Annotated in this window: 111 protein-coding genes, 1 tRNA gene and 1 pseudogene (2 of these 113 cut by a window edge); 49 read left to right on the top strand and 64 right to left on the bottom strand. The window is 64.2% G+C overall.

What is annotated here, in order from left to right:
• Positions 1–322: the start of a class II fumarate hydratase gene (gene fumC / locus NMQ14_RS03375; protein WP_257093488.1), read on the bottom strand. The gene continues 1,064 nt to the left of window position 1, outside the view; 322 of the gene's 1,386 nt are visible here — the first part of the coding sequence; it begins with the start codon at positions 320–322; the stop codon falls past the left edge of the window.
• A gap of 204 nt (positions 323–526) precedes the next feature.
• Here fumC and NMQ14_RS03370 point away from each other — a divergent pair, with 204 nt between their 5' ends.
• The gene (locus NMQ14_RS03370; protein WP_257093486.1) at positions 527–1,171 is read left to right on the top strand and encodes a glutathione S-transferase family protein; all 645 of its coding nucleotides are present in this window, start codon (positions 527–529) and stop codon (positions 1,169–1,171) included.
• Between the two features lie 49 nt (positions 1,172–1,220).
• On the opposite strand, the gene NMQ14_RS03365 is transcribed toward NMQ14_RS03370, so the two are convergent.
• The 5 genes from NMQ14_RS03365 to kaiC all read right to left on the bottom strand — a co-directional run bounded on the left by NMQ14_RS03365 (position 1,221) and on the right by kaiC (position 6,544).
• Entirely contained in the window at positions 1,221–2,111 is an 891-nt protein-coding gene (locus tag NMQ14_RS03365) for an alpha/beta fold hydrolase (protein WP_257093485.1), read from the bottom strand.
• A 204-nt stretch (positions 2,112–2,315) separates the two neighbouring features.
• Positions 2,316–4,058, bottom strand: coding sequence for an ATP-binding protein (locus NMQ14_RS03360; RefSeq protein ID WP_257093483.1), 1,743 nt, complete (start codon positions 4,056–4,058; stop codon positions 2,316–2,318).
• Positions 4,059–4,064: 6 nt separating this feature from the next.
• Positions 4,065–4,436: a circadian clock KaiB family protein gene (locus NMQ14_RS03355; protein ID WP_257093481.1), complete on the bottom strand. Its 372-nt coding sequence runs from the start codon at positions 4,434–4,436 to the stop codon at positions 4,065–4,067.
• A 12-nt stretch (positions 4,437–4,448) separates the two neighbouring features.
• The gene (locus NMQ14_RS03350) at positions 4,449–4,733 is read right to left on the bottom strand and encodes a circadian clock KaiB family protein (protein WP_257081684.1); all 285 of its coding nucleotides are present in this window, start codon (positions 4,731–4,733) and stop codon (positions 4,449–4,451) included.
• Complete coding sequence (gene kaiC / locus NMQ14_RS03345) at positions 4,730–6,544, bottom strand: circadian clock protein KaiC (RefSeq protein WP_257093479.1); 1,815 nt, start codon at positions 6,542–6,544, stop codon at positions 4,730–4,732. Before kaiC ends, NMQ14_RS03350 begins: the two co-directional genes overlap by 4 nt.
• An 866-nt stretch (positions 6,545–7,410) precedes the next feature.
• Between kaiC and NMQ14_RS03340 the strand changes: the two genes are divergently transcribed.
• From NMQ14_RS03340 to NMQ14_RS03275, 14 genes are all read left to right on the top strand, one after another.
• Positions 7,411–8,643, top strand: a complete 1,233-nt coding sequence (locus NMQ14_RS03340) for a site-specific integrase (protein ID WP_257093477.1) — start codon at positions 7,411–7,413, stop codon at positions 8,641–8,643.
• A gap of 100 nt (positions 8,644–8,743) precedes the next feature.
• Positions 8,744–9,109 carry a hypothetical protein gene (locus tag NMQ14_RS03335; protein WP_257093475.1) on the top strand — a complete coding sequence of 122 codons (366 nt, stop codon included), beginning with the start codon at positions 8,744–8,746 and terminating at the stop codon, positions 9,107–9,109.
• The gene (locus NMQ14_RS03330) at positions 9,102–9,578 is read left to right on the top strand and encodes a hypothetical protein (protein WP_257093474.1); all 477 of its coding nucleotides are present in this window, start codon (positions 9,102–9,104) and stop codon (positions 9,576–9,578) included. Before NMQ14_RS03335 ends, NMQ14_RS03330 begins: the two co-directional genes overlap by 8 nt.
• The gene (locus NMQ14_RS03325) at positions 9,578–9,859 is read left to right on the top strand and encodes a hypothetical protein (protein ID WP_257093472.1); all 282 of its coding nucleotides are present in this window, start codon (positions 9,578–9,580) and stop codon (positions 9,857–9,859) included. Before NMQ14_RS03330 ends, NMQ14_RS03325 begins: the two co-directional genes overlap by 1 nt.
• A gap of 46 nt (positions 9,860–9,905) precedes the next feature.
• A complete protein-coding gene (locus NMQ14_RS03320) occupies positions 9,906–10,409 on the top strand; it encodes a hypothetical protein (protein ID WP_257093470.1) in 504 nt (167 codons plus the stop codon).
• Positions 10,410–10,535: 126 nt separating this feature from the next.
• Positions 10,536–10,733, top strand: a complete 198-nt coding sequence (locus tag NMQ14_RS03315) for an AlpA family transcriptional regulator (protein WP_257093468.1) — start codon at positions 10,536–10,538, stop codon at positions 10,731–10,733.
• On the top strand, positions 10,730–11,107 hold the full coding sequence (locus tag NMQ14_RS03310) for a helix-turn-helix domain-containing protein (RefSeq protein WP_257093466.1): 378 nt from the start codon (positions 10,730–10,732) through the stop codon (positions 11,105–11,107). Before NMQ14_RS03315 ends, NMQ14_RS03310 begins: the two co-directional genes overlap by 4 nt.
• Positions 11,104–12,213 carry a hypothetical protein gene (locus NMQ14_RS03305; RefSeq protein ID WP_257093464.1) on the top strand — a complete coding sequence of 370 codons (1,110 nt, stop codon included), beginning with the start codon at positions 11,104–11,106 and terminating at the stop codon, positions 12,211–12,213. The genes NMQ14_RS03310 and NMQ14_RS03305 overlap by 4 nt, the downstream gene beginning before the upstream one ends.
• On the top strand, positions 12,210–12,677 hold the full coding sequence (locus NMQ14_RS03300) for a hypothetical protein (RefSeq protein ID WP_257093462.1): 468 nt from the start codon (positions 12,210–12,212) through the stop codon (positions 12,675–12,677). The genes NMQ14_RS03305 and NMQ14_RS03300 overlap by 4 nt, the downstream gene beginning before the upstream one ends.
• 74 nt (positions 12,678–12,751) lie before the next feature.
• Positions 12,752–13,222, top strand: a complete 471-nt coding sequence (locus NMQ14_RS03295) for a hypothetical protein (protein ID WP_257093460.1) — start codon at positions 12,752–12,754, stop codon at positions 13,220–13,222.
• On the top strand, positions 13,215–14,132 hold the full coding sequence (locus NMQ14_RS03290) for a hypothetical protein (protein ID WP_257093458.1): 918 nt from the start codon (positions 13,215–13,217) through the stop codon (positions 14,130–14,132). The genes NMQ14_RS03295 and NMQ14_RS03290 overlap by 8 nt, the downstream gene beginning before the upstream one ends.
• A 3-nt stretch (positions 14,133–14,135) precedes the next feature.
• On the top strand, positions 14,136–14,390 hold the full coding sequence (locus tag NMQ14_RS03285; protein WP_257093456.1) for a hypothetical protein: 255 nt from the start codon (positions 14,136–14,138) through the stop codon (positions 14,388–14,390).
• Positions 14,391–14,420: 30 nt separating this feature from the next.
• Positions 14,421–14,849: a DUF5681 domain-containing protein gene (locus NMQ14_RS03280; RefSeq protein ID WP_257093454.1), complete on the top strand. Its 429-nt coding sequence runs from the start codon at positions 14,421–14,423 to the stop codon at positions 14,847–14,849.
• A complete protein-coding gene (locus NMQ14_RS03275) occupies positions 14,846–15,124 on the top strand; it encodes a hypothetical protein (RefSeq protein ID WP_257093451.1) in 279 nt (92 codons plus the stop codon). The genes NMQ14_RS03280 and NMQ14_RS03275 overlap by 4 nt, the downstream gene beginning before the upstream one ends.
• 15 nt (positions 15,125–15,139) lie before the next feature.
• Here the strand turns inward: NMQ14_RS03275 and NMQ14_RS03270 are convergent, their stop codons facing one another.
• The 6 genes from NMQ14_RS03270 to acs all read right to left on the bottom strand — a co-directional run bounded on the left by NMQ14_RS03270 (position 15,140) and on the right by acs (position 21,662).
• Positions 15,140–15,820, bottom strand: coding sequence for a hypothetical protein (locus NMQ14_RS03270; RefSeq protein WP_257093449.1), 681 nt, complete (start codon positions 15,818–15,820; stop codon positions 15,140–15,142).
• 211 nt (positions 15,821–16,031) lie between these two features.
• Positions 16,032–16,595 carry a hypothetical protein gene (locus tag NMQ14_RS03265; protein WP_257093447.1) on the bottom strand — a complete coding sequence of 188 codons (564 nt, stop codon included), beginning with the start codon at positions 16,593–16,595 and terminating at the stop codon, positions 16,032–16,034.
• Between the two features lie 434 nt (positions 16,596–17,029).
• Positions 17,030–17,119 (bottom strand) — tRNA-Ser (locus NMQ14_RS03260).
• Between the two features lie 42 nt (positions 17,120–17,161).
• Positions 17,162–19,231 carry a sodium:solute symporter family protein gene (locus tag NMQ14_RS03255; RefSeq protein ID WP_257093444.1) on the bottom strand — a complete coding sequence of 690 codons (2,070 nt, stop codon included), beginning with the start codon at positions 19,229–19,231 and terminating at the stop codon, positions 17,162–17,164.
• Between the two features lie 2 nt (positions 19,232–19,233).
• Positions 19,234–19,548, bottom strand: a complete 315-nt coding sequence (locus NMQ14_RS03250; RefSeq protein ID WP_373457173.1) for a DUF4212 domain-containing protein — start codon at positions 19,546–19,548, stop codon at positions 19,234–19,236.
• A gap of 143 nt (positions 19,549–19,691) precedes the next feature.
• Entirely contained in the window at positions 19,692–21,662 is a 1,971-nt protein-coding gene (acs, locus tag NMQ14_RS03245) for an acetate--CoA ligase (protein ID WP_257093442.1), read from the bottom strand.
• A gap of 217 nt (positions 21,663–21,879) precedes the next feature.
• Here acs and NMQ14_RS03240 point away from each other — a divergent pair, with 217 nt between their 5' ends.
• From NMQ14_RS03240 to NMQ14_RS03220, 5 genes are all read left to right on the top strand, one after another.
• Positions 21,880–22,404, top strand: a complete 525-nt coding sequence (locus tag NMQ14_RS03240) for a TIGR00645 family protein (RefSeq protein ID WP_257081689.1) — start codon at positions 21,880–21,882, stop codon at positions 22,402–22,404.
• 48 nt (positions 22,405–22,452) lie between these two features.
• A complete protein-coding gene (locus NMQ14_RS03235) occupies positions 22,453–23,988 on the top strand; it encodes a fumarate hydratase (protein WP_257093440.1) in 1,536 nt (511 codons plus the stop codon).
• A gap of 184 nt (positions 23,989–24,172) precedes the next feature.
• Positions 24,173–25,366, top strand: a complete 1,194-nt coding sequence (locus tag NMQ14_RS03230) for a cation:proton antiporter (protein ID WP_257093438.1) — start codon at positions 24,173–24,175, stop codon at positions 25,364–25,366.
• Positions 25,366–26,484, top strand: a complete 1,119-nt coding sequence (locus NMQ14_RS03225) for a YbdK family carboxylate-amine ligase (RefSeq protein WP_257093437.1) — start codon at positions 25,366–25,368, stop codon at positions 26,482–26,484. Before NMQ14_RS03230 ends, NMQ14_RS03225 begins: the two co-directional genes overlap by 1 nt.
• Positions 26,481–26,969 carry a DUF456 domain-containing protein gene (locus NMQ14_RS03220; protein ID WP_257081694.1) on the top strand — a complete coding sequence of 163 codons (489 nt, stop codon included), beginning with the start codon at positions 26,481–26,483 and terminating at the stop codon, positions 26,967–26,969. Before NMQ14_RS03225 ends, NMQ14_RS03220 begins: the two co-directional genes overlap by 4 nt.
• A gap of 18 nt (positions 26,970–26,987) precedes the next feature.
• Here NMQ14_RS03220 and NMQ14_RS03215 read toward each other — a convergent pair whose 3' ends face one another.
• From NMQ14_RS03215 to NMQ14_RS03185, 7 genes are all read right to left on the bottom strand, one after another.
• Positions 26,988–27,728, bottom strand: a complete 741-nt coding sequence (locus NMQ14_RS03215) for a general secretion pathway protein (protein ID WP_257093435.1) — start codon at positions 27,726–27,728, stop codon at positions 26,988–26,990.
• Positions 27,729–27,732: 4 nt separating this feature from the next.
• Positions 27,733–28,119: a type II secretion system protein gene (locus NMQ14_RS03210; RefSeq protein ID WP_257093433.1), complete on the bottom strand. Its 387-nt coding sequence runs from the start codon at positions 28,117–28,119 to the stop codon at positions 27,733–27,735.
• Positions 28,120–28,605, bottom strand: a complete 486-nt coding sequence (locus NMQ14_RS03205) for a type II secretion system protein (protein WP_257093431.1) — start codon at positions 28,603–28,605, stop codon at positions 28,120–28,122.
• Positions 28,606–28,663: 58 nt separating this feature from the next.
• Complete coding sequence (locus NMQ14_RS03200; RefSeq protein ID WP_069037433.1) at positions 28,664–28,906, bottom strand: hypothetical protein; 243 nt, start codon at positions 28,904–28,906, stop codon at positions 28,664–28,666.
• Positions 28,907–29,030: 124 nt separating this feature from the next.
• Positions 29,031–30,047 carry a UDP-glucose 4-epimerase GalE gene (gene galE, locus NMQ14_RS03195; RefSeq protein ID WP_257093429.1) on the bottom strand — a complete coding sequence of 339 codons (1,017 nt, stop codon included), beginning with the start codon at positions 30,045–30,047 and terminating at the stop codon, positions 29,031–29,033.
• An 84-nt stretch (positions 30,048–30,131) separates the two neighbouring features.
• Positions 30,132–30,611: a peptidylprolyl isomerase gene (locus NMQ14_RS03190; RefSeq protein ID WP_069037435.1), complete on the bottom strand. Its 480-nt coding sequence runs from the start codon at positions 30,609–30,611 to the stop codon at positions 30,132–30,134.
• Entirely contained in the window at positions 30,577–31,092 is a 516-nt protein-coding gene (locus NMQ14_RS03185) for a peroxiredoxin (RefSeq protein WP_257093427.1), read from the bottom strand. Before NMQ14_RS03185 ends, NMQ14_RS03190 begins: the two co-directional genes overlap by 35 nt.
• A gap of 176 nt (positions 31,093–31,268) precedes the next feature.
• Here NMQ14_RS03185 and NMQ14_RS03180 point away from each other — a divergent pair, with 176 nt between their 5' ends.
• The 6 genes from NMQ14_RS03180 (at position 31,269) to NMQ14_RS03155 (ending at position 36,808) form a co-directional block, all read left to right on the top strand.
• Entirely contained in the window at positions 31,269–32,006 is a 738-nt protein-coding gene (locus tag NMQ14_RS03180; RefSeq protein WP_257093425.1) for an FxDxF family PEP-CTERM protein, read from the top strand.
• 355 nt (positions 32,007–32,361) lie between these two features.
• Positions 32,362–32,970, top strand: a complete 609-nt coding sequence (gene lexA / locus NMQ14_RS03175) for a transcriptional repressor LexA (RefSeq protein ID WP_257093423.1) — start codon at positions 32,362–32,364, stop codon at positions 32,968–32,970.
• A 4-nt stretch (positions 32,971–32,974) separates the two neighbouring features.
• On the top strand, positions 32,975–33,664 hold the full coding sequence (imuA, locus tag NMQ14_RS03170; RefSeq protein WP_257093421.1) for a translesion DNA synthesis-associated protein ImuA: 690 nt from the start codon (positions 32,975–32,977) through the stop codon (positions 33,662–33,664).
• Positions 33,665–33,866: 202 nt separating this feature from the next.
• Positions 33,867–35,324, top strand: a complete 1,458-nt coding sequence (locus NMQ14_RS03165; RefSeq protein ID WP_257093420.1) for a DNA polymerase Y family protein — start codon at positions 33,867–33,869, stop codon at positions 35,322–35,324.
• Between the two features lie 38 nt (positions 35,325–35,362).
• Positions 35,363–35,845 carry an MOSC domain-containing protein gene (locus NMQ14_RS03160; protein WP_257081705.1) on the top strand — a complete coding sequence of 161 codons (483 nt, stop codon included), beginning with the start codon at positions 35,363–35,365 and terminating at the stop codon, positions 35,843–35,845.
• 300 nt (positions 35,846–36,145) lie between these two features.
• Entirely contained in the window at positions 36,146–36,808 is a 663-nt protein-coding gene (locus tag NMQ14_RS03155; RefSeq protein WP_257093418.1) for a FecR family protein, read from the top strand.
• A 20-nt stretch (positions 36,809–36,828) separates the two neighbouring features.
• Here NMQ14_RS03155 and NMQ14_RS03150 read toward each other — a convergent pair whose 3' ends face one another.
• Positions 36,829–38,619, bottom strand: coding sequence for a GspE/PulE family protein (locus tag NMQ14_RS03150; protein ID WP_257093416.1), 1,791 nt, complete (start codon positions 38,617–38,619; stop codon positions 36,829–36,831).
• A 460-nt stretch (positions 38,620–39,079) separates the two neighbouring features.
• Between NMQ14_RS03150 and NMQ14_RS03145 the strand changes: the two genes are divergently transcribed.
• The gene (locus NMQ14_RS03145; RefSeq protein WP_257093414.1) at positions 39,080–39,892 is read left to right on the top strand and encodes a crotonase/enoyl-CoA hydratase family protein; all 813 of its coding nucleotides are present in this window, start codon (positions 39,080–39,082) and stop codon (positions 39,890–39,892) included.
• Between the two features lie 91 nt (positions 39,893–39,983).
• Here NMQ14_RS03145 and NMQ14_RS03140 read toward each other — a convergent pair whose 3' ends face one another.
• Both NMQ14_RS03140 and NMQ14_RS03135 read right to left on the bottom strand, forming a co-directional pair.
• On the bottom strand, positions 39,984–40,604 hold the full coding sequence (locus NMQ14_RS03140; RefSeq protein ID WP_257093413.1) for a redoxin domain-containing protein: 621 nt from the start codon (positions 40,602–40,604) through the stop codon (positions 39,984–39,986).
• 21 nt (positions 40,605–40,625) lie between these two features.
• Positions 40,626–42,743 (bottom strand): protein-disulfide reductase DsbD, encoded by a 2,118-nt coding sequence (locus NMQ14_RS03135; protein ID WP_257093412.1) that lies wholly within the window; start codon positions 42,741–42,743, stop codon positions 40,626–40,628.
• A gap of 202 nt (positions 42,744–42,945) precedes the next feature.
• Between NMQ14_RS03135 and NMQ14_RS03130 the strand changes: the two genes are divergently transcribed.
• From NMQ14_RS03130 to NMQ14_RS03120, 3 genes are all read left to right on the top strand, one after another.
• Positions 42,946–43,731, top strand: coding sequence for a spondin domain-containing protein (locus NMQ14_RS03130; protein ID WP_257093411.1), 786 nt, complete (start codon positions 42,946–42,948; stop codon positions 43,729–43,731).
• Between the two features lie 88 nt (positions 43,732–43,819).
• Positions 43,820–44,521 (top strand): response regulator transcription factor, encoded by a 702-nt coding sequence (locus NMQ14_RS03125; RefSeq protein ID WP_257093410.1) that lies wholly within the window; start codon positions 43,820–43,822, stop codon positions 44,519–44,521.
• The gene (locus NMQ14_RS03120) at positions 44,518–46,011 is read left to right on the top strand and encodes a sensor histidine kinase (RefSeq protein WP_257093409.1); all 1,494 of its coding nucleotides are present in this window, start codon (positions 44,518–44,520) and stop codon (positions 46,009–46,011) included. Before NMQ14_RS03125 ends, NMQ14_RS03120 begins: the two co-directional genes overlap by 4 nt.
• A 7-nt stretch (positions 46,012–46,018) precedes the next feature.
• Here the strand turns inward: NMQ14_RS03120 and NMQ14_RS03115 are convergent, their stop codons facing one another.
• Both NMQ14_RS03115 and uvrB read right to left on the bottom strand, forming a co-directional pair.
• Positions 46,019–46,897 (bottom strand): alpha/beta hydrolase, encoded by an 879-nt coding sequence (locus NMQ14_RS03115; protein WP_257093408.1) that lies wholly within the window; start codon positions 46,895–46,897, stop codon positions 46,019–46,021.
• Between the two features lie 64 nt (positions 46,898–46,961).
• A complete protein-coding gene (gene uvrB / locus NMQ14_RS03110) occupies positions 46,962–49,001 on the bottom strand; it encodes an excinuclease ABC subunit UvrB (RefSeq protein ID WP_257081716.1) in 2,040 nt (679 codons plus the stop codon).
• A gap of 163 nt (positions 49,002–49,164) precedes the next feature.
• Between uvrB and NMQ14_RS03105 the strand changes: the two genes are divergently transcribed.
• Positions 49,165–50,370, top strand: coding sequence for an amino acid aminotransferase (locus NMQ14_RS03105; protein WP_257093407.1), 1,206 nt, complete (start codon positions 49,165–49,167; stop codon positions 50,368–50,370).
• 73 nt (positions 50,371–50,443) lie between these two features.
• Here the strand turns inward: NMQ14_RS03105 and NMQ14_RS03100 are convergent, their stop codons facing one another.
• From NMQ14_RS03100 to NMQ14_RS03080, 5 genes are all read right to left on the bottom strand, one after another.
• On the bottom strand, positions 50,444–51,421 hold the full coding sequence (locus tag NMQ14_RS03100) for a nitronate monooxygenase family protein (RefSeq protein WP_257093405.1): 978 nt from the start codon (positions 51,419–51,421) through the stop codon (positions 50,444–50,446).
• Between the two features lie 1,124 nt (positions 51,422–52,545).
• Positions 52,546–54,192, bottom strand: a complete 1,647-nt coding sequence (locus tag NMQ14_RS03095) for an electron transfer flavoprotein-ubiquinone oxidoreductase (RefSeq protein WP_257093404.1) — start codon at positions 54,190–54,192, stop codon at positions 52,546–52,548.
• Between the two features lie 146 nt (positions 54,193–54,338).
• Entirely contained in the window at positions 54,339–55,199 is an 861-nt protein-coding gene (locus NMQ14_RS03090; protein WP_257081720.1) for an SPFH domain-containing protein, read from the bottom strand.
• Positions 55,196–55,657: an NfeD family protein gene (locus NMQ14_RS03085; protein ID WP_257093402.1), complete on the bottom strand. Its 462-nt coding sequence runs from the start codon at positions 55,655–55,657 to the stop codon at positions 55,196–55,198. The genes NMQ14_RS03090 and NMQ14_RS03085 overlap by 4 nt, the downstream gene beginning before the upstream one ends.
• A gap of 40 nt (positions 55,658–55,697) precedes the next feature.
• Positions 55,698–56,624, bottom strand: coding sequence for a histone deacetylase family protein (locus NMQ14_RS03080; RefSeq protein ID WP_257093400.1), 927 nt, complete (start codon positions 56,622–56,624; stop codon positions 55,698–55,700).
• Between the two features lie 222 nt (positions 56,625–56,846).
• On the opposite strand from NMQ14_RS03080, the gene NMQ14_RS03075 reads away from it, so the two are divergent.
• From NMQ14_RS03075 to NMQ14_RS03045, 7 genes are all read left to right on the top strand, one after another.
• Positions 56,847–56,975, top strand: a complete 129-nt coding sequence (locus NMQ14_RS03075; RefSeq protein WP_257093398.1) for a hypothetical protein — start codon at positions 56,847–56,849, stop codon at positions 56,973–56,975.
• Between the two features lie 11 nt (positions 56,976–56,986).
• Entirely contained in the window at positions 56,987–58,174 is a 1,188-nt protein-coding gene (locus NMQ14_RS03070) for a toll/interleukin-1 receptor domain-containing protein (RefSeq protein WP_257093397.1), read from the top strand.
• Between the two features lie 52 nt (positions 58,175–58,226).
• On the top strand, positions 58,227–63,872 hold the full coding sequence (locus NMQ14_RS03065) for a CHAT domain-containing protein (RefSeq protein ID WP_257093396.1): 5,646 nt from the start codon (positions 58,227–58,229) through the stop codon (positions 63,870–63,872).
• Positions 63,869–64,444, top strand: a complete 576-nt coding sequence (locus NMQ14_RS03060; RefSeq protein WP_257093395.1) for a D-Ala-D-Ala carboxypeptidase family metallohydrolase — start codon at positions 63,869–63,871, stop codon at positions 64,442–64,444. The genes NMQ14_RS03065 and NMQ14_RS03060 overlap by 4 nt, the downstream gene beginning before the upstream one ends.
• A gap of 40 nt (positions 64,445–64,484) precedes the next feature.
• Positions 64,485–65,048 carry a hypothetical protein gene (locus tag NMQ14_RS03055; RefSeq protein ID WP_257093394.1) on the top strand — a complete coding sequence of 188 codons (564 nt, stop codon included), beginning with the start codon at positions 64,485–64,487 and terminating at the stop codon, positions 65,046–65,048.
• A 102-nt stretch (positions 65,049–65,150) separates the two neighbouring features.
• Entirely contained in the window at positions 65,151–66,506 is a 1,356-nt protein-coding gene (locus tag NMQ14_RS03050) for an ATP-binding protein (RefSeq protein ID WP_257093393.1), read from the top strand.
• Complete coding sequence (locus NMQ14_RS03045) at positions 66,503–67,186, top strand: response regulator transcription factor (protein ID WP_257093392.1); 684 nt, start codon at positions 66,503–66,505, stop codon at positions 67,184–67,186. The genes NMQ14_RS03050 and NMQ14_RS03045 overlap by 4 nt, the downstream gene beginning before the upstream one ends.
• Positions 67,187–67,201: 15 nt before the next feature.
• Here NMQ14_RS03045 and NMQ14_RS03040 read toward each other — a convergent pair whose 3' ends face one another.
• From NMQ14_RS03040 to NMQ14_RS03005, 8 genes are all read right to left on the bottom strand, one after another.
• A complete protein-coding gene (locus NMQ14_RS03040) occupies positions 67,202–67,978 on the bottom strand; it encodes an RNA methyltransferase (protein WP_257093391.1) in 777 nt (258 codons plus the stop codon).
• Positions 67,975–68,442: a DUF4149 domain-containing protein gene (locus tag NMQ14_RS03035; protein ID WP_257093390.1), complete on the bottom strand. Its 468-nt coding sequence runs from the start codon at positions 68,440–68,442 to the stop codon at positions 67,975–67,977. The genes NMQ14_RS03040 and NMQ14_RS03035 overlap by 4 nt, the downstream gene beginning before the upstream one ends.
• Positions 68,443–68,533: 91 nt before the next feature.
• Entirely contained in the window at positions 68,534–70,123 is a 1,590-nt protein-coding gene (ahpF, locus tag NMQ14_RS03030) for an alkyl hydroperoxide reductase subunit F (RefSeq protein WP_257093388.1), read from the bottom strand.
• A gap of 95 nt (positions 70,124–70,218) precedes the next feature.
• Positions 70,219–70,782, bottom strand: a complete 564-nt coding sequence (ahpC, locus tag NMQ14_RS03025) for an alkyl hydroperoxide reductase subunit C (RefSeq protein WP_257081736.1) — start codon at positions 70,780–70,782, stop codon at positions 70,219–70,221.
• A 301-nt stretch (positions 70,783–71,083) separates the two neighbouring features.
• On the bottom strand, positions 71,084–72,094 hold the full coding sequence (gene arsB / locus NMQ14_RS03020; protein WP_257093387.1) for an ACR3 family arsenite efflux transporter: 1,011 nt from the start codon (positions 72,092–72,094) through the stop codon (positions 71,084–71,086).
• A gap of 9 nt (positions 72,095–72,103) precedes the next feature.
• The gene (locus tag NMQ14_RS03015; protein WP_257093386.1) at positions 72,104–72,595 is read right to left on the bottom strand and encodes an arsenate reductase ArsC; all 492 of its coding nucleotides are present in this window, start codon (positions 72,593–72,595) and stop codon (positions 72,104–72,106) included.
• 1 nt (position 72,596) lies between these two features.
• Positions 72,597–73,088 (bottom strand): ArsI/CadI family heavy metal resistance metalloenzyme, encoded by a 492-nt coding sequence (locus NMQ14_RS03010; protein WP_257093385.1) that lies wholly within the window; start codon positions 73,086–73,088, stop codon positions 72,597–72,599.
• Positions 73,089–73,100: 12 nt separating this feature from the next.
• A complete protein-coding gene (locus NMQ14_RS03005; RefSeq protein ID WP_257093384.1) occupies positions 73,101–73,427 on the bottom strand; it encodes a helix-turn-helix transcriptional regulator in 327 nt (108 codons plus the stop codon).
• A 176-nt stretch (positions 73,428–73,603) separates the two neighbouring features.
• Here NMQ14_RS03005 and NMQ14_RS03000 point away from each other — a divergent pair, with 176 nt between their 5' ends.
• Both NMQ14_RS03000 and NMQ14_RS02995 read left to right on the top strand, forming a co-directional pair.
• Complete coding sequence (locus NMQ14_RS03000; RefSeq protein WP_257093383.1) at positions 73,604–73,975, top strand: cupin domain-containing protein; 372 nt, start codon at positions 73,604–73,606, stop codon at positions 73,973–73,975.
• On the top strand, positions 73,972–74,304 hold the full coding sequence (locus NMQ14_RS02995; RefSeq protein ID WP_257093382.1) for a cupin domain-containing protein: 333 nt from the start codon (positions 73,972–73,974) through the stop codon (positions 74,302–74,304). Before NMQ14_RS03000 ends, NMQ14_RS02995 begins: the two co-directional genes overlap by 4 nt.
• Before the next feature lie 6 nt (positions 74,305–74,310).
• On the opposite strand, the gene NMQ14_RS02990 is transcribed toward NMQ14_RS02995, so the two are convergent.
• The 18 genes and pseudogenes from NMQ14_RS02990 to rpsB form a co-directional block, all read right to left on the bottom strand.
• A complete protein-coding gene (locus NMQ14_RS02990; RefSeq protein ID WP_257093381.1) occupies positions 74,311–74,550 on the bottom strand; it encodes a thioredoxin family protein in 240 nt (79 codons plus the stop codon).
• 21 nt (positions 74,551–74,571) lie between these two features.
• Positions 74,572–75,228 (bottom strand): permease, encoded by a 657-nt coding sequence (locus NMQ14_RS02985; RefSeq protein ID WP_257093380.1) that lies wholly within the window; start codon positions 75,226–75,228, stop codon positions 74,572–74,574.
• 52 nt (positions 75,229–75,280) lie between these two features.
• Positions 75,281–75,499: pseudogene (locus NMQ14_RS19820) on the bottom strand (permease); the annotation flags it as partial.
• A gap of 184 nt (positions 75,500–75,683) precedes the next feature.
• Positions 75,684–76,283: a ribonuclease HII gene (gene rnhB / locus NMQ14_RS02975; RefSeq protein ID WP_257093378.1), complete on the bottom strand. Its 600-nt coding sequence runs from the start codon at positions 76,281–76,283 to the stop codon at positions 75,684–75,686.
• Complete coding sequence (lpxB, locus tag NMQ14_RS02970; protein WP_257093376.1) at positions 76,280–77,437, bottom strand: lipid-A-disaccharide synthase; 1,158 nt, start codon at positions 77,435–77,437, stop codon at positions 76,280–76,282. Before lpxB ends, rnhB begins: the two co-directional genes overlap by 4 nt.
• Positions 77,437–78,216, bottom strand: a complete 780-nt coding sequence (gene lpxA, locus NMQ14_RS02965; RefSeq protein WP_257093374.1) for an acyl-ACP--UDP-N-acetylglucosamine O-acyltransferase — start codon at positions 78,214–78,216, stop codon at positions 77,437–77,439. Before lpxA ends, lpxB begins: the two co-directional genes overlap by 1 nt.
• The gene (gene fabZ, locus NMQ14_RS02960) at positions 78,216–78,650 is read right to left on the bottom strand and encodes a 3-hydroxyacyl-ACP dehydratase FabZ (RefSeq protein ID WP_257093884.1); all 435 of its coding nucleotides are present in this window, start codon (positions 78,648–78,650) and stop codon (positions 78,216–78,218) included. The genes lpxA and fabZ overlap by 1 nt, the downstream gene beginning before the upstream one ends.
• 10 nt (positions 78,651–78,660) lie before the next feature.
• Positions 78,661–79,701 (bottom strand): UDP-3-O-(3-hydroxymyristoyl)glucosamine N-acyltransferase, encoded by a 1,041-nt coding sequence (lpxD, locus tag NMQ14_RS02955; RefSeq protein ID WP_257093372.1) that lies wholly within the window; start codon positions 79,699–79,701, stop codon positions 78,661–78,663.
• A 6-nt stretch (positions 79,702–79,707) separates the two neighbouring features.
• Positions 79,708–80,187, bottom strand: coding sequence for an OmpH family outer membrane protein (locus NMQ14_RS02950; protein ID WP_257093370.1), 480 nt, complete (start codon positions 80,185–80,187; stop codon positions 79,708–79,710).
• Between the two features lie 73 nt (positions 80,188–80,260).
• Positions 80,261–82,552 carry an outer membrane protein assembly factor BamA gene (bamA, locus tag NMQ14_RS02945; protein ID WP_257093368.1) on the bottom strand — a complete coding sequence of 764 codons (2,292 nt, stop codon included), beginning with the start codon at positions 82,550–82,552 and terminating at the stop codon, positions 80,261–80,263.
• Positions 82,553–82,571: 19 nt separating this feature from the next.
• The gene (gene rseP, locus NMQ14_RS02940; protein WP_257093366.1) at positions 82,572–83,930 is read right to left on the bottom strand and encodes an RIP metalloprotease RseP; all 1,359 of its coding nucleotides are present in this window, start codon (positions 83,928–83,930) and stop codon (positions 82,572–82,574) included.
• On the bottom strand, positions 83,927–85,087 hold the full coding sequence (ispC, locus tag NMQ14_RS02935) for a 1-deoxy-D-xylulose-5-phosphate reductoisomerase (RefSeq protein ID WP_257093883.1): 1,161 nt from the start codon (positions 85,085–85,087) through the stop codon (positions 83,927–83,929). The genes rseP and ispC overlap by 4 nt, the downstream gene beginning before the upstream one ends.
• On the bottom strand, positions 85,087–85,923 hold the full coding sequence (locus NMQ14_RS02930; protein WP_257093363.1) for a phosphatidate cytidylyltransferase: 837 nt from the start codon (positions 85,921–85,923) through the stop codon (positions 85,087–85,089). Before NMQ14_RS02930 ends, ispC begins: the two co-directional genes overlap by 1 nt.
• Positions 85,916–86,701 carry a polyprenyl diphosphate synthase gene (uppS, locus tag NMQ14_RS02925; RefSeq protein ID WP_257093361.1) on the bottom strand — a complete coding sequence of 262 codons (786 nt, stop codon included), beginning with the start codon at positions 86,699–86,701 and terminating at the stop codon, positions 85,916–85,918. The genes NMQ14_RS02930 and uppS overlap by 8 nt, the downstream gene beginning before the upstream one ends.
• 15 nt (positions 86,702–86,716) lie before the next feature.
• On the bottom strand, positions 86,717–87,274 hold the full coding sequence (gene frr, locus NMQ14_RS02920) for a ribosome recycling factor (protein WP_257093359.1): 558 nt from the start codon (positions 87,272–87,274) through the stop codon (positions 86,717–86,719).
• Positions 87,275–87,350: 76 nt separating this feature from the next.
• On the bottom strand, positions 87,351–88,064 hold the full coding sequence (gene pyrH / locus NMQ14_RS02915; protein ID WP_257093356.1) for a UMP kinase: 714 nt from the start codon (positions 88,062–88,064) through the stop codon (positions 87,351–87,353).
• Between the two features lie 10 nt (positions 88,065–88,074).
• Positions 88,075–88,974, bottom strand: a complete 900-nt coding sequence (gene tsf, locus NMQ14_RS02910) for a translation elongation factor Ts (RefSeq protein WP_069037483.1) — start codon at positions 88,972–88,974, stop codon at positions 88,075–88,077.
• A gap of 81 nt (positions 88,975–89,055) precedes the next feature.
• Positions 89,056–89,814, bottom strand: coding sequence for a 30S ribosomal protein S2 (rpsB, locus tag NMQ14_RS02905; protein WP_257093352.1), 759 nt, complete (start codon positions 89,812–89,814; stop codon positions 89,056–89,058).
• Positions 89,815–90,088: 274 nt separating this feature from the next.
• Here rpsB and map point away from each other — a divergent pair, with 274 nt between their 5' ends.
• From map to NMQ14_RS02890, 3 genes are all read left to right on the top strand, one after another.
• A complete protein-coding gene (map, locus tag NMQ14_RS02900) occupies positions 90,089–90,910 on the top strand; it encodes a type I methionyl aminopeptidase (RefSeq protein ID WP_257093350.1) in 822 nt (273 codons plus the stop codon).
• 3 nt (positions 90,911–90,913) lie between these two features.
• Positions 90,914–93,496 carry a [protein-PII] uridylyltransferase gene (locus tag NMQ14_RS02895; RefSeq protein WP_257093348.1) on the top strand — a complete coding sequence of 861 codons (2,583 nt, stop codon included), beginning with the start codon at positions 90,914–90,916 and terminating at the stop codon, positions 93,494–93,496.
• Positions 93,497–93,634: 138 nt separating this feature from the next.
• Positions 93,635–96,235: an EAL domain-containing protein gene (locus NMQ14_RS02890; protein WP_257093345.1), complete on the top strand. Its 2,601-nt coding sequence runs from the start codon at positions 93,635–93,637 to the stop codon at positions 96,233–96,235.
• On the opposite strand, the gene def is transcribed toward NMQ14_RS02890, so the two are convergent.
• Both def and NMQ14_RS02880 read right to left on the bottom strand, forming a co-directional pair.
• On the bottom strand, positions 96,214–96,744 hold the full coding sequence (gene def / locus NMQ14_RS02885; RefSeq protein ID WP_257093343.1) for a peptide deformylase: 531 nt from the start codon (positions 96,742–96,744) through the stop codon (positions 96,214–96,216). The two genes, NMQ14_RS02890 and def, sit on opposite strands and share 22 nt — an antisense overlap.
• A complete protein-coding gene (locus NMQ14_RS02880) occupies positions 96,741–97,490 on the bottom strand; it encodes an S-methyl-5'-thioinosine phosphorylase (protein WP_257093341.1) in 750 nt (249 codons plus the stop codon). Before NMQ14_RS02880 ends, def begins: the two co-directional genes overlap by 4 nt.
• 444 nt (positions 97,491–97,934) lie before the next feature.
• Between NMQ14_RS02880 and typA the strand changes: the two genes are divergently transcribed.
• Positions 97,935–99,749, top strand: a complete 1,815-nt coding sequence (gene typA / locus NMQ14_RS02875) for a translational GTPase TypA (RefSeq protein ID WP_257093339.1) — start codon at positions 97,935–97,937, stop codon at positions 99,747–99,749.
• A 277-nt stretch (positions 99,750–100,026) separates the two neighbouring features.
• Positions 100,027–101,619: a methyl-accepting chemotaxis protein gene (locus tag NMQ14_RS02870; RefSeq protein WP_257093337.1), complete on the top strand. Its 1,593-nt coding sequence runs from the start codon at positions 100,027–100,029 to the stop codon at positions 101,617–101,619.
• On the opposite strand, the gene NMQ14_RS02865 is transcribed toward NMQ14_RS02870, so the two are convergent.
• From NMQ14_RS02865 to smc, 6 genes are read right to left on the bottom strand one after another with little or no spacing between them, the layout of a single operon-like run.
• The gene (locus tag NMQ14_RS02865; RefSeq protein WP_257093336.1) at positions 101,589–102,122 is read right to left on the bottom strand and encodes a hypothetical protein; all 534 of its coding nucleotides are present in this window, start codon (positions 102,120–102,122) and stop codon (positions 101,589–101,591) included. The two genes, NMQ14_RS02870 and NMQ14_RS02865, sit on opposite strands and share 31 nt — an antisense overlap.
• Positions 102,123–102,125: 3 nt before the next feature.
• Positions 102,126–102,671: a hypoxanthine-guanine phosphoribosyltransferase gene (locus tag NMQ14_RS02860; RefSeq protein WP_257081765.1), complete on the bottom strand. Its 546-nt coding sequence runs from the start codon at positions 102,669–102,671 to the stop codon at positions 102,126–102,128.
• Positions 102,668–103,552, bottom strand: coding sequence for a UTP--glucose-1-phosphate uridylyltransferase GalU (galU, locus tag NMQ14_RS02855; protein ID WP_257081766.1), 885 nt, complete (start codon positions 103,550–103,552; stop codon positions 102,668–102,670). The genes NMQ14_RS02860 and galU overlap by 4 nt, the downstream gene beginning before the upstream one ends.
• A gap of 4 nt (positions 103,553–103,556) precedes the next feature.
• The gene (gene ligA / locus NMQ14_RS02850) at positions 103,557–105,632 is read right to left on the bottom strand and encodes an NAD-dependent DNA ligase LigA (RefSeq protein ID WP_257093334.1); all 2,076 of its coding nucleotides are present in this window, start codon (positions 105,630–105,632) and stop codon (positions 103,557–103,559) included.
• Complete coding sequence (locus tag NMQ14_RS02845) at positions 105,632–106,852, bottom strand: cell division protein ZipA C-terminal FtsZ-binding domain-containing protein (protein ID WP_257093332.1); 1,221 nt, start codon at positions 106,850–106,852, stop codon at positions 105,632–105,634. The genes ligA and NMQ14_RS02845 overlap by 1 nt, the downstream gene beginning before the upstream one ends.
• Positions 106,853–106,877: 25 nt before the next feature.
• Positions 106,878–110,405, bottom strand: coding sequence for a chromosome segregation protein SMC (smc, locus tag NMQ14_RS02840; protein ID WP_257093330.1), 3,528 nt, complete (start codon positions 110,403–110,405; stop codon positions 106,878–106,880).
• A gap of 305 nt (positions 110,406–110,710) precedes the next feature.
• Here smc and NMQ14_RS02835 point away from each other — a divergent pair, with 305 nt between their 5' ends.
• The 3 genes from NMQ14_RS02835 to NMQ14_RS02825 all read left to right on the top strand — a co-directional run bounded on the left by NMQ14_RS02835 (position 110,711) and on the right by NMQ14_RS02825 (position 111,789).
• Positions 110,711–110,965 (top strand): Arc family DNA-binding protein, encoded by a 255-nt coding sequence (locus tag NMQ14_RS02835; protein WP_257081770.1) that lies wholly within the window; start codon positions 110,711–110,713, stop codon positions 110,963–110,965.
• The gene (locus NMQ14_RS02830) at positions 110,962–111,381 is read left to right on the top strand and encodes a type II toxin-antitoxin system VapC family toxin (RefSeq protein WP_257093328.1); all 420 of its coding nucleotides are present in this window, start codon (positions 110,962–110,964) and stop codon (positions 111,379–111,381) included. Before NMQ14_RS02835 ends, NMQ14_RS02830 begins: the two co-directional genes overlap by 4 nt.
• Positions 111,382–111,567: 186 nt before the next feature.
• Positions 111,568–111,789 (top strand): hypothetical protein, encoded by a 222-nt coding sequence (locus NMQ14_RS02825; protein ID WP_257093326.1) that lies wholly within the window; start codon positions 111,568–111,570, stop codon positions 111,787–111,789.
• A gap of 469 nt (positions 111,790–112,258) precedes the next feature.
• Here the strand turns inward: NMQ14_RS02825 and NMQ14_RS02820 are convergent, their stop codons facing one another.
• On the bottom strand, positions 112,259–112,708 hold the full coding sequence (locus NMQ14_RS02820) for an EamA family transporter (protein WP_257093325.1): 450 nt from the start codon (positions 112,706–112,708) through the stop codon (positions 112,259–112,261).
• 329 nt (positions 112,709–113,037) lie between these two features.
• Here NMQ14_RS02820 and NMQ14_RS02815 point away from each other — a divergent pair, with 329 nt between their 5' ends.
• Positions 113,038–113,042, top strand: partial view of a type I secretion system permease/ATPase gene (locus NMQ14_RS02815; RefSeq protein ID WP_257093323.1) — the 5' portion only. Its footprint extends 2,185 nt past the window's final position; only the first 5 of its 2,190 coding nucleotides appear in the window; the start codon lies at positions 113,038–113,040; its stop codon lies beyond the right edge, outside the window.

The raw sequence follows: 113,042 nt of genomic DNA, 5'->3' as shown, positions 1-113,042 counted from the left end.
TCATGTTCATGTGGGTCTGCGTGCCGGAGCCGGTCTGCCAGACCGACAGCGGAAAGGCATCGGCATGCGCGCCGGCCAGGATTTCGTCGGCCGCGGAGGCGATGGCCTGTGCACGTTCGGCGTCGAGCAGGCCCAGTTCGCCATTGACGAGGGCGGCGCTGCGCTTCACCCGGGCCAATGCATGCAGCAGCGCGTCGGGCATGCGTTCTATGGAAATGTGGAAATGCGCCAGCGAACGCTGTGTCTGCGCGCCCCACAACGCGCCGGCGGGTACCTCGATGTCGCCGAACGCGTCGCGTTCGGTCCGTGTGTCGGTGGTCATGGCAAGCCCTCCAGAGCGATGGCGGATCGCGAACCGATCCGGCCGACTGCTCACCCAGCCTAGCCCCTCGCGGCGCAATGTGCCTGAGCAGGCCGGTCGAACGCTTGTCATCTATGCTGGAAGCGCGGGGATGCAGCGGCGATCTGATGCACATGCGCGCCGCGTCCGACGCTGACAACGATGGATCAGAAGAGGAGAAGAACCATGCTTATCGTTCATCACCTGAACAACTCGCGTTCGCACCGTATCGTGTGGCTGTGCGAGGAACTGGGCATCGACTACGAACTGGTCAAGCACCTGCGCGACCCGGACAGCCAGCGCTCGCCGGATTCGCTGAAGGCGGTGCACCCACTGGGCAAGGCCCCCGTGATCCAGCACAACGGGCAGAAGATCGTCGAGTCCGAAGCGGTCATCGAATACATCTGCAATGTATGCGCCGACGGCCGGCTCAGCGTGAAGCCGACATCGCCCGAATACGGGCCGTACCAGCAGTGGCTGGCGTTTGCCGAAGGCACGCTGTTTCCGGGCCTGCTGGTCGATCTGGTCGATGCGTGGACCGGTCGCGGCAACCCTGACCTGATGGGTTTCTTCGACGTCGAAACCGCGAAGAACCACCAGTTCGCCGAAGACGCGCTGACCGGACGGGATTACCTGCTCGAATCCGGATTTTCAGCGGCTGACATCAATCTGGGCTGGGCGCTCGAATTCAGCGAGTGCCGCGGCTGGCTGCGCGACTACCCGGCGCTGCAGGCCTACGTCGAACGTCTGCGCGCCCGCCCCGCCTACCGCAAGGCGATCTCGAACGGCGGTCCGCAGGACCTGTCGGTGTTTTCCGCCGGCGCGCGCTGACCCGAAGCACGCCCGCCGGGCGGTTTCCGGGGGTGCGTCCGGGGGTGCGTCATTTCGCCACGGCGGGCGACTGCAGGAAGGCGTCGAAGGCGGCGCAGAACACCTCCGGCACCTCGAAGTACGGCATCGCGCCGGTCTGGAACACGGTGACCGTCCAGTTGCCGCCGCCGGTCACCCTGTCCATGCCGGTGTAGTTGGTGAAATCGCCGCGCACGCCGTGGCTCACCCACACCGGATGCGGAATGGCTTCATACACGGTGTGGATGTCGGCGCTGAACAGCCCGCCGGACAGGAAATACAGCGGCGCAAAACGCGCACCGGGCTGGCGCGTGGTCAGCACGTCGTATGCCCACATGGTCTCGTCGATGTTCTTGCCGCCCCAGGTGCGCTCCAGAAAGTAGCGGATCACGCCCGGTCGCGTCAGCTGGCGGAACAGCCAGTCGGCCCACAGCGGTGCGCTCAGCGTGGCATACAGCCCGGGCACCGCCCGCGTACTGCACGGCTCGCCACGCCTCGGCGTACGGCCATTCAGGCCGGTCGGGCTGACCAGCGCCACCGTTCGCCAGTCATCCGGCCGCTCGGCCGCCGCCCGTGCGAGGTACTCGCAACCGAGTGACACGGCAAGTCCATCCACCTTCGCCCCGCCGCTCAAGGCACGGATGTGCCGTGCCGACGTGTGCAGCGCGTCGGTCATCAGACGCGGCGAATACACCCGGTCTTCGCGCGGGCTTAAGCCATAGCCCGGCAGATCGATGGCATAGACCGTGTGGGTCGCGGCGTAGCGCTCGTATAGCGGTCGCATTTCTGCCGCCGACGCGGCCGCGTTGATGCTGTGAACGAGCAGCATCGGCGGGCCGTCACCGGCGCGGTAGCAGTTCAGTCCGTCGAAAGACAGTCGCTCACCCGGCAGGGCGGGCGGCAGGACAGGCTGGGCGTCCAATGGAATCCTTGTCGGGTCGGCAGGTGGCCGAACAGTAGCAGGATGACGCGGCTCCCGCTGACTGGATCAGATCAGCAAAAAGTCATGTCGCGCTCAGCTTCACGCGGGCGCGGCGCGGTTGCCTCGCAAGGAGATCAGCACGCGGCCGCCCCGGAAAATCGTCGCGCGCCGTACCCTTCAGTTGCTTGCCGGTTCGATGCCTGGTCAAGGCCGATCTCGGCCAAGCCGCTTGCCAGGAGGATAGAAGATGTTCTGCACTGCATCGCGCAGTTCTTCCAGGTCCTGAGGCTTGGAAATCAGTTCGCGCACCCCGGCTGCGGCGGCTTGTGTGCGCAATTCCTCGGTGACGTACCCTGAGATGAGGATCACCGGCAAATCCGGCAGGGCATCGCGAATCGCCTTCGCGATCTCAAGGCCCGATGTACCTGGCATGTTGTAATCGGTCACCACCAGGTCGGCGCAAACCTTGCCGGAAAGCACTGCGTCAAGCGCCTCCCGCTGTTCGATGTAGGCGCTGACGCGATAGCCCCAGCGTTCGATCATCCGCTTGCTTGCGTACAGCTGCGCCTGATCGTCGTCGATGTAGAGGATCAGCCGGCCACGGCCTTCGGCAGCCTGCCCCGCTCTTTCGATCGGGTCTGGCGCGGCAGCCATGTCGTTCGTGCCCGGAAGATACACCTCGAACTTGCTGCCTTTGCCAGGCTCGCTGTGCACAACGATCGCTCCCGCGTGAGCCTGCACGATGCCATGCACCACGCACAGGCCCAATCCTGTGCCTTTGCCTGATGGCCTTGTCGTGAAAAACGGTTCGAAGATGCGACGTTGCGTCGCTGCGTCCATCCCGTGTCCAGTGTCGCTGACGACGATCCGGGTGTAACGGCCCGGCCGCTGGGCAGGATCGGGGCGCGCCGAGGTTTCGTCGAACGTCACGCCATCAACGCGAATCTCGATGGTCCCGGGCCGGCCCTCCATCGCTTGCGCAGCGTTGACACCCAGGTTCAGCAGCACCTGTGTCAATTGAGTCAAATCGCCAAGTACGAAGGGCGTGTCGGCGGCGCAGTGGCACTCGACCCGCATTCCTCCGAGCAACCCTGCACGCAGCAAGCGAACGCTCTCCGTGACGATCGAAGGAATCGAGACCACTTGGTGCGACGTCACCTGTCGTCGGCTGAACGTCAGAATTTGTTGCACCAGGTCTCTGGCACGGTGACTGGCCTTCTCGATTTCAGTCAGGCTCACGAGTGCCTGAGAGTTGTATGAGGCGTCCTGCCGTGCCAATTCGGCATTGATCAATATGGTGCCCAGGATGTTGTTGAAGTCGTGGGCGACACCGCCCGCCAGGGTCCCGATCGCCTCCAGTTTCTGCGATTCGCGCAATTGCGCCTCGAGACGCTGATGCTCCTGCTCCGCCTTCTTGCGCCCGGTGATGTCGCGGATCACGGCCAGCAGGCCGGAAAAGGTTTCATCTTCCGCGCGCAACTGGCTCACCGAGGACTCGACATCGATTGCTTCGCCGCTGCGCTTCACGTGGACGTTCTCGCCGCACCAGAAGCCGGTCTCCCGCAGAGCAGTCATCGCGGCTGCTTCGTCTTCCGGACGCAGCCAGCGATACTGATAAATTTCGGAAAGTCGGCGCCCAAGTGCGTTGGGGGCAGAGACACCATACTGACGTTCGGCCGCGGCGTTGAGAAAAGTCACGCGCTGGTCGTTGTCGATGGTGACGACCGCATCGCTGACTTGCGCGAGGATTTCGCCGCGAAAGCGGCTTGACTCGGCATCCAGGCCCTCAAGGCGGAAGATTTTCGGGCCTGCCGCGGTTTCAACGACGAGCGCGTCCACCACCCCGCTTCGGATGGCCTGCAGCGTGTCCTCCGCCTCCTCCAGTCGGGCGAGCAGATCGGCGTTTTGCGCGAGGAGCGTCGCGGCGCTGGCAGATTTGGCGCGCACGGCGGGTCAGTGACCTTCGTCGGTAGTGACTCGATCGCCGGCCTTGCGCAAATCGAGCCCAAGCAGGATGTTTTCCGTGTGCGACATGTCGCCGATGAAGCGCCGCAGCGGCAGCGGCAGTGTTTTGACCAGGGTTGGTGCGGCGATGATCTGCTCGCCTTCGGCCAGTTCCGGGTGCTGAGAGATATCCACGACTTCCAGGTCGTAACGCCCTTGCAGATGCGCCTCGCAAATCCTGCGAACGTTCACGATCGCGCGCTCGGAGTTGCGGGTCGAGCCGGTGACGTAAAGCCGCATGACGTAGCGCGCGCTGTCAAGCTTCGCAGCTGCGGCTTCAAAGCCAAGCAGCGTGCGCAGGGTCGAGGGTTGCTTTCTCATGAGCAGTCCGCGCTATATCTGGCGTACATCGAGACCGACGAGCACACGCTCTTCGTTGGACAAATCGCCGATGATCTTGGTGATCGGCTTGGGCAGGCGGCGCACGAGCGTGGGCACGGCGAGTATCTGATCGCCCGCTGCGAGCTTGGGGTTCTTGATGAGGTCGATGATCTCGATCCGGTACTGCCCGGCAAGGTGCATCTCGCAGATACGCTGCAGATTGGCACAGGCGGCAATCGACTTTGCGGTCTGACCGGCGACATACAGCCGTAGCTCGAAGGCGACGGTCTTGCTCATCGCTTTCCATTCTTCCGGCCGCTGCCCGTCTTGTCGGCGCCGCGCAGGTGTGCCATGACGTCGGTGCTTTGCCGCGCCGTTCTTTGATACAGCGTCTCGCGCGCGAGGCTGAAGGCAACCTCGGCGGATTCAACTTCCGCCTCGCAGCGCAGTGCGGCGATCTGTGCTTCGATTGCCTTTTGCCTGCTCGCGAGCCGACTCAGCTTGCGTTGATGATCCTCTTCGCGCAGTGCGGCGGCAGCGCGCTCCAACTCTTCCTGCGCAACGCGGGCCGTCCCGGTCAGCACATGCTCGGCACCAAGGTAGACATCCACCAGCTCAATACCCTTGTCACTGAGCACGAACTCGCGGACCTGATTCGAATGTGCCATGCCGCGCGACTTCAGCACGTAGATCGTGCGGTTGCGTTCGCCATTGAATTCGACGTTGCGCAGCAGCAGCCACGTATCCATGAGCGAAGAGACACCGAGCTGCGAATTCTCCGTCGTCTCTCCCCCCCCTGAAGTGAGGTTGGTGAAAAGCGTGGTGATTTGCTGCTGCTTGAGGAAGTCAATGAGGCGCATCAAAGTTGGCTTTACTGCCGACGTGTCGCGGTCAAGCGAGAGGTTGCCGATCGGGTCGACCACCACAATGCTCGGGTGAAAGCTCCTCACGGCGTCGTGCATCATCACCAGGTGCTGCTCGAGCCCCTGCAGCGTCGGGCGTGAGGAGTGGATCTGAAGCAAGCCCTTTTTGACCCACGGTCCGAGGTCGATGCCGATGGAACCCATGTTGCGGATGATCTGGGCGTTTGATTCCTCGTAGGCGAACAGCAGCACCCGCTCGCCGCGGCGGCATGCGGCGTCGGCGAACCTGGCGCCGATACTGCTCTTGCCCGTGCCCGAAGAACCCGAGACCAGTACGCTGCTGCCACGAAAGACGCCCTGGCCACCGAGCATCTCGTCCAGCCGGGCGATGCCCGTCGGGATGCGCTTCGTCGAGACATCATGGTCGAGCCGCAGCGAGGTGATCGGCAGCACTGAAAGGCCATGCTCGCCGATGAGGAAGGGATACTCGTTCGTGCCGTGGGCCGAGCCGCGATACTTCAACACGCGCAGCCGCCGGGTGGATATCTGCTCGTGAATGCGCTGGTCGAGGATGATCACGCAATCCGCGACGTATTCCTCCAGCCCGTAGCGCGTCAGCGACTGGTCGCCACGCTCGCCGGTAATGACGGCCGTCAAGCCGTGATCCTTCAGCCAGCGGAAAAGGCGTCGCAACTCCGCGCGGAGAATGGCGTGATTGGGCAGGCCGGAAAACAGGGCCTCGACGGTATCAAGGACCACGCGTTTCGCGCCAATGGACTTGACGGCGTGACCCAGCCGGATGAACAGGCCCTCAAGATCGTACTCGCCTGTCTCTTCGATCTCGCTGCGTTCGATATGAACGTGATCGAGGATGAGCTTCTTCTGCGCCGCGAGTTTCTCCAGATCAAAACCGAGCGAGCGGACATTGGCCGTCAGCTCGGCAACGTTCTCTTCGAACATCATGAACACACCGGGCTCGCCATACTGCGTCGCGCCGCGCACGAGGAATTCCACGGCAAGCATGGTTTTTCCGGAGCCTGCGCTGCCACAGACGAGAGTTGGCCGTCCCGCAGGCAGTCCGCCGCCCGTTATTTCGTCAAGGCCAACGATTCCGGTGGGGCACTTGGGCAAGTTCCCGCCCGTGGACAGCGTATTGTTCTTCAATATCGTTGGCTTCGTGGTCAAACCGGTTTGAACCTCTGAGGTCTGCAGAGCGCTGTGACGAAGTCTGTACCACCTGCGCACCGAACGCCTGAGTGGCTCCGGACATCAGCCGCGAGGTCGCTCCACCCGGTTTGAAGCGGGTTTGACCGCGCAGGAAATGAGCCGCAAACCGCGCCTGACGCTCGAACCGACGCTTTGGCGGACGCGATCGCTGCATTGTGGGTAGCGCAGCGTTGGTCGCTCTGTGCGTTACCGTACATAGCGGTGGCCCGGAGCCCTTCAGGTGGTGTTCGGGTTCATCCCTGCCGCTACACGTTTCAACCCCGAAGGCCGGTACAGGGCAACAAAGACTGGAGTGCCCACAGACCAGGCACCTCTCCTCTAGCCAGTCGCCATGCGCAGGGCGCTGCATGGTGAATCGCCCCGGGTATGAACTGAGCCCGGAAGTTGGACGATTGCCATCCCGCTGACCAGGCGGTTTTCTCAGCCGGTATCCCAGCGGGCTGAGGCCGTTCAGTCTGAGTGTGATGCACAAGAGTGACCCCGCAGGTCCTCACCCGTCCGCCTTGCGAGTTGCCGACGGTGCCAGCACTGATTGCGGAACCTGAATCTGACCTGATATCGGATCCACGCCATTTGCGACTTGTCGAACTTGTTGAGCGAAGCTGGATATCGATCCAAATCGCCGATGTCCGGATACAAAAAAGCCCCGGAGCACGTGGCCAACCGGGGCATTCAAGGTGTCTTGCGAGGCGTTCTGGAACGCTCTGCTATTTATTTTTGGCGGAGAGGGCGTCCTCCTCCGTATAACTTTAGGTCGTATAAAGCCGTCTCACTTCTAGGATAAATCGCCTAGGGGATTAATTTTCCTTGAATCACGGCGTCGCATGTCATATCCTGCAATTGCGCCCTGTTTGTTGGGTACTTTGTTGGATACGAGGATCGACGTGCCGAAACTTGCCCCCGAACTGTCGGACCTCTCCGTAAGGAGGCTCACCGCACCCGGCTTTCATGCGGTGGGGGGCGTGTCTGGCCTGCACCTGCAGGTTCTGCCCTCCGGTGCGCGGACGTGGATTCTTCGTGTGATGGTTGCCGGCAAGCGGCGGGATATGGGCCTGGGTGGCTATCCGGATGTAACGCTTGCCAAGGCGCGAGAAAACGCGCGCGAAGCCAAGGACAAGATTCGCAAAGGGATTGACCCCATAGCTGAGCGCCTCGCTCTGAAAAGCGCTCTCTGCTCTGCGCGGGGCGCCCAAATCACTTTCGACCAAGCTGCGGCCAAGTACATCGAGGCGATGAGCCACGAATGGAAGAACGCCAAACATCAGGGACAGTGGGCGGCAACCCTCAGGGAGTACGCATCGCCATTTATCGGAAGCCTGCTTGTGAGCGACATCAAACTCGCCCACGTGGAGCAGGTGCTTTCGCCCATCTGGACGACCAAGACCGAGACGGCTACTCGTGTGCGTGGCCGGATCGAAGCGGTATTGAATTGGGCGACCGTGCGAGGCTACCGGCACGGGGAAAACCCGGCCCGCTGGAAGGGGCATCTAGACAAACTGCTCCCGCGTCCCTCCAAAGTCGCGAAGGTTGAACACTTCGCGGCGCTGCCGTGGCAGGAAGTGGGCGCGTTCATGGAAAAGCTGCGCGAACGCACCGGCACAAGCGCCCGCGCCGTGGAGTTGGCAATCCTTACCGCTACACGAAGCAATGAGGTACGGGGCGCCACATGGGCCGAAATCGACCTGGGCGCGGCGCTGTGGATCATTCCCGGTGACCGGATGAAGGCGAGCAAGGAACACCGCATACCGCTGACCGCCGACGCTGTAGCCCTGCTCCGTGCCCTGCCCCGCATTGAGGGTCAGGAGTTTGTCTTTGCGTCCCCCCGGGGCGGGAGGCTGTCGGACATGAGCCTGACGGCCGTGCTGCGCCGCATGGCGGTTCCGGCGACGGTGCATGGCTTCCGGAGCACTTTCCGCGACTGGGCTGCAGAGGCTACCAACTACCCGCGCGACGTGGCAGAAATGGCGCTGGCGCACAGCATCGGCGACAAGGTTGAGGCGGCGTATCGACGGGGCGACCTGTTCGAAAAGCGCCGCAGGATGATGGACGACTGGGCGAAGTTCTGCCGCGAAACGGCCATGAACGCGGACGTATTGCCCATCCGCTCACAGGCTTGATGTAACCGCACCCGGACGGCTTCCGGGTATCAGGCGGCGGGCAAGGTGTTGGCGCACCAAACCCGCCTGACCACGAAGCACCTGTATAGGAGGTAGCACCATGGCTGAAATCAATTGTACCGACGTAGTAGAGGCAGACCCCGACGCCCTTTGGGAACAGTTCAAGAGCACGCGTGCGTCGGCTTCCTATGGACTGGTAGAGCTAACCAGTAAGGCGCTTTTCGGTGCCGAGGCGCGGCGGGCTATTCGAGAGCCATTGCTCATGCTGACAAAAACAGAGCAGGAGCTTGCCGACCTTTTAGAGCGCGACCCTGAAATGGTCGCGGTCTTTCGCGAGATGATGGGCGGCGCGCAGAAACGCGCGACGGCACTGCGAGCAGCAGCGGAAATGCTCGATATGGCGGGCGCTAGGCTTCGGGTAGCCCTTTGCGCTGCCCCGGAAGATGCGGGGACAGCCGATGCGTAACGAACTCACCGGAGAGCGCGACCTTACGTATAGCGCATGGCACCGGCAAAGATCCACACAGCGTTTTGTCGGCATCGACCGCGCTCAATCTCTTGGGATGATCGATATCGACTGCGTGTTGTTCGTCGAGTACGACACGACCACCCGGGAGCCACTCGCGTTAATCGAGACTGCGCGTTATGTCGGCCAGCGAAACAAGCCGGCAACGGTAACCGCCGCGCTGGCTCGCCGTGCGGGTATCCCTGCATTTACGGTGTTGTATGAGGCGGCGAACGAGCCAAACCCCGCTGACACCCGCTTCAAGGATATTGCCCGTTTTCACATCAGACGCATCTGGCCGCAACCCGAACGGGTGTGGCGCGTCGTTGCGCCCGAACAGTGGGCGCATGCCCTGCTGCACATCCGTCAGTGGTCGTCTTTCCGGTTGGACAAGGAAGCGGCAAATGACAACCTGTGGAGGATCGAGTAATGAGCGCCAACGCCAGCACCGAAGCCGGACTCACCCTTTCAGCAGCAGAAGCGAAGGAAATCGCCGAATGTCTTCACAAGGCAGCCTATGCGCAATTGAGCATGCATAAGCTCGCCATGGAGGTTTGCGACAACGAGTCATTCGTTCAGGCAGGCAGCATCGCAATCGAGGAACTGGCGCGGTCATCCATGCGACGCATTGACGCATGCCTTGCCCGCATCGATCCGACTTACAGACTTGGCAATTTCGGCACTGAGTTTGAAGACGCGAGAACGTTTTGAGGGATGAACCAGCCAGGCCGGACGGCCCGGCCCGCGAGGAAGAATGATGACTGACGCGAAAAACCTACCCGAACCCTTGCCCATCAGTGTTGAGGATGAGCGCGAGCTATGCGCCCGGAGGGTGGCTCGACAGTTCTTAGCGGAACAGGCAAGCCTGCGCGAATCGGCGCTCGAGCAATGGGAGCCGGCCGTATGGCAAGAGCTGATTACAGCACTCCTAACGCGCCAGATTGAACTGATGGATGAACTGCAAGTTGCCCATGAAGTGGGCCGCGATATGTTCAAGGAGTTGAAGCGAAAGGACGAGGAACCAACCAGCCGGATCAAAGGGCGCGCCGATGTCATTGCGCGCCAGAACGTGCGGGACTTCACTGCGGAAGAGCACGAGGGTTACGACAGTCACTTGCAGGTTTTTCGTGACATCAGGTTAAAAGATGGCCCATCCCAAAAATACAGTGACGAGAAAGTCTTGGAGTGGGTGCGGACCGAGTGGAAGAAACAAGGGCGGAAAGTTACTGCCGGACGCCCAAGAAAAAAGGGGGTCGATTGAGTAAAACCCCTTTTCATTTAATCCGCTTATTTTAAGTGGAAATCTGAGTCTCTAGCATCACCTCACCGTCGCAAGTAATTCGACGGAGTCACGCCGCATAGCGCGGCATTTCGCGAGGTGATTTAGATGAGCAATCAGTTTTACAGAGTGCATCGGATGGCCGAGATTTACGGCGTATCCGTCGCGACCATTTGGCGGTGGTCTAACACTGACCCGCAATTCCCCCGACCGGTCAAAGTTTCCGCCGGCGTGACCGGCTGGCCGGCAAAGGAAGTTGAAGCCCATGTAAGCGCCCTGATTGAATCGAACAGGAGCGCGGCATGATGACGGCTATCGACCCCAAAAACGACAAAGCCCGCTGGGGGGCGGGCTCTGACGTCACTGCAAATGCATCGGCAACGGCATTGTGCTATCCGTCGCGCGAAACCGTCAAGGGCGGCGTTCTGGCCGACCTTCTGAGCGGCCGAACGCTTACGCACTTGGATTGCTGGCGCGACCATGGATCAAGCCGCCTTGCTCACCACATTCATGTCCTGAAGGCCGACGGCTGGCCGATTCAAGTTGTCGAAAAGAGTGTCAGCACCCGCCACGGTCGCATAGCTCAAATCGGCTACTACTCGATGAAGCCCGAAGACATTGCAGCAGCGGGTGAGCGCGGCCAGCGATTCGCGGCACCTCTTCGCGGGGCCTCGCTGTGATTCGCCCGAACTTCACCCGCATTCCGGCAGAGCTTCGCGCTCTGCCGCGCTGGGTGACTTGGCGCGGTGCAAAGGTGCCTTACTGCCCCGCTGCGATCAACCGCAAAGCCAGCGTGACTAACCCGGATACCTGGGCTCATTTCCAGATGGCACAGACCGCCTATGAGGAAGGCGGTTACTCCGGGGTGGGTTTCGTTCTGTCGGCTGATGGCATCGTCGGAATCGACCTCGACAAGTGCGTAACCGATGGGGAGCCATCGAACGAGGCCTTGTCCTTGATGGATCGGATCGGCTGCAACTACATCGAGCTCTCGCCCTCTGGCAAGGGGCTCCGGGGCTTTGGCTACGGCCGGAATATCGGGGGCCGTCGCGGTGTGGTTGAAGCGGTCCGCTGCGAGGTCTATTCGGACCGCCGTTATCTGACCGTCACCGGCCATGTGTTGCGCGATGGCCCGCTCGTTCAGTTGCCGGGCGTCTCCGAGGTCGTTGATTCCCTCACGGCCTCACCTACAGAAGAAGCACAGAAGATGACGGAAGAACTCGTCAGTCATCCTCTGTTCTCTTCTGTAGGTATCCCCCTGCACACGCTGCCGAACTCCGAAGGGGAGCGAAACCGCCGCCTCTTCGATTTGGCCCGCTGGGCAAAAGGCCGTTGTCCGGACGCCACCAGAAGTGAGCTTAGGGTCCTCGTCCAAGAGTGGCACCGGCTGGCCCTCCCCGTAATTGGCACACGCGACTTCGGAACAACATGGGCCGACTTCCTGCGGGGTTACGAGGCCGTCCGGCAACCTCATGGGGCAACTTTGCAAACGATCCTTGGCTGGATCGATTTTGCAGCCCCGACGCCGCCTCACATCGCCGCACTTGGGTATGGCGATGCCGGTAATCGCCTGATCCGTATTTGCGAGGCCCTTCAAGCGCACGCGGGTGAAGCCCCGTTCTTCATCAGCGCGCGTCAAGCGGGTGAGTTGATAGGGATGCACTTCACCGATGCATCCAAGATGCTCTCCGCATTGGTGGCTGACGGCGTGATTGAACTCATCCAGCGTGGCGCCGGAAAGGTAGCCAGCCGCTACAAGTTCTTGATGTCGGAGGTGAAGCAATGAGCCTCGACCTTGACGACTTCGACTTCCGGGACTGGGGGCTGCGCATGGGCAGGCTGGAAGGCCCGAACGGAGATATGGACCTCGTGCTGTGGCAGGGCGACTGCCCGAACTGCGGCGACGATGCCTATGTGCGGCTGAACCCGTGCCACTTCGCGGCGCTCGCCAATGAATTGAGCTTTGTGACCGCACCAGAGGCCGCACACGCCGTTGAACGCATGCAAGACCGGCTAACCCTGCTGGTCGCGCTGGTGCGCTCTCAGTGCCCGCCCGGCAACCCGCTGCGCGCTGCTGTCGATGCGCTGGCAACGGATTCCACAACCCCTGCATCAGATGCCGCCCTCCCCGGCACGTCGTGCCCCCCTGCACTAGGTGCCGAGGTCGCTTCGCCCGACCTCTTTGCGCAGCCACTACCGATCGATGGCGATGGCGCGATAACTGCAAATTCAGAAAGGAATCAGCAATGACGGAACGAAGACAGACGCCGCCAAAAGCACGAAAGCCCGGTCAGCCGGCGAACGCTGCAACGGAGGTTCGCGGTATGAGCCGTCCCGAGTGCATGTGCAAAGAGAGTGCCAGCCAAGCATCCCAGTCACTGGCGGGGTTGCCGCTTTCTCCGCCTGCTATTCGTTTCCTTGTCGACATGTACGGCCTGCTGCAGGCATGGGATGACTTCTACGACGGCGACGATATGCCGCAGTCGGAAAAGCTCTCCGCCATATGGGCGTCACTGGTTGGCATTCCTTCCAATCCGTTCTATGCCGCCAATTCCGGCGATTTCATACCCTTGCTTGCCTCGTTGGTCGTCAGGTGGGAGAGCGCTAACCAACTGGAGGCCATGCGCGAGCGATTGGACATCGCATTTGTATGGAGAGCGGCGTTCTTCGATCTCGTGCTTCATTGCTTGCTGATCGAGCACGGCCCGCGCTTCGCGATGGAGAACGGCCCGTCTGTTGCGCGCCTTTACTCCGAAACATTCGAAACCTTCACAAAGGAGTTTGAACATGCCTGATCTAAAAACTGGCGCCAGCGTTGGCGGAAATCTTCTAGGCGGTGCAATTGGCTCGGGTGGCTCCAAGAGCGCCGCGAAAGCACAAGCGAACGCAGCGGGCGCAGCATCTGCACAGCAGGGGCAGGCGAACATGCAGATGCGCAGCGACCTGCAACCGTATCGCGAGTCCGGCAACCTTGGGAACAATGCGCTGATGGCGTATCTGGGCCTTGGTGGTGCTCCGAGCGCGCCGAGTGCGTCCGATTTTGTGACGAAGCCCGAGATAGGCAAGTCCGGGCGCTTCTACGGCTACTCGCACGACGTCGGTGCGTATGAGTCGGCGGTCAAAGAGCATGAACGCGCGCTTGCCGACTACAACCGCATCAAGGACTCCGGTGAGTACGGCTCGCTCCTGCGGGAATTCACAGGCGACGACCTTGAGAACGATCCGGGCTATCAGTTCGGTCTGGATCAGGGCAATCAGGCGCTCGACCGTCGTGCTGCTGCGGGCGGGAACTACTTCTCCGGACAGGCTTTGAAGGCTGCGCAGCGGTTTGGGCAGGACTACGCCGGGACCAAGTTCAACGAGGCATTCAGCCGCGACAACACGAACAAATCGCGGGTGGCGAACTTCCTCACGTCCGTGTCGCAGATGGGCCTCAATGCAGCCACGCAAACCGGCATGGCGGGCATTCAGACAGCGAACAATCAGGCACAGAACACCATCGGCGCGGGCAACACCACAGCAGCGGGTCAGATAGGTGCGGCCAATGCCTGGGGGAATGCGCTAGGCGGTGCTGCAAACGCACTGTCCGAGGGCTTCGAACTGAGCAGCAACAACAACCGCATATACCAGAACGCCAGCAACACGAGCTACAACGGGTGGAACCCTCTTCAACTGCGGGGCAGCCCGAATAGCTCTTGGAGCTGAGCCATGGTCAATGACGATTACACGGGCATCCCGCACGAACTGGCGTTGGAGATAGAGCGCCGTGTGCAGATTGTTGCGAGCGCGCACCGGCAGATGTTCTTGATCATCGCAGGGCATCTTATTGCAGCGGGTCACAACCAGGCGGAGCTGCAAAGAATGCTGGAGGAAAACACAGCCGCTTACGTCGCTGACGCAGCCGGCTTACTGACGTGCGCGCAGGAGTATGGACTCGACGTCGCAAGGGCGGCTACCCATTAAGCCGCCTGAAAAATCAGGAGTGGATCACGCATGACAGAACGCACGAGCACGAACCCGACCACTTGGAAGCCCGGGCAATCCGGAAACGTGGCCGGCAAACCGCCCGGAACCCGAAATAAGGCAACAAGGATGGTGCTGGCGCTGATGGAAGACGGGGCCGAAGCCATCACCAAGAAAGTGATTGAACTGGCGGAGGCGGGAGACTTGGCGGCAGCACGCCTAGTTATCGAGCGACTTGCCCCGCCCGTGCGTGAGCGGCCAATCGCGCTAGACCTACCTGACACAGCGACGGCGGATGGCGTAAGCAAAGCGCAGCAGTCGGTACTGGAGGCCGTTGGGTGCGGCGAACTGCTACCCGGGGAAGGTCAGATACTGGCGGGCATCATTGAAACGCGCAGGAAGGCCATCGAAACCGAGGAACTGGAGCGGCGCATCGCTGCACTGGAGGCGAAGAAATGAACGTGAAGCGACGTATCGAAAAGCTGGAAGTGAAGGCAACCGAGGGCGTGGAACTGTTTTTTGCGAGTTTTGCAGTCACCGTCGATCCGGTCACCAGCAACAAGCGGGTGGTCCGCTGCTTGTGTGGCGGCGGGCCGGCAATATTCCGAGAGGCCGACGAATCAGAAGCGGCTTTTATGGACCGCGCCCGCGGCGAGTGCATCGAACGTTACAAGGCCGCGGGGAAGACGGGTGTCGCGGCCGCGTGGCTGGACGAAACAGAACTGGAGCTTTAACGCACGGCCAAGCAGTCACTTAAAAAGTGCGACAAGGGTGAGAATTGCCAGCCAAATTACGACTAATCGGCTCCGCTCGATAAGCGTTACACGAATCTTTTCTAGCGCCATTGATACTTTGCTTACGTCATCGCTGCTTGCAGGTGACAGGCGCACGGGTTGTTCGGACTCGTCGTCACTTGGCCGAGCCTCGATGAGTGGCAGGGCAAACGACACGCCTACAACCTTGAAACTTACTGAATCCGGAGTTGGGAAGATGTATTCCGGATCGAAGCCCGAACCACGCTGGAGCCCCTCAACATCGACCGTAATAGAACCGGGCAGCCGTCCATTCATCAGGTGTGACAAAACGAGGTCAAACGTGGATGCAGGGACTTTGACCTCTATAAGTACTGACGATGCGCTGCCATCATATGACGTCTGATAAGCCGGCCAGAATGTGAGCTTACCAAGGGCGTGCTCGTCTTCAGCTCGAAAAACTGTCATGCGAAAGTCGGACGCCCGCAGCGAATCATCTGGTGCGCGAAGCAAATCGTTTTTGTGATCAAGCTTGAGCCCAAGTTGCATGTTTGTTCGCCGAGCAACCGGGGCCGACTCGCAAAGAAACATGCTCGCATCGAAGGGAACAAACCATAACGACGCGGGGCCATCGCGCCACTCGTTGATCAATGTAGCGAATGAGTTGCCTTCATCCATAACCGAAGCTCCGCAAACGGTGGCAGCTTGAAGCGCCCGGGTTTCATCAGAACCTTTGCTTTAAGCCGGACTGTTTCAGCGGCCCGAGCCTTCGCTATACCGACAATACTTGGCTGCAGCCGTCAATCGTTACCCGAAACACGTAACCGAACCACCGGGCAACATCCCATCCCACAACCTTTTCTACGATCAAGCAATTCGCGCACGCACGCTAGCGCTTCAAAATGTCACAGATCATTTTGACAGTTTCTGGGCGAATGTTTTTTCGTCTGTTGTGACCGGCCTGCTTTTCCGCCCACAGGCTCCGCTCGAAGCCGTTGCGCCCATAGAAGCGGGTAACCCGTTCATCATTTTTAGCGTCAACCGTCACAAGGCGAGCAGCGGATATCTCTACGCCACCAAGCACCGCGCCAAACACGATTCTCAGAATCGCCGCCCCAGTACCTGCGCCCTGAAGGTCTTCCCTAACCGCCAGCCGACAAATTCGGACCGCAGGAAACGAAGCTAGGCGGATCTCTGCCGAGTAGCCAAGATCAAAAACTTCGGAGTCGTTGAGCGGAATGGCGTCGTTCGCTAGCGTGAAATAACCGGCAGGTCCTGCCACATCTTCGTGGAAAACAACGCTAGTGAAGGCAAAACGGTTCTCGTGATATTCACGAGCGAAATCTTGAAGGAAGCCGTCGAGACTGCTGCTACCGCAAGAAAAACCTGCTAATTCGCCGTGAGCGACTTTGTCGACAGGCAGGAAGCCAAAGCGGAGTTCGTCTAGACCCAACGTGCCGAGCCGTTAGGCGGATCGATACTTTTCAAGGAACTGTGCCGTCCGAGCACGCTGCACAGTATCAACAAGCCTCTTCACGCGTTGCTGGCTCTCAGGGGTTGAAGTAACCGCCTTTACCGACTCAATAAGCCGCTCGCGTGACTTCGCTACTGCTGTAGCCGGCACAGGGGCACGCTTGCGGAGACTAGAACGCATGGGCTTCATAAAACACTTGATGTGATTGATGTGAAACTACTGCTTGCCTATCACTGAGAGCGTCTGTGACCGACAACGTATAGCGTAACTGTCCACTACTACGGCATGCAAGCGTTGCAGGGTAAATATTCGACGTCCATCCAGCGGCACCGATACAACCGCTTTATTTTCGTGGGCCAAGATGTTGGGTACAACAAAAAAGCGCCCCGAAAGGCGCTTGATCACTTGATGCATGGCGGAGAGGGCGGGATTCGAACCCGCGTTAGGTTTTCACCTAAACACGCTTTCCAGGCGTGCGACTTAAACCACTCATCCACCTCTCCGCGAAGCGCGCGACTATAGCAGAAAGCGCCCGGGCGCGACCGTCAGGGGTCCGGATTGCGCGCGGGCGGTGGGTCGATGCGGTCATGCGGCAGGCGCGGGTAGCGCAGGTGTTCGATCAACTCCTGCGTGGCGGTGTCGGGCGCCGGGGTCAGCAGGCTGACGATGACCAGCACGACGAAGCCGAACGGGATGCCGAAGAAGCCGCAGGAGATCGGTTCGATGCCCAGCCAGGCGTTGGCGATGCTGCCGCCGAAGAACGGATGGGTCAGCGATGCGTAGTAGAGGCACATGCCGAGGCCGGCCACCATGCCGCTGACCGCGCCGGCCTTGTTGGCACGCTTCCAGAACACGCCGCACACCAGCGCGGGGAAGAAGGCGGACGACGCGATCGAAAACGCCAGGCCGACCATGAACAGGATGTTGTCCGGCTTCAGCGATGCGGTGTAGGCGGCGACCAGTGCGACCACCAGCAGCAGCGCCTTGGAAATGACCAGGCGGCGCTGGGTCGACGCGTTCGGGTCGATCACTTTGTAATAGACGTCGTGCGACATGGCATTGGCGATGGTCAGCAGCAGGCCGTCGGCGGTGGACAGCGCAGCGGCCAGACCGCCGGCGGCGACCAGACCGGAAATCACATAGGGCAGACCGGCGATTTCCGGCGTGGCGAGCACGATCACGTCGGTGTTCAAGGTCAGTTCGGCCAGTTGCAGGATGCCGTCGCCGTTGATGTCCTCGATCTTCACCAGCCCGACCTTGCCCCACGAGGCGACCCAGCCGGGCAAGGTCGAGATCGTCGAACCCACCAGGTTGGTATAGATCTCGAATTTGGCGAACACGGCGTAGGCCGGCGCGGTGACGTACAGCAGGAAGATGAAGAACAGCGACCAGAACACCGATTCGCGCGCTTCCTTGACGCTGGGCGTCGTGTAGTAGCGCATCAGGATGTGCGGCAGCGAGGCGGTGCCTATCATCAGGCAGATCACCAGCGCAATGAAATTGAGGCGCTTGCGGCTCGATTCGGCTTCGTCGCGACCGGTATGGGCGGCGGTGTGCGGCAGTGGCGGCGCCGACTTTGCGATGGCCGCCGTGCGCGCATCGGTCCAGCGCTTGCGCGCGTCGGCCTCGTCCCTGGGCATGTACTTCAGCGCCTTTTCGGCCGACGAAATGTCCTTTGCCGAAGCGTTCTCCTTCTTCAACTCGTCGAGCCGGACGGTCAGCGCAGCGCGTTCGGCTTCAAGCGAAGCGGGCAAACCCTTGATCTTTTCGTCGAAGGCTTCGGCGCGCGCCTTGTACATGGCGTTTACCTCGACCTCGCGCGGCGACGAAAACAGCGTCTGCTCGGTCGTCGTGAGCTTTTGCAGCACGCCGCCATACACCGCCTGCGGCACCGGCACGCCGGTCACCTTGGTGGACAGGATGACCACCGGCAGCAGATAGGCCACGATGAGGATGATGTACTGCGCCACCTGGGTCCAGGTCACGGCGCGCATGCCGCCGAGGAAGGAGCACACCAGGATGCCAGCCAGGCCGACGAATACGCCGACTTCGAATTCCAGCCCGACGAAGCGGCTGGTGATCAGGCCGACGCCATAGATCTGCGCCACCACATAGGTGAACGACGCGAGGATCGTGGCGAACACGCCGATCATGCGTGCCGCGTTGCCGCCGTAGCGCGCGCCGAGAAAGTCCGGGATGGTGAATTCGCCGAACTTGCGCAGATAGGGTGCGAGCAGCAGTGCCACCAGGCAGTAGCCACCGGTCCAGCCCATGACGAAGGCCAGTCCCTGATAGCCGCCGAAGTACAGCGTGCCGGCCAGCCCGATGAAGGACGCCGCCGACATCCAGTCCGCGCCGGTCGCCATGCCGTTGAACATGGCGGGCACACGCCGGCCGGCGACGTAGTACTCCGACACGTCGGCGGTACGGCTCATGACGCCGATGCCGGCATACAGCGCGATGGTGGCAAACATGAACACGTAGCCGATCCAGCGCGACGACATGCCCATGCCTTCGGCCAGCGACAGCAGCACGACGAACATCGCGAAGCCGCCGGCGTACCAGGCGTACATCTTCTTGAGCTGGCGGTAGAACGCGGACTGCCGCTGCGGCATGGTCAGACGTCCTCGTTCACGCCGTACTCGCGGTCAAAGCGGTTCATCACCCGCGCGTAGTAGCCGATGATCAGGACGTAGACGATGAGCGAACCCTGGGCGCCCATGTAGAAGGCGAGCGGCCAGCCGAGGAAGGACCATTCGTTGAGTTCGCGGGCGAAAAACACCGGCACGAAGGTGACCGTGAACCAGATGACGAGCAGCACCAGCGTGACGCGAAGATTCCTGCGCCAGTACTCGCGATGGCGTTCGGACAACTGCATCAGCGTGGGCTCGGCAGCATGTTCGGTGAAATCAGGCCGCGGTAATCGGGACAACGGGCTTCAGGGTGTTGCCGCAGACGCAGTCCATTGACGCCTGCCCGTGTTGTTATCGGGGTGATGCACGCCCGGCCACTCGTCACTTGCCGGGCGCCCGGCCACCGGGGGCCGGCGCGCATGCGCCGCCCCCCGGCTTTCGATCAGAGGGCTTGCGCCAGCTGTTCGAGGATGGCCGGATTTTCCAGCGTCGAGGTGTCCTGCGTGATCTGCTCGCCCTTGGCGATCGAGCGCAGCAGGCGGCGCATGATCTTGCCCGAGCGGGTCTTCGGCAGGTTGTCACCGAAACGCAGATCCTTCGGCTTGGCGATCGGGCCGATCTCCTTGCCCACCCAGTTGCGCAGCTCGGTGGCGATCTGCTTGGCTTCGTCGCCGGTCGGACGCGAACGCTTCAGCACGACGAAGGCGCAGATCGCTTCGCCGGTCAGATCGTCCGGACGCCCCACCACAGCGGCTTCAGCCACCAGCGGATGCGACACCAGTGCGGATTCGATTTCCATCGTGCCCATGCGGTGACCGGATACGTTCAGCACGTCGTCGATGCGGCCGGTGATCGTGAAGTAGCCGGTCTTGGCGTCGCGGATGGCGCCGTCGCCTGCCAGGTAGTAACGCCCCTGGAAATCGGCCGGGTAGTAGCTCTTCACGAAGCGGTCCGGATCGCCGTAGATCGTGCGGATCATCGACGGCCACGGCTTCTTGACCACCAGAATGCCGCCCTGCCCCCACGGAACATCATTGCCGGTTTCATCGACGACGGCGGCCTGGATACCCGGGAAGGGCAGCGTGCACGAACCGGGGATCATGGGCGTGGCGCCCGGCATCGGCGTGATCATGTGGCCGCCGGTTTCGGTCTGCCAGAAGGTATCGACAATCGGGCAGCGGCTGCCACCGACGTTCTCGTAGTACCACTCCCAGGCGGCCGGATTGATCGGCTCGCCGACCGAACCCAGGATGCGCAGGCTGCCAAGATCGTAGCTCTTCGGATGCACGGCAGCGTTCGCGTCGGCAGACTTGATCAGCGAACGGATGGCAGTCGGCGCGGTGTAGAACACGCTCACCTTGTGGTCCTGGATCATCTTCCAGAAGCGGCCGGCGTCCGGATAGGTCGGCACGCCTTCGAACACGATTTCGGTCGCGCCGCAGGCAAGCGGGCCGTAGGTGATGTAGGTATGGCCGGTCACCCAGCCGATGTCGGCGGTGCACCAGAAGACATCGGACGGCTTGATGTCGAAGGTCCACTTCATCGTCAGGATGGCGTGCAGCAGATAGCCGCCCGACGAATGCTGCACGCCCTTGGGCTTGCCGGTCGAACCGGAGGTGTAGAGCAGGAACAGCGGGTGTTCGGCATCGACCCACTCCGGAGCGCAGGTGGCAGCCTGGCCTTCGGTGATTTCGTGCAGCCACACGTCGCGGCCGGCCACCATGTTGCAGGTGCCGCCGGTGCGCTTGAAGACGATGACGGTCGAGCAGGCTTCGCAGCCACCCATGCCGAACGCCTCGTCGACGATGGGCTTGAGCGGAATGTTCTTGCCGCCGCGGCACTGTTCGTCGGCGGTGATCAGCATGACCGCACCGGCGTCGCTGATGCGGTCGCGCAGCGACTGCGCCGAAAAGCCGCCGAACACCACCGAGTGGGTGGCGCCGATGCGGGCGCAGGCCTGCATGGCCACGATGCCCTCGATCGACATCGGCATGTAGATGACGACCCGGTCACCCTTCTTCACGCCCTTGGCGCGCAGCGCATTGGCCAGCTTGCACACGCGCTCCAGCAGGTCGCTGTAGGTAACCCGGGTGACAGCGCCGCCGTCGGCTTCGAAAATGATGGCTGTCTTGTCGCCCAGACCGGCTTCGACGTTGCGGTCGAGACAGTTGTAGGACACGTTCAGCTTGCCGTCCTCGAACCACTTGAAGAACGGCCGGTTGTCTTCGTTCAGCGTACGGGTAAACGGCGTCTGCCAGCTCACGTGTTCGCGCGCAAGGCGCGCCCAGTAGCCTTCGTAGTCGCGCTCGGCTTCAGCACACAGCGCGCGGTAGGCGTCCATGCCGGACACGGCGGCGCCGTCGACCAGCGCCTGCGGGGGGTGATACACGTGAACTTCGGATGCTTCGGACATACAACCTCCTCCATCGAATCAAAATCTGCACGCTTGCGGGCTCACGCAGCAATGCAAGCACGGCCTTGTGGGCCGAAGTCAGGCGCATGGGTGCGCTCGAATTCCATTTATTACAGCCCGGAGGGCTTACAACGCCCTTACTGAAGTGTCACCCGCCGGGACCGTCAGGTGCGGATGGTAATATCGCGCTCGATCTTTTGCCCGACTTGCGTCAAATATGCTCAATCTAGGACGTGTACTGAAAAGCATGATCTTCGCCAGCCGCTGGTTGCAGGCGCCGCTCTACTTCGGTCTGATCGTGGCGCAGGCCGTGTACGTTTACCTGTTCATGGTCGAGCTGTCGCACCTGATCCACAAGATCGGGTCGCTCAGCGAAAACGACATCATGCTCATCGTGCTGGGCCTGATCGACGTGGTGATGATCGCCAACCTGCTGATCATGGTGATCGTCGGCGGCTACGAAACCTTCGTGTCACGGCTCAATCTCGAAGACCACCCGGACCAGCCGGAATGGCTGTCGCACGTGAACGCCGGCGTGCTCAAGGTGAAGCTGGCCACTGCGCTGATCGGCATTTCGGCCATCCACCTGCTGAAAACCTTCATCAACGCCGAGCAGCTGACCGACCGCGTCGTGCTGTGGCAGGTGGTGATTCACATGGTGTTCGTCGTGTCGGCACTCGCCATGGCCTACACCGACAAGCTGATGACGCAAACGCTGCTGCTGAACAGGCAGCATCACTGAGCGTCGTGACTGGCCGCCATCCGCGGCCGCTTCAAGAGGACCTTTCCCATGAGCCAGCCCATCCGTCAGGACGATTTCATCCAGTCGATCGCCGACGCCTTCCAGTTCATTTCCTGTTATCACCCGCTGGACTACATCCAGGCGCTGGGTGCGGCGTACGAGCGGGAACAGTCGCCGGCGGCGAAGGATGCGATCGCGCAGATCCTGACCAATTCGCGCATGTGCGCCGAAGGTCGCCGGCCGATCTGCCAGGATACGGGAATCGCCGTGGTCTTCCTGAAGGTGGGCATGAACGTGCGCTGGGACGCCACGATGAATGTGACCGACATGGTCAACGAAGGCGTGCGCCGCGCCTATCTGCACCCGGACAACACGCTGCGCGCCTCGGTGCTGCTCGACCCGGCGGGCGCACGGAAGAATTCGAAGGACAACACGCCGGCCGTCATCCACTACGAAATCGTGCCGGGTGACCACGTCGAGGTGATCTGTGCCGCCAAGGGCGGCGGCTCGGAAAACAAGTCCAAGATGGTCATGCTGAACCCGTCCGATTCCATCGTGGACTGGGTACTCAAGACGGTGCCGACCATGGGCGCCGGCTGGTGCCCGCCGGGCATGCTGGGCATCGGCATCGGCGGCACGCCGGAAAAGGCCATGCTGCTGGCCAAGGAATCGCTGATGGAGCCGATCAACATCCAGTTCCTGGCTGAGAAGGCGGCGCGCGGCGAAAAGCTCACGCGCGTCGAAGAACTGCGGCTGGAACTGATGGAGAAGGTGAACGCGCTGGGCATCGGCGCCCAGGGACTGGGTGGCCTGGCCACCGTGCTCGACGTGAAGATTCTCGACTACCCGACGCACGCCGCGTCGCTGCCGGTGGCCATGATTCCGAACTGTGCAGCCACCCGCCACGTGCATTTCCATCTCGATGGCTCCGGGCCGGCCGTGCTCGAAGCGCCGCGCCTGGAAGACTGGCCGGACGTGACCTGGCAGCCGGACACGAAGAATTCGAAGCGGGTCGACCTGAACACGCTGACACCGGCTGAGGTGGCGTCGTGGAAGCCGGGCCAGACCCTGCTGCTGAACGGCAAGATGCTGACCGGTCGCGATGCCGCGCACAAGCGCATCGCCGACATGCTGGCGAAGGGCGAAAAGCTGCCGGTCGATTTCGCCAACCGCGTCATCTACTACGTCGGCCCGGTCGATCCGGTGCGCGACGAAGTGGTCGGCCCGGCCGGCCCGACGACGGCGACGCGCATGGACAAGTTCACCGAAATGATGTTGGCGCAGACGGGTCTTATCGCGATGGTCGGCAAGGCCGAGCGCGGCCCGGTCGCGATCGAGGCCATCCGCAAGCACAAGAGCGCCTACCTGATGGCGGTGGGCGGCGCCGCCTATCTCGTGTCGAAGGCGATCAAGGGTGCGCGCGTGCTCGGTTTCGCGGACATGGGCATGGAAGCGATCTACGAGTTCGACGTGGTCGACATGCCGGTCACCGTGGCGGTGGATGCGGGCGGCACCTCGGTGCACGACACCGGGCCGAAGGAATGGCAGGCACGGATCGGCAAGATTCCGGTCGCCACCGTGTGATACGGTTGCGCGTCCCGCAACGGATGTAACAGAGCCTGTAACCGCGGACCGGCGCTTGCCGGTACCGCTCATACCAGAGGCCGCGTGCAGAGCGGCCCGACTCCCCCGAACACTCCGCCGCCGCACCTCGAAGGGTGCGGCTCCTTGCATGTGCGCGTATCACGCGCAATCAGGAGGGCGCGCCATGGTTTTTGAAGCCGGACGCATTTTCGAGCTGGTCGGCTGGCCGGCGGTGCTGCTGGTCGCGTGGCTGGCGGGCGAGTTGGCACATCGCGGCCTGAGCGTGCCGCGAGTGTGCGCCTACTCGCTTGCCGGCATCGTCAGCAGCGCGCTCAACACCGTTCAGGCCGACGCTCAAACCACTGCCGCGCTGTCTTTCCTGGCCAATTTCGCGCTCGGCCTCTTCCTGTTCGAGTTGGGTCACCGTATCAATCTGCGCTGGCTGGTCAACAACCCGTGGCTGCTGGTCAGCGGTATTGCGGAATCACTGCTGACCTTCTTCGTGGTGCGCGGCATCGCACTCGCCATGGGGCAGCCGGACGATATCGCCATGGTGCTGGGCGCGCTGTCGGTCGCGACCTCGCCCGCCGCACTGGTGCGGGTGGTGAATGACCTGCGCTGCTCCGGTCAGGTGACCGAACGCGCGCTGCACCTGTGCGCAATCAACTGCCTGATTTCGGTGCTGCTGATGAAGGGCGCCATCGGCTACTGGCAACTGCTGGCGTCGGGCAGCGTGGTCAATGCGCTGTGGAACAGTGCGGCCATCCTCGCGGTTTCGGTCGGCTGCGGCATCCTGATCGGCATTCCCCTGCCCTGGCTGCTGCGCCGGCTGCGCGCCGACGAACGCGGTGTGACGACGGTGTTCGCGCTGGCGGTCATGCTGGTGACGTTGCTGACCCAGGGCGTCAACGTGTCGCCGCTGCTCGCCGCATTGACGTTGGGCATCCTGATCCGCCGCCGCAAGCTGCTGCTGACGCCGGCGCAACGCAACTTCGGGGTGCTGGGCGATCTGCTGACGGTGTTCCTGTTCGTATTCGTCGCAGGGATGGCAACCTGGCCCACCACCGCGACTGCGCTGGCGCTGGCGGTGCTGATGTCCGCCGGGCGCATCGCCGCCAAGGTGGCGGCGACCGCTGCGTTCGCCCATGTCAGTGGCACCAGCACGCGCAAGGGGGCGCTGACCGGCTTCGCGCTGGCACCGCTGTCGACCTTTGCGCTGCTGCTGCTCGAATACAGTCGCAGTGCCGGCTTCGGTCTTGCCGAAGGCGCACTGTCAGCGATCGCCGGCATGGTCATCGTGATGGAGTTCGTCGGACCGCTGTTTGCCCAGTGGGCGCTGATGCTGGCCGGCGAAACGCAGCATGAGGAGCGCGCCTGATGCTACTCGAAACCTTCCACGCCTCGTCGGCGCTCAGCATGGGCGTCGAGCTGGAGCTGCAGCTGGTCGGCGAACACGATCGCGACCTCGCCTCGGCGGCCACCGACCTGCTTGAACTGGCGCAACGCACCCGCTTTCCGGGTGACATCAAGCCGGAAATGACCGACTGCATGATCGAGGTGGCCACCGACATCCATGATCATCACGCCGGTCTGCTGAAGCAGCTCGAAGCGATGCGCGATGTGCTGCTTGCCGCATCGGCCCGGCTCAACGTGTCGCTGTGCGGCGGTGGCACACACCCCTTCCAGCACTGGACCGAGCGGCGCATCTTCTCGACGCCGCGCTTCCAGCACCTGTCGGGGCTGTACGGCTATCTGGCCAAGCAATTCACCGTGTTCGGCCAACATGTACATATCGGCATGCCGGACGCCGACAGCGCGCTGCGCGTGCTGCACGCATTGAATCGTTATGTGCCGCACTTCATCGCGCTGTCGGCGTCGTCGCCGTTCTCGCAGGGCAGCGACACGCTGTTCGATTCGGCCCGACTCAATTCCGTGTTCGCCTTTCCGCTCAGCGGTCGCGCCCCCTTCGTGCTCGACTGGGGGCGCTTCGAGCGCGATTACTTCTCGAAGATGGAAGACACCGGCATCGTGCGCAGCATGAAGGATTTCTACTGGGACATCCGTCCCAAGCCGGAATACGGCACGATCGAGCTGCGCGTGTGCGACACGCCGCTGACCGTGGAGCGCGCCGCCGCGATTGCGGTCTATCTGCAGGCGCTGTGCTGCAGCATCCTGGCCGGCGACGAACCCGATCCACTGGAGGACGACTACCTCGTGTACACCTACAACCGCTTCCAGGCCTGCCGCTTCGGCCTGGATGGCCTGATGGTGCATCCGCGCAGCCACGCCGCGCTGCCGCTACGGGACGACATTGCGCTCACGCTGGAACGCCTTGCCCCGGCAGCCGACGCCCTGGGCAGCCGCGCCGCGCTTGAATCCCTGCACCGCATGGTCAGGGGCGGCGGCAACGATGCCACCCGCCTGCGCGCAGTCCATGCCCGATCGCGCAACCTGCTGGCCGTGGTCGACGACGCTGTCGCGGCTTTCGCGCAATGAGCGCGGCCGATCTGCTGTTGTGGCTGATCGCCGGCCTGCTGGTTCTGGTCGGGCTGGCCGGCGTCGTGCTGCCCGCCCTGCCCGGCATTCCGCTGGTGTTCGGTGGCCTGCTGATGGTGGCCTGGCTGGACGATTTCCAGCGTATCGGCGGCGTGACACTCGCCGTGCTCGGCGCCCTCGCCGTACTGGCCTGGCTGATCGACTTCGCAGCCAGCGTGATCGGCGCCCAGCGGGTCGGCGCCAGTCCGCTGGCACTCGTCGGGGCAGCCATCGGCACCGTGGTCGGGTTGTTCGGCGGATTGATCGGACTGCTGTTTGCGCCGCTGGCAGGCGCGGCGATCGGCGAATTCATCGCCCGCCGCGATGCGCTTCAGGCGGCGCGCGTCGGGCTGGCCACCTGGCTGGGCATGCTGCTGGCCGCTGTCGCCAAGGTCGCCATTGCGTTCATGATGCTGGGCATCGCGCTGGCCGCCTGGCTGTTCTGACTTACCGACCGGCGCCGGTCACTGCGGCCTGTTGCCGCCGGTATAGATCTCCTGCAGCGAACGTCCGGGCGTGCCTGACGAACTGGCAGGGTCGGTCGGCGAGCCTGCGTCGGACGAACCACCTGCGGGCCCGCCCGCTCCGGTTCCGCCTGCTGCGGCATTCGCCGCCGTACCGCCGCTGGGCATCGGCACGAACAACCAGTCAGCATGGCGGCGCTCACCAGGCTTGCCGCGTGCCACCGGCGTGGCGTTGAGCGCGGTGGGCGCGGCGGACGACACGACGGCACCCGGTGCCGGTACCGGTGCCGCATTCTTCAGCGAGCTGGCGACCTTGTCGCCGGTGGCATCGACCCAGGCCGGCAGCAGCGTGATGCGGGCCGGTTGTTCCGACTTGCTGTAGACCGCGCGGATCTGCCCGCCGCTGATGACCAGACCCCAGTCCTGACTGCGCGTCATCGGATCGAAATAGAGCTTGCGCAGGTGGCGCAGCGGTGTCGGCTGGCGCTTGTCTTCCAGCAGATCCTGCAGGGTGGCGGGATAGCGCTTGGGTTCGGCGGGCGACGCGTCGAAGTAGCGCTGCAACGCACGCGAAAACTCGCCGCCGATGAACAGCAGCTCGCGCTCGCGATCGGTCTGCGCCAGCGTGCTCCACAGCAGCGCACTGCCGGCGCTGGCAATACCGAGGGCGGCGACGGCAAACAGCAGCAGCAGATAGGAAAACCCGCGCTGCGACGTCGACCGGCGAACGCGCCCGCTCATCGGATCACAGCTCGGAAAAGGCCGTGCCGTCGCGCGACGTGCCTTCGGCCCCGCTCTTCAGGTCGGCCACGCCGCCGTCGGTCGCGCTGTCACGCGGCGGCACGACGATCCAGGTGTCGGCGCTGTCGGTCACCGGGTCAAACGGCAACTTGCGCAGATACTGGCGTTCGACCAGTTCCTGCAGGCTTTGCGGATATGCACCGCGATCCCCGCGGAACTTGTCGATCGCATCGCGCGTAACGGCCAGCGTCTGTTTCAGCGTGGCTTCGCGCGAGCGGTCGAGGTGTTCGAAGTAGCGCGGCGCGGCCAGTGTCAGCAGCACCGCGATGATGGCCATGACGACCAGCAGTTCGATCAGCGTGAAACCACGTGAAAACAGGGGCTTGCGCATTCACCAGTTCCGGTAGGCAATGCCGTTCAGGCCAGTGCGGCCGGACAGCGAGAACACGTCGAAGACATCGGCGCCCGGCGTCGGCTCGTCAGGCGGGCTGGCATAGCTGCGCAGCCCCCAGGTCTGTTCCGCCGGCGTGCTCTTGTCGGTGTGAAAGGGGTCACGCGGGATGCGGCGCAGGAAATAGATCTTGACGTCGTTCGGCTGCTTGACGTCCTTCACGCCGTTGACCAGTACGTCGAGGCTGGGTGGGTAGCCACTGGCACCCACCTTCTTCTCGATGCGGCCTTCATCCCAGGCCTTGCGGTAGTCGTCGAGCGCCGTGCGGATCTGCCGCAGCGCGGTGCGCAGTTCGGATTCATCGGCACGCACGCGTGCCAGTTCCACCATCGGCATGGCCATGGTGGCGAGCACGCCGATGATGGCGATCACCACCATCAGCTCGATCAATGTAAAACCGCGGGAGAGACGTGAACAGCGAAGCATGAGCCGAGGTTAACACAACCCCATCACGATGCCGTGACAGGTCCCGCGCAGGCAGGGTTCAGCTCAGGTGGCTGCGCCAGGGCTGGACGCCTTCGTGTTCGAGCATCCAGACGTAGCGCTGGGAACGCCACTCGCGCAGTGCATTGAGTGCAATATCGAAATCGCCGTAGGACAGCCGGTACAGCTGCTGCAGGTCGAAAGGTGCGTCGTGTTCGAGTGCGTCGAGCAACTGGCGGAAGATTTCCGCGCTGGATTCATTGGCTGTGGCGTGGGCTTTTTCGAACACGGCTTGCAGGTGCATGAACGCTCTCCCGGGTCGATTTGGTGAAGATGGCAAAACGGTTACAGCGTGATCTAACACGAAATTCCTGCGTCCATCTATCGCGCTGTAACCCTGTTCTCGATCCGGTTTCGGCAAAGCCTTGTCAGGCGTAGCCCTCAGGGTTGTTGTGCTGCCAGTTCCAGGCATCGGCGCACATCTGCGTAAGATCCCGCGCTGCAACCCAGCCCAGAAGCCGGTTTGCGAGGCCGGGTTCGGCGTAGCACTGGGCGATGTCACCCGGCCTGCGCTCGACGATGTCGTACGGCACCGGCCGGCCACTGGCAATTTCGAAGGCACGTACCACGTCGAGCACGCTGTAGCCTCGTCCGGTACCCAGGTTCACCGTCAGCAGGCCAGCCTGCTTCTGAAGATAGTCAATGGCCCGCACATGGCCTTGCGCCAGATCAAGCACGTGGATGTAGTCGCGCACACCGGTGCCGTCGGGTGTCGGCCAGTCGCCGCCGAACACGCGCAGCCGCGCCAGCTTGCCGACGGCCACCTGGCTCACGAAGGGCATCAGGTTGTTGGGCAGGCCGTTCGGGTCTTCGCCGATCAGGCCGGATTCATGCGCGCCGACCGGGTTGAAGTAGCGCAGCAGCGCGATGCGCCACGAAGGATCGGCTGCACTGAGGTCGCGCAGCACGTGCTCGACCATCCACTTGGAACATCCGTAAGGGTTGGTCGGGCCGGTCGGAAAGTCCTCACGGATCGGCACCGATGCCGGATCGCCATAGACCGTGGCCGAGGACGAGAAGGCCAGCGTCTTCACGCCGGCTTCGGCCATCACCTCGCACAACGCCACGGTGCCGCTGACATTGTTGTCGTAGTACTCGAGCGGTTTGGCGACCGACTCGCCGACGGCCTTCAGGCCGGCGAAATGGATGACCGCGTCGATCGCGTGTGCCGAGAACACAGCGCGCAGCGCAGCGCGGTCACGGACATCGGCCTGCACGAACGCCTCGACCGGGCGACCGGCGATCTGTCCGACGCGCCGCAGCGACTCGTACTTGCTGTTGCACAGGTTGTCGACCACGACCACATCGTGGCCGGCCGACATGAGTTCGATGCAGGTATGCGAGCCGATATAGCCCGCACCCCCGGTGACCAGCACGCGCGACATGGATGCTCCCGGAAAGGAAAAACTGGAACTCCGCAATGGAGTCGGAGGCGACGGGCCGCACAACGGCCGCCCGTCGGGGAAGGATCAGTGCTGGTGACCGTGCTCGCCGTGCACGTGACCGTGCGTCAGCTCTTCCGCCGACGCCTTCCGGATTTCGGCCACGGTGCAGGAGAACACCAGTGCGGTGCCGGCCAGCGGGTGATTGCCGTCGATCACGATACGGTCATCGGTGATGTCGGTGACGGTGTACAGACCTTCTTCCTCGCCATCCGGACTGACGCGCTCGAACTGCATACCGACTTCGATGTTCTCCGGGAAGTTCGAGCGCGACTCGATCTCCACCAGTTCTTCGTCGTACTCGCCGAACGCATCTTCCGGTTGCAGCTTGACGACCACTTCATAGCCGACGGCCTGGCCTTCGAGCGCTTCCTCGATCGGCTGGAAGATGCCGCCATAACCGCCATGCAGATAGGCGAGCGGCGCAGCACCCGAGTCGACCAGATTTCCGTCCGGATCGGTCACGCTGTATTTAAGAGTGACGACCGAGTCCTTGGTGATGAGCATTCCTGATTCCTTTCGTATGGAGTGCGCGCACGCATTCGAGGATTTCTCCTGCGTGCCCGCGCGGATTCACGCCGTATTGCGCGTAACGTATGACACCTTTCCGGTCGATGATGAAGGTCGAGCGGGTCATGCAGAAACGTGACCGGCCTTCGACCTCGCGTTCGCGCCACGCACCATAGCGCCGGCTGACCTCGGCGTCGACATCGGACAGCAACCTGAACGCCAGTCCATGCCTGTCGCGGAATTCTGCATGAGTGAACAACTCATCGCGACTGATCCCCACGACGATGCAGCCGCAGTTCCGGAAATGTTCTTCGAGATCGCTGAATTCGATCGCCTGGGCGGTGCATCCCGGCGTGTCGTCCTTGATATAGAAGTAGAGCACTGTCAGATGCCGCGCCATCTGTTCGCGCAGATCGAACAGTTCGAAATCGGCGTCCGGCAACTCGAACAGCGGAGCGGGTTGTCCTGCATTCAGCATGCACACCTCCCTGCCGCGCACGGCGCGCATAACGGCTCCCGGATGATGCGGCGGATTCTACCAGCGCAATCCGGCGACAAGTCATGAAGGCGCTGTAAGAAAAGCTGACGCTGCTGTGCACAAAAAAGGGCATGAAGCACAGATCAAGCACAGGGCCACATGCGGGCCGATTCAGGGTGAAGAACGACAAACCTTTTTATTTCATGAACTTGGGAAACAATCCAGAATCCGGACTATCGCTGCCACCTGACGGCACGCCGCTTGCTTGTCAACCTCCGGGATCGACCGCCTGTCACCCGAGGCAATCACAGAGAGTCCGGTTTCATGCAGTTGCAATTGAAAGCGTCTCGAATGGTTGTGTCAGACAGTCGTTCTTGCAAAAATTTGTTTTGCGATCTGTCACTTTCTTGAAAGGTACGGAAATGAAGAAATCTCTACTGGCAGTAGCCGTAACCGGCTTGTTCGCCGTATCAGGCGCCCAGGCTGCAACAGACTGGGGTGTTCATGACTCCATCGAAACAGCGATTCCGACTATCGCTGCAGGCGCTTTTTCGGAAATTTTCGAATTCTCGCTGACGTCGGTCACCTCCTTGACAACGTCCATCTCGTCCGTCGAGGTGCTCTCCTTCCTGAACATTTCCGACGGCATCGTTTATCTGTACAAGGATATGGGTGCAACTGACGCTTTCGTGTCGGCCTATGGCTTCGGCAGCAGCAGTTTCACGGCCAGCTCGCTGGCTGCAGGCGATTACTACTACAAGGTAACCGGTACGGCCACGGGCTCCGGTGGTGGCGTTTTCGCACTGGTGTCGACCACGGCACCGATCGCAGTCGTGCCGGAAGCGGACACCTACCTGATGATGCTGGCTGGCTTGGGCATGATCGGTCTGATGGCAAAGCGTCGCATGAGCTGATCGGCTTCAGCCCTTCAACAAGAAAGCACCTTCGGGTGCTTTTTTGTTGTCTGGAAGACCCCGGAAAGTTCGCTGCAATGCAGCACTGTCAGAAACTTCGACGCCTGGATGCATGACCTAAGTCGTAGGGCACAGACAGTCACAAAGTGCTGAAACCATCCGAATTTAAAATAAAGTTTATTTAATTCATGGCCTTGAAATAAAGTTCACTTCAAAAAAAACCATTTCAGGGTACCTTCGCCTCGATTTTGACGTGTAACAAATCTCGACATTTGGTTTTCCGCAGTGCAAAGCGCTTGCAGGGTGATCGATAACTGTATAAAAATACAGTCAACGAACATTCCTGTACCGAACCATGGTCTCAAGCGTCCTGACGGCCCGTCAGCAACAGATCCTGCAACTGATACGCGATGCCGTCAGCGAACGCGGCAGCCCGCCCACCCGGGCAGAAATCGCGCAGGCATTCGGTTTCCGCTCCCCCAATGCCGCAGAAAGCCATCTGCGGGCGCTGGCACGCAAGGGCGTCATCAGTCTGGACGAAGGTCGTGCACGCGGCATCCGGCTGACCGAATCTCCAGGCATCCCGCTGATCGGCCGGGTGGCGGCAGGCAGCCCGATACTGGCCGATGCGCATGTGCAGGGGCGCTACCAGCTCGACCCGGCAATGTTTTCACCCCGTGCCGACTACCTTCTGCGGGTGCGCGGCCAGAGCATGCGCGACGCCGGCATCCTCGATGGCGACCTGCTCGCTATCCATGCCACGAACGAAGCGGTGAATGGCCAGATCATCGTCGCCCGCCTGAGCGAAGAAGTGACCGTGAAGCGTTTGAAACGGCTCGGCTCACGCGTCGAACTGCTGCCTGAAAACCCGGAGTTCCAACCCATCGTGATCGATACGCAGCGCGATCCGCTGGTGATCGAGGGCGTGGTGGTGGGGCTGATCCGCAACGGCAGCCTGGTTTGACGCAATGACCACGCGAGCGTTCAGCCTCTTGCGGCACCCGTCCCTCTGGCGAGCCGGCGACGTGTCACCGAGCGTACCGAACGGCATCCCGACCGGTCATGCCATGCTGGATCACGCTCTGCCGGGCCAGGGCTGGCCGGTCGGCGAAATGACCGAACTGCTGACCGATTGCAGCGGCCACGGCGAACTGTCGCTGCTGATGCCTTTGCTGGCCAGAGCCGAAACGGAGGGCAACTGGCGGGTCTGGGTGGCGCCACCACATCTGCCCGGCGTGTCTGCGCTGGCGGCAGCCGGCGTACGGTCCCGGCACTTGATCGTGGTACGGGCAGATACAGCGGGTGAGCGGGTTTGGGCAATGCGCCAGGCATTGCGTTCAGGCGTCTGCTCGGTTGTCGTCGGCTGGCTCGACCGCGTCGACAATGCACTGCTGCGACGGCTGCAGCTGGCGGTACGCGAGGCGGCGATTCCGCTCATCCTGTTCCGTCCGCTGCCGCAGGCACAGCACGCCTCGCCTGCGGCACTGCGGCTGCAGCTGTCGGCCCGCGCAGCCGGCGTGCTGCGCATCGACATCCTGAAACGGCGCGGTGCACCGGCAAACCAGCCGCTCTACCTGCAGGGAGCAGGTTTCGATGCGCCGCCGGCCATGGCACCGACGCGCTGTGCTGCTCCACCCGCGCTGGTGCTGATCGCATGAAGCCCCTGCCGTCACAAATCATCCTGAGAACGACGGTTGATCGGCGTCGTGAGCATGGTTCGCGGGGCGCCCCGCCAGCCGTGCACGCGGCATCGAAGCGTTCGCAGCCGGAGGGTGACGCTCCGGAATACGACGACAGTGTCGCTGGCAAAGACTTTCAATTCAAAAACATGGTGAGCGGTCAAATGAGGTTTTCAGGATCATGCGCTGGCTGGCACTCGTCTTTCCCGACTGGCCCATGCAGGCCCTGTTCCGCAACCCTTCGCACACCCGTCCGCTGGCTGTGGCGCACCGGCAGCGCGTGTGCGCGCTGGACGCGACGGCACTGGCACAGGGCGTGCGCCCCGGACAGGGCGTGGCCGACGCACTGGCAATAGCCCCGGATCTGCTCGTACGACCGAAATCCTCCGAGGCCGAGCGCTCTGCACTGCGTGAAGCTGCGGGCTGTACGCTGCGCTACACACCGCGGGTCGTGCTGGAAGATGACGGCCTGCTGCTCGACATTGCCGGCAGCACGCGGCTGTTCGGCGGGCTCGACGCCCTGCTGCGCCATCTGCGCAGCGATCTGGCTGCGGCCGGTTTCCGGGCGCTGAGCGCCTGCGCCCCCACCCCGCGCGCGGCACGCTGGCTGGCGCGCGCCGCGCCCGGTCAGTGCGTCGCAGACGATGATCACGCCCTGGCCGAAGCCCTGGCCGCCTTGCCGCTGCGTGCGATGGAAGCCGATGCGTCACTGCTCGCCCTGCTTGCCGACAGCGGCCTGCGTACCGTGGGTGAGGTGATGAAACTGCCGCGCGATGCCCTGGCACGACGCGATGCTGCCGGACTGCGCCGCCTGCTCGACCAGGCGCTTGGCCAGCAACCTGATCCGCGGCCGTATTTCGAGACACCACCGCAGATCGACAGCCGGCTCGAACTACCGATACCGCGACACGACATTGACGTGCTGCTGTTCGCGGCCAACCGGCTGTTCAACGCCTGCTGCACGCAGCTGGCCGCCGTGCATGCCGGCATCGAAAGCTGCCGGCTCGAACTGGAACACGAACATCATCCGCCGACCGTACTGACGCTGACACTGGGCACGCCATCGCGCGACGCCCGTCGCATGGCGCTGCTGACGCGCGAACATCTGGCACGGCTCGCCTTGCCCGAAGCCGTCGGTGCGCTGCGTCTGAAGGCTGCGCACTGGATCGAACTGGCTGGGCGCAGCGAAGACCTGTTCGGCCCACTGGCCCCCTCGCCCGCCCGGCGGCAGGAAGCCGGCAGGCTTCTGATCGAACACCTGCGCGCCCGGCTTGGACCTGACCGGGTGTACGCACTGTCCGCCTGCGCCGACCACCGGCCGGAACGGTCGCAGCAGCAGGTCGAGCCCGGTCCGGGCACGTCCGCCGCTGCGCAAGGCGGCAGACGCCCGCTCTGGCTGCTGCCCGAACCCCGGTTGCTGCAGACCCTCCGCAACCAGCCGTGGCGCGGCGGACCGCTCGAACTGGTCAGCGGCCCCGAACGCATCGAATCCGGCTGGTGGGACACCGATGGGGAAGCCAGTCCGGGCGACGCGCTGCGCGACTATTTCGTCGCGCTGGGCACCGATCACGCTCAGTTGTGGATCTACCGCGAGCACTTGCCGCCACACCGCTGGTATCTGCACGGGCTGTTCGCGTGAAGTAGCATCCGCCTGGATGACCGATATCGCGAGCGCACATGAACACCCTGGAAACATTGAAATCCACCTTCGCCCAACCAGGCTGCGTGACCTGGATCGGGGTAAGGCCGGCGCGACTGAAGCCGCTGCAACCGGTCGAATCGGTACAGGCCATCGAGGCACTCGGGCTGGAAGGCGACCACTACGCCAGCCCGGGCGGCAAGCGCCAGGTCACGCTGATACAGGCCGAGCACCTGCAGACGGTAGCCGGCCTGCTCGGTACGGATGTCGTCAGCCCGGAACAGGTGCGGCGCAACATCGTGGTCAGCGGCATCAATCTTCTGGCGCTGAAGGGCCGCCGCTTCCAGCTGGGCGAAGCGCTGCTGGAATACACCGGCACCTGCGACCCCTGCTCGCGCATGGAAAGCAATCTGGGCCGTGGCGGCTACAACGCGATGCGCGGACATGGCGGCATCACTGCACGGGTACTGCGCAGCGGTCGTGTCGGTCTGGGTGACGCCGTGCTTGCCGGCGACGATTGAACCTGAAGACATCAGTTGATCGGCGCCGTGAGCAGGTTTGGCGGAGAGCACGGCAAGGCGCGAGGACGCGGCAGGATGGCGCCCAGCAAGGACGCGCAACGCGGTCGGGCGGCCCGCCGGCCATGCCCGCGGCCTCGCAGGTCTCATCCGAAAGGTGAAGCTCCGGAGAACCACAACCGACGCGACGGCCAGGGCTTTGAAGAGTATGGCAAGCGGTCAGCCGAGGTTTTCAGGATGAATGCGTCCGGCAGTCTGCCGCGCAGGCCATAATTCGCCCCAACACAACAGGGAGACAGCCGGATGGACAGACGACGCATGCTCACGCGCTTGCTGGTGGCCGGCAGTGCCGCCCCGCTGGCACTGGACACGCTGGTACGCGAGGCGCTGGCCCGCGACGACCGCCCCGGGCTGCGCGGTTTCCGTGGCAACGTGACGATCAACGGCGTGCCGGCGAAATTCGGCATGCCGGTACATCCGGGCGACACGGTACGCACCGGCGCGGGGTCGGAAGCGATCTACGTGATAGGCCGCGACGCGTTCATGCAGCGTGGCAACTCGCATGTCGCCTTCGGCAGCGGCGTTGCCGCCGACCTGATGCGCGTCATCACCGGCCGCCTGCTGTCGGTGTTCGATCGCGGCCAGCGGCGAGTCGCGACCCCGGCGGCCACCATCGGTATCCGGGGCACTGGTTGCTATATCGAAACGGCCGAGGACCAGACCTACTTCTGTCTGTGCTACGGCGAAGCCGTCATCGCGCGCAACGGTGACCCGGGGCAGACCGAAACCATCCAGACCCGCCATCACGACAAGCCGATGTGGCTGCGCGACAAGCCGGGCGGCGACATGATGTCGGCCGCCAAGCTGATCAACCACACGGATGCTGAGCTGACCCTGCTTGAAGGACTGGTCGGCCGCAAGCCGCCCTTCGCCGGTGTCGGCTGGCCACCAGGCGAAGGGTACTGAGCACCGCCGCGCAGCCGGCTTCAGGCTGGCGGCGCCACCTTCATCACTTCGCCCAGTGTGGTCACGCCCTGGGCGATCTTCAGCGCGCCGGACACGCGCAGCGGATACATGCCTTCGCGATAAGCCTGTTCGCGCAGCGCGGCAATGTCGGCGCTGGCGGAAATCAGGTTCTTGATTTCCGGCGACATCAGCAGGATTTCGTAGATGCCGATGCGGCCAGCGTAGCCGGTCATGCGGCATTCCAGGCAGCCGACCGACTGCATGAAACGATCCGGACGGCTCGCCTTCCACGGCGACACCAGCTCGTTCCAGGCCTGCGGATCGGTTTCCTGCGGCGTGGCCGGCTTGCGGCAGTGCGGACACAGCGTGCGGACCAGCCGCTGCGCCATCACGCCGAGCACCGTGGCGTTCAGCAGATAACTGGGTACGCCCAGATCCATCAGGCGGGTAATCGCCGACGGCGCATCGTTGGTGTGCAGTGTCGACAGCACAAGGTGACCGGTCAGCGCCGCCTGGATCGCCATTTCGGCGGTTTCCAGGTCGCGTATCTCGCCCACCATGATGATGTCCGGGTCCTGCCGCATCAGCGACCGGATGCCGGCCGAAAAGGTGACGCCGATGTCGGCCGATACCTGCACCTGATTGAACGATGGTTCGATCATTTCGATCGGGTCTTCGAGCGTGCATACATTGACCTCGGGCGTGGCGAGGTTCTTCAGCGTCGAGTACAGCGTGGTGGTCTTGCCCGAGCCGGTCGGACCGGTCACCAGCACGATGCCGTTCGGCTGCGTCGTCATGTTCTTCCAGCGCCGCGCGTCCTCGTCGGAAAAGCCCAGATCGCGGAAGTCGCGCACCAGCACTTCCGGGTCGAACACCCGCATCACCAGCTTTTCGCCGAAGGCGGTCGGCAGCGTGGACAGGCGCAGCTCGATTTCCTGGCCGTCGGGTGCGCGTGTCTTGATGCGGCCGTCCTGCGGCCGGCGCTTTTCCACCACGTCCATGCGGCCCAGTATCTTGATGCGCGAAGTCATCGCACCCAGTACCGGCATCGGAATCTGATAGACCTGATGCAGCACGCCATCGATCCGGAAGCGCACGACGCCGAAGTCGCGCCGCGGTTCGATGTGGATGTCGCTGGCGCGCTGCTCGAAAGCGTATTGCCACAGCCAGTCGACGATGGTGACGATGTGCTGGTCATTGGCATCGAGCGGCCGGTTGCTGCGGCCCAGTTCGACCAGCTGTTCGAAATTCGATGCGCCGACACCGCTGACATCACCCCGCTTGGCCGCACCCTTGACCGACTTCGCCAGACTGTAGAACTCGACCACGTAGCGGGCGATATCGTCCGGGTTGGCGATGACGCGCCGGATCGGTCGGCGCAGGATCGGCGCCAGTTCCTTTTCCCATTCGTTCATGAAGGGCTCGGCGGTCGCGATCACCACCTCGCGCGCCGAAGCCTGGACCGGCAAAATGCGGAAACGATTGGCGTAGGCGCTCGACACCACCTCGGTCACAGCTGCGAAATCAACCTTCAGCGGATCGATGTGGTAATACTCGTGACCACTCCAGCCGGCCATCCATTCAGTCAGCGCATCCAGGTTGAGCGGGCGGTGCGGCGGATGCAGCGAGCGCCATTTCTGCTGCGCCAGCACGACGAGCGGATGCTCGCCGCCTCGCCAGTAGCGGCGGTCGTGCATGAAGGTACGCGCCACCGCATCGCCCAGCAGGCCATCGGCCACCATGGCGTCGACAAGCTCCTGCAGGGTCAGTTTGTGTTCGCGCTGCTCAGTGCCGGATGCGGCTGCTGTCATCGATTCCTCCTGTTGCGTCCGACTATAGCCGAGCAGCAGATTGATCCCCGTCGGGTGCAATCAAAATTTCAAGCAAAAAATTCTCGTGTTGTCGTAACATGCACTTACAGGGTCAGACTCTGTCTGGAATCGTGCACCAGACAGCAGGAATAAAAGGCAAATAAATGCCTCTCCAGTTCGCCTGATTGGCGACGTTTTTCAGCATGCTTTTTTGTCGGCTATTCCGACGGAGGCTGAAATGGATCTGTTGACCCCGTGCAATACGGAGCGTATGTCGTGCGCGCCGTTTGAAGCTTCGATTCCGAACACCGTTGACTCAACAGTCGCTCATTCTCTGCCTGTCTGCATCGCCAGGGCGGACGCTCCACTGCAGCTGCAGGAAAAGCCGCGCATACACGTCGACAATGTCGTGCAGTTCGGTGCCGCACCGCGCGGACCGCGCCTGCTTTCGACTCCCCTTGTGACTTCGCGCTATGACGCGGACACCCGTGCGCTGTGGATGTACGCGCATCCGGTGGGCCGTCCCTGCTTCACGCCTGAACTGCTGGCTGACGTCGTTGCCCAGCAGCAGGAAGTGGAACTGGCCCCCGGTACGGTGGATTTCTTCCTGAATTGCTCATCCGTTCCCGGGGTCTATAACCTTGGGGGTGACCTCGACCTGTTCCGCCGGCTGGTCGAAGCCGGTGACCAGCAGGCACTGATGCGTTACGCCCAAGCCTGCATTCGCGCCATCAACAACAATGTCTCCGGTCTGCACGCCGATGCGGTGTCGATGGCGGTCATCCAGGGGGATGCACTCGGCGGCGGTTTCGAGGCTGCGCTGTCCTGCCATGTAGTGATCGCCGAGCGCGGCAGCAAGCTGGGCTTTCCGGAAATGATGTTCAACCTGTTCCCGGGCATGGGCGCCTACAGCCTCGTGGCTCGCAAGGCCGGACCACGGATCGCCGAGGATCTCATCCTCAACGCCCGCATCATGAGTGCCGAAGAGATGCACGCGCTTGGCCTGGTCGATCATCTGGCCGAGCCGGGCACCGGAGAGCAGGTGGCGCGCAACGTGATGCGCTCCATGAGCTCGCAGCTCAAGGGTTTCCGTGCCTTCCAGCGCGCCAAGATGCACGCTTTCATACGCCTGACTTACCAGGAACTGGAGGACGTGGTGCGCGAATGGGTGCGTGGCGCGATGAAGCTCGACCGGCGCGACCTGCGCACGATGGAGCGATTGGTCAAGGCACAGAACCGGCTGCACGCCGGTCCGGAAATCGTCAGCGCCTGAAGAACTGTCATTCCGGGGCACGACTGTGCCCCGGCTGCTTTTCTTTCAAAGCGCACAACCGGGGCAACAGCGCGCCTTCGCACGCGTTCTGTCAGTTCGCGTACTTCACCGAGCAGCCATAGGCGCGTGTCACGGGTTTGGTAACCGGCTTTCCGTCCAGCACCTCATTGATGGCCAACCGCGCCAGCGGCTCGGCCTTCGGAATGTCGGCCGGGTCGGTCGATGCAATGCTGTCGATACCCCCCATGTAGGCCAGTTTGCCGTCCGGCGCGATCACATACATGTGCGGCGTGACCTGCGCACCATAGGCGCGGCCGATGGTGCCTTTCGGATCGAGCACGAAATGCGTCGGTGACGCATTTCTGTCCGCCGTCTGCCTGAGCGCCGTTTCGCCATCGACATGCCCCTGCTCGCCCGGCGCCGAGCTCGCCACGGTCAGCCACACGGCACCCTTCTTGGTCGCGTCGCGCTGCAGCTTCTGCATTTCGCCGCTCTTGTACCACTTGACGACATACGGGCAGCCGTCGTTCATCCATTCCAGCACCACGGTCTTGCCGGCCAGTCCGGACAGCGTGACGGTATTGCCTCGGGCATCCACACCCGTAAAGGCAGGCGCAGGTTCGCCGACCTTCGGCGCGGCGAGCGCAGCCGCCGGCAGCAGTGCAAGTGCGGCCGACATCAGCAGGCGGGACGTTCGGGGACTGAAGAGCATGGTCATTCCTCCTTGAAAGGATCAGGAACCGATCCGGTCGAGCACGATCTGCTCGGTCAGGATCTGCGGAAGCACCGCCGGCGATGCGCCGGCCGGCGGGAAATAAACGTAGAGCGGCACGCCGTCGCGGCCGTGCTGGCGCAGAAAATCGGTGATGAGCGGATCACTGCGCGTCCAGTCACCCTTCATGTACGTGATGCCGCGCGTCGCGAACGCCTGCTGTACGCCAGTAGTCGACAGCGCCACCTTTTCGTTCATCAGGCAGGTGACGCACCAGGCCGCAGTCATGTTGACGAATACCGGCCTGCCGGCTGCGCGCAGTTCGCTCAGGCGCGCGGGCGCATAGGGTTCCGATCCGGCCGCTGCAATGCCTGCCGACGGTCCGGTACCGGCTGGCTCGGGTGCTCGGGCGATGCCGACTGCGGCAATCAGTGCCACCAGCAGTGCGCCGGTACGCCACGTGCCGGCGTTTGACGCGCCGCCCTGCGCAACCCCCAGCAACCAGGCGGCCAGTGCCAGCAACAACAGCACGACCAGTGCCATCAGCACGCCATCGGCGCCGGATTGCTGGCTCAGCACCCACACCAGCCAGGCGGCCGCTGCGTACATCGGAAAGGCCAGCGCCTGCTTCATTCGGTCCATCCACGGACCGGGTCGGGGCATGCGGCGCGCCAGACCCGGCACGAAGGCGAGAAGCGCATAAGGCAATGCCAACCCGACGCCCATGGCGACGAACACCGCAACGGTCTGTGCCGCCGGCGCTGCAAGCGCGAACGCCAGCGCTCCTCCCATGAAGGGCGCGGTGCACGGTGTGGCGACGACGACCGCGAGGGCGCCGGTGAAGAAGCTGCCGGACAGGCCCGGTCGTGATGCCAGCGCACCCCCGGCGGACGCGAATCCGCTGCCGAAGCCGAACACGCCGGACAGATTCAGTCCGATGACGAACAGCAGCGCCGCCATGGCGGTCACGAACACCGGTGACTGGAACTGGAAGCCCCAACCTGCCTGCAACCCTGCCGAGCGAAGTGCGAGCAGCACGCCGGCCAGCAGCAGGAAAGTGGTCACGACACCGGCGCAGTAGGCAAGCGACTGCGCACGCACCGTGCGCTGCGCGTGACCGCCCAGACGGGCGAACGATAGCGCCTTGATCGCCAGCACCGGGAACACGCAGGGCATCAGGTTGAGCAGCAGACCACCGGCCAGCGCGAACAGCACGGCCCAGGCGAAGCCGAAGCCATCTGCCACCGGCGCTGCGGCGGGCGCCAACCCAGCCGGCGCCGGCAAGGGCGCGTCGCCGCCCGCAAGCAGCACGACGGGCGCACGTTGGGTGGCCGCTCCGGGCGTCGCCACCCAGAGCGCGCGGGTGATGCCATCGCGGTCGCGCACATGGAGCACGCCGGACAGCGCGCGTGTCGGATCGAACGCTGCGCCCGGCTGCAATGCGAGTGCCGCGCGGCCGTCTGCAACCGTCAGCGTCTGCGCCGCGCCATGTTCGACCTGGCCCCAGTCTGCCGGCAGCAAGTCAGCCTCGACGATGGCGTCTGCGCCGGGGCCGCTCAGCGTCAGCACGGCGTCCGCGCTGACCGCCGCCTGCCAATCAGCCTTCACGGGAACCGCATCGAGTGCCGCATCGAACAGCGGCGCCTCGGCGCTGCGGGTCGCCACACCCGCCGGCAGCGTCAGCCTGAACACGCCCTCTTCCGGAATGCAGATGTCCTTGCACACCAGCCAGCCGGCTTTCGCCGTCAGCGTCTGCGGGCCGTCAAGGCCGGCCGGAAGTGTCACGCTGAAGGGCAGCAGCACGTCACCTTCGTGAATGAAGGTGGTCACCGGCCCGTCGACATGTCGCTTCGGCGCCGGCCAGCGCAGATCGCTCACGCTGCTGCCGGCCGGCGCATACAGCTCGATGCGCGGCGGCTGCCCGGCGTCGCCCGGATTCATCCAGTAGATATGCCAGCCTTCGGCCAGGCGCAGATGCAAGGCGAGATCGACCGTATCGCCGGCACGCGCAGCATCCTGTGCCGATACCATCGTGACGATGGCGCGCGCGCTGACGACCGCGCCGCTTTCCAGCGCCGATGCAGGCAACTGGATGAGCACGGCCAGAAGCAGCAACAGACGGATGAAAGTGGCGCGCATGGTCAGGCAAGGGATCGTTTTCCGAGTCGTCGGTTCCTGAAGCGGCGTCAGCCAGGAGGTGAAAGCCGTCACCGCAGCAGAAGCGCACGCATCCCGTCGCGGTGAAGTTTGTGTGAGGACTCGGTGATTCGGGCTGCCTAGCATCCGGACACCGGTCAGCTGCTCATGGTCCGGCTCATCCTTCATATCCCGGAGTATCCACATGTTCCCCTCCTCATTGCGCATCTCCCGTCTCACGGCAGCCATGGTGCTGGTCGGTCTCGCTTCGTCGGCCCAGGCGGCCCTCGTCGACGTCACGGTCACCGTGGAAAACCTGGTACCCGCCAACGGCATCAGCTTCGCTCCACTGCACTTCGGATTCAACAACGGCAGCTTCGACGCCTTCAATCTGGGCAGCGTCGCGACCGAGTCCATCATTTCGGTCGCCGAGGGCGGTGCGGGTGGTGCATGGCAGGCGGCCTTCGCCGCAGCCGACCCGACAGCAACCCGCGGCACGCTGGGCGGATTGTTGCAGCCAGGCGGCACGAGCAGCGCCACCTTCACCATTGACAGCTCCCTGAACCGGTTCTTCACGTTCGCGGCCATGGTCGTGCCGAGCAACGATTTCTTCATCGGCAACGATTCGCCGATGCGCTACCAGCTGTTCGACGCAGCAGGCAATCTGGTCATCAATTCGATCAACCAGACCGCACGGCAGATCTGGGATGCCGGCTCCGAGGTATTCGACCCCGCCGCGTCGGCGTTTGTCGGCAACAACGACCTGCGCGCACCGCAGAACTCGGTGGTTGCGTTCAATTTTGCCGAGCTCGCTGCCTACAACGGCCTCACGACTGCGACCGGCTATACGCTCGACAGCACACTCGCGGCCGACACCAGCATTTATCGCATTTCGTTCGCTGTTGCGCCGGTACCGGAGCCGGAAACCTACGCAATGATGCTGGCCGGCCTGCTCGTGATCGGCAGCGTTGCGCGCCGGCGCCTCGGCTGAACGCGGTCGACAAGCTTCACGCCGGCGTGAAGTCAGTCGGCGGCAGACCTGCTAGTCTCGATTTTTAAGCCTGCCGGGCGCCAGACCGATGAACGAGCATGTGTTGCTTGTCGAGGACGACAATGCCATCGCGGGTACCCTGCGTCTCCATCTGGAAGGCGCAGGGTACCGCCTGCACCGCGAATCGGACGGGCTGCAGGCCATCGCCGCCATTGATCGCAAACGCTGGGATCTCGTGCTGCTCGACCTGATGTTGCCGGGTGCGGACGGCTGGGACGTCTGTCGCCACCTCAAGGCAAGACACGCAGACATTCCGGTCATCATGCTGAGTGCCCGTACGGCGGAGGCTCACCGCGTGCTCGGGCTCGAACTCGGTGCCGACGACTATCTCGCCAAACCGTTCTCCATGCTCGAACTGGTGGCACGCGTACGCGCGCTGCTGCGCCGCGTCGAGCAGCTACGCAGTGCACCGTCGGTCGCCGTTGACGTGCGCTTCGGATCGTTTCGACTCGACACGCAGCGACGCGAATTGGCGCGCGATGACGTGCCGATTCCGCTCACCCTGCGCGAATTCGATTTGCTGCACTTTCTGGCACGCCATCCCGGGCAGGCTTTCAGTCGCGGCAGTCTGTTGCAGCGCGTCTGGGGAACCGGCTTCGATGGCTACGAACACACGGTCAATTCGCACATCAACCGCTTGCGCAACAAGATCGAGGACGACCCGAGAAATCCGCAGCGCATCGTGACGGTCTGGGGCGTCGGTTACCGATTCGAGGACACCGTGCCGTGATCCGTTCGCCCTCGTTCGCGACACGTCTCATCGTGACCATGGCGGTGCTGCTGCTCGCCTATGGCGCATTTGTCGGCCTGCTCGGACGGCACGTCGCGGCACAGCACGAAAAGGAGTCGCTGCAACGCCTGTCGCACGGGCTGGCCCGTCACATCATCGAACACTGGCCGGACATTGCACGAGCTGATGCGGACGCCACCGACCGATCGGTCCGCGAGACACTGCTGTCGATGCTGATGGTTGTCAATCCAGGTGTTCAGGTCTATGTACTGGACGCCGACGGACGCGTTGCCCACTACATCGGCGAACCCGGCATGGTGCGGCAGCCGCAGATCGATCTGGCTCCTGTTCAGCAGTTTCTCGACGGCGCGCCCTTGCCGCTGTTCGGCACCGATCCAATGGACGTCGGCGTGTCCCGCATTTTCAGCGTTGCGATGTTTGCACCGCGACCCGGCGACCCGAAGCCGCCCGGTTACCTCTACATCGTGCTCGACGGTCAGGCACGCACGATTGTTGCCGGTCAATCCAGCCTGCAGCGCGTCTGGCAGGGCGCTGCGGTCGCGGCCACGCTGGGGCTGCTGCTCGCAGTGGCCAGCGGGGTCATCGCATTCCATCGGCTGACCCGGCCGTTGCATCGCATCGCGCACCGCATGCGCTGCTTCGGCAAGGACGACATCGGGACTGCGGGCGTCGGCGACGTCGTCGCGATGCAGCAAGGCGACGAGGTGCAGGCGATAGACCGCGCTTTCGAGGACATGACCGAAAGGCTGAGGACACAGGGCGCGCGGGAACAGCAGCAAAGCGACGCACACCGGGAAATGATGGCGGGCGTGGCGCATGATCTGCGTTCGCCCCTGACAGCGCTTCACGGTCAGCTCGAAGCACTTGCCGGACACCGCTCGTCGCCGCCTGCAACCTTCGATCGCATCCTGTCGACTGCGCTGGCGCAAAGCGACAAGGTGCGCCGGCTGTCGCAACAGCTGTTCGAACTGTGCGCGTTGCAGTCGAGCGGTCAGTCGCTCAACCGGGAGCGTTTCCGGCTCGACGAGCTGGTGACCGACGCCGTGCAGAAATTCGATCTGACAGACAGCGCCCGGCCGCCCGTCATGCTTCAGGGGCCGCCACCCGGAAGACTTGAACTCGAGGGTGACCTGCAACTGATCGAGCGCGCCTTGACCAACCTGATCGACAACGCCATGCGTCACGCACCCGGCGCCGGGCCGGTGCACGTCAGCCTGAGTCGCAACGGTGTGCTGGCGCAGATCGTCGTCGAAGATGCCGGCCCCGGACTGCCTGAAGATCTGATCGAACGACTCGAACGCGGACAGTCCTTGCGTGACCCGCCGCTGAAACGAAAAAGCGGCGGCATCGGCGGGCTCGGCCTGGCAATCGCCCAGCGCGTGGCCGATCTGCACGGAGGGAGCCTGCGGCCCTTGCCGGCCCGTAACGGGGGCACTCGCCTGTGTCTTGCACTGCCGCTGAGTCTCTGAACAACCCTCAGGGACGCGGTTGCGTCACCGCTTTCCCGACGAAGGCCGCCACGTCGTCAATGACCGGCGCCAGTCCGCGCAGCGGGCGGCCGAAGGCGCCCACCAGGGTCAGGTGATTCACTCCGTCGTAGTAGCGCTCATCGACCGCGACACCCGAATCGCGCAAGGCCTGCGCCAGCCCGCCGGTGTTGCGTTGCGGGTTGACGAGATCGTCTTCCCGCGCGGCGATCAGCAGGCTGCGCGGCGCCGCGGCCGACACGTGCCGGAGCGGTTGCGAGTCGGCGGGCGCCGGATCTTCGACACCCGGGCGGTTGAATACGGGTTTGACGTCCGGATTGGCGATGGGCAGGAAATCGTAAGGCCCTGCCAGACCGACCAGTCCCGCCAGCCGGTCGGTCCCGCGACCGAGCTTGCCCAGCCAGCGCGCGTCCAGCGCCAGCATGGCGGCGTTGTAGGCGCCGGCGCTGTGTCCGGCCACATGCAGCCGACCGGGATCGGCGCCCTGCGCCGCCGCGTTGTCCATCGCCCAGGCAAGGGCTGCGGCACAGTCGTCGAGAAAGGCCGGATACACCACTTCCGGGTACAGCCGGTAATCGGGAATCACCGTGACGATGCCGCGCTCGGCCAGCGCGGCGCCGACGAACAGGTAGTCTTCGCGCCGACCGGCGTTCCAGCTTCCGCCGTAGAAGAACACGACGACCGGCGCCGGGCCCGACGTGTCGAGCGGACGATAGACATCCAGCTTCATGCGCGGGTGCGGGCCGTAGGCGATGCCGGCTTCGCGCCGGTGCGCCAACGGCGCCAGCAGATTCAGCAGACCGGTGGCGGAACAGCCGGCGAGCAGCGGCAGGCCGGCCAGCAAGCCCAGCAAGGGGCGTCTGTTCATGTGGCGAATACGGTTGGTCGAATGCGTCTTCTACCCGCGCCGACGGCTGGCGGATGCACGCGCATCAGGCGCCGAAGGCACCGCTGCGCAACTTGAACAGTCGGTCGCGCGCCGCGGCAGCCTTCTCGAACTCGAGATTCTTCGCGTGTTCGATCATTTCCTTCTCCAGCTTCTTGATCTCGCGCGACAGATCCTTCTCGCTCATCGACTCGAAGCGGGCGTGCTCTTCGGCCACCTTCAGTTCGCGCGCGACTTCGTCCTGATCGTACACGCCGTCGATGATGTCCTTGATGCGCTTGACCACCGAGCGCGGCGTGATGCCCTGCGCGAGGTTGTGTGCGATCTGGCGGGTGCGGCGGCGCTCGGTTTCGCCGATGGCGCGCTTCATCGACTCGGTCATCTGGTCGGCGTACAGGATGGCGGTGCCATGCAGGTGGCGCGCCGCCCGGCCTATGGTCTGGATCAGGCTGCGCTCCGAGCGCAGGAAGCCTTCCTTGTCGGCATCAAGAATCGCCACCAGCGATACCTCGGGAATATCCAGTCCCTCGCGCAGCAGGTTGATGCCGACCAGCACGTCGAATTCGCCCAGCCGCAGGTCGCGGATGATTTCCACCCGCTCCACCGTGTCGATGTCCGAATGCAGATAGCGCACGCGGATGCCGTTCTCGGCGAAGTAGTCGGTCAGGTCCTCGGCCAGCCGCTTGGTCAGCACGGTGACCAGAATGCGCTCCTGCACCGCCACCCGCTTGCGGATTTCACCCAGCAGGTCATCGACCTGGGTGGTGGCCGGGCGGATTTCTATCGTCGGGTCGATCAGCCCGGTCGGCCGCACCAGCTGTTCCACCACCTGTCCCTGGTTCGCCGCTTCGTACGCCGACGGCGTGGCCGACACGAACACGGTCTGCGGCATCAGCTTCTCGAATTCGTCGAACTTCAGCGGCCGGTTGTCGAGCGCAGACGGCAGGCGGAAGCCGAAATCGACCAGATTGGTCTTGCGCGCCAGGTCGCCCTTGAACATGCCGCCGATCTGCGGAATGGTCACGTGCGACTCGTCGATGAACATCAGCGCGTCCGGCGGCAGATAGTCGATCAGCGTCGGCGGCGCATCGCCCGGCTGGCGGCCCGACATGTGACGCGAGTAGTTCTCGATGCCCTTGCAGAAACCCAGTTCGTTGAGCATTTCGAGGTCGAAGCGGGTGCGCTGCTCGATCCGCTGCGCCTCGACCAGCTTGCCCTGGCTGACGAATTCCTTCGAACGCAGTTCCAGTTCGATCTTGATCGCGTCGATCGCACGCAGCACGGTGGCGCGCGGCGTCACGTAATGGCTCGACGGATAGACCGTGAAGCGGCCGATCTTCTGCTTCACCTGACCGGTCAGCGGATCGAACAGCGACAGTTCCTCGATCTGGTCGTCGAACAGCGACACGCGCAGTGCGTTTTCCGCCTGTTCGGCCGGAAAGATGTCGATCACGTCGCCGCGCACGCGGAACACACCGCGCCGGAAATCCATGTCGTTGCGCTGGTACTGCATCTGCACCAGGCGGGCGATGATGTCGCGCTGGTGCAGCGTGCCGCCCTCGCGCAGGTGCAGGATCATCGCGTGGTAATCGACCGGGTCGCCGATGCCGTAGATCGCCGACACAGTGGCCACGATCACCACGTCGCGCCGCTCCAGCAGGCTCTTGGTCGCCGACAGCCGCATCTGTTCGATGTGCTCGTTGATCGCACTGTCCTTTTCGATGAACAGGTCTTTCGACGGCACGTAGGCTTCCGGCTGGTAGTAGTCGTAGTAACTGACGAAGTACTCGACTGCGTTTTCCGGGAAGAACTCGCGGAATTCCGAGTACAGCTGGGCAGCCAGCGTCTTGTTCGGCGCCATGACCAGCGCCGGGCGGCCGAGCTGCGCGATGACGTTGGCCATCGTGTAGGTCTTGCCCGAGCCGGTCACGCCGAGCAGCGTCTGGAACATCAGGCCGTCTTCGATGCCCTCGACCAGCTTGACGATGGCCGTCGGCTGATCGCCGGCGGGCGGAAAGGGCTGGTGCAACCTGTAGGGGCTGTTGTCAAACGTTAACAGCGCGGGTGCGACGGCGATTTCTGACATGTTAGAATTTTGCGTTGCACACGACGTACTGACAAGGACTGCAGAAGCATCGCACGAGTTTGCATGCTTGCAGACAGCACGCCGTCTCACGCTTATCTTTCGAGCACATGTCGCATCCGCCTCAGTCCGAGGCATCCACCTCACGCACTCCGGAGCACCACGCATGAACCCGTCTGTCTTCTCGTCCGTCGACATGGCACCGCGCGACCCCATTCTGGGTCTGACCGAAGCTTTCAACACCGACACCCGCACGACCAAGGTCAATCTGGGCGTCGGCGTGTATTACGACGACGCAGGCAAGCTGCCGCTGCTGCGCGCAGTGCGTACGGCCGAAGAAGCGCGCATGAAGAATGCGCCGCCGCGCGGCTATCAGCCGATCGAAGGTTCGCCGGCCTACAACAAGGCGGTGCAGGATCTGCTGTTCGGCGCGGGCGCGGCACTGACGGCCGACGGCCGCGTGGTCACGGCCCAGGCGCTGGGCGGTACCGGCGCGCTGAAGATCGGCGCCGACTTCCTGAAGCGCCTGCTGCCGCAAGCGAGCGTTTACATCAGCGATCCGAGCTGGGAAAACCATCGCGCGCTGTTCGAAGCCGCCGGGTTCGAGGTCGACACCTATCCGTATTTCGACGCCGACACGCGCGGCGTGCGGTTCGACGCGATGATCGCCCACCTGAAGGCACTGCCGGCGCACGCCATCGTGCTGCTGCACGCCTGCTGCCACAACCCGACCGGCGCCGACCTGACCGATGCGCAGTGGGGCGAAGTGGTCGAGGTGTGCAAGTCGCGCAACCTGGTGCCCTTCCTCGACATGGCTTATCAGGGCTTTGCCGACGACATCGAGAAGGATGCCGTGGCGGTGCGCCTGTTCGTGCAATCGGGTCTGAGCTTCGTCATTTCCAGCTCGTTCTCGAAGTCGTTCTCGCTGTACGGCGAGCGCGTCGGCGCGCTGTCCATCGTGACCGCGAGCAAGGACGAAGCCGGCCGCGTGCTGAGCCAGTTGAAGCGGACCATCCGCACCAACTACTCGAACCCGCCGACACACGGTGGCGCGGTGGTCGCGGCCGTGCTGTCGACGCCGGAACTGCGTGCCATGTGGGAACAGGAACTGGGCGAAATGCGCGACCGCATCCGCGCGATGCGCACCGGCCTGGTCGACAAGCTCGCTGCGCGCGGCGTGGCGCGCGACTTCTCCTTCGTCGTGCGTCAGCGCGGCATGTTCAGCTACACCGGCCTGAGCGCTGCACAGGTCGATCGTCTGCGCGACGAATTCGGCATCTACGCCGTCGGCACCGGCCGCATCTGCCTGGCTGCGCTGAATTCGAAGAACATCGACTACGTGGCCGATTCGCTCGCCACCATCCTGGAGTAAACGCTGCCGCCGGTCCGCAAGCGCGGACCGGCGCCCGCCGCGGCGCGACCCCGGACGGGGTCCGTCGCCCTGTTCAGTCAGCAGCGGCACGTTCGGCCGCAATGCGCAGGCTTTCCCGACACTCCGCCACCATGCGTGCGATCAGCACGTCGCAGGTCGGAATGTCGTGGATCAGCCCCACCACCTGCCCGGCCGTGATGATGCCGCCGTCGACGTCGCCATCGGCCAGCGCCGCGGCGCCGCGGGCGCCGCTGACCAGCGGGCGGATGTCTTCGAACTGGCAGCCGCCGGGCCGGCTTTCCGCCGCTGCAACCTCTTCCGACACGGCGTTGCGGAACACCCGCGCGGTGTTGTGCAGGCTGCGCAGGATGAGCCGGGTGTCGCGTTCATTGGCATTCACCAGCGCCTGCTTGATGTTGTCGTGGATCGGCGCCTCCTGCGTGGCGCAGAAGCGCGTCCCCATGTTGACGCCTTCGGCGCCGAGAGCCAGCGCTGCCGCCATGCCGCGACCGTCGCCGATGCCGCCCGAGGCGATGACCGGTACATCGAGCGCCTGCACCGCGAGCGGAATCAGCACCAGGCCGGGGACGTCGTCTTCCCCCGGATGGCCGGCGCATTCGAAGCCGTCGATGCTGATGATGTCCACGCCGTTGCGCTGCGCCGACAGCGCGTGGCGCACCGCCACACATTTGTGGATCAGCGTCACACCACGCGCCTTGGCCTTGTCGATGAAGGCTTTCGGATTGTTGCCGGCGGTTTCGAGGATGCGGATACCGGCATCGAGAATCACGTCCAGATACGCCTCGTAGGGCGGCGGCTTGATCGCCGGCAGGATCGTCAGATTGACGCCGAACGGCGCATCGGTCATGCCGCGGCAGCGTTCGATCTCTTTCGCCAGCGTCTCGGGCGTCGGCTGGGTCAGCGCGGTCAGGATGCCGAGGCCGCCGGCATTCGATACCGCCGACGACAGCTCTGCGGTGCCCACCCACATCATGCCGCCCTGCACGATGGGGTAGCGGATGCCCAGCATGTCGGTGATGCGTGTCTTCATGATTCAAGCTCCTGACGATCGTGGCCCACGAGACCGGATGATGCCTGCGCGAACTGTGAACAGGGCGTTTGAAACGCTGTGGAGGCTTGGGTTGTTGGGCATCGCTGCGCTCACCCCAACCTACGTTCGCCTTCGGCGTGCTGCACATGAACCGGGTGACGCTGTGCGGGGTGCGGACTCGGCGTTTGTAACGCTGTGGATGCTGGGTTGTTGGGCATCGCTGCGCTCACCCCAACCTACGTTCGCCTTCGGCGTGCTGCACATGAACCGGGTGACGCTGTGCGGGGTGCGGACTCGGCGTTTGTAACGCTGTGGATGCTGGGTTGTTGGGCATCGCTGCGCTCACCCCAACCTACGTTCGCCTCCGGCGTGCTGCACATGAACCGGGTGACGTTGTGCGGGGTACGGACGCGGCGTTTGCAACGCTGTGGATGCTGGGTTGTTGGGCATCGCTGCGCTCACCCCAACCTACGTTCGCCTTCGGCGTGCTGCACATGAACCGGGTGACGCTGTGCGGGGTGCGGACTCGGCGTTTGGAACGCGGTGGATGCCTGGGTTGTTGGGCATCGCTGCGCTCACCCCAACCTACGTTCGCCTTCGGCGTGCGGCACATGAACCGGGTGACGCTGTGCGGGGTGCGGACTCGGCGTTTGTAACGCTGTGGATGCTGGGTTGTTGGGCATCGCTGCGCTCACCCCAACCTACGTTCGCCTTCGGCGTGCTGCACATGAACCGGGTGACGCTGTGCGGGGTGCGGACTCGGCGTTTGGAACGCGGTGGATGCCTGGGTTGTTGGGCATCGCTGCGCTCACCCCAACCTACGTTCGTCTCCGGTGTGTTGCACATGAACCGGGTGAGGCTGTGCGGGGCGCGGACTCGGCGTTTGCAACGCTGTGGATGCTGGGGTGTTGGGCATCGCTGCGCTCACCCCAACCTACGTTCGTCTCCGGTGTGTTGCACATGAACCGGGGTGACGCTGTGCGGGGTGCCGACGCGGCGTTTGAAACGCTGTGGAGGCCTCGGTTGTTGGGCATCGCTGCGCTCACCCCAACCTACCAATCGACCACGTGAAGAAACGTAGGTTGGGGTGAGCGCAGCGATGCCCAACAACGGTCTCGGCAAACTCACATCCCGTTGTAGATCGGTCCTTCGCCGCCCTGCGGCGTCACCCAGTGGATGTTCTGCGTCGGATCCTTGATGTCGCAGCTCTTGCAGTGGACGCAGTTCTGCGCGTTGATCTGGAGCCGCGGCCCGCTGGTTTCGCGCACGATTTCATACACGCCTGCCGGGCAATAGCGCTGCTCGGGTGACTCGTAGGCCGCCAGATTGACGGTGATGGCCACGCCGGCGTCCTTCAGCGTCAGATGACAGGGCTGGTCCTCTTCGTGGTTGGTGCTCGACAGGAAAACCGACGACAGGCGGTCGAAGGTCAGCACGCCATCGGGTTTCGGGTAGTCAATCGGCGTGCGGGTCGCGGCCGGCGCAAGCGTGGTGTGGTCGGCTTCGTTGCGCAGCGTCCACGGCACATTACCCTTGAACAGCAATTGCTCGGCGCCGAACAGGAAGGACCCCAGCCACAGTCCCTTCTTCATGTAGGGCTTGAAGTTGCGGGTCTGGTGCAGTTCTTCCCTCAGCCAGCTGATGCGGAATGCGGCCGGATAGGCGTCCAGCGCGTCCTGTGCACGACCGGCCACGAGTGCGTCGACCGCGGCATCGGCGGCCAGCATGCCGCTCTTGATCGCCGCATGACTGCCCTTGATGCGTGCCGCGTTCAGGAAGCCGGCGTCGTCGCCAATCAGCGCGCCCCCCGGGAAGACCAGCTTCGGCAGGCTCTGCAGGCCGCCCGCCGTGATGGCGCGCGAACCGTACGCCAGCCGCGTGCCGCCTTCGATGTGACTGCGGATCGTCGGGTGGGTCTTGTAGCGCTGGAATTCCTCGTACGGCGACAGCCACGGGTTGCTGTAATTGAGCCCGACCACGTAACCGATGGCGACCAGATTGTCGTTCAGGTGGTAGATGAAGCCGCCGCCGTAGGTGTCGTTGTCGAGCGGCCAGCCGGCGGTGTGGACGACCAGCCCGGGCTGGCTCTGCGCCGCGGGCACTTCCCACAATTCCTTGATGCCCAGGCCATAGGTCTGCGGATCGACGCCGTCGCGCAGGTGATAGCGCGCCTCCAGTTGCTTGCCCAGATGACCGCGGCAGCCTTCGGCGAACAGCGTGTATTTCGCGCGCAACGCCATGCCGGGCTGGTAGGCGCTGCCCGGCGTACCGTCCCGCCCGACACCCATGTCGCCGGTAATGACGCCGGCCACCCGGTTGTCGTCATCGAACAGCAGCGCACTGCCGGCAAAGCCGGGGAAGATGTCGACGCCCAGCGCTTCGGCCTGTTCGCCCAGCCACTTCACGACGTGCCCCAGCCGCACGATGTAATTGCCATCGTTGTGGAAGCTCTGCGGCAGCAACCCGCCGGGCACCGCGCGCGCGCCGGTTTCGGACAGGAAGTACATCCTGTCCTGTGTCACCGGCGTGTGCAGCGGTGCGCCCAGCGCCTGCCAGTCGGGCAGCAGTTCGGTCAGCGCGCGCGGATCCATGACCGCGCCGGACAGGATGTGCGCGCCAACTTCGGCCGCCTTGTCGATGACGCAGACCGACAGCTCATGGCCGGCCGCGGTGGCCTTCTGTTTCGCGCGGATCGCCGCCGCCAGTCCGGCCGGACCGGCGCCGACGACCAGCAGGTCGAAGTCCATGGATTCGCGTTCGATGTCCGACATGGTGAAGTCTTCCGGAAAGCTGAACCGTCGATCAATGCGGATCAGTCAAACGCTGCATGCCCGGGCAGCGCTCAGAAACGTTGTTTCGAACGCCCGGGCGACCCGATGTGCCCGATCCGTTCGCCCTGTGTCCCTCGCGTCGAAGGCTATTTGCCCTGCGCCCGCGCAAAGATGCCGGCCACCGCATCCTGCAGGTCGGCCGGCAGCACGACGATCTTGGCATTCGGCGACTCGCCCAGCTTGCCCAGCGCAGCCACGTATTTTTCGCCCAGCAGATACATCATCGGCAGTTGCTGTTCGCCGAGCGACGCCGTGACGCGACGGATCGATTCGGCACTGGCCTCGGCCAGCGTGACCTGCGCCGTGGCATCCCGCTTGGCCGATTCCAGCCGGGCTTCGGCTTCGAGAATCATCGACTGCTTCTGTCCTTCCGAGCGGGTCACCATGGCCTTGCGTTCGCGCTCTGCGCTGGCCTGCTGTTCCATCGCGCGCTGCATCGAATCCGACGGATTGATGTCCTGTATCTCCACCGATTTCACGGTCAGGCCCCAGTCGATCGCCTCGTCGGCGATGCTTTCGCGCAGCCGGATCTTGATCTTGTCGCGGCTTGACAGCGCCTGGTCGAGATCCATTTCGCCGACGATGGAGCGCAGCGTGGTCATGATCAGGTTGCGGATGGCTTCGGAGAAGTCGGTCACGCCGTAGACCGCCTTGACCGGGTCGGTCACCTTGATGAACGCGACCGCATTGGTGCGGATCACCGCGTTGTCGCGCGTGATCACCTCCTGCTCCTGCACGTCCAGAATGATGTCCTTGGTGATCACCTTGTAGGCCACGTCATCGAGGTAGGGAATGATGATGTTCAGCCCCGGCAGCAGCGTGCTCTGGTACTTGCCGAGCCGCTGCACGACCCACTCCTCGCCTTGCGGCACGATGCGCAGGCCCTTGGCCAGCGTGACGAAAGCAAATACCAGTATCGCGATGGCGACGACGATGCCTGAACTCATGCGGAAACTCCCTTGTTGATCAACCCCACCTTGAGCAGCGAACCTTCCACCGACAGCACCTTCACCCGTTCGCCGGCCGCGATGGTGTCGTCGGCGATGCACTCCCACACGTCGCTGCCGAGCAGCGGCTTCTGGAAGCGCACCTTGCCGCGACCATAAGGCGTCACCTCGCCGACCATCAGACCGACCTCGCCGATCTGCTCGCCGTCCGACATGCCGGCGTGCGTCTTGTGCTGATCGGCGCGGAACACCTTGAACCAGACAAACACGAGCACGCAGGACAACGCCGTCCACAACCCGAGCAGCAGTGTCAGCGACAGCGCAGGCATGGCAGCCACCAGCAGGCCGATCACCACCGCTGCCACGCCGAACCACACCAGCACCATGCCCGGCACCGCCAGCTCCAGCAGGATCAGCGCCAGCCCCGCGACCAGCCAGTGCCACCATTCGATATTCATGCCGTCAGCCCATTTCCATTGCAACGGCCAGTGTAGCGGCTCAGCGGCTGCAATCGCCAAGCGCCATCAGATGCGCGGCCACGGCGGCACCGATATTGCCCAGACCGTAGCCGCCTTCCAGCGTCGAAATGATGCGGCCCTTGCCCGACGCTTCGGCGATGTCGCGCAACGCGTGCGTGAGCCAGCGGTAATCGGCCGCTTCGAGCTGGATGTTGGCCAGCGGATCGTCCCGATGCGCGTCGAAGCCTGCCGAAATGAATACGATCTGCGGCCTGAAGGCGCGCAGAGCAGGCAGCGCGGTCTGTGTCCAGTGTCGGCGAAAAGCGTCGCTGCCGTCACCTGCCGCCAGACGCATGGGCAGATAACCCGCTCGTTCCGGAAAATTGCCCTGCGGGTAATACGGATGCTGGAAGCTGTCGGCCATCAGCACGCGCGGCTCGCGCCGGAACATGCTCTCGGTGCCGTTGCCGCGATGGACGTCGAAATCGGCCACCGCGACGCGTTCGACGCCATGTGCCGCCATCGCGTGCGCCATGCCGACCGCCACGTTCCCGTAGAGGCAGAAACCCATCGCATCGCCGGCGCGGGCGTGATGACCAGGCGGGCGCGTGGCGCAGAACACGCTGCGCGTGCGGCCACTCATCACGAGATCTACCGCATGCACCACGGCGCCAGCTGCGCGCGACGCGGCCGCAAGCGAACCGGGCGACATGACGGTATCGGGATCGAGTTTGTGCAGGCCGGACGCGGGCGCGACTTTCTCCACCTCATCCAGATACGCAGGGTGATGCACACGTTCGAGCTGCTCGCGGGTGACCCGGGGCGCATCGATGCGTTGCCAGGTGCGCAGCAAACCGGCTGCGGCGATGCCGTCGAGCACCGCCGTCAGCCGCGCCGGTGCTTCCGGGTGACGCTCGCCGGGTTGGTGACCGAGACAATCGGCGTGGGTCAGCAGTACGCAGTCCATGCAGCAGGGGGGGGCGGGCAGCCCGTTCGAGGGCAGCGGCCGGCACGAAGATGTAAACAGGCCGGATGATAGCGGCAAGTATCGTCCTCATGACCTACGACACGCTGTGCATCCGGTTTGCGGGTTTTCAAGGCGATTGCAAGCGCCTAGACTGCCGACGTCGCCCGAAAACCGACCCTGCACGGACGTCCGTGATGCCGCGCAGGTCCCGTGGAGCACACCATGAGCAGCGTCGCCGCGTGCATCGGCATCAAGTACCGTTCCGTCAATGGCACAGCGCCTGGTAGTTGCCCGGACGCCGGCACCGTGAGGGTGCGCCGCATAGCCTTCATCCCCTGCATCGCGCACTGAGGCCATACTGCATGGCACGCCTTTTCATTTCCTATCGACGCAAGGACAGCAGCGGCTACGCACAGACGCTGCATGAGGACCTGCTGCAGGCCTTTCCGGGCATGGAAGTTTTCCGCGACCTCGAAAGCATCGCGGCCGGTGAGGACTTCGTCGACGCCATCGAGCGCGAGCTCGACCGCTGCAATGTCGTGCTCGTGCTGGTCGGTCCCCACTGGCTGTCGATGACCGACGCCCAGGGCAAGCGAAGGCTCGACAATCCGAATGACCCGGTACGCATGGAGATTGCCCGCGCACTGACCCGGCGCGGCGTGCGCGTCATTCCCGTGCTGGTTGGCGGTGCCGTCATGCCCGACGCAGCCGAACTGCCGGAAGAGCTGTCGGCGCTCGGCCGGCGCAACGCACACGAAATGACCGACAAGCGCTGGCAGTATGACTTCGGCGAGTTGTGCGGCGTGCTGGAGAAGCTGCCCGGCATGCCGATGCGCAGTGCGGCGACGGACAGCACGACCCAGTCCACCGCGAACCGGAGCGCCACCGGCGACGACGATCTGCCGCTCCCGGAAAGCTTGAAGAAGCCGGTCGGCCGCGTCATCGGTGCCGCACGCAAGTTGGTCTGGGGGGTCGGGATTTTCTTCACCTTCATCCTCATCGTTGCGGTATTCGTCGGCGAGCAGGAGAGCACGCCCGAACCCGCCCCGGCGCCCGCGCCGTTCGTCGCCGATGACCCGGCTCCGGCACCCGTCGCGCCGGTTGCGGTCGCCAGCCTGCCCGCCCCCGCCCCCGTCCCGGCCGCACCCGCACCGGAACCCGAGCGCGACCTGACCGGCAACTGGACCATGGTCGATGCACAGGGCGAGCGCATTCCGCTGACGCTGACCGGCCAGGGCGACGACCTGACGTTACGCAGCCCGCGCATCAACGTCACGCAGCACCCGGTGTGGCAGGTGTACAACGCCGTGCTGATCCAGACCTACGGCCAGGGCGTGACCGACATCCATTTCGAAGGTGCGGGCGAAGCGTACGAGCGCGACGTAAATTTCGCGCTGAACATCTTTGCCAACGGCAACGTGATGATCAACACCGGCAGCCTCAGCCTGCGCGTCGCCAACAGCAGCACGATGACCGGCACGCTGCGCTACAACAGCGGTGAAACGTCGGTCGTCACCCTGTCCCGATCATCCGGGGCGGCCGCGAACTGAGCGCCTGGCGACGGCAGCGCGCGACACAAGAACAACAGCAGGAGGTCAGGGCATGAAACAGTCGAAATACGAGCGTTTCAGCATTCGCGCGCGCAAGGGTGCGCCGGTCAGCACACCATCCGGATCGGAAGTCACCTTCACACCGCTGGGCTCGGTGCAGCCCGGCGGGAGTCGTGCCGCCGGAGCGGCCGAACCGGCCGTCATACCGGCTGATGCGATTGCCCGGGTCACGCTCGACAACGGCTTCGAGCTCTGGATACGCGCCGACGACCTGATGCAGGAGGCCGGTTCGAAGGCCGAAACGCGCAGCGATGGCGAGGTGTTGTGGGACATCGGCGACCTGAACGCACACACCCCGGGCAGCCGCGGGCTGGGCAGTGCGCTCGGTCTGGCGACCCGGGTGATCGAATTCTTCGGCATCGACCTGAAGGACACCGCGCAGGAATTCGTCGCCCGCCGGCTCGGCGCGCGCTTCGAGCGGAAAATCCTCGGGCGCGAGCCGGGTCTGTATCGCTGCGATATCGAGAACGCTTCGCTCGGCGCGAAAATCGATCAGGTCGACGCGACCGACGACAAGCCACTGCTGGTGTTCCTGCATGGCACGGCATCAAGCTTCGACGGCAGTTTCGGCAAGCTGGCTGCTGACGACAACCCGCGCGGCAACGCCGCCTGCGCGCGACTCGCGAGTATCTATGGCGAAGGCATCCATGCCTTCGAACACCGTACACTCACCGTCAGCCCGATCCAGAACGCGCTCGAACTCGCTGAATCGCTGCCGCAGGGCGCCACGCTGCATCTGGTCAGCCACTCGCGCGGTGGCCTGGTCGGCGAGTTGCTGTGTCTGGGGCAACGACTGCGCAGCAGCGACCCGTTGCGCGCCGAAGTACTGAAGCGGCTGTTCGTCGGCGACGTGTCGATCGCGCAACAGCTGAACATCGAACCGCTGGACGAAGCCGGAGAAAAGCGGCTGAAGGAAGACTACGCCGCCGACCGGGACGCGCTGCTGAAGCTGGCCGAAGTGCTCGATGCGAAGCAGTTCCGGATCACTCGCTTCGTGCGCGTCGCCTGCCCGGCCATGGGTACCACCCTCGCCTCCGGCCGGCTCGACCGCTGGTTTTCGCTGCTGCTCAATGCCAGCCGCATCGCCGGTCTGCAGCATGTGCCGCTGGCACCCGAGGCGCTCGACTTCATGGCGGCCGTGCTGCGCGAGCGCACCGACCCGCGTGTGCTGCCCGGCCTGGAAGCAATGATGCCCGGCTCGGCCGTCGTGCGCCTGCTGAACCATCCGGAAACCCGCACCGAGTCGGATCTGACGGTAATCGCCGGCGACATCGAACGCGGTCACTCCATCCTGTCGGCGCTGAAGGTGTTCGTGACCGACTGGTTCTACAAGGGCGAACACGACCTGGTGGTGAATACCGGATCGATGTTCGGCGGCATCACGCGCCCGGAACACGGTGCCCGGCAGCAGATGGACAAGGGCGACGCAGTCGATCACTTCAGCTACTTCCACAATGCCCGCTCGGTCGACTGGCTGCTCCAGGGTCTGACCCGCGCAGACGGCTCCGACGCGGGCTTTCGCCCGATCAGTGAGCGGCCGCCAACGCCGCCGGCCTGGCGCAGCGCGATTGCGCGCAGCCGCGCCGGCGGGCTGCCGAAACCGCTGGCCGTCGTGCTGCCCGGCACGATGGGCAGTTCGCTGAAGGCCGAAGGCGATCGTGTGTGGCTGGACTACAGATCGCTGGCGTTCGGCGGACTGGAAAAGATCGGCATCGATGCGGCGCAGATCGAGGTCGATGGTCTGGTCGACAGTTTCTATGCGCCGCTGATGATGCATCTGGCTCAGACCCATCGGGTCGAGTTCTTCGCCTACGACTGGCGCAATTCGGTGCAGGTGGCGGCGGCGCAGCTGGCCGAACAGCTCACGCTGTGGCTGCCTGACCTGCAGGCACAGAAGCAGGCGCTGCACATCGTGGCACATTCGATGGGCGGTCTCGTGGTGCGCGCCATGATCGCCGACCGCAAGGGCGCGGAAGTGTGGCGGCGTGTCTGCGAGCTGCCGAACAGCCGCCTGCTGATGCTGGGCACGCCCAATCATGGCTCGCACGAAGCGGTGCGCTGGCTGACCGGACGCAACCCAACGCAGTTCAAGCTGATGCTGCTCGATCTGTTGAACAGCCGCGACGGCATCATCGACATCGTGCGGCGCTACCCCGGGCTGGTCGAACTGCTGCCCTTCCCTGCCGACGGATCGGCGCAGCGTTATGACGATCCCGCACTGTGGGCCGGCCTGCGCGACGGCCTGGGCGAGCGCTGGAAGCTGGCCGATGCGGGCGTGCTGCGCGGTGCGCGGCGCACCTGGGACGCGCTGGCCGGCGCGGTCGATGCGCAGCACATGATCTATGTCGCCGGCGTGCAGCCCGAAACCGTGTGCGGCCACGAGCTGATCGACGACGACGGCGCCTTCCGCTTCAACCGTCGCAAGCTGGTTTTTCCGCACACACCGGAAGGCGACGGCACGGTCACCTGGGCGTCCGGCCGACTGCCCGGCGTGCCGATGTATTTCGCCGAGGACACGGCGCACGACGCGCTATGTTCGTACGACTTCGGCCGCAAGACCTTCGCCGGCTACACCGATCTGCTGCTCAAGGGCTCGACCACGCGGCTGCCGCGCAGCATGGGTACGGCGCGCGGTGCGCGTGCGGCGGTCGCAGGCGGCGCGTACGGCACATCGTCCCCCGTGCTCGATGCCATCCCGACGGCGGCCGAGGTCGAGCGTCTGGGCTTCGGTCCGGGCAGTCCGCAGCCCACCGAAGCGCCTGCACTGCCCGGACTCGAGGTGCAGCTCACCCATGGCGACCTGAGCTACGTCAAGCATCCGCTGATGGTGGGCCACTACCTGGGCGACAGCATCGTCAGCGCCGAACGGGCGCTCGACAAGCAGCTCACACGCCCCGGCGAACAGGCCGGGCCGCTGACGCAACGCATGGATCTGGGCCTTTATCCGGGTCAGATCGGCAGCAGCGCCGTGTTCTACAACGACACGCCCGAAGCGCGACCGGTCGCGGCCCTCGTTGTCGGCCTGGGCGAACTGGGCACGCTGTCACCCGGTCGACTCGAATCCACGGTGTCGGACGCACTGCTGACCTACTGTTTCGAACTGGTGCAGATGCCGGAGGCGAAACGTCCGATCCGCGCCGCCGACATGCGTTCGATGGGGCTGAGCACGGTATTGATCGGCAGCGGTGCTGGCGGGATGACCTTGCGCGATTCGATCGAGGCGCTGCTGCGCGCGGTCGTGAACACCAATCGCCGGCTGATCGACGCAGGTCTGGGGGACCGCATCTACCTGTCGAAACTGCAACTGATCGAACTGTTCCAGGACGTGACCATCAATGCCGCTGATGCGCTGGATGACGTGCTGGCATCGGTCGATTTCGGCGCCGACGTGCGCTGGCCGGAACAGACCGTGCACGCGGGCGACGGCGGGCGCCGCCGGGTCAGCTTCGACAGCGACGGCGACTGGTGGCACCGGCTGGAAATATGCACCGACCCGGAAGACACGCGACTGCGCTTCGTGTCGTCGACCAACCGTGCGCGTGCCGAGGAAACCATTGGCCTGGGCCAGCTGTCTCTGGCCGGCAAGTTCATCGAGCGCGCCTGCACGCAACCCGGTCGCAATCGCGAAGCGGCGCGCACGCTGTTCGACATGCTGCTGCCCAACCGGCTCAAGGAGCTGGCACCGGAAAATCACAACCTGCTGCTGGTGCTCGACGAAAAATCGGCCGCCTACCCGTGGGAGTTGCTGGAAGATCGCTGGGCGACCAATCCGCTGCCGCCCGCCGCCCGCAGCGGCCTGCTGCGCACCCTCAGGACACCGGAGTTCCGGGCGCAGCCGGTGCACGGCACCGAACTTTCGGCACTGGTCATCGGCCACCCGGATCTGGAAGGCTGGGACAAGTTCATCGACCTGCCGGGCGCGCGCGACGAAGCGCAGCACGTTGCCGAATGCCTGACCGAACTGGGCTACCAGACGGACGCCTGCATCGACGCGACCCATACCGACATTCTCGAAAGCCTGCATCGGCGCCGCTGGCGCATCCTTCATCTGGCCGGTCACGGCGAACACGACTATCGGGTCGAGGGCCACCACGGCGCACCGACGTCGGCCGGTGACAAGCCGCTGTCGGGCATGGTGATCGGCCACGGCGTGCTGCTCACGCCGGGCGATGTCGAACAGATGCGCTACGTACCCGAACTGGTGTTCATCAACTGCTGTCACCTCGGCAAGACACGCTCCCAGAACAAGCAGGCCTTCCCCGCCCTGGCCGCCAATCTGGGGGTGCAGTTCATCCGCATGGGCGTGAAGGCGGTGGTGGCAGCCGGCTGGGCGGTCGATGACGATGCGGCCAAGACCTTTGCTGCCACGTTCTATCAGCGCATGCTGGCCGGCGACACCTTCGGCGAGTCCGTGCGGGCGGCGCGACGCGCTTGCGTGCAACAGCATCCGCAGTCGAATACATTCGGCGCCTACCAGTGCTACGGTGACCCGGGCTTCCGCCTGCTGCGCGCGCAGGGTGACGGCGCGCGCTCGACCGCCCGACCGGCCGGACCGCTGCACTCGCATGCCGAGCTGGTCAGCCATCTCGACAACATGCGCGAGTCGGTGCGCATGCAGTCGTCCGCGACCGACGGCAGGTGGCTGCAGGGCAGCGTCGACGCACTGTTCGACCGCGTGCCCGACGCCGGCCGCGAGAAGTGGCTGACCCGTGCCGATGTGCGCGCGGCGCTCGGCTTCCTGTGGGGTGAGATCGGTGACTACGCGCGGGCTATCGAACATCTCGACGCTGCGCTTTCGGCCAGCAAGGGCGATTGCCCGATCCGGGTGGTCGAACAATGCGCGAATTTCCGCGTTCGCCTGGCCGGAAGGCGCTGGCTGGAGTCCCTCGCCGGCGGTACGCCGGACGAGGCCTTGCGCGAGTCGCTGCGCACCTCGATCATCGCCGCCATCATGGAACTGGATCTGCTGATCCAGCGCGCCCGCACACCGGAACGCCTGAACATGATGGGTGCCGCATGCAAGCGGCTTGCGCTGGTGACCACGGGGCAGGAGCGCCAGGAGTCACTGGTCAACATGGCCACCTACTATCGCGACGCTTTCGAAATGGAGGGGCACAGCAGCGCCTACCCATTCGTCAACAGTGCACTGGCCGACCTGTTCGCCACGGCGGGCGATCCGGATTACACACCGCTGTGGGCACGTGACGCGTTGCTCAGTGAGGCGGAACGCATCCGCGTCGCCTGCGAGGCAGAGTATTGCGACGAGCCCGGCCTGTGGCTGGCGACCGGCATCGCCGATTGCCGGCTGCTGTCGATGATCACCGAAGCGCTGCCAGCGCCGCCCGACAAGCCCGCCGGCAAACGTTCGCGCGCGCCGGCCCGCAAGCCGGCGAAGCGCGCGCCAGTCCGCAACGATGTCATCGATGAGAAATTCGACCGCGTGCTGAACGAGTACCTGAACGCGTTTCGCCGCGGCGCCAGCCCGCGCGAGCGCGCATCGATCACCGAAAATTTCGATTTCATGGTTGCACTGCTTGATGGCGGAGAGGCTGCGCCATCAAGCAGTGAAGACGGCAGACTGAAGCCGGTGATTTCGGCACTCGTCACTATGCGCAACCGCTTCCGGGAGCTGCCATGAGTGACCGCGATCTGGCAAAGGTGGCGCTCGGCGCGCTGCACATCGCCGGCTGCCAGCCGCGGGACAAGGTGTCGCCGCACTTCCGGCTGTACGAACTGACCCGCTCCGACATTGCATCGCGCCAGGGCATTCCGAACGGCTTTCCGTCGGACGCCGAGTTCCGCGCCGCGGTACATCTGGCGCGCGAGGTGCTCGAGCCGGTGCGCACGAAGTTCGGCAGCTTCTCGCCGAACAGCGTGTTCCGCAGCCAGGCTCTCGAACGCGCGCTGAAGCGCAAGCCGTCGAGCTGGGTCAGCAGCAGCCAGCATGCGCGCGGAGAAGCATGCGACATCGAAATCGTCGGTGTCGCCACAATCACGCTGGCCGAGTGGGTGGCGGCACACGTCGAGGTATTCGACCAGATCATCTGCGAGTGCTACGACCCGGCCAAGGGCCCGAATTCGGGTTGGGTGCACGTATCGCTGCGCGCGCCGGGCGGCGCACCGAACCGTCGGCAACTGTTGAGCTACGTGCGTGATCCGCGCTCCGGCGCCTATCGTTACGTACCGGGACTGACCAGCGATACGGCATGATGCGGCGGATCGAATCTGCTTTGCTGCCGCACTGCGTGCCATGACCACTTTCCTGTTCAGCGGTCACCTGATGGACCGTCCCGACCGCGCCACGCCGCGCTTTCCGCCAGCAATGGAGCCTGCGGCTGCGGCTGCGATCGCCGCCGCACTCGATCGGCACGGCGCAGGTGCCGGCGACATCGCGTTCAGTCAGGCCGCGTCGGGCGGTGACCTGCTGTTCCTGGAGGCGTGCTTCGAACGCGGAGTGAAACGCCACATCCTGCTGCCGTTCGACACCACCACCTTCGAACAGACCTCGGTCAGGCCGTCTCTGCACGGCGAACGCTGGGTCGAACGCTATCGCCGGGCACTTGCCGCACCCGGCGCAACGGTGCAGGAAATGCCGACAGCGCTCGGCCCGCTGACCGATGGCCACGATCCCTACGAAGCCTGCAATCTGTGGCTGGTCGACGAAGCGTTCGCGCATGCCGGCGGCGCACTGTGCTTCGTGTGCCTGTGGAATGGTGACGGTCCGGACGGCCCTGGCGGTACGGCTCATATGGTGGGCGAAGTCAGCAGGCACGGCGGCCTGATCGAGCACATCGACACGCGCCTGCTCGCCTGACGCGGATCCGCGAATCCGGGCTGGCGCAAGGGAAACAAGCGGGAACATTTCCCGGCGACCTTCGCATTAGCATGCAGGCCCTGCCCCGAACGGATTACCCGCATGAGTCTGCGCATCAGACTCACCCTCATCATTGCGTCGCTGATGACCTTGCTGGTCGTTGCCGACAGCGTGCGCAGGCTGTACGACGCCCACGATGACGCAGTCGCCGAGATGGAATCGGTGGCCCGGCTGGCGCACGCGCTGCTGCCCAGCGCGCTGTCGCCGCCGCCGATCGGCGTCAGCGCCGAAGCCCTTCTCGCGAGCATCCAGCTCACCCGGGAACTGAGCAGCCTGCGCCATCTGACGGTGGAAGTGCGGGCGGCGAGCGGTCAGCTGATATTGAGCTCGCGCAGCGGCCCGCAAAAATCGGCGCCCTTTGCGCTGGGCTGGATGGGCGAGCGTCTGCGCAGCCGCCCGCCGCTGCGCAAGGACATCAAGGTGGGCGAGCAGGTCATCGGCTACTACCTGCTGGTGCCCAATGCCGACGACGAACTGCGCGAAATCTGGAACGACTATGTCAAGCAGACATCGATGGTCGCCGCGATCGGCCTGCTTGCCTGCCTGATGGTGTTCTGGGCGGTCGGCCGCGCGCTGCATCCGCTGGGCAGCGTCATGCGTGCGCTGTCGGCGATCGGCGAGGGGCGGCTCAACGCGCGGCTTGAAAATGTCGGGCCGGGCGACCTGGCACCGCTGTCGGAATCGTTCAACAGCATGGCATCCACCCTTGAAGCGGCGGTCGACGAACGCGCGCGGCTGCTGCGCAAGCTGATCACGCACGAAGAAGAGATCCGCCATGCGCTCGCGCGCGACCTGCACGACGAGCTGAGTCCCTATCTGGTGGCGATCCACCCGCATGCACGGCTGCTGGCGGACGCCTGCGAAGGCAGGCCGGAACTGGCAGAACATCGAGAATCGGCACGCTGGATGTCGGAACAGGTCGGCCACATGCTGCGTCTGGTGCGCAATCTGCTCGAACACCTGCGCCCGCCCGACATCGAAGAACTGGGTCTGGGGCACGCGTTGCGCGAGCTGGGCAAGCAGCGCAGCCGCTGTGCCGATTCGGCCCAGGTGAATTTCGATCTGCACGAGGATCTGGGCCAGCTGTCGGCGATGCACGACATCACGCTGTACCGCATCGTGCAGGAGTGCATGACCAATACCGTCAAGCATGCGCGCTGCACCCGCATCGACATCCGGCTCGACATCGATCCCTCCGCAGGTCGGGTGTCGCTGCGTGTGCGTGACGATGGCGAACCGCGACCGCATGCCACACCCGAAAGTGGCTTCGGTCTGGTCGGCATGCGCGAACGCGCACTGGCGCTGGGCGGTGACTGCCGCGCCGGCCCGCGCCCCGAAGGTGGCTGGCAGGTCGATGCCTGGTTGCCGCTGAAAACTTCGCTACAGGAAAAAACATGAGCCTTCACAGCCCGATCCGCGTTCTGCTCGTCGACGACCATGCCGTCGTGCGCGCCGGTTACCGTCGCTTTCTCGAACACAACCGGGCCATGGAAGTGGTCGGCGAAGCCGGTACCTCCGACGAGGCCTATCAGCTGTTCCGCATGCTCAAGCCGGACGTGGTGGTGATGGACATTTCGCTGCCCGGTGCCAGCGGAATCGAAGCGACGCGCCGCATGCTGGCGCTGGACAACCGCGCCCGCGTGCTGATGTTCTCGATGCATGCGCAGCCTGCGTTTGCGCGCCAGGCACTGGAAGCCGGCGCGATCGGCTTCCTGACCAAGGACACCGAACCCGAAGCGCTGGTGCAGGCCGTGCTCGCCGCGGCGCAGGGGCGACGCACGCTCAGCCCGCGCGTGGCCGAACAGCTGGCGCTGGACAATGTGATGCCGGACGAAAAACGGCTCGACGTGCTGACGCCCCGCGAATTCGAAATCTGCCGCCTCCTGCTGGCCGGCATGTCGGTCGACGAAATCGCCGACGCGCTCAAGCTCAGTCCGAAGACGATCTCGAACCGCATGAGTGAAATCCGCCAGAAGCTCGACGTGCGCAGCGATGTCGAACTGGTGCGCCTGGCCACTGCCGCCGGACTGGTGCCGTGGGCGGCGCGACCGGACGCAGCAGGCGATTTCGGACAATGAGCGGACAATGACCGGTCAGCACGTCTGGCGCTGACGCACCTGTTCGAACAGGCAGACAGTTGCTGCCATGGCCACATTCAGCGACTCGGCTGCGCCGGGCATCGGAATACGTATCGCATCACTGGCCAGTGCGCTGATCGCCGGCGACAGCCCTGCGCCCTCATTGCCGAACAGCCATGCGACCGGTCCGCGCAGGTCCAGGGCATAGGGCGATATCTGCGCATCCAGCCGCGTCGCGACGACCTTGCCTGCGAAGCCGTGCAGTAGCTCGGCCACGTCGCAGTGTTCCCGGATGCGCAGGCTGAAATGGGCGCCCTGCCCGGCGCGCAGCACTTTCGGGCTCCAGGCCTGGGCGCAACCGGTGGTCAGCAGCACGTCCGCGACACCGGTCGCCCAGGCGGCGCGCAGCAGCGTGCCGAGGTTGCCGCTGTCCTGTACCGCGTCGAGCACCAGACAGTCACCGCACACCGGTCCGGAAGCTGCGCCGGGAATATCGATCAGGCCGAGCAGACCGGTCGGCGTGTCGGTCGGACTCAGTTCGTCGAACAGGCCGTCAGCCAGCAACAGCACTGCGTCGCCGTGCTCCGCCAGCAGCGCCGACACGTCCGGATGATGCAGGGCGCGTTCGGCAACGATGGCGAGCGACGGCCGGTGCCCGGCGTCCAGCGCACTGCGGAACAGATGCAGGCCGTCGATCAGTGTGCTTGCGGTTTCGCGCCGTTCTTTCGACGACGTGGCGAGCTTGCGCAACTGCTTGAACTGCGCGTTGTCGCGCGACTGGATGCGCTTCATCCGGCGACCAGCCAGCGCCCCAGCGTCGCCGTCGCGATGGTGACGAAACCCAGCACGGTGTTGAAGCCGACCAGCTTGCGGATCTGCGCCAGCGCGGCGCCGCCGGCCGGCCAGTCGGATGCGTCGACCGCACGCAGGAGCCGCCTGTACGGCGCGAAGAAGACGTGCATGAAAACGGCCATCATGACCAGACCCGCGGCCAGCATCAGATGCCAGTGCAGCGGCGCATCCTTCATGCCGACCGCCAGCATCATGATCAGACCACTGACAAGGATGACTGCGACGGCCGTCCATACCCACCGGAAGAAGCGGCCGAACACCGCGCGCCACAGACGCAGCCTGGCCGGCGGCTCAAGCTGGACCGCCGCGACCGGGCGCAGGCAGACATAGGCGAAGAACATGCCGCCGACCCAGATCGAGACGGCGGCGATGTGGAGGAACAACAACAGGGGTGTGGGTGACATGGCAGCGGATTCCGGTAACCGTCCGCCGCGGCGCAATACCGCGGACGGACAGCCGGCATCTTACCGCCGCCGGTCGATGCCGCCCGCGGCCTCAGGCCGCGGCGGCGGCTTCCGGCGCCGAATGCCGGATCAGGTAGTCGAATGCGCTGATTGCAGCCTTCGACCCCTCACCCATGGCGATGATGATCTGCTTGTACGGCACGGTGGTCACGTCACCGGCCGCGAACACGCTCGGAATCGACGTTTCGCAGCGGGCATCGATGTCGATTTCACCGTACCGGGTCAGCGTCATGGACGAACCCTTCAACCATTCGGTGTTCGGCACCAGACCGATCTGGATGAATACGCCTTCCAGATCGACATGGTTCAGCTCGCCGCTCGTGCGATCGATGTAGTTCAGGCCATTGACCTTCTTGTCATCACCGACGATGTCCTTGGTCTGCGCGTGCGTGATGACCTTGACGTTCGGCAGGCTGTGCAGCTTGCGCTGCAGCACGGCGTCGGCGCGCAACTGCTTGTCGAACTCGATCAGCGTCACGTGACCCACCACACCGGCCAGGTCGATCGCCGCCTCGACACCCGAATTGCCGCCACCGATGACGGCCACATTCTTGCCCTTGAACAGCGGACCGTCGCAATGCGGGCAGTAGGCCACGCCGTGATTGCGGTATTCGCGCTCGCCCGGCACGTTGATTTCGCGCCAGCGCGCACCGGTCGACAGGATGACCGAGCGACTCTTCAGCGTGGCACCGCTGGCCAGCGTCAGATGGATGTAACCGTCGCCCGAATCCGCTGCCGGCACGAGCTTTTCGACCCGCTGCAGGTTCATCACGTCGATGTCGTAGGCCTTGACGTGCTCTTCCAGCGCGGCGACCAGCTTGGGGCCTTCGGTTTCCTTCACCGAAATGAAGTTCTCGATGCCCAGCGTATCCATCACCTGACCGCCGAAGCGCTCCGCGACCAGCCCGGTGCGGATGCCCTTGCGCGCGGCGTAGATCGCCGCCGCCGTGCCGGCCGGTCCGCCGCCGACGACCAGCACGTCGAACGGTGCGCGCGCCGACACCTTTTCGGCTTCGCGCTCGGCGACCTTGGTGTCCAGCTTGGGCAGGATTTCCTCTATCGTCATGCGGCCCTGGCCGAAGTGCTTGCCGTTCAGGAAAATCATCGGAACTGCCATGATCTGGCGCTCTTCGACTTCCTTCTGGAACAGCGCGCCGTCGATCGTGACCGCGCTGACGCGCGGGTTCAGCACCGCCATCAGGTTGAGCGCCTGCACGACGTCCGGGCAGTTGTGGCAGGACAGGCTCATGAAGACTTCGAAGTGGAAGTCGGCGTCGAGCGCCTTGATCTGGTCGATCACTTCCTGTTCCACCTTCGGCGGATGCCCGCCCGCCTGCAGCAGCGCCAGCACCAGCGAGGTGAATTCATGGCCGAGCGGAATGGCGGCGAAGCGCAGCTTCATGTCGCCACCCTTGCGGTTGATCGAGAACGAGGGCTTGCGCTCGTCGTCGTCGCGCTGCTCGACCAGTGTGATCAGGTTCGACAGTTCGGCGATTTCCGCCAGCAGTGACTGCAGTTCGCGCGAAGCATCGCTGTCGTCCAGCGACGCCACCAGCTCTATCGGGTGGACAAGCTTCGTGAGGTAGGCCTGCAACTGGCCCTTGAGGGTGGCATCGAGCATGGTCTGTTCAGCTTCCTGTTTTCGGACTGACAAAATGAAACGCCCGGGCCAGGCGAATGAAACTCCTGGACCCGGGCGCGTGCAACGGTGAAGCTTTAGATCTTGCCGACCAGGTCAAGCGACGGGACCATCGACTGCGCGCCCGGCGTCCACTTGGCGGGGCAGACTTCGCCCGGGTGCGACGTCACGTACTGGGCAGCCTGCACCTTGCGCAGCAGTTCCTTCGCGTCACGGCCGATGCCGAGTTCGACGATTTCGGCCATGCGGATCTTGCCTTCCGGGTCGATCACGAAGGTGCCGCGCAGCGCCAGACCGGCTTCTTCGATCATCACATCGAAGTTGCGGGTGATGGCACCGGTCGGGTCACCGATCATCGGGTACTTGATCTTGCGGATGGTGTCCGACGCATCGGCCCAGCCCTTGTGCACGAAGTGCGTATCGGTCGAAACCGAATAGATTTCACATCCGATCTTCTGGAACTCGCCGTACATGTCGGCCAGGTCGCCCAGTTCGGTCGGGCACACGAATGTGAAGTCGGCCGGGTAGAACACGAATGCCGACCACTTGCCCTTCAGGTCTGCTTCGGTGATGTCTACAAACTTGCCGTTGTGGTAAGTGGTTGCCTTGAAGGGTTTAACGGTTGTTCCGACGAGGGACATCTGTATTCCTTTCTTTCTTCGTGGGTGGAGGAAAACTTCTTATTTTCTAACCGAGCAGACTAGATTTTAGACTCAATCTAAAACTTTTTCCACTCGTCACACACCGGCAGGATCAGCGCCTGCAGACACCCCGGATGACATGCCGGCCGAACCGCGGATCACATCCACAATTCGATTGTACCCAATATATAAACGCGTGCAGTAAAGCTTCATCCACACAACGCCACCGTCGCACGTTGGGGCACGCCCGACCTGAATCAAGACCTTCTCGAGAAAATCGGGTTCCGCAAAAGGTGATGATTCAAGTCGGGAAGCAGTGCCTGTTCCGGTTGGTGAACGCCACCAGCGACAGCATGACCGGTACTTCGACCAGCACGCCCACCACCGTTGCCAGAGCAGCGCCGGAGTGCAGGCCGAACAGCGAAATCGCCACTGCAACGGCCAGTTCGAAGAAATTCGAGGTGCCGATCAGGCAGGCCGGCGCGGCCACGCCATACGACAGCTTCATGCGACGGGCTGCGATGAAGGCAATGGCGAAGATGCCATAGGTCTGGATGATCAGCGGAATCGCGATCAGACCGATCACCAGCGGTTGTGCCCAGATCGTCTCCGCCTGGAAACCGAAAAGAAGCACGACCGTGGCCAGCAGACCGACGATGGAAGCCGGTTTCAGGCGGGCCACGAAACGCGCCAGCGCATCGCCTTCGCGCAGCACGCGTCGTGTCAGCACGCCGGCGACCAGCGGCAGCACCACATACAGCAGCGTCGACAGAAGCAGCGTTTCCCAAGGTACGGCCACATCGGTCACGCCGAGCAGGAAGGCCGCGATGGGCGCGAATGCAAACACCATGACCAGATCATTCACCGATACCTGCACCAGCGTGTAGGCGGGGTCACCCTTCGTCAGCTGGCTCCACACGAACACCATCGCCGTGCAGGGCGCGACACCGAGCAGGATCATGCCGGCGATGTATTCGGTGGCCGATTGCGGATCGACCCAGGGAGCAAACAGGTAACGGAAGAACAACACGCCGAGGGCCGCCATCGTGAAGGGTTTGACCAGCCAGTTGATGACCAGCGTGAGCACCAGACCCTGTGGCCTGCGACCGACATCGCGCACGGCTGCGAAGTCGATCTGGATCATCATCGGATAGATCATCACCCAGATGAGCACCGCGACCACCAGATTCACGTGCGCAAATTCCAGCGCAGCAACCGACTCGAAGGCACGCGGCGCCAACAGACCGAGGCCCACGCCCGCCACGATGCACGCCGCCACCCAGACGCTCAGCCAACGTTCGAACAATCCCATGGCGTGGCCTCAGCGATCGGCCAGACTGCGCGCGGTCTGTTCAAGGCGAAGCGCATCCAGCCGTTCAGCCGGGAGCGCAACCAGTATTTCGAGCCGACGACGAATCAACGCCATCGTGTCGCGGAAGGCCATCAGCCTTGCCGCATCCGGACCGGTCGCGGCGGACGGATCGGCATAGCCCCAGTGGGCAGTTGCCGGATGGCCCGGCCAGACCGGGCACAGTTCGCCCGCTGCGCTGTCGCACACCGTGATGATGAGGTCCATCTGCGGCGCACCGGGTTCGGCGAAGGTGTCCCAACTTTTGCTGCGCACACCGGTCGTGTCCACGCCCGCTTCGGCCAGCGCCTGCAGCGCAAACGGATTCACCCGTCCCGACGGCTGGCTGCCGGCCGAAAAGGCGCGGAAACGCCCGCCACCCAGATGGTTCAGCAGGCACTCGGCGAGTACACTGCGCGCCGAATTGTGGGTGCACAGGAACAGTACGTTCAGTGGCGCCCCCATGTCAGCAGCACCCGGAACCGGACGACTTGACACCGATGGCGAGCGGCTTGCCGCGCGTGACCGGCACTTTGGGCGCGCAGCAGGCGGCGGCCGCTTCAGCGGCCACCACAGCCGGTGCTTCGTTGAACACCGGGATGTCACCCAGCGTATGGAAGTGCTCCCACGCAATACCCTGCGGATCGGTGATCCAGTGCTTTTCGCTGCGCGCGTAACAGCAGCTGGTGGCCCCTTCGTCCAGCAGCGCCATGTCGGCCGCTTCGGCGCTTGCCTTCATCGCTGCGAGTTCGGCCGGATCGTCGGTCTGGATGCCCAGATGGTCGACCCCGGGCTGGCTGCCGCGGGTGGAAATCGCGAAATTGACCGGCGGGTCTTCCAGCATCCATTTGGCGTAGTCCGCTTCGTGGCGAGCGGGTTGCGCGGAAAAGAGCTGGTTGTAGAAGGCAATGCTCCGATCGAGGTCATCAACGTGCAGATGGACGTGAAAGCGCTTCATGGCGGACTCCGTTTAACAGGTTCTGCAGACAGGCGCTGCCGGTTCGGCACAGGACGCGCCGCGGCAGCAGTTTTCGGTCAGATAGCCAAGCAACGCGTTCATCTGCGCGTAGTCGGCGCGATAGACCAGATGGCGGCCCTCGCGCGTCGGAACGATCAGCCCGGCGTGACTCAACTCCTTCAGGTGAAAGGACAGCGTGGTCGGAGCGACGCCCAGCGCCTCGGCCAGTGCACCGGGCGTCATGCCGTCGGGTCCGGCGACGACTAGGGCGCGAAAGACGCGCAGGCGGATCTCCTGCGCCAGCGCCGACAGCGAGCGGATGACCTTCTGTTCTTCCATTATTCAATAATACTTGAATTATTAAACCGAGCAAGAAGCGGCGCCAGTCAGACGCTGCGCCGGGTCGAAACCGGTTGCACCATCGCGGTCTTACCATCGCGGTTATACCCTGCTGTTCCGCCTGCATGCACACTGCGCACTGACGCGCGACCACACCCGACACCGATGAAGACCCGATGAAAACCGCCCGCACCGACATTCCAGCCTACATCACGAAGGACGGCTCGCAGATCCGCGAACTGATGCACCCTTCACTGCACGGCGGGCGCGCACAAAGCCTGGCCGAAGCGACCATCCCTGCCGGCACGCGCACCCTGCTGCATCGGCACGGCGTGACCGAAGAGCTGTATCACGTAACTGCTGGCCAGGGCTGCATGACGCTGGGCGAGGCGCGTTTCGACGTGGCGGCAGGAGACACCGTACTCATTGCCCCCGGCACACCGCATTGCATCGAAGCCAATGGCGCCGGGGCGCTGGTCATACTGTGCTGCTGCAGTCCGGCGTACGCGCATGCCGACACCGAACTGCTGGAAGGCAGCGTGTCATGAACGGCAATCTGTTCGACCGCTTGCCCACAGGCACGCTGCAAGCGGAGCGCATCGACACGCTGTGTGCCCGGCCCGGCGTGCGCATCGAGCGCATCGTGTCGAACGGCCAGAGCAGCCCGCCCGGATTCTGGTACGACCAGCCGGACGACGAATGGGTGGCGTTGCTGAGTGGCTCGGCGGTACTGCGCTTTGCCGACGAAGACGTCCCGCGCGTACTTCGGCCCGGCGACTGGATATTCATTGCCGCCCATCGCCATCACCGCGTGGCCAGCACCGATGCCGATGTCGCCTCGGTCTGGCTGGCCGTGCATCTGGGGCCGCCGGACTGAGCGGCGTCAGCCAGCCTTCCCAAGCAGGTCGACAATCTCCTGCACAGTCAGCACCTTGCCGACCGATACCAGCTTTTCGTCGATCACCAGCGCCGGCGTCGACATGACGCCGTGGGCGGCGATGTCGGCGAAGTCGGTCACCTTGACGATGTCCGCCTGCTGGCCTCGAGCATCGAGTGCCTTGCGCGTGTTGTCGGCCAGTTCGATGCACTTGCGGCACCCGCTGCCCAGTACCTTGATGATCATGTGCGTCTCCTCGATGAAGCCTCAGACGAATGCGCCCGCGAAAGCATTGAACAGAAATCCGATCAGCATGATGCCGCTGGCCACGATGCCGACGAACACTGCCAGCAGCGGCGCACGGATGACGCGCTTGAGCATGATGATGGCGGGCAGCGACAGCGCGGTGACCGACATCATGAATGCCAGCGCCGTACCCAGCCCCACGCCGCGCACCACCAGCGCCTCGGCGATCGGCAGCGTGCCGAAGATGTCGGCATACATCGGCACACCGATCAGCGTGGCCAGCGGCACCGACCATGGTTTGTCCTGACCGAGCATTCCATTGATCAGGTTCCCGGGAATCCAGTTGTGGATCGCGGCGCCGATGCCGACGCCGATCAGGATGTAAAGCCAGACCCGGCGAACGATATCGATGACCTGATCACGCGCGAACAGCAGGCGCTCGCGAATTCGCGGCTCGCTTTCGTCAAGCTGGATGACCGGGCTGTTGAACACGAAAGGTTCTATATGGCGCTCCATTCCGGCACGGCTGATCAGCGTGCCGCCGATCACCGCAAGGACGACACCGACGGTCACGTAAGCGATCGCGATCGGCCAGTTGAAAATGCTCGCCAGCAGGATCACCGACGCCAGATCGACCAGCGACGAGGAAATGAGAAAGGAGAAAGGAGAACGTGACACCGATCGGCAGGCCTGCGCTGGTGAAGCCGATGAACAACGGGATTGAAGAACAGGAACAGAAAGGTGTCACCGTTCCCAGCAGTGCCGCCAGAACGTTCCCTCTCACACCGGTGAAGCGGCCGAGGATGCGCCGCGTGCGTTCCGGTGGAAAGTGGCTCTGCACATATGAAATGGCAAAGATGAGCACGGCCAGCAGGATGAATATCTTGACCGTGTCGTAGATGAAGAAATGCACGCTGCCGCCGATTCGGCCGCTGACCGGCAGGCCCATACCCTGCTCCACCAGTTGGTGAACCAGTTCCGACAGCCATTGCATGCGCAGCAACTGGTCATCGAGCCAGCCGAAAACGTTCACGGGGCGAAAAGGCAGCAAAGCATGCACTGCATGCTAGTCCGATGCAGCATGCTCTGGTTGTGCGGGGTCAACAACCAGGCCGGCTGAACCGGAAGGCCGGTCAGTCAGGCGAACCGAAGTCCAGCGCGCACTGCGCCACCGGCGCAAAGCTTCGTCGATGGATCGGCGAAGGCCCGTGCGCGCGCAGTGCGGCGAGATGTTCCGGTGTGGGATAGCCCTTGTGGCGCGCGATGCCGTACTGCGGGTAGAGCGCTGCCAGCGCCATCATTTCGTGATCGCGGCCCGTCTTCGCGAGGATGGATGCGGCGGAAATGACCGGCTCGGAAGCGTCGCCGCCGACGATGGCGCGCGCCGGCACGACCAGCCCGGTTGGCACGCGGTTGCCGTCGATCAGCACTTCGTCCGGCAGCACACCCAGCCCTTCGACAGCTCGCCGCATGGCCAGCATGGTGGCGTGCAGGATGTTCAGGCGGTCGATTTCCTCGACCGTCGCCACGCCCACAGCCCAGGCCAGCGCGCGCTCGCGGATCAGCGGCGCCAGCGCCTCGCGCTTCCTTTCGGACAGTTTCTTGGAGTCGTTCAGGCCGTCGATCGGCCGCGCCGGGTCGAGGATGACCGCCGCCGCATAGACCGGCCCGCACAGCGGTCCCCGGCCCGCTTCATCGACGCCGGCGGCCTTCCAATCGACGATGCCGGTCACGGGACGGCCGCGGGCAGGTGCGGCAGGATGGCCGCCGCTGCACGCGCCGCCGTGCCCTGCCGCAGCGCGATGTGAATGCGTTCGAATTCGGCGATTTGCACATCGCGCGCCGCGTCGTCGTTGAGCAGGGTATCGATTACATCCGCCAGTTCGCGTGGTGTGGCCGCGTCCTGCAAACGTTCCGGCACGACGAAGCGCCCGGCCATGATGTTGGGCAGGCTGCCCCAGGGCTGGTAGGCCATGCGCTTCATGATCTGCCAGCTCAACGGGTGCATGCGGTAGGCCATCACGTGTGGCGCGCGACACAGGGCGGCCTCAAGCGTCGCGGTGCCACTGGCCACCAGTGCGGCGTCGCAGGCCATCAGCGCGTCGCGCGCATGACCGAACAGGATGGTGATCGGCAGCTCCGTGGCCTTGCAAGTCCACAGCGCCTGTTCGAACAGGGCTCGCGTCTCGCGTGTGGCCAGCGGCACAAGGAAGCGCAGCTCCGGATGGCGCTCGTGCAGCAGCCGTGCAGTCTCGATCCAGACGGTCGCGTGATAGCGCAACTCCGACTGCCGGCTGCCCGGCAACAACGCGACGATGCGGGCATCCTGCGGCAGCGCAAGCCGCTCGCGGGCGTCGAAACGCTGTGGCAGCGGAGATATTTCGTCGGCAAAGGGGTGGCCGACATAACTCACCGGCACGCCCTCCTTTTCGTAAAGTGCCGGCTCGAAGGGGAACAGGCACAGCATGCGCGACACGCTGCGCGCGATGCCCTTGATGCGTCCCCCTCGCCAAGCCCAGATCGACGGGCTGACGTAATGGATCGCGGGCACCCCGGCATCGCGCAGGCGGCGCTCCAGCCACAGGTTGAAGTCCGGCGCATCGACACCTATGAAGGCGGCCGGCCGCGTCTGAAGGAGGCGGGCGAGCAGCGCGCGGCGGATGCCCGACAACTCGCGATAGTGCCGCAGCACCTCGAAATAGCCGCGCACCGACAGCTTTTCTGCAGGCCACCAGGCGTCGAAGCCGACGGAACCCATGCGCGGGCCTCCAATGCCGACGAAATCGATATCCGGCCGGACGTCGCGCAGCGCCTTGATCAGGTGCGCGGCCAACTGGTCACCGGATGCCTCGCCGGCGACCATGGCCACCGTGATGCGGGCAGACATTATCGGATGATGCCGCGACCGCCGGAAGCGAGGAAGTCGGACAGTACTGCGACTTCGGGGGTCGCTTTCGCCGCCTCGGCGATGGCCGCCCTGGCGTCATCCAGGCTCAGTCCTTCGCGGTAAAGCGTCTTGTAGGCGCGCTTGATTGCCGAGATGGCGTCACTGCTGTAGCCGCGGCGACGCAGGCCTTCGCTGTTGATGCCGTGCGGTGTTGCCGGCACGCCGTTGGCCAGCACGAAAGGCGGCACGTCCTGCAGCACGCTGGAATGAACACCGCAGAAGCTGTGTGCCCCCACGCGCACGAACTGGTGCACGCCGGTGAAGCCGCCAAGAATGACCCAGTCACCCACATGCACGTGGCCGGCAAGCGCGGTGTTGTTGGCCATGATCGTGTGGCTGCCGACCTGGCAGTCGTGCGCCACATGTACATAGGCCATGATCCAGTTGTCGTCGCCGACCCGGGTGACGCCGACATCCTGCGTGGTGCCGCAATTCATCGTCACGTACTCGCGCAGGGTGTTGCGGTCGCCAATCTCGAGGCGCGTCGGTTCGCCGGCGTATTTCTTGTCCTGCGGATCGCCGCCGATCGAGCAGAACGGGTGGATCTGGTTGTCGTGCCCGATACGCGTGTGGCCGGCGATCACCACGTGCGGATGCACGCGCGTGCCTGCGCCGATCTCGACATGCGGGCCGATCACGCAGTAAGCGCCGATGTCGACACCGTCAGCCAGCTGCGCATCGGGATCGACAATGGCGGTCGGATGGACGTTGACAGCCATCAGCTGGGCCGAACCGCACAGAGCAGATCACACTCGGTCACGACCTGCCCATCCACCTTGGCGCGGGCGTTGTACTTCCAGATGCCGCGCGAATGGCGGATCAGGTCGACTTCAAGGATGAGCTGGTCGCCCGCCATGACCGGCTTCTTGAAACGCGTGTTGTCGACGCCGCACAGGTAATAGACCGAGTCGGCGTCAGGCGTCGTGCCCAGCGTTTCGAAGGACAGAATGGCAGCGGCCTGGGCCAGCGCTTCGATGATCAGCACCCCCGGCATGACCGGATGGTTCGGAAAGTGCCCCGGGAAGAACGGCTCGTTGATGGTGACGTTCTTCAGCGCGTGGATGAACTTGTTCGCCTCGACGGCGAGCACCCGGTCCACCAGCAGGAACGGGAAGCGGTGCGGGAGCGACTTCAGCACCGCGTGGATGTCCATGGATTTCAAGTCAGTCTTCCTTGCTGCTTTGCAGTGATTCGATCTGGCGCTCGAGCGCACGCAGCCGCTCGGCCATGGCGTCGAGCTGGCGGATGCGGACGAAGTTGCGCGACCACTCGGCGTGTTCCATCGACGGCAGCGAACCCGTATAGACACCGGGCTTGCCGATGGACTTGCTGGCGAAGCTGACTGCCGACACGACCACGTCGTCGACGATGTCGATGTGACCCATGATGTTCGACGAGCCGCCTATCATGCATCGCTTGCCGATGTGCGTGCTGCCGGCCACGCCGGAACAGGCCGCCATGGCCGTGTGCTCGCCGATGTGCACGTTGTGTGCGATCTGGATCAGGTTGTCGAGCTTCACACCGTCGCCGATCACCGTATCGTCCAGCGCACCGCGATCGATGGTCGTATTGGCGCCGACTTCCACATCGTTGCCGATGAGCACACGCCCGATCTGCGGAATCTTCACCCAGCTCGCGTCGGTCTCGCGCGCGAAACCGAAACCGTCGGCGCCTATCACCGCACCGGAATGCAGGATGCAGCGCTGACCGATGACCGAACGCGGATAAAGCGTGACGCGCGCATGCAGCCGGCTTCCGGCGCCGATCGTACAGCCTTCGCCGACCACCGATCCTGCGCCGATGGACACGCCAGGTCCGATGAAGGCGCCTGCCCCGACCACCGCCCCCGCGGCGACCTCTGCGCTGTCATCGACGTGCGCGGTGACATCGACCGAGGCATCGGGGTGGATGCCTGCGCACACGGCAGGCTCCGGGTTCAGCAGTTGCGCGACGCGCGCGAAATACAGCGCCGGATTGCGAACACGGATGTGGGGTCGATCGAGACTTTCACCATCGGTCGGCGATACGATGAATGCACCGCCACGGCTTGAATCCAGCGCGCTGCGATATTTCGCACCGGCCATGAAGGCGATCTGCTGCGGCCCCGCGGTGTCGAGTGATGCCACCTGTTCGATCAACAGCTCGGGGTCACCGTGCAGCGTGCCGCCAAGTTGCTCGACCAGGGCGCCAAGTCGGGCTGGCATGGGCCGTTACTTGCCCGGAGGGGGATCTGCAAGCGCCTTCAACACCTTTTCGGTGATGTCGATACGCTGACTGCGATACACCACTTCCTGAAAGATGATGTCGTACTTCTCGGCTTCAGCAATGACCTTGATGGCCTTGTTCGCGCGATCCAGAACACTGGCCAGTTCTTCGTTGCGCCGCTGATTCAGGTCTTCACGGTATTCGCGCTCGCGCCGCTGCATGTCACGGGTGAGATCGTTGAATTCGCGTTCCTTCGCCCGTTTGTCGCTCTCGGACAAGGTGACCGCATTCTTTTCCATGGTCTGCTGCATCGACTGCAGTTGCTTGGCCAGCTTTTCAAGTTCCTGGCTGCGCTTCTCGAATTCCTTTTCCAGCTTCTTCTGCGAGCGGACAGCCGGCGCTGCTTCGCGCAGGATACGTTCCGTATCGACGAAGCCGATCTTCACATCCGTTTCGGCATGCGCGGTCTTCGTCAAACCTATCATCGCCAGTGAAATCAATGCGATAAAGGCGAAACGTGAGAAAGTGCTTGACCTGTTCATTCGTGGTAGTCGAGGTTCAGAAAGTACTGCCGAGCTGGAACTGGAAGCGCTGGAGGCGATCCGTGGGTTCCTTGTTGAGAGGTTGCGCAATGCTGAACTTCAACGGCCCCATGGGTGAGCTCCATGCCACGGAAAGGCCCGCACTATAGCGCAAATCGCCCAGGCTCAGCGAGTCGCCGGAGGCCCAGACCTGGCCCGCATCAACGAAGGTGCCGAACCGCAGCGTCTTGTCCTGCGAGCCGGGCAACGGGAACAGAAGTTCCGCGTTGCCGACGATGCGTCGATTGCCGCCTATGGTGTTGAACAGGATGTTGCCTGCCGCATCGCGATCGCGTTCGCCGAGTGACGAGGTCTGGAAACCGCGCACCGAACCGATGCCGCCCGCGAAGTAGTTCTTGTAGAACGGCAGCGGCTTGTCGCTGTAACCATCGCCGTAGCCCACATCGCCATTGAGCATCAGGACGAAATCCCAGAACAGCGGGAAGTAGCGCTGGTGCTGGTAGGACGCCTTGAAATAACGCAGCGAACCCGGCGGCAGCGACACTTCGACGTTCACCCGCTGCGTCGACCCCTTGGTCGGGTAGATCACGCTGTCGCGCGTATCGCGCGCCCAGCCTATCGTGCCCACCAGCGAGGTGTTCGAATCGCCGAACTCGTTGACGAAGTCCAGGTAGCGCTGCGGGCTGTTGCTGAAGGTGTCGATGCTGGTCTGGTCGACGGCGAGACCGAAATTGATGCGATCGTCCTCGCGGATCGGAAAACCCCAGCGCAGTCCCGCCCCGACCGACGAGGTGCGGTAATTGCCGATGCGCAGACGCGACGGATCGACGTTGCGCAGATACACATCGAAACCGCGCGATATGCCGTCCGGCGTGTAGTACGGATCGGTGAAGGACAGCGAATACGTCTTGTTGATGCTGCCGCTGTTCAGGCCGAGCGACAGCGACTTGCCGCTACCGAACAGGTTCTGCTGCGACACCGAAGTGGACAGGATCAGGTTTTCCGAACTGGAGAAGCCGGCGCCGAACGCCAGATTGCCGGTCGGCTTTTCCTTCACTGTCAGATTGACATCGACCTGGTCGGTCGTCCCCGCGACCGCAGGCGTTTCGACGGTGACGCCATCGAAGTAGCCCAGGCGGTCCACCCGCGATTTTGAGCGGTTGATCCGCTCGCCGTCGTACCAGGCGCCTTCCATCTGGCGGAACTCGCGCCGCACCGCCTCGTCGCGGGTCTTGGTGTTGCCGGCGACGTTGATCCGTCGCACATAGACGCGGCGGCCCGGATCCACGAATACGTTGAACGACACGGTGCGCTTTTCGCGATCCGGTTCCGGCACCGCGTTGACGTTGGCGAAGGCGTAGCCGTCGTTGCCCAGGCGATCACTGATCGCCTTGGTCGTTTCGGTCAGCTTCTTGCGCGAGAAATCCTCGCCTGCATTCAACTTGACCAGGCCCCGCAATTCTGCTTCGGGAATCAGCAACTCGCCCGAAAGTTTGACGCCGCCGACGGTGTACTTTTCGCCTTCGGTGATCGAAATCGTGATGTAGATGTCCTGCTTGTCCGGCGTGATCGACACCTGCGTCGAGTCGACGTTGAACTCGAGATAACCGCGGTCGAGATAGTGGCTGCGCAACGTTTCGACGTCGGCGCTCAGCTTCTGGCGCGAGTACTGATTGTTCTTGTTGTACCAGCTGAGCCAGTCGCCGGTGCTCTGGCTCAGCAGCTTCAGCAGGTCCTTCTCCTTGAAGGACTTCGCACCGACGATGTTGATCTGCTTGATCTTGGCTGCAGCCCCCTCGTTGATTTCGAAGGTGACCGCGACGCGGTTGCGTTCCAGCGGCGTCGTCGTCGTCTTGACGTCAACTGAATACAGCCCGCGCGTCAGGTACTGCCGCTTCATTTCCTGCTCTGACCGCTCGAGCACGCTGCGGTCGAGAATGCGCGATTCGGCGAGACCGAAGTCCCGCATGGCCTTCTTGATCGTGTCCTTGTCGAATTCCTTCATGCCGACGAATTCGAGCGACGCAATGGCCGGCCGTTCGTCCACGACCACGACCAGCACATCACCTTCGACTTCGACCCGCACGTCCTTGAAGAAACCGGTCGCGAACAATGCCTTGATGGCTTCTGCCGCCTTGTCTTCGGTGAATTTTTCGCCGACCTTCACCGGCAGGTAACTGAATACCGTGCCCGCTTCGGTGCGCTGGATGCCTTCGACCCGGATGTCCCGCACCACGAAGGGTTCGAAGGCGAACGCATGAGCCGACAACAATCCCGCGAGCAGGGCGGGAAGCAAAAACTTGCGCATGGGGGATTTCAGCGGGCAGTCAACCGAAAAGCCGATTGATATCGTTGTAGAAGGCGAACGCCATGAGCATCAGCAGCAAGGCCAGACCGATCTGCTGGCCGATTTCCATGACTCTTTCAGACACCGGGCCGCCCTTGATAAATTCGACCGTATAGTACATCAAGTGCCCACCGTCCAGCAGCGGCACGGGCAGCAGGTTCAGCACGCCCAGACTGATGCTGATGAGGGCGATGAACTTGATGTAATGCAGCGCGCCCATGGCGGCAGACTGGCCTGCATAGTCGGCAATCGTCACCGGTCCGCTGAGGTTTTTCCACGACAGGTCGCCGGTGATCATGCGGCCGAACGCCTTGAGGCTGAACAGCGCCGTATCCCAGGTCTGCGTGACCGCAAGGCCGAACGATTCGATCACACCGTGTTGCGCCGTGACGAACAGCCGCTCGCGCAGTCCTTCCGGTGTTTCGGGTGTCACGCCGAGCCGGCCGAAACGCTGGCCGCCCTCCTCCACCGCGACCACATCGGCACTCAGATCAAGTGCGACGCCATCGCGCAGCACCCGGACCACCACCACGCGACCACCCAGTTCGCGGACAATGCCGACCATGGAAGCCCAGCCATCGACCGGCTTGCCGTCGATCGCAACGATGCGGTCACCCGGTCGCATGCCGGCCTTGCCGGCGGCACTGCCGTCGGCAACCGTTGCGACGACAGGATCGATGCGCGGCCGGAACAGCGTCAGACCGGCGCGCTCCATCAGACTGGCATCCACCTCGGATCCGATGCCTGACAGATCGATGCGCCGGCTGTTGATTTCGTTGCGCTCGCTGATCGTTTCCATCACCAGCGTGCCACCCTGAAGCGCTGCCTGCGCAACACTCCAGCGCAGGTCCTGAGCGGACACGATGTCCTTGCCGTTGATCGAACGCACCAGTTCGCCTTCGGTCACGCCGGCCACCGCCGCTGGCGTGCCGGCCACCGGTGCCGCGAGCAGCGGGCGAAGCTCTTCCATGCCGTTGATGAACAGGCCCCAGTAGATCAGGATGGCCAGCAGGAAATTGGCGATCGGCCCGGCCGCAACGATGGCGAAACGGCGTCCCACGCTCTGCCTGTTGAAGGCACGCGGAAGCTCCGACGCCGCGACCTCGCCTTCGCGTTCGTCCAGCATCTTGACGTAACCACCGAGCGGAAACAGCGCCAGCACCCACTCGGTCTGGTCCGGACCGAAGCGACGCGACAGCAGCGGCCGGCCGAAGCCGACCGAAAAACGCAGCACCTTGACGCCGCACAGACGGGCGATGCTGTAGTGGCCCAACTCGTGCACCGTGATGAGGATGCCCAGCGCCAGGACAAAGGCGCTGGCGTAGAAGAACGGACTCAAGTGCGCGCCCTGATGGCGCGCTGCGCCGTCTGGCGAGCAGCGGCGTCGGCGGCAAAAACGTCGTCGAGTGTGGTGGCAGGCATGTCGGGCAGCGTATCCAGGGTTTCGGCGATCACGTCCGCTATGGCACGGAAACCGAGCCGACGTTCCAGGAAAGCGGCGACCGCCACTTCATTGGCGGCATTCAGTACCGCCGGTGTGCCCTGTCCGGCGGCCAGCGCGGCGAACGCCAGCCGGAGGCAGGGAAAGCGGTCCAGATCCGGGCGTTCGAACACGAGGTTGGCCGACATGGCCAGATCGAGCGCGCCGACCCCGGACTCGATGCGTTCCGGCCAGGCCAGCGCATGCGCAATCGGGGTGCGCATGTCCGGATTGCCCATCTGCGCGAGTACCGAGCCGTCGACGTATTCGACCATCGAATGCACGATGCTCTGCGGGTGGATCACCACATCAATGCGCTCGGCGGGCGTGTCGAACAACCAGTGCGCTTCGATCACCTCGAGGCCCTTGTTCATCATGGTCGCCGAATCGACCGAAATCTTGCGCCCCATTTCCCAGTTCGGGTGGGCACACGCCTGATCCGGCGTCACGTGGTCGAGCTGATCGATCGGCGTACAGCGGAACGGTCCGCCCGATGCCGTCAGCAGGACGCGTCGCACACCGGCCCTGCCCTGCGTCGGCATGCATTGGAAAACCGCGTTGTGCTCGCTGTCGATCGGCAGCAGCGTGGCGCCATTCGATGCCACCTCGTGCATGAACACCGCCCCGCACATGACCAGGCTTTCCTTGTTGGCCAGCAGGATGCGCTTGCCCGAACGCGCGGCCGCCAGCGTCGGACGCAAGCCGGCCGCACCGACGATGGCCGCCATGACGGTATCGACCTCGGGCAGCGCAGCGATCAGTTCGAGTGCTTCGCTGCCATGCATGACTTCGGTCGACACCCGCCCCGCCAACATGCCGCGCAAGGCGCTGGCCGCATCAGCGTCCGCCACCACGGCGACCTTCGGTGCAAAGGCGAGGCATTGTTCGGCCAGCTTGTCGATCTGGCGATGACCCGACAGCGCCACCACCTCGAAACGATCGGGGTGCCGCGCCACGACATCCAGCGTGCTGACGCCGATCGATCCGGTGGCGCCGAGTATGGTCAGTCTGCGCATCACGTCTGCGCTCCGGGAAGTAGGTTGAGCAGGGCAAAACCGATCAGTGGCAGCGTTGCGGTCAGGCTGTCGACGCGATCGAGTACGCCGCCATGACCGGGCAGTAGCTGACTGCTGTCCTTTATGCCGGCCTGGCGTTTCATCATCGACTCGAACAGGTCACCGACGATGCTGACCGCGGTCAGCAGCAGCAGTATCACCGACCAGACCAGCCACGCGGGCGTGTCGGCTTCGGTAAAGAGTAGAGGCTTTATCGCCAGACCATAGCATTGCACGGCGATCACCGCGCCGAAGGCGCCTTCCCAGGTCTTGCCCGGGCTGATTGCCGGCGCAAGCTTGTGCCGGCCATACGCTCGACCGGTGAAATAGGCGGCGATGTCGGCGATCCACACCACGGCCATCAGCAACAGCAGCGGCACGAGACCCTGCGCACGCAGCTGTATGAGCGCCAGCGCAGGCGGCAGCAACACGACCACACCGGTCAGCGCCATCCAGAAGGCCGACGGACGCCCGCCGCGCCACATCCATGCCGGGACGACCACCAGCCAGAATGCGATGGCGAGCGCGTGCAGGGCAGAGAGCGGACGCGTCGCATCCGGCAGCACGCCGGTCGGACCGAAGGCAAACGTTGCGGCGGCGGCAACGAGCAGGAAGGTGATCACGCCGGAACCGATGGCACTGCCGGGGGCAAGACCGCTCAGACGTCCCCACTCCCAGCCGGCGAGACCCAGGATGAGCGCCACCAGCCAGCCCCAGGCGGTCAGATCGAGCAAGGTCAGCGCGGCGTAAAGACCTGCCAGCAATGCGATGGCGGTCAGTACCCGCTGCTTAAGCATGCCGGCCGACCGCGCCGAGCGCGGCTGCGGTGGCAGCCTGCACCTGTTCGCTGGTGCGTCCGAAACGACGTTCGCGCTGCTGGAACGACGCAATGGCTTCGTCAATGGCCGAACCATTGAATTCCGGCCACAGCTTGTCGGTGAAATACAACTCTGTGTAAGCCAGTTGCCAGAGCAGGAAATTGCTGATGCGCTGCTCGCCGCCGGTGCGGATGAACAGGTCGGGTTCCGGCGCATAAGCCATCGCCAGATGCGGGGTCAGATCGCTCTCGACGAAACCTTCGCGCCGCGACGGATTGGCCTTCAGCATGCGCTCCGTCGCCTGCAGTATGTCCCAGCGGCCGCCGTAATTTGCGGCGACCGTGAGATTGAGTCCGGTATTGCCGGCAGTCAGCGCTTCGGCGCTGCGGATCATGTCGATCAGTTTGGGTTCGAAGCGCGACAGGTCACCGATGACACGCAGTCGTATCGAATTCTCGTGCAGGCGGACGACTTCTTCTTCCAGTGCGCGCACGAACAACTGCATCAGGAAGCTCACCTCTTCCGGCGGACGGCGCCAGTTTTCCGAGCTGAACGCGAACAACGTGAGGTAGCCGACGCCGCGCTCGGCGCAGCGCGACACCACTGCGCGCACCGCTTCGACCCCCTTGCGGTGCCCGGCCACCCGCGGCATGAAGCGGCGGCGCGCCCACCGGCCATTGCCGTCCATGATGATGGCGATGTGTTGCGGAACCGGCAGGTTGCCGCCGTCGACCGGCTTGCTGGAGCGCGAGGACACGATGCGGGCTCGGCCTCAGACCGCCATCAGGTCTTGTTCTTTCTGCGCGAGCAGCTTGTCGACCTCCGAAATGTAGCGGTCGGTCAGCTTCTGTATGTCGTCCTGCGTACGCCGCTCGTCGTCTTCCGAAATGGTCTTGGCCTTGACGGCGTCCTTCAGCACGCTGTTTGCATCACGGCGCAGGTTGCGCACCGCGATGCGGCCGTTTTCGGCTTCACCGCGCACCACCTTGATCAGTTCCTTGCGCCGCTCTTCGGTCAGCGCAGGCATCGGCACGCGCACTACATCGCCCATCGCCGACGGGTTCAGGCCCAGGTCGGAATCGCGGATGGCCTTCTCGACCACTGGCAACAGCTTCTTTTCCCACGGCTGCACACCGATGGCGCGCGCGTCGATCAGCGTGACATTGGCCACCTGGCTGAGCGGCACCATGGAGCCATAGTAATCAATCTGGATGTGGTCGAGGATGCCGGTGTGGGCGCGTCCGGTGCGCACCTTGCCGAAGTCGGCCTTGAGCGACTCCAGCGTCTTCTGCATCTTCTGTTCTGTGGTTTTCTTCAACTCGGGGATCATGAAGTCGCCTCTTGTTGGAAGTTGCGGCCGCTCGTCGGCAGCCTGTTGAGCCATGGCGAGCGCAATACACGCACCACTATATATGGACCAGCGTACCCTCGTCTTCGCCCATCACCACGCGCTTGAGCGCGCCCGGCTTGAAAATGCTGAACACCTTGATCGGAAGTTGCTGGTCACGGCACAACGCGAGCGCCGTGGCATCCATCACCTTCAAGTCGCGGCTGATCGCCTCGTCGAAGCTGATGCGCTCGTAGCGGGTCGCATCGGGCACTTTCATCGGGTCGGCGCTGTACACGCCGTCGACCTTGGTCGCCTTGAGCACGATTTCCGCCTCGATTTCGCGTCCGCGCAGCGCAGCAGCCGTATCGGTCGTAAAAAACGGATTGCCCGTTCCGGCAGCGAAAACGACGACCTTTCCTTCTTCCAGATAACGGATCGCCTTGCCGCGGATGTAGAACTCGACGACCGGCTCGATGCTCAGCGCCGACTGCACCCGGGCGGCAACGCCGGCCTGACGCATTGCGTCGCCCAGTGCCAGCGAATTCATCACCGTTGCCAGCATGCCCATGTAGTCGGCGGTGGCGCGATCCATGCCGGCCGCGCCACCCGCCACACCGCGGAAAATGTTGCCGCCGCCGATCACTACGCCCACTTCCACGCCCAGGGCACGGATTTCGGCAATTTCCGAAACAATGCGGGCAAGCATGTCACGGCTGATGCCGTAGTCGTCGTCGCCCATCAGGGCTTCACCCGACAGTTTCAGCAGTATCCGGCGGTAGGCAACAGTCATGCAGGCTCCTTCAGCGTGCTGCAGCGGCTGCAGCGGCCTGTGCGGCCACTTCGGCAGCGAAGTCGGTCGTCTTCTTCTCGATGCCTTCGCCGACCAGGTAAAGCGTGAAGCCGGCGATCTTTGCCGATTTCGCCTTCAGCAGCTGTTCGATGGTCTGCTTGCCGTCTTCGGCCTTGACGAAAACCTGGCCGAGCAGCGTCACTTCCTTCAGGAACTTCTGCACCGAGCCTTCGGCGATCTTGGTGATCATGTCTTCCGCCTTGCCGGCTTCGCGCGCCTTTTCAATCGCGACGCGACGTTCGGCTTCGATCAGGTCTGCCGACACGCCGCTCGAGTCGAGCGACTTCGGCTTCGAAGCAGCAATGTGCATCGCCAGATCCTTGGCGAGCGCTTCGTCGCCACCGACGACATCGACCAGCACACCGATCTTCGAGCCGCCATGCACGTAGCTGGCAACCTTGCCTTCGGCGGCAATGCGCACGAAGCGGCGGATCGACATGTTTTCTCCGATCTTGCCGACCAGTGCCGCGCGCGTCGATTCGACCGTGCCTTCGCCCATCGGCAGCGCCGACAGCGCGGCGACGTCAGCCGGATTGTGCTCGGCGATCAGCTTTGCGCTGCCATTGACCAGTGCGAGGAAGTCATCGTTCTTCGCCACAAAGTCGGTTTCGCAATTGACTTCGACCATCGCGGCAAGCTTGCCGTCGGCCGACAGGTAGAGACCGACGATGCCTTCGGCCGTCACACGGGCAGCTGCCTTGCTGGCCTTGTTACCCAGTTTCACGCGGAGGATTTCTTCCGCCTTCTGCAGGTCGCCACCGGCTTCGGTCAGCGCCTTCTTGCATTCCATCATCGGAGCGTCGGTCTTCTCACGCAGCTCCTTGACCATTCCTGCGGTGATTTCCGCCATGCTGATTCCCGCCTTCCATCAACTGTTCGTGCAATTCGTCAAACACCCGGCAACCGCGCGAGCGGCCGCCGGGACGGTTCATCAGGCCTGCGGTTCCGCTTCGGCTTCGACTTCGACGAATTCGTCGTCGCCCTTGAGCTGCGCAACCAGTTCCTGAGCGGCGCTGCTGCGGCCTTCCAGGATGGCGTCTGCCACGCCCGATGCATACAGGCGGATGGCACGACTCGAGTCGTCATTGCCCGGAATCACGTAGTCCACGCCGAGCGGTGAGTGATTGGTATCGACCACCGCTATCACCGGAATGCCGAGCTTGTTGGCTTCGGTGATGGCGATCTTGTGGAAACCGACGTCGATCACGAACAGCGCATCCGGCAGGCCATTCATGTTCTTGATGCCGCCGATGCTCTTCTGAAGCTTGATCAGTTCGCGCTGCAGCACCAGGGCTTCCTTCTTCGGCATGCGTTCCATGCTGCCGTCCTCGACCAGTTGCTCGAGGTCCTTCAGGCGCTTGACCGACAGCTTCAGCGTCTTGAAGTTGGTCAGCATGCCGCCGAGCCAGCGCTCGTCGACATACGGCACGCCCGCGCGCTGCGCTTCTTCGGCCACGATTTCACGGGCCTGACGCTTGGTGCCGACCAGCAGGATGGTGCCCTTGTTGGACGACATGCGGCGGATGAAGGCCATTGCCTCGTTGTAGCGGGCAACCGTCTTTTCCAGGTTGATGATGTGGATCTTGTTGCGATGGCCGAAAATGTACGGGGCCATCTTGGGGTTCCAGAAGCGGGTCTGATGTCCGAAATGGACACCCGCCTCCAGCATTTCACGCATGGATACGGACATTGAAGTCTCCGATCAGGGTTTAACCTCCGCCCGGCCGTGTTCGCAGCCGCAACGTCCGGCTACGCACCCTATCGGTCGAGCTGCCATAACAACGACAGCACCGGGCGTGTGGATTTGTCTGACGTACCTGATAGGTACTGGAATCAAACAGCCCACGATTCTAGCAGTCGCAGTGCAACAAACTCAAGCAGTCCGGCACGCAAGCGTTTGCCGCCGTCGGGCGCTTCGGCTAACCTGATCGGTCCCCGAGCGTATTTGAAGAGCCGTTACTCCTATGAGCGTCACCATCAAGACTGCGGAAGAAATCGAGAGCATGCGCGTCGCGTGCAAGCTGGCGTCAGAGGTGCTCGATTTCATCGAACCGCATGTCCAGCCCGGCATCACGACCGAAGAACTTGACCGGTTGTGCCATGACTACATGGTGAATGAGCAGAAAACCATCCCGGCGCCGCTCAACTATGCGCCGCCGGGCTACAGCCCGTTCCCGAAGTCGATCTGCACGTCGGTCAATCATGTCGTGTGCCACGGCGTTCCGGCACCGCGTGCGCTGAAGAAGGGTGACATCGTCAACCTGGACATCACGGTGATCAAGGACGGTTTCCACGGCGACACCAGCCGCATGTTCATGGTCGGCAATGAAGTCAGCAAACAGGCCAGCCGGCTGTGCCAGATCACCTTTGAATGTCTGTGGCTCGGCATTTCCCGCGTCCGGCCGGGCGCGCGCCTGGGCGATATCGGTCACGTGATACAGCGGCATGCCGAAACGAACGGCTTTTCGGTGGTGCGCGAATTCTGCGGTCATGGCATCGGCCGCAAGTTCCACGAGGATCCGCAGGTGCTCCACTACGGCAAGCCCGGCACCGGAATGGAACTGCAGCCCGGCATGATCTTCACCATCGAGCCGATGGTGAATGCCGGCCGCGCCGCTGTGTCCGAGCTGGCGGATGGCTGGACCATCGTCACGCGCGACCGCACGCTGTCAGCGCAGTGGGAACATACGGTGGTCGTCACCGACGACGGCTACGAGGTGTTGACCGTGTCCGACGGCTGCCCGCCCCCGCCGGCGCTGATCGGCGACGTCCGCGGAGCGGCCTGACAGGTGGATGCGCCAGCCGGCACCGACGCGCTGCGCTTGCTTGCGGCCACGCTGCGTGCCGAGCTGTCGGCTGCCCAGCAACGGCTGCGTGAGACGTTCGAACGTGACGGCAACAGCCAGCGGCTGCTGCGCGACCGCGCCCGCGCCGTCGATGCCGCGCTGCGCCGTCTCTGGGCCGCAGCAGGCATGCCACGCACGGCGGCGCTGGTTGCCGTCGGTGGCTATGGCCGCGGCGAGCTGTATCCGGCATCGGACGTCGACCTGCTGTTCCTGACCCCGCCGCAGCTGTCGCCGGACACCGAATCACGGCTGGAGATGCTGGTCGGCCTGTTGTGGGACATCGGTCTGGATATCGGCCACAGCGTCCGTTCGGTGGGCCAGTGCGTCGAGGAAGCCTCGCGCGACATCACGGTCGAAACCACGTTGCTCGAAGCGCGCCTGCTGGCTGGCTCCCGTCGCTTGTTCCGCGAACTGAGCCACGCGCTGGCGACCCAGCGAGATCCGGGCAGCTTTTTCAAGGCCAAGCGTCTGGAGCAGGACGAACGCCACCAGCGCTATCAGGAGACGCCTTACAGCCTGGAGCCGAACTGCAAGGAAAGTCCGGGCGGGCTGCGCGATCTGCAGGTGATCCAGTGGATCGCGCGCGCCAGCCGGTTCGGCTCGACCTGGGCAGAACTGGCTGCGCGCGGTCTGATCACGCCGACCGAATCGCGCCAGCTGCACCGGATCGAACGTTTCATGCGCGACACCCGGGTCCGGCTCCACCTGATCGCACGCCGGCGCGAAGACCGGCTGATCTTCGACCACCAGGAAGCGCTGGCTGCGGCGTTCGGCATGCAGGCCACGCCGACCCGCCGCGCCTCTGAAGTGTTCATGCAGCGCTATTACCGCAGCGCGAAGATGATCACCCAGCTGAACACCATCCTGCTGCAGAACATATCCGCCGCGCTGTTTCCGTCCGACGACACCGTCGTGCAGCCGATCAACGCGCGCTTCCAGTCCAGCCGGGAATTGCTCGACGTGGTGTCGGAGGACGTGTTCGAGCGCACGCCGAGCGCACTGCTCGAATGTTTCACGCTGCTGCAGACGCACCGCGAGCTCAAGGGCATGACCGCGCGCACGCTGCGCGGATTGTGGCGGGCGCGCCGCCTGATCGATGCAAAGTTCCGGCGCGACCCGCAGAACCGCATGCTGTTCCTGTCGCTGTTCCAGCAAACACGTGGCCTGGTGCATGAAATCCGCCGCATGAACCAGTACGGCATCCTCGGCCGCTATCTGCCTGCCTTCGGCCGCATCGTCGGCCAGATGCAGCACGACCTGTTTCATGTTTACACCGTCGACCAGCACATCCTGCAGGTGATGCGCAACGTGCGCCGTTTCACGATGGCCGAGCACGCGCACGAATATCCGCTGCTGTCGCGTCTGATCACCGCATTCGAACGCCGCTGGCTGCTCTACCTGTCGGCGCTGTTCCACGACATCGCGAAGGGCCGCGGCGGCGACCATTCGCAACTGGGCATGCGCGACGCACGCCTGTTCTGCATGCAGCATGGCATCGATGCCGACGACGCCGATCTGGTGGTGTTCCTGGTCGAGCACCATCTGTCGATGTCATCGGTCGCACAGAAACAGGATCTGTCCGATCCGGACACCATCCGCGCCTTCGCAGCGCTGGTGCGCACCGAACGCCGCCTGACGGCGCTGTACATCCTGACCCATGCCGACATCCGCGGCACCAGCCCCAAGGTGTGGAACGCCTGGCGCGGCAAACTGCTGGAAGACCTCTACTTCTCGACCCTGCGCGTTCTTCAGGGCGAACGTCCGGGCGCATCCGGCACGCCCGACCGGCAGGAGGAAGCACGCCACCTGCTGCGCTACTTCGGCCTGCGCGAAGGCATCGAAAACGAGTTCTGGGCCAGACTCGACACCGTTTACTTCATGCGGCACGAGGCGGACGAAATCGCCTGGCACACGCGCATGCTCTACTTCCAGGCCAACGCCAGCACACCGGTCGTCAAGGCACGGCCCAACCAGGTCGGCGATGGCCTGCAGGTGATGGTCTATGCACCCGACCAGCCCGATCTGTTCATGCGCCTGTGCGGTTTCTTCGGCCGGCTCGGCTACAGCATCGCCGACGCGAAGATCCACACCACGACCGACCGGCACGCGCTGGACAGCTTCATCCTGCTCGATCCGAACCGGCACCTGAATTCGCGCGACATGATTGCGCTGATCGAAACCGGGCTGGCCGAACGGCTGCAGAACCAGACGCTTGCAGAGCAACCGGTCACCGGCCGGCTGTCACGCGAGGTGAGGCACTTCCCGATCACGCCCGAAGTGCTGATCAAGCCGGACGAACGCAAGCAGCACCACATCATGCACGTCACGGCTGCCGACCGGCCCGGGCTGCTCTATTCGGTCGCCCGGGTGCTGGCCGCGCACCACATCAATCTGCATACCGCCAAGATCACCACGCTCGGCGACCGGGTCGAAGACGTATTTCTCGTTTCCGGTGCAGAGCTGGAAAAAAGCACGACGCTGATCCGGCTCGAGCAGGAACTGCTGGGAGAACTGGCTATCCTCTAGCATCGCCGATCCGCGTGGCGCGAATGGATGCCCTGCGCCACACATTCCATACCGAAATAGCCCCGGACACCCGACAAAGACAGCTCACAGGCGCTCGATCGCGCCCTGAAAACCTTGCGCACGAACCGGATCTGACCGTTGAGTTTCTCCACGTACAACCCACGTCGCCTGTCCCTGTTTGACCGGAGCAAGCCGCTGGCGGTCGCCCTGATCGCGCTGCTGTCCGGACTGGCGCTCACCGCCTACATCGCCGATGTCGAAGCCGATCAGATGCTGCAGCGCCAGCGCGACGAAGTGGCTGCACACGTTGGCGTCGTGCGCGCGCGTCTGGAAAGTGAAATCAACAGCGCCGCCCATCTGTCACTCGGTCTGGTCAGCTACGTTGCGGCCAACCCCACCATCACGGCCGATGCCTTCAACCGGGTGAGTGAACGCATGCTCGCCTACGGACGCCACGTACGCAGCATTGCGCTGGCGCCCGACAACGTGCTGCGCTTCGTCAATCCGCTCGCCGGCAACGAAGCAGCGCTCGGCCTGCGCTATCTGGACCATCCGGCGCAACGCGATGCCGTGCTCAAGATGATGGAAAGCCGGCGCTTCGTGCTCGCCGGCCCGCTCGATCTGGTGCAGGGCGGCGTCGGACTGATCAACCGCTTTCCGATCTATCTGCCTGCGGCGGATGGACACCCGGAACGATACTGGGGACTGGCGTCCATCGTGCTGCGCTTCGACAGCCTGCTCAAAGCGAGCGGTCTGCTCGACACCGATCCGAATGTCCGCTACGGCCTGCGCGGTCGTGACGGCATGGGCGCGAACGGCGAAGTCATCCATGGCGAACCGGCCATCTTCAACCTCGACCCGGTCAAGGTCGATGTCGTACTGCCGGACAACGCGCGCTGGCAGCTGGCCGCGGTGCCGGTTGGCGGCTGGCGCGGCGCGCTGCAGGACACCCGCGTCATCAGCATCTGGATGGCCGGCAGCCTGGTTTCCGTTGCGATCGCGGGCCTGCTCGGCCTCGGGCAGTTGCAGATCCGGCGCATACGGCTGCGCGACGCCGATCTGTCGCTGGCCGCCAGCGTGATCCACAGTTCGAACGAAGCCATCGTGGTGACCGACGAAGGGGATCGCATCGTGTCAGTCAACCCGGCATTCTTGAAACTCACCGGTCAGACGCGTGAAGCGGTGCTCGGCAAGCTCGCATCAACCGTGGTGTCGACGCCCTACGATGCGGCGAGTCACGCGTCCTTCGTGCAAGGCATCGATGCTGGTGGCGGCTGGTCGGGCGAGCTGGACGACCGGCGCGCCGATGGCGAAACCTATCCGAAGCGGCTCAGCATCTACCCGGTCGGCGGGCAGGGTGGCGACGTCCATTACGTACACTCCTTCAGCGACATCAGCGAACGCAAGGCAGCAGAACGCAAGATCCATCATCTGGCTCACCACGATGCGCTGACCGGGCTTCCGAACCGGCTCAACCTGCAGGGCCGCATGGAACAGGCGATGGCCGAAGCGCGCCGGCACGGCACGCTGATCGCCGTGATGATGATCGACATGGACCACTTCAAGGACATCAACGACACGCTCGGTCATCACGTGGGCGACGCGCTGCTGGTCGATGTCGCGCAGCGGCTGCTCTGCTGTGTGCGCTTGAGCGATGTGGTGGCGAGACTGGGCGGCGACGAATTCGTCGTGCTCGTAACCGACATGGCGTCGACGCTTACCGCGGCCGCCGTCGCAGAGAAGATCGTTTCGGCGCTGTCGGCACCGTATCAGGTCGAGGCCTACCGGCTGCACTCGACGCCCAGTGTCGGCATCGGCGTGTTCCCGAATGACGGCAGCTCGGTCGATACGCTGCTGCGCAACGTGGATACCGCGATGTATCACGCGAAGGCCGCAGGCCGGAACAACTACCAGTTCTTCGACCAGAGCATGTCGGCCAATGCCAGCGAGCGGCTGGCCCTGCAAGGCAGCCTGCACCATGCGATCGAATCCCGCCAGTTCGTGCTGCACTACCAGCCGCAGATCGAAGTCGCCAGTGGCCGGCTGGTCGGCGTCGAGGCGCTGGTGCGCTGGCAGCATCCGGCGCGCGGTCTGGTACCGCCGAACAGCTTCATTCAGATCGCCGAAGAAAGCGACCTCATCATCAAGCTTGGCGAATGGATCCTGCAGGAAGCCTGCTGGCAACTCAGCCGCTGGAAGGATCACGGCCTGATGCTGCGGGTATCGGTCAATCTGTCGGCGCGCCAGCTGCGCTCGAAGAACCTGCTGCACCAGGTCGAGGACACGCTGATGCGGCACGACCTGCGCCCGGGCGAGCTCGAACTCGAAATCACCGAGAGCGTGGCCATGGACAACCCGGACGCCACGCTGCGCATGCTCGGCCAGTTGCGCGAGCTGGGCGTCGAGCTGGCGATCGACGATTTCGGAACCGGCTATTCATCCCTGAGCCATCTGAAACTGATGCCCCTGCAGCGACTGAAGATCGACCGCTCGTTCGTGAAGGACATCGAAAGCGATCCGGACGACGCGGCCATCTGCGCGGCGACGATCAGTCTGGCGCATAACCTCGGGCTCAGCGTGGTGGCCGAAGGCGTGGAAACGAACGCCCAGCTCGCCTTCCTCGGCAATCTGGGATGCGAATGCGTGCAGGGCTACCTGTTCAGCAAGCCGCTGCCGGCCGCCGAATTCGAAGCGTGGGCAGCGCAGCGCGCGGCCGCTCAGTCGTCGCTGGCGTCCTGATCAGGAAACAGCACCTCGGTGTAGCCGAACCGGCTGAAGTCACGTACCCGCATCGGGTACAGCACGCCATCGAGGTGGTCGCACTCATGCTGCACCACCCGGGCGTGAAAGCCATCGACCTCGCGCTCGATCGGCGTACCCTGCGGATCGAAGCCGCTGTAGTGCAGCCGGGCATGGCGCGCCACGACGCCGCGCAGGCCGGGCACCGACAGACAGCCTTCCCAGCCCTCTTCCATCTCCTTGCCGAGCGGTATCAGCACCGGATTGACCAGCACGGTGAACGGCACGACCGGTGCCTCGGGATAGCGCGCCGACGGCGAGCCGCCGAACACCACGACGCGCAGATCCACGCCGATCTGCGGCGCTGCAAGTCCCGCGCCGTCGGCAGCCTGCATGGTGTCGATCAGGTCCTGCACCAGCGCATCAAGTTCCGGGCAGTGGAAGCGCCTGACCGGCTGCGCCACGCGCAGCAGTCGCGGGGCGCCCATGCGCAGGATGTCGCGGATCATGCGCACTCCCCGTTCGTGCACAAGGCTTCGAGCAGGCGGCGAACGCGCGTCATCGCCTCCTGCAGCATGTCCTCGATGGCCGACATTTCGATACCGTGCAGCGAATCGCCTCGACCCGCCGCATGATTCACCACGACGTTGATCGCTGCATAGGCCAGACCGGCCTCGCGCGCCAGCACTGTCTCAGGCATGCCGGTCATGCCGACGACGTGCGCGCCGTCACCCTCCAGCCGGTTGATTTCCGCGGCCGTCTCCAGGCGCGGCCCCTGGGTCGCGGCATAGACCGCGCCATCGACCACCTGCTCGCCGGCCCGCGCAGCGGCATCAAGCAGTGCGCTGCGCAGCGCGGCGTCGTACGGCTCGGTGAAATCGATGTGCTTCACCTGGCCGTCGTGGCCATCGAAAAAGGTGCTGTGACGGCCCCAGGTGTAGTCGATGATCTGGTCCGGTACGACCAGCGTACCCGGCCCGAGATCAGCCCGGATGCCGCCGACCGAGGCGACCGATACGATGCGCGTCACGCCGACGCTGCGCAGCGCCGAAATGTTCGCGCGGTAATTCACGCGGTGTGGCGCAATGGTGTGGCCGTACCCGTGGCGTGCGATGAACACCAGATCGCGCCCTGCCAAGCGGCCGAAGGTCAGCGGGCCGGATGGCTCACCGTAGGGCGTACGCACCACTTCGCGGCGTGTGACGTCAAGATTGGCCAGCTGCGTCAGACCGCTGCCGCCGATGATCGCCAGCATGAATGCACTCCTTTGTCCCGGGCCGCGCAGTCTATCAGGCAAAAAAGTCCGGCTCGCTCCGGCGCGGGTACCGGCCGAAGCGCCGCGGGAGCGCCGTCCTCGTCGCGATCAGTGCAGCGATGGTCGCCGGGCAAAGTGCGTATCGCGGCGATGCCGCCGCTCCCACAAAACCTGTGCTGCTCCCACCAGGGCGACACGCCCACAACAGGTGTTCCCGCGCGGGTGCCGGTCGAAGGGCTGTGGGAGCGACGTCCTCGTCGCGATCGATGCGGCGACGGTCGCCTTGCAAAGTGCGCATCGCGGCGGGGCCGCCGCTCCCACCGGGGCGCTGCTCACACAAGGCCTGCTGCGACACAGGGCTGGCTACACACTGCGCGGAACACTGTTTCGGCTTGCGCTCTGTGCTATCCTTGCGTGTTTTTCTTATTGCGCTGCACCATTCCTATGTCCCGCTCCATACGCAACATCGCCATCATCGCGCACGTCGATCATGGCAAGACCACGCTGGTCGACCAGCTGCTGCGCCAGTCCGGCACCTTCGCATCGCACCAGCAGGTTTCGGAGCGCGTGATGGATTCAAACGATCTCGAAAAGGAACGTGGCATCACGATCCTGTCGAAGAATTGCGCGATCGAGTTCGAAGGCACCCACATCAATATCGTTGACACCCCGGGCCACGCCGACTTCGGCGGCGAGGTCGAGCGCGTGCTGTCGATGGTCGATGGCGTGCTGCTGCTGGTCGATGCCGTCGAAGGCCCGATGCCGCAGACCCGCTTCGTGACCCGCAAGGCGCTCGCGCTCGGCCTCAAGCCCATCGTCGTGGTGAACAAGATCGACCGCCCGGGCGCACGTCCGGACTGGGTGATCAACCACACCTTCGACCTGTTCGACAAACTGGGCGCAACCGAAGAGCAGCTCGACTTCCCGGTCGTGTTCGCCTCGGCACTGAATGGTTTCGCGATGCTCGATTCGAGCACGCCGGGTACCAATATGCGTCCGCTGTTCCAGGCCATCCTCGACAACGTGCCGCAGCCGGAAGTCAATGAAGACGGCCCGCTGCAGCTGCAGGTCTGTTCGCTCGATTACTCGACCTACATCGGCCAGCTCGGCATCGGTCGCATCACGCGCGGCCGCATCAAGCCAAACCAGGAAGTCGCCGTGTATTACGGCGACGAACTGCGCGGCAAGGCCAAGGTCGGCCAGGTGCTGACCTTCAAGGGTCTGGAGCGCACTCAGGCCGAATCGGCCAGCGCCGGCGACATCGTGCTGGTGTCGGGCATCGACCAGGTGAATATCGGCGTCACCATCTGCGATCCGGATTCGCCGGCGCCGATGAAGCCGATCGCGGTCGACGAGCCGACGCTGACGATGAATTTCATGGTGAATGCGTCGCCGCAAGCCGGTCGCGAAGGCAAGTACGTCACCAGCCGCCAGATCCGCGAGCGGCTCGAAAAGGAGCTGCTGAAGAACGTCGCGCTGCGCGTCGAATACACCGATGATTCGGACGTATTCCTCGTGTCGGGTCGCGGCGAACTGCACCTGACCATCCTGCTGGAAACGATGCGTCGCGAGGGCTACGAACTGGCGGTCGGTCGCCCGCGCGTGGTGTTCAAGGAAATCGACGGCGTGAAAAGCGAGCCGTACGAACTGCTGACTGTCGACGTCGAAGAAACCCATCAGGGCGGCGTGATGGAAGAACTCGGTCGGCGCCGCGGCGAACTGCAGGACATGCAGCCTGACGGCAAGGGCCGGGTGCGCATCGAGTACCGCATTCCGGCGCGCGGCCTGATCGGCTTCCAGGGCGAATTCCTGAACCTGACGCGCGGCACCGGTCTGGCCAGCCACGTGTTCGACGACTACGGTCCGGTCGCCGGCGCGATGTCGGAACGTCGCAACGGCGTGCTGATTTCGCAGAACGATGGCGAAGCCGTCGCCTACGCACTGTGGAATCTGCAGGACCGCGGCCGCATGTTCGTCAGTCCCGGCGACGTGCTGTACGAAGGCATGATCATCGGCATCCACTCGCGTGACAACGATCTGGTGGTGAACCCGATCAAGGGCAAGCAGCTGACCAACGTGCGCGCGTCGGGCACCGACGAAGCTGTGCGACTGGTGCCGCCGATCTCGCTGACGCTTGAATCGGCGATCGAATTCATCGCCGACGACGAACTGGTCGAAATCACACCGAAGACGATCCGCCTGCGCAAGCGTCACCTGAAGGAACACGAGCGCAAACGCGCCTCGCGCGACGAAGCCTGATATCCGGGCAGCGTCGAATGAAACGAGAAGAGCGCCCAAGGGCGCTCTTTTCATTTGCGCGTTCCGTCCGCATCGTCGCGCTGCGACGCGGTCAGTGACAGCTGGAAATATTTCATATCACATACTCGATACCCCTAAAGCCGGCAGGTGCTGTGCCGTTCTCCGCTCTCGTGCTGCAGCCAACGTCGGCGCCAGCACGGCCAGACAATGCATGAACAACAACAGAAAGCGGAGCAACCGGCATATGGCATCACTTGCGAGCGTACGCAGCAGACTCATGCTGCTCAGCCTGATCGGCACATTGGGCATGTTGGTCGTACTGGGTTTCAGTCTGAAATCCGGCTACTCCGACATCCACGAGGCGAAGGGGACGAAAACCCGGCATCTGGTCGAGTCGGCGCACTCGCTGATCGCTCACTATCACGCCATGGAAACGCGCGGCGAACTGGATCGGGCGGCGGCGCAGAAGGCGGCACGCGCAGCGCTCTCCGCAATGCGTTACGAAAGCAAGGAATATTTCTGGATCAATGACATGACGCCGGTCATGGTCATGCATCCTGCGAAGCCGGAACTGGACGGCAAGCCCATGACCGACTTCCGCGATCCCGACGGAAAGCAACTGTTTGTCGAGTTCGTCGACGTCGTGCGTCGCCAGCAGGCCGGCTTCGTGAGCTACCAGTGGCCCCGGCCCGGATCCGATACGCCACAACCGAAGTTGTCCTACGTAAAGGGTTTCGAACCCTGGGGCTGGATCGTCGGTTCTGGCATCTACGTCGACGACGCAATCTCCGAGTTTCTCTCGCTCGCCGCGCGCGAAGCGGCACTGGTGCTGGTCATCTCGCTGCTCGGCTTCATACTGGCCCACCGTATCGCGCACAGCGTGCTCGGTCCCTTGCAGCGCATGGAGCGCACGATGGACGAAGTTGCCGGCGGCCACGATCTGACCCAGCGTGTCAGCGATCGCGCTCCGCGGGAGATCGCAGGCATGGCCCAGTCCTTCAACTCGATGATGGAAGGCTTCCAGCAACTGGTGCGCGGCATCGCCACGTCGTCTCGTGCGGTGGAAGATGCCGCGCGGCAGCTCTCTTCCGCGTCGGCGTCGGTGGCGGACGCATCCGAAGAACAGAGCAGCTCCGCCCTGTCCACGTCGGCTGCGGTGGAGCAGATGAGCGGCAACATCGGCCGCGTTTCGGAACGCGCCCGCAGCACCGACGATACCGCGAGCGCGGCCGAGCGACTGGCCATACAGGGGGCTGACGTGGTTTCTCGCGCGAGAGACGAGATGCAGCGCATCGCCGACTCGGTTCAGACCTCGACCCGCTTCATCGAAACGCTGGGCGAGCAGTCGAACGAGATTTCGAGCATCGTGAGCGTGATCAGGGAAATTTCGGACCAGACGAATCTGCTGGCCCTGAACGCAGCCATCGAAGCGGCTCGCGCCGGCGAGCAGGGACGCGGCTTCGCAGTGGTGGCCGACGAGGTGCGCAAGCTTGCTGAGCGCACCGGGCGTTCAACCGAAGAGATCTCGACCAAGATTGCCCGCATCCAGGACGAGACCGGACGCGCCATCGCCAGCATGCAGGAGGGCAGCAGCCGCGTCGGCGACGGTGTCAGTACGGCTCTGGTGGCGATGGAGGCAATGGAGCAGATCCGTATCGGTGCTGTCGAGGTGCGAGACGCGGTGCGCGATATTTCGGAAGCGCTGCAGGAACAGACGGCTGCCAGTACACAGGTGAGCGGTCACATCGGCAGCATTTCCGGTATCGCTGCACGGAATAGTCAGCAGGTGGCGGCCATTGCCGAGGAGGCCGGCGCACTGCAGCGACTGGCGCAGGAACTTCAGACCTCGTCGTCGCGCTTCCGCGTCTGAGCGTTGTCCGTGCGCGAGGCCCGCACGCGGGCATAGGCCGCCTGCAGCACCCGCGCGTCGTTGCTGGCGCGGTGCCGGGTGGTGTGCAGTTCTTCGCTGACTTCCTTCTTCACCTCGTGCCAGCGCGCCGCCTGCGCCTCGCTCAGCAGTTCCCGCAGGCTGCGCAGGTGAAAGCGCGGCACGCGGTCCACCTCGTCATAAAGACGGGACAACCAGGCATAGTCGTTGCCCCAGGCGTCGCTATAGACGTCCTGGCCACGCAGCGCCTCGTCGAGACGGCACACGACATCTTCGATCGGCAGGCCGTGCTGCATCAGCACTTCGCGCGTGATGTGATGCACCGCTTCGGCGCTCTGGTCCCAATGCCGCCAGCCTTCCGGAGGGCGAACCAGGCAGCAGAGGGTGCGGCCATCGGGCAGGATGCAGCCGACCTCGATCGGGTAGCTGCCGGCGCCGAAACCGGACGCTTCGACGTCAAGAAACACCGGCAGCGCTTCGGCCATGGCCTACTCCCTGAGTGCGTAAATAGCCGGGAGGTTGCGCCAGGCACCGCGCACGTCCATGCCGTATCCGAAAACGTAGCGGTCCGGCAATTCGAGTCCGGTGAAGTCGGCCTTGATCGGCTTGGACCGCCCGATCATTTTGTCGGAAAACACGGCAGTCAGACAGCGTTGCGCACCCGCGTCGAGCAGGTGGCGGCGAATCGCGGCCAGCGTGATGCCCTCGTCGAGGATGTCGTCCAGTACCAATACGGTGCGCCCGGCGACCGGGATGCGCGGCTCGCTGATCCAGCGCAGCGCACCGCCCTGCGTGTCGTCGCCATAGCGCGTGACGTGCAGGTAATCGAAATCGAGCGGGAAAGCGAGCTGCGGCAGCAGATTGCCGGTGAACACCACGGCGCCACCCATGACCGACAGCAGCAGCGGGTAGCTGTCGCCCAGCGCGGCGGTGATTTCATGCGCCAGCCGGGCAACCGTGGCGTCGACCTGTGCCGCGTCGCAGATCAGTTCGGCGCCGTCGAGCAGCGCCTGCGCATCGGCGAGACGGCTCACGCAGCGTCGGCGGCTGCGGCGTGTTGCGCGTCCAGCCAGGCCGAGAACGCGGCGCCGACTTCCGGATGCTTGCGCGCCAGTTCGACCGTGGCCTGCAGATAACCCAGCTTGGAGCCGCAGTCGTAACGCGTGCCCTTGAACGGATAGGCCAGCACGGCTTCCTCGCCCAGCAGTGCGGCAATCGCGTCGGTCAACTGCAGTTCGCCGCCGGCACCCGGCGTCAGGGCGCGCAGGTGATCGAAAATGCTCGGTGTCAGGATGTAGCGGCCGACCACCGCCAGCGTCGACGGCGCCACTTCGGGCTGCGGCTTCTCGACAATGCCGGTCACGCCATACAGGCCGCCGACGTCGGCATCCGTGCTGACGATGCCGTAGCTCGCCGTCTGGCTGCGCGGCACCTGCTGCACGCCGAGGATGGAGCGGCCGAAGCGGTCGAAAATGTCGGTCATCTGCTTCAGGATCGGCGGCTCGCCGTCGATCAGGTCATCAGCCAGCAGCACGGCAAACGGCTCGTCGTTCACCACCGGCGCGGCGCACAGCACCGCATGGCCCAAGCCGAGCGGTTCCGACTGGCGGATGTAGATGCAATTGACGTGCTTGGGCACCGTGTTGCACAGCGCCAGCAGTGCGGTCTTCTGCTTCATTTCGAGCTCGTGTTCGAGCTCGTAGGCCTTGTCGAAATGGTCGGCGATCGAACGCTTGGTCCGGCCGGTGATGAAAATGAGGTCGGTGCAGCCTGCGGCAACCGCCTCTTCCACCGCGTACTGGATCAGCGGCTTGTCGACCACCGGCAGCATTTCCTTCGGATTCGCCTTGGTGGCGGGCAGGAAACGGCTGCCGAGGCCAGCCACCGGAAATACGGCTTTACGCACTGATTTCATCTACTTATGACTCCCTGTTGCCGAGCAGCGACTGCAGCCCGGATTCATCGAGAATGGTAATCCCCAGTTCTTGCGCTTTTGTGAGTTTGGTACCGGCATCCGTGCCAGCCACCACAAAATCCGTCTTTTTCGAGACCGAACCCGCCACTTTCGCGCCCGCCGCTTCGAGCAGATCCTTCGCTTCGTCGCGCGACAGCGTCGGCAGCGCGCCGGTCAGCACCACCGTCTTGCCGACCAGCGGGCCGCTGGCCACCCGCATTTCGCCCTCTTCCCACTCGATGCCGCAGGCACGCAGCTGTTCGACCACTTCGCGGTTGTGCGGCTGCGCGAAGAAGCGGTGGATGCTGGCCGCCACCACCGGCCCGACATCCGGCACCTGCGCCAGTTCGGCTTCGCTGGCTTCCATGATGCGGTCCATGCTGCCCAGGTGACGCGCCAGATCCTTCGCCGTCGCCTCGCCGACATGGCGGATGCCGAGCGCGAACAGGAAGCGGCCGAGCGTCGTCGTCTTCGACTTCTCCAGCGCTGCGACCAGATTTTCGGCCGACTTGTCCGCCATGCGGTCCAGTTCGGCCAGCTTCAGCACACCCAGCCGGTACAGGTCGGGCAGGCTGCGGATCAGACCGCCGTCGACCAGTTGCTCGACCAGCTTGTCGCCCAGCCCCTCGACGTCCATCGCCCGCCGCCCGGCGAAATGCAGCAAGGCCTGTTTGCGCTGCGCTGCGCAATACAGCCCGCCGGTGCAGCGGTGATCGATTTCGCCTTCTTCGCGCACCACGTCGGAACCGCACACCGGGCAATTCATCGGCATGGAGAATGCCCGCGCGTGCGGCGGCCGTCTGTCCGACAACACCGACACGACTTCGGGAATCACGTCGCCGGCGCGGCGCACGACGACCGTGTCGCCGACATGAACGTCCTTGCGGCGGATTTCGGATTCGTTGTGCAGCGTGGCATTGGTAACCGTCACGCCACCGACGAACACCGGCGCCAGCCGCGCCACCGGTGTCAGCTTGCCGGTGCGGCCGACCTGCACCTCGATGTCCTGCACTGTCGTCAGCGCTTCCTGCGCCGGGTACTTGTGCGCCACCGCCCAACGCGGCTCGCGCGTCACAAAACCGAGCTTCTGCTGCAGCGCCAGGCTGTTCACCTTGTATACAACACCGTCGATGTCGAACGGCAGGCCCGGTCGCGCCGCGGCGATGCGCGCATGAAAGGCGGCCAGCGCTTCGGCGCCGCTGCAGACCGCACGGTGTTCGCACACCGGCAGGCCGAAGGCGGCGAGCGCGTCGAGCACGCCCGCATGGGTGGCCGGCACGCTCCAGCCCTGCACTTCGCCGAGGCCATAGGCGAAGAACGACAGCGGGCGCCGCGCCGCGATGGCCGGGTCGAGCTGACGGATGCTGCCGGCCGCGGCATTGCGCGGATTGACCAGCGTCTTCTCCCCCGCCGCGTCGGCGCGCAGGTTGAAGGCATCGAAACGATCGCGCCGCATGTAGACCTCGCCGCGCACTTCAAGCACCTCGGGCAAGCCGGGCGCATCGAACAGCGAAGGCGGATTTAAAGGCAACTGGGGCACCAGCGCCAGCGGTACCTCGTGAATGGTCCGTACGTTCTGCGTCACATCCTCACCGGTTTCGCCGTCGCCGCGCGTGGCGGCCAGCACCAGCACGCCGTGCTCGTAGCGCAGATTGATCGCCAGGCCGTCGAACTTCAGTTCGGCAGCGTACTCAACCGGCGGCTGCGTGTCGTCCAGCTTCAGTTCGCGCCGCACGCGCGCATCGAAATTCAGCGCACCGGTCGATTCGGTATCGGTTTCGGTACGGATGGACAGCATCGGCACGACATGGCGCACCGGTGCGAAGGCGGGCAGCGGCTTGCCGCCGACCCGCTGCGTCGGCGAGTCAGGCGTGCGCAATGCCGGGTGTTCGACTTCGAGCGCCTGCAGTTCACGGAACAGCCGGTCGTATTCGGCGTCGGGAATCTCCGGCGCGTCGAGCTCGTAATACAGGCGGTCGTGCCGGGCGATCTGCGCTCGCAGCGCCGCTGCACGCTCGGTGGCCGATGCTGCCGCGGGCATCAGCTGAACAGCCGGTTCGCCGACTCGCTGCCCGGCTTGATGCCGAACTGGACCATGCGGGCCTGGAATTCGGCCACCTTGCCGCGGATCAGAGCGAGCGAGGCGGGCGACAGCGGCTGCCTGTTGTCGTCCACCACCCTGGCGCCCAGCGTGTGCGCGAACTGTTCGGCCACCATGACCATGCGGTCGAACTGGCGCGCACCATCGGCCACGGTCGGCACGTCGAGCAGCAAGGTGACGCCCTGGGTCTGCAGCGCTTTCATCGTGTCGGCGGAAAACTGTTCGGCATCGAGGCTGCACAGCGTGTAGAGCGTGTTGCCGACGTCGTCGCGCGCATGGAACTGGCCGCCGCTCAGCGTGAAGCCCTGCGCCTCGGACAGTCCGCGCAGCTTGGTGCCGGAAATGAGCGACTCGCCGGCGACCAGATTGAGACCGATCTGCACGTCGACCGATGCGGCGAAACTGTCCAGCTCGCGCGCCCGGCCGAGCAGTTCGCGCACATCCGGAAAATGCACCACCGCGAGGAAGCGATCGGCCACGCCCTGCAGCGCATGGGCCAGCGCCGACACCGACGCTTCCGACAGCGCACCGCGCCGATCCGCCAGCTGCACCGCCAGTTCGACCTTCGACAGCGCACCCGCGGTCTGCGCGGTCAGCGGCAACCAGCGGCCGGCGTGCTCGTCGCGCCCGCGCAGGCGCATCGTCACGGCAAGGGTCTGCGTGAGGTCATTCCACGTGCGCTGGAATTCGGTCGCCGCCACCGGCGCCTCGAATTCGATCGTGATCAGTTCTTCCACCTGCGCATCCGCCCAGCCATCGACAGCGGCGCCGGCACGCTCGTCGATGGCTGCCGCGGCGGGCGCCGCGTCGGTCCACCCGGCCACCGTCTGGTCTGCTGCAAACGACGTCAGCGGTTCGGTGATGTCGGTCACCGGCTCGTCTGCGAGCATCGGCGTCTGAATGTCGTGGCGCACCGGCTGCGTGGCCGACGGGTCGGACATCGGCGCGGCGTCGTCGCTCAGGTCGAAATCCAGCGTGGGTTCGAGGCGCCGCGGCGCCGCGTCGGGCGGATCGATCAGCACGTCGGCATGGGTTTCGCCCAGTGCGCGTTCGGCGGTCTGGCGGTGGCGCTTTTCCTGCCACATGTTGTAGCCGACCACTGCGCCGATGCCCGCCACGCCCAGTGCGATCAATCCGATCTGCAGTTCAGTCAGTTGCATTGATGACCTTCCTCTTTATGTTTTTTCAGACGCTGAGCGCTTCGTCGCGCAGCTTCAGCGCCTGTTCCATGTCGACCTCGACCACGCGCGAACACCCGCGCTCCTGCATCGTGACGCCCACCAGTTGTTGCGCCATTTCCATCGTGATCTTGTTGTGGCTGATGAACACGAACTGCGTGGCCGCCGACATGCGCTTGACCATTTCGCAGAAGCGTTCGGTGTTGGTGTCGTCCAGCGGCGCATCGACCTCGTCCAGCATGCAGAACGGCGCCGGATTGAGCTGGAACAGCGCGAACACCAGCGCCGTCGCGGTCAGCGCCTTTTCACCGCCGGACAGCAGCTGGATCGACGCATTGCGCTTGCCCGGCGGCTGCGCGAACACCTGCAGGCCGGCGTCCAGTATCTCGTCGCCGGTCATCACCAGCCGCGCCTCGCCACCGCCGAACAACTCCGGGAAGATGCGGCCGAATTCGGTATTCACGCGATCATACGTGTCCTTGAGCAGGGCACGGGTTTCGCGGTCCATGCTGCGGATGGCATCTTCCAGCGTGCCGATGGCCTCGCGCAGGTCGGCCGACTGCATGTCCAGATAGCCCTTGCGCTCCGCCGCCTGCGTCAGTTCTTCCAGTGCCGCCAGATTCACCGCGCCGAGCGCCGCGATGTCGCGGTTCAGGCGGGCGATTTCACCATTCAGACTGCCTTCGCGCACGTTTTCCTGTTCGCCTTCGGCAACCAGCGCATCGAGCCGGCCTTCCGGCAGCGTGATTTCGGCCAGGCGTTGAGCGAACTGTTCGGCATTCAGTGCGGCCGCCTGCTGCTTCAGACGGCACTCGGCCAGACGCTCGCGCGCTGGCGCCAGCCGCTGCTCGCTCTGCGCGCGCTGCGCATCGAGGTCGCGCAGCTGAGCCGCCAGCCCTTCCTGCGTGTCGCGGCAGGTGGCCAGCACCTGTTCACGTGCGCGGCGGGCGTCCAGCGTCTGCTGCAGCGTGGCGTCGATGCTGCGCTCGTCGATCTGCGCAAATTCGTCGCGCCGCAGCGCGCAGTCGAGTTCGGCGTTTTCGAGCTGGGTGCGCGCGACCGACAGGTTGTTCGCCAGATCGGTCAGCCGGCTGGCGCATTCGCGCTGCGAAAAGCCGGCTTCCTGCACCTCGCGCGCCGCCGCCTGATCGGCAAAGCGCGCCTCGCGCAGCGTGCCGTCGGCGCTCTTGTGCGCCTCCAGCGCGGCGTCGAGCCGGTTGCGCTGCACATCGATCAGTTCGCGTGCGCGCTCGATCTCGATTTCGGCGCGCGCCAGATGCGCCTGTTCGGTCTGTTCCGCCTGATCCACTTCGGCGCGGTCGCGCTCCAGTGCGGCGCGCTGCTCGTCGAAGCGCGACACCGCCTGGCCGAGCTTGATCTGTTCCACCTGCGCGGTGTGCGCCGCCTGGGTCAGCGACTGCTGCTCGCGCCGCGCCGCCGCCTGTTCTTCGTGAGCGGCCGACAGCGCCGCCTCGGCTTCGCGCAGCGCCTCGCGCGCCTCGGCCAGCGCGGCTTCGGCCATGTCGATGTCACGGCCCAGTTGTTCGATGTCGCGCGCGCGCTCCAGCACGCCATGCGTGCGCGCGTCCGGCGCATACAGCGTGAGCGACGCACCCTGGGCGACGCGGCCCTGGCGGTCGACCTGGGCCGCTCCGTCCTGTGTCGAACTCCCCTGCGCCGGCAGCGCCAGCACCTCGACGGCCGCCACCGGCCCGAGCCACAGGTCGAGCAGCGCGTCCCAGCGCGCGTCGAGGGTCTGCACACGGTGGCGCAGGCTGTCGGCCGAAAGCGGCGTGCGCGGGTCGGCGCCCGGCAGCGCGAGGGTCAGCGTCTGCGGTGCGGCACCGGCCGCACCGGCGGCGGCCAGCGTATCGGGCGATGTGGCATCGAGCGCGCCCAGGCGCTCGCGCAGCACGGCTTCGACGGCCAGCTCCCAGCCGGCATCGACCTTGATGGCCTGCCACAGCGGGCGAGCGTCCTGCAGACCGAGCGCCGCCAGCCAGGGCGCGAGCTTGCCGTCGCTCTGCGTCTTGCGCTGCAGTTCGACCAGCGCGTCGCGCCGGGCGCGGGTTTCGGTCAGCGTGCGGGTGGTGGCGCGCTCGCCGTCCTGCGCATTGCGCACCGCGCCCTGCAGCTGCGGCACGGCGATCTGCGCCGCCTGCATGCGCTGCTGCGCGGCATCGACCGCCGCCTGCAGCTCTTCGAGCCGCGCCTGCGCCAGCGACAGCGCTGCGCGGTCCGGCTCGATCAACTGCGCCGCATCGTGCGCGATGCGCTCGCGCCGGCCGGCCAGCGAATGCAGCATGCGGCCGGCGTTCGCGCGGTGGGTTTCTTCCACCTTGAGCTGCTGTTCGACCACCGCCAGATCGCGCCGCGCCTCGGTCGCCCGCTGCTCCGCCTCCTGGAACGCGGCTTCGGCTTCCGGCAGCAGCGCGCGTGTCGTGTCGTGCCGCGCCTCGGCCTGTTCGATGCGGTGGGCGGCGTGCTCGGCCAATGTGGTCCAGCGCGCGGTGTCGCTTTCGATGCTTTCGATGCGCGCGCGCCAGTTCGCCACCTCGCCATCGAGCTGGGCGATGCGCGCCGCGAGCTTCTGGCGGTTTTCCGCCGCGCGCCGCAGATCGTCTTCCAGCCGGCTGGCTTCGGCGTTGGCGGTCAGCAGTTCGGCCTGCGCCGCATGCACCGCCTCGGAACTGGCGAAATGTTCGGTACGGATGCGCTCCAGCGCTGCCTCGTGGTGGCGCAGCGCCGCAGTTTCGCGTTCGATGTCGTTTTCGATGCGGCCGGCGTCGCCCGCCAGCGTGTCGGCCTCGGCCGCCGCGGCGCGCTGCTTCATCGCCCACAGCAGCGCCTGGCGCTCGACCAGCCGGGTATTCAGTTCGGTGTGGCGGGCGGCGACTTCCGCCTGCTTCTGCAAGCGCTCGATGCGGCTGCCCAGTTCGCCGACGATGTCGTCGAGCCGCACCAGATTGTCGCGCGCGTCGTCGAGCCGACCCTGCGTTTCACGGCGCCGCTCGCGGTACTTGGTGATGCCGGCCGCCTCTTCGAGAAAGGCGCGCAGCTCTTCGGGCCGCGCCTCGATGATGCGGGTGATCATGCCCTGCTCTATGATGGCGTAGGCGCGCGGGCCCAGGCCGGTACCGAGGAACACGTCGATCACGTCGCGCCGGCGCACCCGCGTGTTGTTGATGAAATAGTCCGACTGGCCGTCGCGCTCCAGCACCCGCTTGACCGCGATTTCGGCGTACTGCGACCACTGCCCGGCCGCCCTGCCCTGGTCGTTGTCGAACACCAGTTCGACCGACGCCCGCCCGACCGGCTTGCGCGTGCCCGAGCCATTGAAGATGACGTCGGTCATCGCATCGCCGCGCAGCGCCGACGCCCGCGACTCGCCGAGCACCCAGCGCACCGCATCGATGATGTTGGACTTGCCGCAGCCATTCGGCCCCACCACGCCGACCAGCTGGCCGGGCATCAGGATGGTGGTCGGATCGACGAAAGTCTTGAAGCCGGCGAGTTTGAGTTTGGACAGTCGCACGGGACGGCGGCGGGGGGGGCGGATGTAGGGCTAAAAACCGGCTGAATGATATCACTCGGGGCTTCATGGCCCGGCCAGCCTGCAGCGCGATGCGCTGTATCGGCCGTAAAAGCGCGCGCCGACAGGCGGTAGCAGCAGGACTTGAACCTCACGGGCCGGTGCTCAGCACCGGTGGGCTCCGCGGCGACGTCAGGCAGCGAGGCGCGGGCTCACGAACCCGGGCGAAGCAGAAAAAGCCGAGCGACCCTTGTTTGCTGCATGCAAACGTCTAAAATGCATGCACTCAATCCAGCGGTGCGATGAACATGGCCATGCTTACCGTACGCAACCTTCCCGACGCCGTGCACCGGGCACTGCGCATGCGCGCTGTCACCCACGGCCGCAGCATGGAGGCCGAGATACGGCACATTCTGGAATCTGCCGTGGCCCCGGAGGGCCGCGTGAAGCTGGGGTCGCTGCTGGCGGACATCGGTCGTGAAGCCGGTCTGACCGATGACGAGTTGGGCATCCTCGATCAGGTGCGCGACCCCACGCCGTCCCGTCCGGTCAGCTTCGAATGATCCTGCTCGACACCAACGTGGTGTCGGAGCCGCTGCGTCGCACGCCCGATCTCGGGGTGATCGCGTGGATCGACGCCCAGGCGCTGGAAACACTTTTTCTGTCCGCCATCACCGTGGCCGAACTGCGCACCGGCGTTGCGCTGCTGCCGACAGGCAAACGGCGCTCTGTGTTGCAGGACAATCTTGAACAGCGCGTTCTGCCACTGTTCGCCGGCCGCGTCCTCCCATTCGACCTGGGCAGCACAGGCGCCTATGCGGAACGGATCGCGCTGGCGCGGGCTGCCGGATATGCCATCGCCACGGCAGACGCCTGCATCGCCGCAATCGCGGTCGCGAACGGCCTTTCGGTCGCCACCCGCGATACCCGACCCTTCGAAGCCGCCGGCGTCGCGGTCATCAACCCGTGGCAATCGTGATCTGGGGTCTGCCGGCACTGCTGCGCCTGCGCGTCTGAGTGCGCTGCTCGCAGAAGCCTGGAGAGCGCTTGCGTACGCCCCTGCTGACACCATGACGCAGTGGGTGCCCTCGCTCGGGACGTTCAGCACCGCAGGATTCGGCGGCGTACAGCCCATGTCCCGCTCGACCTCGGTTACCATCCGGCCATGACTGTAGCCGTTGGCACTGTGAAAGACGGAAAGGTGATCCTGGAGGGCGTGGCACTCCCGGATGGCACCGTCGTGACCGTTCTTGCCGATGACGATCGCCCGGCCGTGAAGTTGCCCTCGCATCTCGAAGCCGAACTTCTCGCGGCGATTGACGAAGCGGATGCGGAGGACGGTGGCGCAGGACCGGAGTTTCTTGAGCAGCTCAAACGCTTCGGGTAACCGTGGCGCTCCGCTACATCATCAAGCCACGCGCGCAGCGCGAGGTCACACGCGGCTGAATGGTGGGCTGAAAACAGGCCCGCCGCGCCAGGAGCGATACGGGTTGACCTCACCCACACGCTGGCAATCCTCATCCTGCACCCAGGCCTCGGCGAGAAGGTTGAAACAGGCAGGCCGGTGCAGGTTCGTCGCTACCTGATGAGCAAGACCCAACGCTGGGTCTACTACCGTGTAAGGGCTGGTGTTCTCGAGGTCTTGTCCGTGTGGGCTGCAGAGCGTGAATCCGGGCCACATCTCTGAACTCAACAGTGCAGCGCGGTGCACGCCGTGCTTGCAAGCTGTTCGCCTTATGCACATCTCGCGGGTCAACAAAGCAACCGGATGGGTTGGCTCAATCCATACCAGCCCCTTGCCGACGCAGCACTGCAGGCTCGCCCAGACGCCTTTTGCCGGTGCTCCGACCCACGAATCATCTGGACGAAGTCGCCTCCCGGTCGCTACCTGACGCATCACGCGCGACCTGCGCCGGCTCCAGATGCCTCGAAAACAGACTGGCCGCGATGATCATCGCGCCGCCGACCCACTCCTTCACGCCCATCGCCTCGCCCGCCAGCCACCACGACGAGATGGCGGCGACGACCAGTTCGAACAGGAACAGCGCGATCGCAGCGTTGGCTCTCACGAAGGTGATGCCGTACTGCACGACCAGATTCACCACCACCAGCACGCCGCCCAGGATGATGAGCACGGCCCACGTTTCCGGGCCGATAGCGGCGATTTCGCTCAGCGGCGACTCGCCGCGCAGCCAGGCGGCGAACGGGGCGACGGCGATGACGCCGAAAACACTGCAGGCATCTGGCGCATTTGCGCCATGACAGTGCTGGACTGAGGCGGCGGGAGTGACTGGGAGGTAGCTCAAAAGCGCGTTGCGTCGCGCGAAAAATATCGAGGCGCATCTCGTACCGCGCCTTCCCCGTCGGGAAGTACGGGAATTTCACCCGTCACGAATATTTAACAACCTCTCTTTGCGGCCTCCAACCACGTGCCGGAGCGCGCCGGAAGCTCACCCCTACGAAGTCAAGCAGGTACGCATCATCCATACGGATGAATGCCGAAAAACGCGATCCCGTTTAAATAAGCAGCGGTGTCATACGCATATCCAGGAGTCAAACAGGGTTGCCTCCCGGACTCAGCGCAATGACCAAGGCATCTCATACGCAGCGCGTCAAAAAAAGATGAAATAACTTGATGAA

Origin of the sequence: Methyloversatilis sp. XJ19-13, assembly GCF_024580155.1 — a bacterium.
Taxonomy (GTDB): Bacteria; Pseudomonadota; Gammaproteobacteria; order Burkholderiales; family Rhodocyclaceae; genus Methyloversatilis.
This window is presented reverse-complemented; position numbering and strand designations above follow the sequence as displayed.

What these genes read in the sequence shown, in the direction of transcription:
- NMQ14_RS03370 (WP_257093486.1), top strand. Translation starts at nt 527, where the DNA reads ATGCTTATCGTTCATCACCTGAACAACTCGCGTTCGCACCGTATCGTG.
- imuA (WP_257093421.1), top strand. Translation starts at nt 32,975, where the DNA reads ATGACCACGCGAGCGTTCAGCCTCTTGCGGCACCCGTCCCTCTGGCGA.
- NMQ14_RS03095 (WP_257093404.1), bottom strand. Translation starts at nt 54,192, where the DNA reads ATGTCGGACATCGAACGCGAATCCATGGACTTCGACCTGCTGGTCGTC.
- NMQ14_RS02990 (WP_257093381.1), bottom strand. Translation starts at nt 74,550, where the DNA reads ATGATCATCAAGGTACTGGGCAGCGGGTGCCGCAAGTGCATCGAACTG.
- NMQ14_RS03105 (WP_257093407.1), top strand. Translation starts at nt 49,165, where the DNA reads ATGAACCCGTCTGTCTTCTCGTCCGTCGACATGGCACCGCGCGACCCC.
- lexA (WP_257093423.1), top strand. Translation starts at nt 32,362, where the DNA reads ATGGTCTCAAGCGTCCTGACGGCCCGTCAGCAACAGATCCTGCAACTG.
- galU (WP_257081766.1), bottom strand. Translation starts at nt 103,552, where the DNA reads ATGAAATCAGTGCGTAAAGCCGTATTTCCGGTGGCTGGCCTCGGCAGC.
- NMQ14_RS02865 (WP_257093336.1), bottom strand. Translation starts at nt 102,122, where the DNA reads ATGGCCGAAGCGCTGCCGGTGTTTCTTGACGTCGAAGCGTCCGGTTTC.
- NMQ14_RS03165 (WP_257093420.1), top strand. Translation starts at nt 33,867, where the DNA reads ATGCGCTGGCTGGCACTCGTCTTTCCCGACTGGCCCATGCAGGCCCTG.
- NMQ14_RS03310 (WP_257093466.1), top strand. Translation starts at nt 10,730, where the DNA reads ATGATGACGGCTATCGACCCCAAAAACGACAAAGCCCGCTGGGGGGCG.
- NMQ14_RS02870 (WP_257093337.1), top strand. Translation starts at nt 100,027, where the DNA reads ATGCTGCTCAGCCTGATCGGCACATTGGGCATGTTGGTCGTACTGGGT.
- NMQ14_RS03085 (WP_257093402.1), bottom strand. Translation starts at nt 55,657, where the DNA reads ATGAATATCGAATGGTGGCACTGGCTGGTCGCGGGGCTGGCGCTGATC.
- acs (WP_257093442.1), bottom strand. Translation starts at nt 21,662, where the DNA reads ATGTCCGAAGCATCCGAAGTTCACGTGTATCACCCCCCGCAGGCGCTG.
- NMQ14_RS03210 (WP_257093433.1), bottom strand. Translation starts at nt 28,119, where the DNA reads ATGCGCAAGCCCCTGTTTTCACGTGGTTTCACGCTGATCGAACTGCTG.
- ispC (WP_257093883.1), bottom strand. Translation starts at nt 85,087, where the DNA reads ATGCGCAGACTGACCATACTCGGCGCCACCGGATCGATCGGCGTCAGC.
- NMQ14_RS03155 (WP_257093418.1), top strand. Translation starts at nt 36,146, where the DNA reads ATGGACAGACGACGCATGCTCACGCGCTTGCTGGTGGCCGGCAGTGCC.
- NMQ14_RS03010 (WP_257093385.1), bottom strand. Translation starts at nt 73,088, where the DNA reads ATGAAGCGCTTTCACGTCCATCTGCACGTTGATGACCTCGATCGGAGC.
- NMQ14_RS03185 (WP_257093427.1), bottom strand. Translation starts at nt 31,092, where the DNA reads ATGCTGAATGCAGGACAACCCGCTCCGCTGTTCGAGTTGCCGGACGCC.
- NMQ14_RS03160 (WP_257081705.1), top strand. Translation starts at nt 35,363, where the DNA reads ATGAACACCCTGGAAACATTGAAATCCACCTTCGCCCAACCAGGCTGC.
- NMQ14_RS02950 (WP_257093370.1), bottom strand. Translation starts at nt 80,187, where the DNA reads ATGATAGGTTTGACGAAGACCGCGCATGCCGAAACGGATGTGAAGATC.
- tsf (WP_069037483.1), bottom strand. Translation starts at nt 88,974, where the DNA reads ATGGCGGAAATCACCGCAGGAATGGTCAAGGAGCTGCGTGAGAAGACC.
- NMQ14_RS03045 (WP_257093392.1), top strand. Translation starts at nt 66,503, where the DNA reads ATGAGCCTTCACAGCCCGATCCGCGTTCTGCTCGTCGACGACCATGCC.
- NMQ14_RS02930 (WP_257093363.1), bottom strand. Translation starts at nt 85,923, where the DNA reads ATGCTTAAGCAGCGGGTACTGACCGCCATCGCATTGCTGGCAGGTCTT.
- NMQ14_RS03000 (WP_257093383.1), top strand. Translation starts at nt 73,604, where the DNA reads ATGAAAACCGCCCGCACCGACATTCCAGCCTACATCACGAAGGACGGC.
- frr (WP_257093359.1), bottom strand. Translation starts at nt 87,274, where the DNA reads ATGATCCCCGAGTTGAAGAAAACCACAGAACAGAAGATGCAGAAGACG.
- def (WP_257093343.1), bottom strand. Translation starts at nt 96,744, where the DNA reads ATGATCCGCGACATCCTGCGCATGGGCGCCCCGCGACTGCTGCGCGTG.
- NMQ14_RS02830 (WP_257093328.1), top strand. Translation starts at nt 110,962, where the DNA reads ATGATCCTGCTCGACACCAACGTGGTGTCGGAGCCGCTGCGTCGCACG.
- typA (WP_257093339.1), top strand. Translation starts at nt 97,935, where the DNA reads ATGTCCCGCTCCATACGCAACATCGCCATCATCGCGCACGTCGATCAT.
- arsB (WP_257093387.1), bottom strand. Translation starts at nt 72,094, where the DNA reads ATGGGATTGTTCGAACGTTGGCTGAGCGTCTGGGTGGCGGCGTGCATC.
- ahpC (WP_257081736.1), bottom strand. Translation starts at nt 70,782, where the DNA reads ATGTCCCTCGTCGGAACAACCGTTAAACCCTTCAAGGCAACCACTTAC.
- NMQ14_RS03125 (WP_257093410.1), top strand. Translation starts at nt 43,820, where the DNA reads ATGAACGAGCATGTGTTGCTTGTCGAGGACGACAATGCCATCGCGGGT.
- NMQ14_RS03320 (WP_257093470.1), top strand. Translation starts at nt 9,906, where the DNA reads ATGACTGACGCGAAAAACCTACCCGAACCCTTGCCCATCAGTGTTGAG.
- NMQ14_RS03230 (WP_257093438.1), top strand. Translation starts at nt 24,173, where the DNA reads ATGGTTTTTGAAGCCGGACGCATTTTCGAGCTGGTCGGCTGGCCGGCG.
- NMQ14_RS03225 (WP_257093437.1), top strand. Translation starts at nt 25,366, where the DNA reads ATGCTACTCGAAACCTTCCACGCCTCGTCGGCGCTCAGCATGGGCGTC.
- ligA (WP_257093334.1), bottom strand. Translation starts at nt 105,632, where the DNA reads ATGCCCGCGGCAGCATCGGCCACCGAGCGTGCAGCGGCGCTGCGAGCG.
- rpsB (WP_257093352.1), bottom strand. Translation starts at nt 89,814, where the DNA reads ATGTCCGTATCCATGCGTGAAATGCTGGAGGCGGGTGTCCATTTCGGA.
- pyrH (WP_257093356.1), bottom strand. Translation starts at nt 88,064, where the DNA reads ATGACTGTTGCCTACCGCCGGATACTGCTGAAACTGTCGGGTGAAGCC.
- NMQ14_RS02995 (WP_257093382.1), top strand. Translation starts at nt 73,972, where the DNA reads ATGAACGGCAATCTGTTCGACCGCTTGCCCACAGGCACGCTGCAAGCG.
- lpxB (WP_257093376.1), bottom strand. Translation starts at nt 77,437, where the DNA reads ATGTCTGCCCGCATCACGGTGGCCATGGTCGCCGGCGAGGCATCCGGT.
- NMQ14_RS03135 (WP_257093412.1), bottom strand. Translation starts at nt 42,743, where the DNA reads ATGCGCGCCACTTTCATCCGTCTGTTGCTGCTTCTGGCCGTGCTCATC.
- NMQ14_RS03335 (WP_257093475.1), top strand. Translation starts at nt 8,744, where the DNA reads ATGGCTGAAATCAATTGTACCGACGTAGTAGAGGCAGACCCCGACGCC.
- NMQ14_RS03100 (WP_257093405.1), bottom strand. Translation starts at nt 51,421, where the DNA reads ATGAAGACACGCATCACCGACATGCTGGGCATCCGCTACCCCATCGTG.
- NMQ14_RS02835 (WP_257081770.1), top strand. Translation starts at nt 110,711, where the DNA reads ATGGCCATGCTTACCGTACGCAACCTTCCCGACGCCGTGCACCGGGCA.
- ahpF (WP_257093388.1), bottom strand. Translation starts at nt 70,123, where the DNA reads ATGCTCGATGCCACCCTCAAGGGCCAGTTGCAGGCCTACCTCACGAAG.
- uvrB (WP_257081716.1), bottom strand. Translation starts at nt 49,001, where the DNA reads ATGTCAGAAATCGCCGTCGCACCCGCGCTGTTAACGTTTGACAACAGC.
- NMQ14_RS03140 (WP_257093413.1), bottom strand. Translation starts at nt 40,604, where the DNA reads ATGCTCTTCAGTCCCCGAACGTCCCGCCTGCTGATGTCGGCCGCACTT.
- NMQ14_RS03115 (WP_257093408.1), bottom strand. Translation starts at nt 46,897, where the DNA reads ATGAACAGACGCCCCTTGCTGGGCTTGCTGGCCGGCCTGCCGCTGCTC.
- NMQ14_RS03290 (WP_257093458.1), top strand. Translation starts at nt 13,215, where the DNA reads ATGCCTGATCTAAAAACTGGCGCCAGCGTTGGCGGAAATCTTCTAGGC.
- galE (WP_257093429.1), bottom strand. Translation starts at nt 30,047, where the DNA reads ATGTCGCGCGTGCTGGTCACCGGGGGTGCGGGCTATATCGGCTCGCAT.
- NMQ14_RS02880 (WP_257093341.1), bottom strand. Translation starts at nt 97,490, where the DNA reads ATGCTGGCGATCATCGGCGGCAGCGGTCTGACGCAGCTGGCCAATCTT.
- NMQ14_RS03040 (WP_257093391.1), bottom strand. Translation starts at nt 67,978, where the DNA reads ATGAAGCGCATCCAGTCGCGCGACAACGCGCAGTTCAAGCAGTTGCGC.
- NMQ14_RS03285 (WP_257093456.1), top strand. Translation starts at nt 14,136, where the DNA reads ATGGTCAATGACGATTACACGGGCATCCCGCACGAACTGGCGTTGGAG.
- NMQ14_RS03090 (WP_257081720.1), bottom strand. Translation starts at nt 55,199, where the DNA reads ATGAGTTCAGGCATCGTCGTCGCCATCGCGATACTGGTATTTGCTTTC.
- NMQ14_RS03280 (WP_257093454.1), top strand. Translation starts at nt 14,421, where the DNA reads ATGACAGAACGCACGAGCACGAACCCGACCACTTGGAAGCCCGGGCAA.
- NMQ14_RS03325 (WP_257093472.1), top strand. Translation starts at nt 9,578, where the DNA reads ATGAGCGCCAACGCCAGCACCGAAGCCGGACTCACCCTTTCAGCAGCA.
- NMQ14_RS03275 (WP_257093451.1), top strand. Translation starts at nt 14,846, where the DNA reads ATGAACGTGAAGCGACGTATCGAAAAGCTGGAAGTGAAGGCAACCGAG.
- NMQ14_RS03355 (WP_257093481.1), bottom strand. Translation starts at nt 4,436, where the DNA reads ATGAGAAAGCAACCCTCGACCCTGCGCACGCTGCTTGGCTTTGAAGCC.
- NMQ14_RS03050 (WP_257093393.1), top strand. Translation starts at nt 65,151, where the DNA reads ATGAGTCTGCGCATCAGACTCACCCTCATCATTGCGTCGCTGATGACC.
- NMQ14_RS03240 (WP_257081689.1), top strand. Translation starts at nt 21,880, where the DNA reads ATGCTCAATCTAGGACGTGTACTGAAAAGCATGATCTTCGCCAGCCGC.
- NMQ14_RS03075 (WP_257093398.1), top strand. Translation starts at nt 56,847, where the DNA reads ATGAGCAGCGTCGCCGCGTGCATCGGCATCAAGTACCGTTCCGTCAAT.
- NMQ14_RS03060 (WP_257093395.1), top strand. Translation starts at nt 63,869, where the DNA reads ATGAGTGACCGCGATCTGGCAAAGGTGGCGCTCGGCGCGCTGCACATC.
- NMQ14_RS03270 (WP_257093449.1), bottom strand. Translation starts at nt 15,820, where the DNA reads ATGGATGAAGGCAACTCATTCGCTACATTGATCAACGAGTGGCGCGAT.
- NMQ14_RS03080 (WP_257093400.1), bottom strand. Translation starts at nt 56,624, where the DNA reads ATGGACTGCGTACTGCTGACCCACGCCGATTGTCTCGGTCACCAACCC.
- NMQ14_RS03190 (WP_069037435.1), bottom strand. Translation starts at nt 30,611, where the DNA reads ATGCTCATCACCAAGGACTCGGTCGTCACTCTTAAATACAGCGTGACC.
- NMQ14_RS03350 (WP_257081684.1), bottom strand. Translation starts at nt 4,733, where the DNA reads ATGAGCAAGACCGTCGCCTTCGAGCTACGGCTGTATGTCGCCGGTCAG.
- fabZ (WP_257093884.1), bottom strand. Translation starts at nt 78,650, where the DNA reads ATGGACATCCACGCGGTGCTGAAGTCGCTCCCGCACCGCTTCCCGTTC.
- NMQ14_RS03035 (WP_257093390.1), bottom strand. Translation starts at nt 68,442, where the DNA reads ATGTCACCCACACCCCTGTTGTTGTTCCTCCACATCGCCGCCGTCTCG.
- NMQ14_RS03215 (WP_257093435.1), bottom strand. Translation starts at nt 27,728, where the DNA reads ATGAGCGGGCGCGTTCGCCGGTCGACGTCGCAGCGCGGGTTTTCCTAT.
- bamA (WP_257093368.1), bottom strand. Translation starts at nt 82,552, where the DNA reads ATGCGCAAGTTTTTGCTTCCCGCCCTGCTCGCGGGATTGTTGTCGGCT.
- NMQ14_RS03055 (WP_257093394.1), top strand. Translation starts at nt 64,485, where the DNA reads ATGACCACTTTCCTGTTCAGCGGTCACCTGATGGACCGTCCCGACCGC.
- NMQ14_RS03070 (WP_257093397.1), top strand. Translation starts at nt 56,987, where the DNA reads ATGGCACGCCTTTTCATTTCCTATCGACGCAAGGACAGCAGCGGCTAC.
- NMQ14_RS03300 (WP_257093462.1), top strand. Translation starts at nt 12,210, where the DNA reads ATGAGCCTCGACCTTGACGACTTCGACTTCCGGGACTGGGGGCTGCGC.
- NMQ14_RS03015 (WP_257093386.1), bottom strand. Translation starts at nt 72,595, where the DNA reads ATGGGGGCGCCACTGAACGTACTGTTCCTGTGCACCCACAATTCGGCG.
- NMQ14_RS03255 (WP_257093444.1), bottom strand. Translation starts at nt 19,231, where the DNA reads ATGCCGCAGCGGCAGTCCGCGTTCTACCGCCAGCTCAAGAAGATGTAC.
- map (WP_257093350.1), top strand. Translation starts at nt 90,089, where the DNA reads ATGAGCGTCACCATCAAGACTGCGGAAGAAATCGAGAGCATGCGCGTC.
- NMQ14_RS03005 (WP_257093384.1), bottom strand. Translation starts at nt 73,427, where the DNA reads ATGGAAGAACAGAAGGTCATCCGCTCGCTGTCGGCGCTGGCGCAGGAG.
- NMQ14_RS02825 (WP_257093326.1), top strand. Translation starts at nt 111,568, where the DNA reads ATGACTGTAGCCGTTGGCACTGTGAAAGACGGAAAGGTGATCCTGGAG.
- NMQ14_RS03220 (WP_257081694.1), top strand. Translation starts at nt 26,481, where the DNA reads ATGAGCGCGGCCGATCTGCTGTTGTGGCTGATCGCCGGCCTGCTGGTT.
- NMQ14_RS03330 (WP_257093474.1), top strand. Translation starts at nt 9,102, where the DNA reads ATGCGTAACGAACTCACCGGAGAGCGCGACCTTACGTATAGCGCATGG.
- NMQ14_RS03315 (WP_257093468.1), top strand. Translation starts at nt 10,536, where the DNA reads ATGAGCAATCAGTTTTACAGAGTGCATCGGATGGCCGAGATTTACGGC.
- NMQ14_RS03065 (WP_257093396.1), top strand. Translation starts at nt 58,227, where the DNA reads ATGAAACAGTCGAAATACGAGCGTTTCAGCATTCGCGCGCGCAAGGGT.
- lpxA (WP_257093374.1), bottom strand. Translation starts at nt 78,216, where the DNA reads ATGGCTGTCAACGTCCATCCGACCGCCATTGTCGATCCCGATGCGCAG.
- NMQ14_RS03235 (WP_257093440.1), top strand. Translation starts at nt 22,453, where the DNA reads ATGAGCCAGCCCATCCGTCAGGACGATTTCATCCAGTCGATCGCCGAC.
- NMQ14_RS03150 (WP_257093416.1), bottom strand. Translation starts at nt 38,619, where the DNA reads ATGACAGCAGCCGCATCCGGCACTGAGCAGCGCGAACACAAACTGACC.
- NMQ14_RS03130 (WP_257093411.1), top strand. Translation starts at nt 42,946, where the DNA reads ATGTTCCCCTCCTCATTGCGCATCTCCCGTCTCACGGCAGCCATGGTG.
- NMQ14_RS03200 (WP_069037433.1), bottom strand. Translation starts at nt 28,906, where the DNA reads ATGCACCTGCAAGCCGTGTTCGAAAAAGCCCACGCCACAGCCAATGAA.
- NMQ14_RS03205 (WP_257093431.1), bottom strand. Translation starts at nt 28,605, where the DNA reads ATGCTTCGCTGTTCACGTCTCTCCCGCGGTTTTACATTGATCGAGCTG.
- NMQ14_RS02845 (WP_257093332.1), bottom strand. Translation starts at nt 106,852, where the DNA reads ATGCAACTGACTGAACTGCAGATCGGATTGATCGCACTGGGCGTGGCG.
- NMQ14_RS03295 (WP_257093460.1), top strand. Translation starts at nt 12,752, where the DNA reads ATGAGCCGTCCCGAGTGCATGTGCAAAGAGAGTGCCAGCCAAGCATCC.
- lpxD (WP_257093372.1), bottom strand. Translation starts at nt 79,701, where the DNA reads ATGCCAGCCCGACTTGGCGCCCTGGTCGAGCAACTTGGCGGCACGCTG.